General features: G+C 68.3%; 109 protein-coding genes, 1 tRNA gene, 1 pseudogene and 3 riboswitches (2 of these 114 cut by a window edge). Of the genes and pseudogenes, 62 read left to right on the top strand and 49 right to left on the bottom strand.

Annotated features, from left to right (window positions below):
• Positions 1–371: the start of an ATP-dependent chaperone ClpB gene (clpB, locus tag AC4D2O_RS09680; RefSeq protein ID WP_490906761.1), read on the bottom strand. Its footprint begins 2,254 nt before the window's first position; the window shows 371 of its 2,625 coding nt (coding positions 1–371); the start codon lies at positions 369–371; its stop codon lies off the left edge, out of view.
• Between the two features lie 202 nt (positions 372–573).
• Between clpB and AC4D2O_RS09675 the strand changes: the two genes are divergently transcribed.
• From AC4D2O_RS09675 to AC4D2O_RS09655, 5 genes are all read left to right on the top strand, one after another.
• The gene (locus AC4D2O_RS09675) at positions 574–2,556 is read left to right on the top strand and encodes a penicillin-binding transpeptidase domain-containing protein (RefSeq protein ID WP_490906760.1); all 1,983 of its coding nucleotides are present in this window, start codon (positions 574–576) and stop codon (positions 2,554–2,556) included.
• Between the two features lie 143 nt (positions 2,557–2,699).
• Positions 2,700–4,187: a flotillin family protein gene (locus tag AC4D2O_RS09670; protein WP_490906759.1), complete on the top strand. Its 1,488-nt coding sequence runs from the start codon at positions 2,700–2,702 to the stop codon at positions 4,185–4,187.
• A 252-nt stretch (positions 4,188–4,439) separates the two neighbouring features.
• The gene (locus AC4D2O_RS09665) at positions 4,440–5,990 is read left to right on the top strand and encodes an APC family permease (RefSeq protein ID WP_490906757.1); all 1,551 of its coding nucleotides are present in this window, start codon (positions 4,440–4,442) and stop codon (positions 5,988–5,990) included.
• Positions 5,991–6,147: 157 nt separating this feature from the next.
• Positions 6,148–7,179, top strand: a complete 1,032-nt coding sequence (locus AC4D2O_RS09660; protein ID WP_490907489.1) for an agmatine deiminase family protein — start codon at positions 6,148–6,150, stop codon at positions 7,177–7,179.
• A complete protein-coding gene (locus AC4D2O_RS09655; RefSeq protein WP_490906756.1) occupies positions 7,179–8,909 on the top strand; it encodes an amidase in 1,731 nt (576 codons plus the stop codon). Before AC4D2O_RS09660 ends, AC4D2O_RS09655 begins: the two co-directional genes overlap by 1 nt.
• A gap of 21 nt (positions 8,910–8,930) precedes the next feature.
• Here the strand turns inward: AC4D2O_RS09655 and AC4D2O_RS09650 are convergent, their stop codons facing one another.
• Positions 8,931–9,332 carry a YccF domain-containing protein gene (locus AC4D2O_RS09650; protein WP_490906754.1) on the bottom strand — a complete coding sequence of 134 codons (402 nt, stop codon included), beginning with the start codon at positions 9,330–9,332 and terminating at the stop codon, positions 8,931–8,933.
• A gap of 101 nt (positions 9,333–9,433) precedes the next feature.
• Complete coding sequence (locus AC4D2O_RS09645; protein ID WP_490906753.1) at positions 9,434–11,110, bottom strand: DEAD/DEAH box helicase; 1,677 nt, start codon at positions 11,108–11,110, stop codon at positions 9,434–9,436.
• A 386-nt stretch (positions 11,111–11,496) separates the two neighbouring features.
• Here AC4D2O_RS09645 and trmB point away from each other — a divergent pair, with 386 nt between their 5' ends.
• On the top strand, positions 11,497–12,375 hold the full coding sequence (gene trmB, locus AC4D2O_RS09640; protein WP_490906750.1) for a tRNA (guanosine(46)-N7)-methyltransferase TrmB: 879 nt from the start codon (positions 11,497–11,499) through the stop codon (positions 12,373–12,375).
• Between the two features lie 173 nt (positions 12,376–12,548).
• Positions 12,549–13,580 carry a DUF695 domain-containing protein gene (locus AC4D2O_RS09635; RefSeq protein WP_490906747.1) on the top strand — a complete coding sequence of 344 codons (1,032 nt, stop codon included), beginning with the start codon at positions 12,549–12,551 and terminating at the stop codon, positions 13,578–13,580.
• 302 nt (positions 13,581–13,882) lie between these two features.
• Here the strand turns inward: AC4D2O_RS09635 and AC4D2O_RS09630 are convergent, their stop codons facing one another.
• Together AC4D2O_RS09630 and AC4D2O_RS09625 are read right to left on the bottom strand one after the other, a co-directional pair.
• Positions 13,883–15,022, bottom strand: a complete 1,140-nt coding sequence (locus AC4D2O_RS09630; RefSeq protein ID WP_490906744.1) for an EAL domain-containing protein — start codon at positions 15,020–15,022, stop codon at positions 13,883–13,885.
• Positions 15,023–15,048: 26 nt separating this feature from the next.
• Positions 15,049–15,225, bottom strand: a complete 177-nt coding sequence (locus AC4D2O_RS09625) for a DUF1059 domain-containing protein (RefSeq protein ID WP_490906741.1) — start codon at positions 15,223–15,225, stop codon at positions 15,049–15,051.
• Positions 15,226–15,576: 351 nt separating this feature from the next.
• Between AC4D2O_RS09625 and AC4D2O_RS09620 the strand changes: the two genes are divergently transcribed.
• The gene (locus tag AC4D2O_RS09620) at positions 15,577–15,966 is read left to right on the top strand and encodes an iron chaperone (RefSeq protein ID WP_490906738.1); all 390 of its coding nucleotides are present in this window, start codon (positions 15,577–15,579) and stop codon (positions 15,964–15,966) included.
• A gap of 198 nt (positions 15,967–16,164) precedes the next feature.
• Here AC4D2O_RS09620 and AC4D2O_RS09615 read toward each other — a convergent pair whose 3' ends face one another.
• Positions 16,165–17,652: a glutamine synthetase beta-grasp domain-containing protein gene (locus AC4D2O_RS09615; protein WP_490906735.1), complete on the bottom strand. Its 1,488-nt coding sequence runs from the start codon at positions 17,650–17,652 to the stop codon at positions 16,165–16,167.
• A 440-nt stretch (positions 17,653–18,092) separates the two neighbouring features.
• Entirely contained in the window at positions 18,093–18,170 is a 78-nt protein-coding gene (locus tag AC4D2O_RS09610) for a DUF6480 family protein (protein WP_490907488.1), read from the bottom strand.
• Positions 18,171–18,981: 811 nt separating this feature from the next.
• Between AC4D2O_RS09610 and AC4D2O_RS09605 the strand changes: the two genes are divergently transcribed.
• The 10 genes from AC4D2O_RS09605 to AC4D2O_RS09560 all read left to right on the top strand — a co-directional run bounded on the left by AC4D2O_RS09605 (position 18,982) and on the right by AC4D2O_RS09560 (position 29,599).
• On the top strand, positions 18,982–19,146 hold the full coding sequence (locus AC4D2O_RS09605; RefSeq protein ID WP_490906733.1) for a hypothetical protein: 165 nt from the start codon (positions 18,982–18,984) through the stop codon (positions 19,144–19,146).
• Positions 19,146–20,822, top strand: coding sequence for a sensor histidine kinase (locus tag AC4D2O_RS09600; RefSeq protein WP_490906731.1), 1,677 nt, complete (start codon positions 19,146–19,148; stop codon positions 20,820–20,822). The genes AC4D2O_RS09605 and AC4D2O_RS09600 overlap by 1 nt, the downstream gene beginning before the upstream one ends.
• Positions 20,819–21,478: a response regulator transcription factor gene (locus tag AC4D2O_RS09595; protein ID WP_490906730.1), complete on the top strand. Its 660-nt coding sequence runs from the start codon at positions 20,819–20,821 to the stop codon at positions 21,476–21,478. The genes AC4D2O_RS09600 and AC4D2O_RS09595 overlap by 4 nt, the downstream gene beginning before the upstream one ends.
• Positions 21,475–23,010 carry an SLC13 family permease gene (locus AC4D2O_RS09590; protein WP_490906729.1) on the top strand — a complete coding sequence of 512 codons (1,536 nt, stop codon included), beginning with the start codon at positions 21,475–21,477 and terminating at the stop codon, positions 23,008–23,010. The genes AC4D2O_RS09595 and AC4D2O_RS09590 overlap by 4 nt, the downstream gene beginning before the upstream one ends.
• Positions 23,011–23,053: 43 nt before the next feature.
• The gene (locus AC4D2O_RS09585) at positions 23,054–24,271 is read left to right on the top strand and encodes a glycerate kinase family protein (RefSeq protein WP_490906726.1); all 1,218 of its coding nucleotides are present in this window, start codon (positions 23,054–23,056) and stop codon (positions 24,269–24,271) included.
• Between the two features lie 235 nt (positions 24,272–24,506).
• Positions 24,507–25,190 carry a DUF2306 domain-containing protein gene (locus AC4D2O_RS09580; RefSeq protein WP_490906724.1) on the top strand — a complete coding sequence of 228 codons (684 nt, stop codon included), beginning with the start codon at positions 24,507–24,509 and terminating at the stop codon, positions 25,188–25,190.
• A 229-nt stretch (positions 25,191–25,419) separates the two neighbouring features.
• Positions 25,420–25,848 carry a hypothetical protein gene (locus AC4D2O_RS09575; protein ID WP_490906722.1) on the top strand — a complete coding sequence of 143 codons (429 nt, stop codon included), beginning with the start codon at positions 25,420–25,422 and terminating at the stop codon, positions 25,846–25,848.
• 258 nt (positions 25,849–26,106) lie between these two features.
• Complete coding sequence (locus tag AC4D2O_RS09570) at positions 26,107–27,594, top strand: alanine/glycine:cation symporter family protein (RefSeq protein ID WP_490906720.1); 1,488 nt, start codon at positions 26,107–26,109, stop codon at positions 27,592–27,594.
• Positions 27,595–27,844: 250 nt separating this feature from the next.
• Positions 27,845–28,342, top strand: a complete 498-nt coding sequence (locus AC4D2O_RS09565) for an SRPBCC family protein (protein ID WP_490906717.1) — start codon at positions 27,845–27,847, stop codon at positions 28,340–28,342.
• Between the two features lie 159 nt (positions 28,343–28,501).
• Positions 28,502–29,599 carry an alanine racemase gene (locus AC4D2O_RS09560; protein WP_490906713.1) on the top strand — a complete coding sequence of 366 codons (1,098 nt, stop codon included), beginning with the start codon at positions 28,502–28,504 and terminating at the stop codon, positions 29,597–29,599.
• 149 nt (positions 29,600–29,748) lie between these two features.
• Here the strand turns inward: AC4D2O_RS09560 and AC4D2O_RS09555 are convergent, their stop codons facing one another.
• Positions 29,749–30,699 carry a DMT family transporter gene (locus AC4D2O_RS09555; protein ID WP_490906711.1) on the bottom strand — a complete coding sequence of 317 codons (951 nt, stop codon included), beginning with the start codon at positions 30,697–30,699 and terminating at the stop codon, positions 29,749–29,751.
• A gap of 91 nt (positions 30,700–30,790) precedes the next feature.
• Here AC4D2O_RS09555 and AC4D2O_RS09550 point away from each other — a divergent pair, with 91 nt between their 5' ends.
• The 3 genes and pseudogenes from AC4D2O_RS09550 to AC4D2O_RS09540 all read left to right on the top strand — a co-directional run.
• The gene (locus AC4D2O_RS09550; RefSeq protein WP_490906707.1) at positions 30,791–31,666 is read left to right on the top strand and encodes a LysR family transcriptional regulator; all 876 of its coding nucleotides are present in this window, start codon (positions 30,791–30,793) and stop codon (positions 31,664–31,666) included.
• Between the two features lie 471 nt (positions 31,667–32,137).
• A protein-coding gene (locus AC4D2O_RS09545; protein ID WP_490906704.1) for an IS3 family transposase occupies positions 32,138–33,330 on the top strand; the annotation gives its coding sequence in 2 pieces (ribosomal slippage) (positions 32,138–32,422 and positions 32,425–33,330; 1,191 coding nt in all).
• A gap of 33 nt (positions 33,331–33,363) precedes the next feature.
• Positions 33,364–34,453: pseudogene (locus AC4D2O_RS09540) on the top strand (IS110 family RNA-guided transposase); the annotation flags it as partial.
• Between the two features lie 58 nt (positions 34,454–34,511).
• On the opposite strand, the gene AC4D2O_RS09535 reads toward AC4D2O_RS09540, so the two are convergent.
• Complete coding sequence (locus AC4D2O_RS09535; protein WP_490906702.1) at positions 34,512–35,792, bottom strand: immunity protein YezG family protein; 1,281 nt, start codon at positions 35,790–35,792, stop codon at positions 34,512–34,514.
• 448 nt (positions 35,793–36,240) lie between these two features.
• Here AC4D2O_RS09535 and AC4D2O_RS09530 point away from each other — a divergent pair, with 448 nt between their 5' ends.
• Both AC4D2O_RS09530 and AC4D2O_RS09525 read left to right on the top strand, forming a co-directional pair.
• Complete coding sequence (locus AC4D2O_RS09530; RefSeq protein WP_490906699.1) at positions 36,241–36,429, top strand: hypothetical protein; 189 nt, start codon at positions 36,241–36,243, stop codon at positions 36,427–36,429.
• Positions 36,430–36,556: 127 nt separating this feature from the next.
• Entirely contained in the window at positions 36,557–37,117 is a 561-nt protein-coding gene (locus tag AC4D2O_RS09525) for a GNAT family N-acetyltransferase (protein ID WP_490906697.1), read from the top strand.
• 485 nt (positions 37,118–37,602) lie between these two features.
• Here AC4D2O_RS09525 and AC4D2O_RS09520 read toward each other — a convergent pair whose 3' ends face one another.
• Complete coding sequence (locus AC4D2O_RS09520; RefSeq protein ID WP_490906694.1) at positions 37,603–38,496, bottom strand: MFS transporter; 894 nt, start codon at positions 38,494–38,496, stop codon at positions 37,603–37,605.
• Positions 38,496–38,852: an MFS transporter gene (locus AC4D2O_RS09515; RefSeq protein WP_490906692.1), complete on the bottom strand. Its 357-nt coding sequence runs from the start codon at positions 38,850–38,852 to the stop codon at positions 38,496–38,498. The genes AC4D2O_RS09520 and AC4D2O_RS09515 overlap by 1 nt, the downstream gene beginning before the upstream one ends.
• A 74-nt stretch (positions 38,853–38,926) precedes the next feature.
• On the opposite strand from AC4D2O_RS09515, the gene AC4D2O_RS09510 reads away from it, so the two are divergent.
• On the top strand, positions 38,927–39,484 hold the full coding sequence (locus AC4D2O_RS09510) for an ArsR/SmtB family transcription factor (protein ID WP_490906689.1): 558 nt from the start codon (positions 38,927–38,929) through the stop codon (positions 39,482–39,484).
• Positions 39,485–39,599: 115 nt separating this feature from the next.
• On the opposite strand, the gene AC4D2O_RS09505 is transcribed toward AC4D2O_RS09510, so the two are convergent.
• Both AC4D2O_RS09505 and AC4D2O_RS09500 read right to left on the bottom strand, forming a co-directional pair.
• Complete coding sequence (locus AC4D2O_RS09505; protein WP_490906688.1) at positions 39,600–39,932, bottom strand: hypothetical protein; 333 nt, start codon at positions 39,930–39,932, stop codon at positions 39,600–39,602.
• A gap of 322 nt (positions 39,933–40,254) precedes the next feature.
• Positions 40,255–40,854 carry a hypothetical protein gene (locus tag AC4D2O_RS09500; RefSeq protein WP_490906685.1) on the bottom strand — a complete coding sequence of 200 codons (600 nt, stop codon included), beginning with the start codon at positions 40,852–40,854 and terminating at the stop codon, positions 40,255–40,257.
• A gap of 82 nt (positions 40,855–40,936) precedes the next feature.
• On the opposite strand from AC4D2O_RS09500, the gene AC4D2O_RS09495 reads away from it, so the two are divergent.
• Positions 40,937–41,506 carry a hypothetical protein gene (locus AC4D2O_RS09495; protein WP_490906683.1) on the top strand — a complete coding sequence of 190 codons (570 nt, stop codon included), beginning with the start codon at positions 40,937–40,939 and terminating at the stop codon, positions 41,504–41,506.
• Positions 41,507–41,753: 247 nt separating this feature from the next.
• On the opposite strand, the gene AC4D2O_RS09490 is transcribed toward AC4D2O_RS09495, so the two are convergent.
• The 3 genes from AC4D2O_RS09490 to AC4D2O_RS09480 form a co-directional block, all read right to left on the bottom strand.
• Positions 41,754–42,032, bottom strand: a complete 279-nt coding sequence (locus AC4D2O_RS09490; protein WP_490906680.1) for a putative quinol monooxygenase — start codon at positions 42,030–42,032, stop codon at positions 41,754–41,756.
• 85 nt (positions 42,033–42,117) lie between these two features.
• A complete protein-coding gene (locus AC4D2O_RS09485; RefSeq protein ID WP_490906678.1) occupies positions 42,118–43,011 on the bottom strand; it encodes an NmrA family NAD(P)-binding protein in 894 nt (297 codons plus the stop codon).
• Between the two features lie 180 nt (positions 43,012–43,191).
• Positions 43,192–43,650 carry an Lrp/AsnC family transcriptional regulator gene (locus AC4D2O_RS09480; RefSeq protein WP_490906677.1) on the bottom strand — a complete coding sequence of 153 codons (459 nt, stop codon included), beginning with the start codon at positions 43,648–43,650 and terminating at the stop codon, positions 43,192–43,194.
• A gap of 93 nt (positions 43,651–43,743) precedes the next feature.
• Here AC4D2O_RS09480 and AC4D2O_RS09475 point away from each other — a divergent pair, with 93 nt between their 5' ends.
• The gene (locus AC4D2O_RS09475; protein WP_490906676.1) at positions 43,744–44,172 is read left to right on the top strand and encodes a rhodanese-like domain-containing protein; all 429 of its coding nucleotides are present in this window, start codon (positions 43,744–43,746) and stop codon (positions 44,170–44,172) included.
• A 1,143-nt stretch (positions 44,173–45,315) separates the two neighbouring features.
• On the opposite strand, the gene ppk2 is transcribed toward AC4D2O_RS09475, so the two are convergent.
• The 4 genes from ppk2 to AC4D2O_RS09455 all read right to left on the bottom strand — a co-directional run bounded on the left by ppk2 (position 45,316) and on the right by AC4D2O_RS09455 (position 49,529).
• Positions 45,316–46,197 (bottom strand): polyphosphate kinase 2, encoded by an 882-nt coding sequence (gene ppk2, locus AC4D2O_RS09470; RefSeq protein ID WP_490906675.1) that lies wholly within the window; start codon positions 46,195–46,197, stop codon positions 45,316–45,318.
• Positions 46,198–46,348: 151 nt separating this feature from the next.
• The gene (locus AC4D2O_RS09465) at positions 46,349–47,182 is read right to left on the bottom strand and encodes a polysaccharide deacetylase family protein (protein WP_490906674.1); all 834 of its coding nucleotides are present in this window, start codon (positions 47,180–47,182) and stop codon (positions 46,349–46,351) included.
• Positions 47,182–48,783, bottom strand: coding sequence for a YcaO-like family protein (locus AC4D2O_RS09460; protein WP_490906673.1), 1,602 nt, complete (start codon positions 48,781–48,783; stop codon positions 47,182–47,184). The genes AC4D2O_RS09465 and AC4D2O_RS09460 overlap by 1 nt, the downstream gene beginning before the upstream one ends.
• 62 nt (positions 48,784–48,845) lie before the next feature.
• Positions 48,846–49,529, bottom strand: coding sequence for an SDR family NAD(P)-dependent oxidoreductase (locus AC4D2O_RS09455; protein WP_490906672.1), 684 nt, complete (start codon positions 49,527–49,529; stop codon positions 48,846–48,848).
• An 88-nt stretch (positions 49,530–49,617) separates the two neighbouring features.
• On the opposite strand from AC4D2O_RS09455, the gene AC4D2O_RS09450 reads away from it, so the two are divergent.
• Positions 49,618–50,196 (top strand): DUF5655 domain-containing protein, encoded by a 579-nt coding sequence (locus AC4D2O_RS09450; RefSeq protein WP_490906670.1) that lies wholly within the window; start codon positions 49,618–49,620, stop codon positions 50,194–50,196.
• Here AC4D2O_RS09450 and AC4D2O_RS09445 read toward each other — a convergent pair.
• The 9 genes from AC4D2O_RS09445 to AC4D2O_RS09405 all read right to left on the bottom strand — a co-directional run bounded on the left by AC4D2O_RS09445 (position 50,153) and on the right by AC4D2O_RS09405 (position 58,608).
• Entirely contained in the window at positions 50,153–50,854 is a 702-nt protein-coding gene (locus tag AC4D2O_RS09445) for a PspA/IM30 family protein (RefSeq protein ID WP_490906669.1), read from the bottom strand. The two genes, AC4D2O_RS09450 and AC4D2O_RS09445, sit on opposite strands and share 44 nt — an antisense overlap.
• A 51-nt stretch (positions 50,855–50,905) precedes the next feature.
• Positions 50,906–51,472, bottom strand: a complete 567-nt coding sequence (locus AC4D2O_RS09440; protein WP_490906668.1) for a hypothetical protein — start codon at positions 51,470–51,472, stop codon at positions 50,906–50,908.
• 131 nt (positions 51,473–51,603) lie between these two features.
• On the bottom strand, positions 51,604–52,032 hold the full coding sequence (locus tag AC4D2O_RS09435; RefSeq protein WP_490906667.1) for a heat shock protein transcriptional repressor HspR: 429 nt from the start codon (positions 52,030–52,032) through the stop codon (positions 51,604–51,606).
• A 50-nt stretch (positions 52,033–52,082) separates the two neighbouring features.
• Positions 52,083–53,081, bottom strand: a complete 999-nt coding sequence (locus tag AC4D2O_RS09430; protein ID WP_490906666.1) for a DnaJ C-terminal domain-containing protein — start codon at positions 53,079–53,081, stop codon at positions 52,083–52,085.
• Between the two features lie 159 nt (positions 53,082–53,240).
• Complete coding sequence (locus AC4D2O_RS09425) at positions 53,241–53,900, bottom strand: nucleotide exchange factor GrpE (protein WP_490906665.1); 660 nt, start codon at positions 53,898–53,900, stop codon at positions 53,241–53,243.
• Between the two features lie 2 nt (positions 53,901–53,902).
• Entirely contained in the window at positions 53,903–55,774 is a 1,872-nt protein-coding gene (gene dnaK / locus AC4D2O_RS09420) for a molecular chaperone DnaK (RefSeq protein WP_490906664.1), read from the bottom strand.
• A 139-nt stretch (positions 55,775–55,913) separates the two neighbouring features.
• Positions 55,914–57,227: a DUF2252 domain-containing protein gene (locus AC4D2O_RS09415; protein WP_490906663.1), complete on the bottom strand. Its 1,314-nt coding sequence runs from the start codon at positions 57,225–57,227 to the stop codon at positions 55,914–55,916.
• 50 nt (positions 57,228–57,277) lie between these two features.
• Positions 57,278–58,267, bottom strand: a complete 990-nt coding sequence (locus AC4D2O_RS09410; RefSeq protein ID WP_490906662.1) for a permease prefix domain 1-containing protein — start codon at positions 58,265–58,267, stop codon at positions 57,278–57,280.
• Positions 58,264–58,608, bottom strand: coding sequence for a PadR family transcriptional regulator (locus AC4D2O_RS09405; protein WP_490906660.1), 345 nt, complete (start codon positions 58,606–58,608; stop codon positions 58,264–58,266). The genes AC4D2O_RS09410 and AC4D2O_RS09405 overlap by 4 nt, the downstream gene beginning before the upstream one ends.
• Positions 58,609–58,727: 119 nt before the next feature.
• Between AC4D2O_RS09405 and AC4D2O_RS09400 the strand changes: the two genes are divergently transcribed.
• Positions 58,728–59,123 (top strand): cupin domain-containing protein, encoded by a 396-nt coding sequence (locus AC4D2O_RS09400; RefSeq protein ID WP_490906659.1) that lies wholly within the window; start codon positions 58,728–58,730, stop codon positions 59,121–59,123.
• Between the two features lie 49 nt (positions 59,124–59,172).
• Complete coding sequence (locus AC4D2O_RS09395) at positions 59,173–59,397, top strand: hypothetical protein (protein ID WP_490906658.1); 225 nt, start codon at positions 59,173–59,175, stop codon at positions 59,395–59,397.
• Positions 59,398–59,496: 99 nt separating this feature from the next.
• Here AC4D2O_RS09395 and AC4D2O_RS09390 read toward each other — a convergent pair whose 3' ends face one another.
• Entirely contained in the window at positions 59,497–60,030 is a 534-nt protein-coding gene (locus AC4D2O_RS09390) for a GNAT family N-acetyltransferase (RefSeq protein WP_490906657.1), read from the bottom strand.
• Positions 60,031–60,183: 153 nt separating this feature from the next.
• A riboswitch (cyclic di-GMP riboswitch) is annotated at positions 60,184–60,258 on the top strand.
• 121 nt (positions 60,259–60,379) lie between these two features.
• On the opposite strand from AC4D2O_RS09390, the gene AC4D2O_RS09385 reads away from it, so the two are divergent.
• The gene (locus AC4D2O_RS09385) at positions 60,380–61,213 is read left to right on the top strand and encodes a response regulator transcription factor (RefSeq protein ID WP_490906656.1); all 834 of its coding nucleotides are present in this window, start codon (positions 60,380–60,382) and stop codon (positions 61,211–61,213) included.
• A gap of 7 nt (positions 61,214–61,220) precedes the next feature.
• Here AC4D2O_RS09385 and AC4D2O_RS09380 read toward each other — a convergent pair whose 3' ends face one another.
• From AC4D2O_RS09380 to AC4D2O_RS09370, 3 genes are all read right to left on the bottom strand, one after another.
• Positions 61,221–61,673 carry an Hpt domain-containing protein gene (locus tag AC4D2O_RS09380; RefSeq protein WP_490906654.1) on the bottom strand — a complete coding sequence of 151 codons (453 nt, stop codon included), beginning with the start codon at positions 61,671–61,673 and terminating at the stop codon, positions 61,221–61,223.
• A 178-nt stretch (positions 61,674–61,851) separates the two neighbouring features.
• Complete coding sequence (locus AC4D2O_RS09375) at positions 61,852–62,154, bottom strand: DUF6221 family protein (protein ID WP_490906653.1); 303 nt, start codon at positions 62,152–62,154, stop codon at positions 61,852–61,854.
• A 157-nt stretch (positions 62,155–62,311) separates the two neighbouring features.
• The gene (locus AC4D2O_RS09370) at positions 62,312–64,465 is read right to left on the bottom strand and encodes an MMPL family transporter (RefSeq protein ID WP_490906652.1); all 2,154 of its coding nucleotides are present in this window, start codon (positions 64,463–64,465) and stop codon (positions 62,312–62,314) included.
• Between the two features lie 100 nt (positions 64,466–64,565).
• Between AC4D2O_RS09370 and AC4D2O_RS09365 the strand changes: the two genes are divergently transcribed.
• From AC4D2O_RS09365 to AC4D2O_RS09340, 6 genes are all read left to right on the top strand, one after another.
• On the top strand, positions 64,566–65,027 hold the full coding sequence (locus tag AC4D2O_RS09365; RefSeq protein ID WP_490906651.1) for a MarR family winged helix-turn-helix transcriptional regulator: 462 nt from the start codon (positions 64,566–64,568) through the stop codon (positions 65,025–65,027).
• Between the two features lie 41 nt (positions 65,028–65,068).
• Positions 65,069–65,866, top strand: a complete 798-nt coding sequence (locus AC4D2O_RS09360) for a class I SAM-dependent methyltransferase (RefSeq protein ID WP_490906650.1) — start codon at positions 65,069–65,071, stop codon at positions 65,864–65,866.
• Between the two features lie 112 nt (positions 65,867–65,978).
• On the top strand, positions 65,979–66,488 hold the full coding sequence (locus AC4D2O_RS09355) for a low molecular weight protein-tyrosine-phosphatase (protein WP_490906649.1): 510 nt from the start codon (positions 65,979–65,981) through the stop codon (positions 66,486–66,488).
• Positions 66,489–66,511: 23 nt separating this feature from the next.
• Positions 66,512–67,129 carry a LysE family transporter gene (locus AC4D2O_RS09350; protein WP_490906647.1) on the top strand — a complete coding sequence of 206 codons (618 nt, stop codon included), beginning with the start codon at positions 66,512–66,514 and terminating at the stop codon, positions 67,127–67,129.
• Positions 67,130–67,132: 3 nt separating this feature from the next.
• Positions 67,133–69,265, top strand: coding sequence for an aminodeoxychorismate synthase component I (pabB, locus tag AC4D2O_RS09345; RefSeq protein WP_490906646.1), 2,133 nt, complete (start codon positions 67,133–67,135; stop codon positions 69,263–69,265).
• Between the two features lie 55 nt (positions 69,266–69,320).
• Positions 69,321–70,451 carry an FAD-dependent oxidoreductase gene (locus tag AC4D2O_RS09340; protein WP_490906645.1) on the top strand — a complete coding sequence of 377 codons (1,131 nt, stop codon included), beginning with the start codon at positions 69,321–69,323 and terminating at the stop codon, positions 70,449–70,451.
• A gap of 9 nt (positions 70,452–70,460) precedes the next feature.
• On the opposite strand, the gene AC4D2O_RS09335 is transcribed toward AC4D2O_RS09340, so the two are convergent.
• Positions 70,461–71,336: a GAF domain-containing protein gene (locus tag AC4D2O_RS09335; RefSeq protein WP_490906644.1), complete on the bottom strand. Its 876-nt coding sequence runs from the start codon at positions 71,334–71,336 to the stop codon at positions 70,461–70,463.
• A gap of 259 nt (positions 71,337–71,595) precedes the next feature.
• Between AC4D2O_RS09335 and AC4D2O_RS09330 the strand changes: the two genes are divergently transcribed.
• The 10 genes from AC4D2O_RS09330 (at position 71,596) to AC4D2O_RS09285 (ending at position 81,462) form a co-directional block, all read left to right on the top strand.
• The gene (locus AC4D2O_RS09330; protein WP_490906643.1) at positions 71,596–71,916 is read left to right on the top strand and encodes a mycothiol transferase; all 321 of its coding nucleotides are present in this window, start codon (positions 71,596–71,598) and stop codon (positions 71,914–71,916) included.
• A 28-nt stretch (positions 71,917–71,944) separates the two neighbouring features.
• Complete coding sequence (locus tag AC4D2O_RS09325; protein ID WP_490906641.1) at positions 71,945–72,550, top strand: GNAT family N-acetyltransferase; 606 nt, start codon at positions 71,945–71,947, stop codon at positions 72,548–72,550.
• Positions 72,551–73,082: 532 nt separating this feature from the next.
• Positions 73,083–74,069: an ABC transporter substrate-binding protein gene (locus AC4D2O_RS09320; protein ID WP_490906639.1), complete on the top strand. Its 987-nt coding sequence runs from the start codon at positions 73,083–73,085 to the stop codon at positions 74,067–74,069.
• Positions 74,070–74,169: 100 nt separating this feature from the next.
• Positions 74,170–75,693: a sugar ABC transporter ATP-binding protein gene (locus AC4D2O_RS09315; protein ID WP_490906636.1), complete on the top strand. Its 1,524-nt coding sequence runs from the start codon at positions 74,170–74,172 to the stop codon at positions 75,691–75,693.
• A complete protein-coding gene (locus AC4D2O_RS09310; RefSeq protein ID WP_490906635.1) occupies positions 75,690–76,721 on the top strand; it encodes an ABC transporter permease in 1,032 nt (343 codons plus the stop codon). Before AC4D2O_RS09315 ends, AC4D2O_RS09310 begins: the two co-directional genes overlap by 4 nt.
• A complete protein-coding gene (yjfF, locus tag AC4D2O_RS09305; protein WP_490906634.1) occupies positions 76,721–77,734 on the top strand; it encodes a galactofuranose ABC transporter, permease protein YjfF in 1,014 nt (337 codons plus the stop codon). Before AC4D2O_RS09310 ends, yjfF begins: the two co-directional genes overlap by 1 nt.
• A 31-nt stretch (positions 77,735–77,765) precedes the next feature.
• The gene (locus AC4D2O_RS09300) at positions 77,766–78,644 is read left to right on the top strand and encodes an aminodeoxychorismate lyase (protein WP_490906632.1); all 879 of its coding nucleotides are present in this window, start codon (positions 77,766–77,768) and stop codon (positions 78,642–78,644) included.
• 107 nt (positions 78,645–78,751) lie between these two features.
• Positions 78,752–78,869, top strand: a riboswitch (SAM riboswitch).
• Between the two features lie 166 nt (positions 78,870–79,035).
• The gene (locus AC4D2O_RS09295) at positions 79,036–79,953 is read left to right on the top strand and encodes an ABC transporter substrate-binding protein (protein WP_490906630.1); all 918 of its coding nucleotides are present in this window, start codon (positions 79,036–79,038) and stop codon (positions 79,951–79,953) included.
• A gap of 10 nt (positions 79,954–79,963) precedes the next feature.
• Complete coding sequence (locus AC4D2O_RS09290) at positions 79,964–80,728, top strand: amino acid ABC transporter permease (protein WP_490906628.1); 765 nt, start codon at positions 79,964–79,966, stop codon at positions 80,726–80,728.
• Positions 80,725–81,462, top strand: coding sequence for an amino acid ABC transporter ATP-binding protein (locus AC4D2O_RS09285; protein ID WP_490906627.1), 738 nt, complete (start codon positions 80,725–80,727; stop codon positions 81,460–81,462). Before AC4D2O_RS09290 ends, AC4D2O_RS09285 begins: the two co-directional genes overlap by 4 nt.
• A gap of 120 nt (positions 81,463–81,582) precedes the next feature.
• On the opposite strand, the gene AC4D2O_RS09280 is transcribed toward AC4D2O_RS09285, so the two are convergent.
• From AC4D2O_RS09280 to AC4D2O_RS09270, 3 genes are read right to left on the bottom strand one after another with little or no spacing between them, the layout of a single operon-like run.
• The gene (locus tag AC4D2O_RS09280; RefSeq protein WP_490906626.1) at positions 81,583–82,380 is read right to left on the bottom strand and encodes an energy-coupling factor transporter transmembrane component T family protein; all 798 of its coding nucleotides are present in this window, start codon (positions 82,378–82,380) and stop codon (positions 81,583–81,585) included.
• On the bottom strand, positions 82,377–83,867 hold the full coding sequence (locus AC4D2O_RS09275) for an ABC transporter ATP-binding protein (RefSeq protein ID WP_490906625.1): 1,491 nt from the start codon (positions 83,865–83,867) through the stop codon (positions 82,377–82,379). Before AC4D2O_RS09275 ends, AC4D2O_RS09280 begins: the two co-directional genes overlap by 4 nt.
• Complete coding sequence (locus AC4D2O_RS09270; RefSeq protein ID WP_490906624.1) at positions 83,864–84,472, bottom strand: ECF transporter S component; 609 nt, start codon at positions 84,470–84,472, stop codon at positions 83,864–83,866. The genes AC4D2O_RS09275 and AC4D2O_RS09270 overlap by 4 nt, the downstream gene beginning before the upstream one ends.
• Before the next feature lie 61 nt (positions 84,473–84,533).
• A riboswitch (TPP riboswitch) is annotated at positions 84,534–84,658 on the bottom strand.
• Between the two features lie 142 nt (positions 84,659–84,800).
• Here AC4D2O_RS09270 and AC4D2O_RS09265 point away from each other — a divergent pair.
• Entirely contained in the window at positions 84,801–85,061 is a 261-nt protein-coding gene (locus AC4D2O_RS09265; RefSeq protein ID WP_490906623.1) for a DUF4235 domain-containing protein, read from the top strand.
• A gap of 60 nt (positions 85,062–85,121) precedes the next feature.
• Here AC4D2O_RS09265 and AC4D2O_RS09260 read toward each other — a convergent pair whose 3' ends face one another.
• The gene (locus AC4D2O_RS09260; RefSeq protein WP_490906622.1) at positions 85,122–86,249 is read right to left on the bottom strand and encodes an FUSC family protein; all 1,128 of its coding nucleotides are present in this window, start codon (positions 86,247–86,249) and stop codon (positions 85,122–85,124) included.
• Between the two features lie 188 nt (positions 86,250–86,437).
• On the opposite strand from AC4D2O_RS09260, the gene AC4D2O_RS09255 reads away from it, so the two are divergent.
• Positions 86,438–86,692 carry a hypothetical protein gene (locus AC4D2O_RS09255; protein WP_490906621.1) on the top strand — a complete coding sequence of 85 codons (255 nt, stop codon included), beginning with the start codon at positions 86,438–86,440 and terminating at the stop codon, positions 86,690–86,692.
• Here the strand turns inward: AC4D2O_RS09255 and AC4D2O_RS09250 are convergent.
• Positions 86,689–88,173 carry an amino acid permease gene (locus AC4D2O_RS09250; protein WP_490906620.1) on the bottom strand — a complete coding sequence of 495 codons (1,485 nt, stop codon included), beginning with the start codon at positions 88,171–88,173 and terminating at the stop codon, positions 86,689–86,691. The two genes, AC4D2O_RS09255 and AC4D2O_RS09250, sit on opposite strands and share 4 nt — an antisense overlap.
• Positions 88,174–88,284: 111 nt before the next feature.
• The gene (locus tag AC4D2O_RS09245) at positions 88,285–88,806 is read right to left on the bottom strand and encodes a MerR family transcriptional regulator (protein WP_490906619.1); all 522 of its coding nucleotides are present in this window, start codon (positions 88,804–88,806) and stop codon (positions 88,285–88,287) included.
• Between the two features lie 187 nt (positions 88,807–88,993).
• Here AC4D2O_RS09245 and AC4D2O_RS09240 point away from each other — a divergent pair, with 187 nt between their 5' ends.
• The 5 genes from AC4D2O_RS09240 to AC4D2O_RS09220 all read left to right on the top strand — a co-directional run bounded on the left by AC4D2O_RS09240 (position 88,994) and on the right by AC4D2O_RS09220 (position 95,112).
• Positions 88,994–90,517, top strand: coding sequence for a SulP family inorganic anion transporter (locus tag AC4D2O_RS09240; protein ID WP_490906618.1), 1,524 nt, complete (start codon positions 88,994–88,996; stop codon positions 90,515–90,517).
• Positions 90,518–90,674: 157 nt separating this feature from the next.
• The gene (locus AC4D2O_RS09235) at positions 90,675–91,322 is read left to right on the top strand and encodes a 4a-hydroxytetrahydrobiopterin dehydratase (protein ID WP_490906617.1); all 648 of its coding nucleotides are present in this window, start codon (positions 90,675–90,677) and stop codon (positions 91,320–91,322) included.
• Between the two features lie 18 nt (positions 91,323–91,340).
• Positions 91,341–92,885 carry an FAD-dependent monooxygenase gene (locus tag AC4D2O_RS09230; protein WP_490906615.1) on the top strand — a complete coding sequence of 515 codons (1,545 nt, stop codon included), beginning with the start codon at positions 91,341–91,343 and terminating at the stop codon, positions 92,883–92,885.
• Positions 92,882–93,223, top strand: a complete 342-nt coding sequence (locus tag AC4D2O_RS09225) for a UBP-type zinc finger domain-containing protein (RefSeq protein WP_490906613.1) — start codon at positions 92,882–92,884, stop codon at positions 93,221–93,223. The genes AC4D2O_RS09230 and AC4D2O_RS09225 overlap by 4 nt, the downstream gene beginning before the upstream one ends.
• Before the next feature lie 545 nt (positions 93,224–93,768).
• The gene (locus tag AC4D2O_RS09220; protein WP_490906611.1) at positions 93,769–95,112 is read left to right on the top strand and encodes a GntP family permease; all 1,344 of its coding nucleotides are present in this window, start codon (positions 93,769–93,771) and stop codon (positions 95,110–95,112) included.
• Between the two features lie 24 nt (positions 95,113–95,136).
• Here the strand turns inward: AC4D2O_RS09220 and AC4D2O_RS09215 are convergent, their stop codons facing one another.
• From AC4D2O_RS09215 to AC4D2O_RS09185, 7 genes are all read right to left on the bottom strand, one after another.
• Positions 95,137–95,517, bottom strand: coding sequence for a response regulator transcription factor (locus AC4D2O_RS09215; RefSeq protein ID WP_490906609.1), 381 nt, complete (start codon positions 95,515–95,517; stop codon positions 95,137–95,139).
• Positions 95,518–95,669: 152 nt separating this feature from the next.
• Positions 95,670–96,074: a monovalent cation/H(+) antiporter subunit G gene (gene mnhG, locus AC4D2O_RS09210; RefSeq protein WP_490906608.1), complete on the bottom strand. Its 405-nt coding sequence runs from the start codon at positions 96,072–96,074 to the stop codon at positions 95,670–95,672.
• A gap of 4 nt (positions 96,075–96,078) precedes the next feature.
• Positions 96,079–96,336, bottom strand: coding sequence for an MrpF/PhaF family protein (locus AC4D2O_RS09205; RefSeq protein ID WP_490906607.1), 258 nt, complete (start codon positions 96,334–96,336; stop codon positions 96,079–96,081).
• Complete coding sequence (locus AC4D2O_RS09200) at positions 96,333–96,881, bottom strand: Na+/H+ antiporter subunit E (protein WP_490906606.1); 549 nt, start codon at positions 96,879–96,881, stop codon at positions 96,333–96,335. Before AC4D2O_RS09200 ends, AC4D2O_RS09205 begins: the two co-directional genes overlap by 4 nt.
• Positions 96,878–98,488, bottom strand: a complete 1,611-nt coding sequence (locus AC4D2O_RS09195) for a Na+/H+ antiporter subunit D (RefSeq protein ID WP_490906605.1) — start codon at positions 98,486–98,488, stop codon at positions 96,878–96,880. The genes AC4D2O_RS09200 and AC4D2O_RS09195 overlap by 4 nt, the downstream gene beginning before the upstream one ends.
• Positions 98,485–98,976 carry a Na(+)/H(+) antiporter subunit C gene (locus AC4D2O_RS09190; protein WP_490906603.1) on the bottom strand — a complete coding sequence of 164 codons (492 nt, stop codon included), beginning with the start codon at positions 98,974–98,976 and terminating at the stop codon, positions 98,485–98,487. The genes AC4D2O_RS09195 and AC4D2O_RS09190 overlap by 4 nt, the downstream gene beginning before the upstream one ends.
• The gene (locus AC4D2O_RS09185) at positions 98,973–101,969 is read right to left on the bottom strand and encodes a Na+/H+ antiporter subunit A (protein ID WP_490906602.1); all 2,997 of its coding nucleotides are present in this window, start codon (positions 101,967–101,969) and stop codon (positions 98,973–98,975) included. The genes AC4D2O_RS09190 and AC4D2O_RS09185 overlap by 4 nt, the downstream gene beginning before the upstream one ends.
• A 144-nt stretch (positions 101,970–102,113) precedes the next feature.
• On the opposite strand from AC4D2O_RS09185, the gene AC4D2O_RS09180 reads away from it, so the two are divergent.
• A complete protein-coding gene (locus tag AC4D2O_RS09180; protein WP_490906601.1) occupies positions 102,114–103,511 on the top strand; it encodes an MFS transporter in 1,398 nt (465 codons plus the stop codon).
• A gap of 4 nt (positions 103,512–103,515) precedes the next feature.
• On the opposite strand, the gene dcd is transcribed toward AC4D2O_RS09180, so the two are convergent.
• Together dcd and AC4D2O_RS09170 are read right to left on the bottom strand one after the other, a co-directional pair.
• On the bottom strand, positions 103,516–104,091 hold the full coding sequence (gene dcd / locus AC4D2O_RS09175) for a dCTP deaminase (RefSeq protein WP_104051780.1): 576 nt from the start codon (positions 104,089–104,091) through the stop codon (positions 103,516–103,518).
• A gap of 127 nt (positions 104,092–104,218) precedes the next feature.
• The gene (locus AC4D2O_RS09170; RefSeq protein WP_490906599.1) at positions 104,219–105,073 is read right to left on the bottom strand and encodes a tryptophan 2,3-dioxygenase; all 855 of its coding nucleotides are present in this window, start codon (positions 105,071–105,073) and stop codon (positions 104,219–104,221) included.
• Positions 105,074–105,153: 80 nt separating this feature from the next.
• Here AC4D2O_RS09170 and AC4D2O_RS09165 point away from each other — a divergent pair, with 80 nt between their 5' ends.
• The 8 genes from AC4D2O_RS09165 to AC4D2O_RS09130 all read left to right on the top strand — a co-directional run.
• Entirely contained in the window at positions 105,154–106,203 is a 1,050-nt protein-coding gene (locus AC4D2O_RS09165; protein WP_490906597.1) for a M4 family metallopeptidase, read from the top strand.
• On the top strand, positions 106,200–106,571 hold the full coding sequence (locus AC4D2O_RS09160; RefSeq protein WP_490906596.1) for a protealysin inhibitor emfourin: 372 nt from the start codon (positions 106,200–106,202) through the stop codon (positions 106,569–106,571). The genes AC4D2O_RS09165 and AC4D2O_RS09160 overlap by 4 nt, the downstream gene beginning before the upstream one ends.
• 25 nt (positions 106,572–106,596) lie before the next feature.
• Positions 106,597–106,667 (top strand) — tRNA-Gly (locus AC4D2O_RS09155).
• Between the two features lie 91 nt (positions 106,668–106,758).
• Positions 106,759–107,187, top strand: coding sequence for an aspartate 1-decarboxylase (gene panD / locus AC4D2O_RS09150; protein WP_490906595.1), 429 nt, complete (start codon positions 106,759–106,761; stop codon positions 107,185–107,187).
• A 160-nt stretch (positions 107,188–107,347) separates the two neighbouring features.
• Positions 107,348–108,667: an extracellular solute-binding protein gene (locus AC4D2O_RS09145; RefSeq protein WP_490906592.1), complete on the top strand. Its 1,320-nt coding sequence runs from the start codon at positions 107,348–107,350 to the stop codon at positions 108,665–108,667.
• A gap of 104 nt (positions 108,668–108,771) precedes the next feature.
• On the top strand, positions 108,772–109,677 hold the full coding sequence (locus AC4D2O_RS09140) for a carbohydrate ABC transporter permease (RefSeq protein WP_490907487.1): 906 nt from the start codon (positions 108,772–108,774) through the stop codon (positions 109,675–109,677).
• Positions 109,677–110,525: a carbohydrate ABC transporter permease gene (locus tag AC4D2O_RS09135; protein WP_490906591.1), complete on the top strand. Its 849-nt coding sequence runs from the start codon at positions 109,677–109,679 to the stop codon at positions 110,523–110,525. The genes AC4D2O_RS09140 and AC4D2O_RS09135 overlap by 1 nt, the downstream gene beginning before the upstream one ends.
• Positions 110,526–110,563: 38 nt before the next feature.
• On the top strand, positions 110,564–111,717 hold the 5' portion of the coding sequence (locus tag AC4D2O_RS09130; protein ID WP_490906590.1) for an ABC transporter ATP-binding protein. 232 nt of this gene lie beyond the right edge of the window; the window shows 1,154 of its 1,386 coding nt (coding positions 1–1,154); it begins with the start codon at positions 110,564–110,566; its stop codon lies off the right edge, out of view.

Here is a 111,717-nt window from a genome sequence, read left to right as displayed (position 1 = left end):
CCGCCCGCGGCACCGGCGTCGGAGGCGAGGGCCAGCAGGAGGTGCTCGGTGGAGACGAACTGGTCCCCCAGGGTGTCGGCCTCCTCCTTCGCGGCGTTGACCGTCTGCAGGGCGCCGCGGGAGAACTGCGGCTGCGCCACGGAGGATCCCGACGACGACGGCAGGGCCTTGATCGCGGCGCTGGCCTGCACGCTCACGGTATCGGGATCCGCGCCCGCGGCCTTGAGGAGCGCGACGGCGATGCCTTCCCGCTGATCCAGCAGCGCCTTGAGGAAGTGGGGGGTCTCGATCTGTGCGTTGCCCGCCGTGGAGGCATTCATGGCGGCAGCCGACAGCACCTCACGGCTCTTGGTGGTGAAATTGGTGTCCACGCGCGGTTCCTTTCCGTTCTGACGCAGGGAGTACGGTCACATTGAGTGTACTTGACTCAACTTTGATGCGGGGGTGGATATTCCCGAGGGACAAGCCCGCGCAGGTGCGCTACGCTCACGGCGCCGGCGGTCGGCGACGGGGTGCGATGCTCCGGTGAGGCGCGGGGCCGGCGGAGGCTGCGTCTCCGACATAATGAGCAGTATGGGGAAACTTCACCGCGCCACGTCCGTGCTGACCACCGCCGTTCTCGCACTGAGCCTCGCCGCGTGCACGGACGACCGCCCCACGGCCGAGGACGCGGCCGGCACGCTGGCCGAGGGGCTGGGCCGGCTCGACGTCGGAGAGTCCTCCTTCGACTCCCTGGAGTCCTCCGAGGTGACCGACCGGCTCGCCGTGATCACGGAGGGCTTCGCGCCCGGGGCGCCCCGGGTGACGGTGGCCGGTGTGGAGGAGACGGGTGAGGACAGCGCGAGAGCCACCCTCGACTACGTCTGGGATCTCGACGCCTCGGACTCCGACTGGACGTACAGCACCACGGCGGACCTGACGCGCGTGGAGGACGTGTGGCAGGCCGTCTGGGACCCGGCGGTGTTCGTCCCGAACCTCCTGCCGGAGGAGAAACTGACGCTGACGCGCGTTCCGGGCGACCGCGGGGACATTACCGGCGCGCGCGGCGAGGTGATCGTCACCCAGCGGCCCGTCATCAGGGTCGGGATCGACAAGACGCGTGTCCCCGCCGAGCAGCAGGCGGCGTCCGCGCGGGCCCTCGCGACACTGCTCGAGGTGGGTCCCGCCGACTACGAGCAGCAGGTCACGGACGCGGGCGCCGAGGCCTTCGTCGTGGCCCTCGTGCTGCGCGACGACGCCACCCGCACGGTGACGGACGCGCAGATCGACGCCATCCCGGGCGCCCTGCGGCAGGCCGACACCCTCGAGCTCGCACCCACCCGCACGTTCGCCCGCGAGCTGCTCGGCAGCGTCGGCGAGGCGACCGAGGAACTGGTGGACCAGTCGGACGGCGCCGTCACGGCCGGGGACGTCACCGGTCTCGGCGGCCTGCAGCGGCAGCACAACTCCCGGCTCGCCGGGACGCCCGGACTGGAGGTCAACGCCGCGCCCGTCGACGCCCCGGCCACACCGACGCAGCGGCTGTTCGCCAAGCCGCCCGTGGACGGGGCCGACCTCGCGACCACGCTCGATCCCCGCCTGCAGAGCCTCGGCGAGCAGGTGCTCGCGGACGAGCCCTCGGCCTCGTCGATCGTGGCCATCCGCCCCAGCACGGGCGAGATCCTCGCCGCCGCCAACGGCCCGGGCAGCGAGGGGCTGCAGACGGCACTGCTCGGGCAGTACCCGCCGGGATCCACGTTCAAGGTGGCCACGAGCCTCGCGCTCCTGCGGAAGGGCGTCACCCCCCAGACGCCCACCGACTGCGCGGAGGAGGTGACGGTGGACGGCCGGACGTTCAACAACGCGAGCACCTACCCCGCTCAGTCCCTCGGCACCATCCCGCTCCTGGAGACCTTCGCGCAGTCCTGCAACACGGGGTTCATCTCGGCGCGGGACAGGATCACGCAGGCCGATCTCGCGGGCGCGGCCACCGACCTCGGCATCGGCGTCGAGGCGAGCATCGGTACGCCCGCGTTCTTCGGTTCCGTACCCACCGAGGCGGAGGGAACGGCGCATGCCGCCGCCATGATCGGGCAGGGCGAGGTCCTCGTCTCACCCCTCGCGCTCGCCACCATGGCCGCATCCGTCGGCGCCGGCTCACGCGTCACGCCGACGCTGCTGGCATCCGGCGGGTCCACGGACCTGGACCCCGGGTCGGAGGACGCCGCGGCGACGGCGGCACCCACCAGCGACGCCACGCCGTCGGCCACCGCCGGCCCCTCCGGGGAGGCGGCACCGAGCGCCTTCACGGCCGCCGAGGCCACGACCCTGAAGACCCTCATGGCCGCCGTCGTCGCCCAGGGCGGCGCGCAACTGCTGAAGGACGTGCCGGGCGAGCCCGTCCTGGCCAAGACGGGCACCGCGGAGTTCGGCAGCGAGACCCCGCCCCGCACCCACGCGTGGGTGGTCGCCCTGCAGGGCGACCTCGCCGTCGCGGTCTTCGTCGAGGAGGGCGAGCTCGGCTCCACGTCCGGCGGCCCCCTCATGCGGGCATTCCTCGCGGGAGCCGCCACGTAACAGCCACCGGCCCGCCGCGAAGGCCGGGCCGTCCACTTCGACGACATGGGGGTCGGATCAGCACAGTGAACGCAGTAGCTTGATCATCCCCCGGCGCCACAGGTGCGCCGGGGGCCATCCGAAGACCGTTGAAAGGGTCGCAAGTGGATCTCACGTTCATCCCGCTCATCATCGGCGCGGCGGTGTTGCTCGTCGTCATCGTCGTCGCCGTCGTGCTCGCCCGCATGGCGCTGCACATCGCCAGCCCGGACCAGGCGCTCATCATCTCGTCCAAGGACAGCAAGGGGCAGCCGGACCCCGACAGCCAGCGCGTCGTCTTCGGCCGCATCTTCATCAACCCGTTCTCGCAGCGCGCCTACCCGCTGTCCCTCGCCTCACGCCAGGTGTCCCTGCGCATCGAGGGCATCTCCAAGAACGGCATCAAGCTCCACCTGACCGGCGTGGCCCAGGTGAAGGTGGGCGGTGACGCCGACGCCGTCCGCAAGGCGGCCCAGCGCTTCCTCAACCAGCAGGACGCCATCGACCACTACACCCAGGAGACCCTCTCGGGCTCGCTGCGCTCCATCGTGGGCACCCTGACGGTCGAGTCGATCATCCGGGACCGCGCCACCTTCGCGAAGAGCGTGAAGGAAGAGGCGGAGCACTCCATGCACAACCAGGGCCTGGAGATCGACACCTTCCAGATCCAGTCCGTCGACGACGACTCCGGGTACCTGAAGAACCTCGGCCGGCCCGAGGCGGCGCTGGCGGAACGCAACGCGAAGATCGCCGAGGCCCGGTCCATGCAGGAGTCCGAGCAGGCCCGCGCCCTGTCCGACGAGCAGGTGGCCCTCGCGCAGCAGCAGCTGATCATCCGGCGCGCGGAGCTGAAGGAGGAAGCGGATGCACGCCAGGCGCGTGCCGACGCCTCAGGTCCGCTCGCACAGGCGGAACAGCAGGAGCAGGTCATCATGCGGGAGCAGCAGGTCGCCCAGCGGCGCGCTGAGCTCCGCGAGCGCGAGCTCGACACGGAGGTGCGCAAGCCCGCCGACGCAGAGAAGTACCGCCTCATCCAGCAGGCGGACGCGAAGCTCGAGGAACGTCGTCGCGCGTCCGAGGCCAGCGAGATCGAGGCCCGCGTCGACCTCTCACGGCGCAAGCTCGTCGCCGAGGGCGACCGCGTGGCGGCCGAGGCGGATGCTGCGGCGAACACCGCACGCGGCACCGCCGAGGCAGCGATCAACGAGGCCAGGGGCCGTGCGGACGCCGCCGTCATCGCGTCCCGCGGTGAGGCGGAGGCCGGGTCCACGGAGGCCCGCGGCAAGGCCGAGGCCGCCGGCATCGCGGCCCAGGCGGAGGCCTACGAGAAGTTCAACCAGGCCGCCATCCTGTCGAAGGTCCTCGAGGTCCTCCCCGCGATGGCCCGCGAGATCGCAGCCCCCATGTCGGCGATCGACACCATGACCGTGGTCTCGAACGACGGCGCGAGCCAGCTCAGCAAGAACGTCTCGAGCGGCGTCCACCAGACCACCCAGCTGGTCAAGGACACCACGGGACTCGACATCATCGCCCTCCTCGGCGACCTGATGAAGAACACCGACAAGGTCGGTCTGAACGGCTCGGGCGGGTCCGGCGCCGCCGACGGCTCCTAGCCTTCACGAGCGGAAAGGGCCGTCACCGCCTGGTCGGTGGCGGCCCTTTCCGCTGTCCGGCGCTCCTTGCTGCGCCACGACCCCTTCCCAAAACCGACGACGCCCCCTACAGTGATCCGAGTAAATGAATGCCATTCATTTTGAGGTGCGGGTCACCCCCGCCCAAGGTCGGACGCCCTCCGGCCGCACCCGCTCCCGGTGGACGACGTCGATGACGAGGCGCGTCCACCCTCCTGAGGAAGGCCGACCATCGTGCCCACATCGCCCAGCCAGACCGCGACCTCGGGAGCCGGCTCCACCGGCGGGACGGGGACCTCACCGAAGGGACTCGCCCGCGGCCAGCTCGGACTGCTCGCCATCGTCATCATCGGTATCTCGACGATCGCGCCCGCCTACGTCCTGACCAGCACACTGGGCCTCACGGTCGCCGAGATCGGCGTCCACCTGCCCGCCATCTTCATCGTCGGGTTCATCCCCATGTTCCTCGTCGCCCTCGCCTACAAGGAACTCAACGCCGACTCACCGGACAGCGGGACCACCTTCACCTGGGTCACGAAGGCCTTCGGTCCCTTCGTGGGCTGGATGGGCGGCTGGGGACTGCTCGCGGCGAACATCATCGTCCTGTCCAACCTGGCCGGCGTCGCCGTCGACTTCTTCTACCTTTTCCTCGGACAACTCACCGGCGACGCATCGATCGCCGACCTGACCTCGAACAAGGCCGTCAACATCGTCACCTGCCTGATCTTCATGGGGGCAGCGGTCTGGGTGTCCTGCCGGGGCATCCGCACCACGCGCACGGTGCAGTACGTCCTCGTCGGTTTCCAGCTGCTCGTCCTCGCCTGGTACACCGTCCAGGCCTTCGCACGGATCGCGGCCGGTACCGCCTCCGGCCCCGCCTTCAGCTGGGAGTGGTTCAACCCCCTGGGCATCGAGAGCTTCTCCGCCTTCGCCGCCGGCCTGTCTCTCTCCATCTTCGCCTTCTGGGGCTGGGACGTCTGCCTCACCGTGAGCGAGGAGGCCACCGACGGGCGCCGGACATCGGGGCTGGCCGCCACCGTCGCGGCGGTCGCCATCCTCGTGATCTACCTCCTCGGATCGATCGCGACCGTGATGTTCGCCGGCCTCGGCGACACCGGCATCGGGCTGAACAACCCGGACAACTCCGAGAACGTGTTCACCGGTCTCGCCGCCCCCGTGATGGGTCCGTTCGCGATCCTCCTGTCGCTGGCCGTCCTCTCGAGCTGCGGGGCGTCGCTGCAGTCGACCTTCGTCTCGCCCGCCCGCACGCTGCTCGCCATGGGCTACTACCGTGCCCTGCCGGGCCGGTTCGCGCACGTCAGCACCCGCTTCAACTCGCCGGTCTACGCGACGGTCTTCTCCGGTGTCGTCTCGGCCGCCTTCTACGTCCTGATGCGCCTCATCAGCGAGAACGTCCTCAACGACACCATCCAGGCGCTCGGCCTGATGATCTGCTTCTACTACGGGCTGACGGCCCTCGCCTGCGTCTGGTACTTCAGGGACTCGCTGTTCAGCAGCCTCCGGAACGTGGTCTACCGGCTCTGCGCGCCGCTCCTCGGCGGGATCGGGCTGATCGTCGTCTTCCTCCAGACCGCCGTGGACAGCTGGGACCCGGCGTTCGGCAGCGGATCCGAACTCTTCGGGATCGGCCTCGTCTTCGTGATCGGCATCGGCATCCTCGTGGCCGGCGCCGTCGTCATGCTCGTCGTCCACCGGCGCAGCCCCGACTTCTTCCGCGGCCGGACACTCACCAGGGACTCGTCGTCGCTCGTCCTCGACGACTGAGGCGTCCGCCGGCAGCCTCCGGTTCCGCCCCGACACTCCCCGATCCAGCACTCCCCGATCCAGAAGGACTCCCGTGAACCCCCGACACCACGACGACGCATCCACCCTCACGACGGAAGCGACCCCCGAACGAACGACCCCCACGGGACGGCAGAGGATGCCCGCGGAGTGGGAGCCCCACGACCGCACGTGGATGGCCTTCCCCCCGGCCAATGACACCTTCGGCCCCGACGGAAGCCACACCCTCGCCCGGGCGCGGAACGCTTGGGCGCGCGTCGCGCAGGTCATCGCCCGCTACGAGCCGGTGACGGTCCTGGCCGATCCCGCCGACACCGAGGCGGCCGGCGCACTCCTCGGAGGGGGCGTCGCGGTCGAACCGGTTCCGCTGGACGATGCGTGGCTGCGCGACTCCGGGCCCACCTTCGTCCACGGTCAGGACGGCGTGGTCGCCGGCGTCGACTGGGTGTTCAACGGGTGGGGGGCCCAGCACTGGGCGGCCTGGTCCAGGGATCGGGGCGTGGGCCGCGCGGTGGCGGATCTGGCCGGAGTGCAGGTCCTCGGCAGCGGACTCGTCAACGAGGGCGGCGGCTTCCACGTGGACGGACGCGGCACGGTCCTGTTGACGGAGACCGTCCAGCTGGATCCGGGCCGCAATCCCGGGGCGACCCGGGAGTCCGTCGAGACCGAGATCCACGCCCGGCTCGGCACCCGTCACGCCGTCTGGCTCCCCCGGGGCCTCACCCGGGACTACGGGGAGTTCGGCACCCGCGGGCACGTCGACATCGTCGCCGCCTTCACCCCGGCGGGCTCGCTCCTCGTCCACCGGCAAAACGATCCGGGGCATCCGGACCATGAGGTGACCCGCGAGATCAGGGCCGTGCTCGCGTCCTCCACCGACGCCGACGGCCGCGCACTGCCGATCATCGACGTGCCGGCCCCGACGGTCACCCATGACGACGACGGGATCGTCGACTGGTCCTACCTCAACCACTACGTCGCCAACGGCGTGGTGGTGCTCTGCGCCTTCGACGACCCGAGCGACTCCGTGGCTGCGGGGATCCTGCAGGACGCGTATCCCGACCGCACCGTCGAGCTCGTCGATGCGCGCGACATCTTCGCCTTCGGCGGCGGCATCCACTGCATCACGCAGCAGCAGCCGGCCCCGCGCCGCGGGGATGGCGGTCTCTGATGGGCTTCGACGTGGTGGAGGCGACCATCGCGGAATCGCGGGAGGCCCTGCGGACGGGCGCGGCGACCAGCGAGGAACTCGTCACCGCCTACCTCCGGCGCATCGAGGCGTTCGACCGGGGCGGACCCCGCCTGAACTCCGTCGTCGTGCCCAACCCCGGCGCACTGGACGAGGCGCGCGCGTCGGACCGCCGTCGTGCAGCCGGGCGGGCGCTGGGTCCGCTCGACGGCATCCCCTACACGGCGAAGGACAGTTACAAGGTCGAGGGCCTCACCGTCGCGGCCGGGTCACCCGCCTTCCGTGATCTGGTGGCCCGGCAGGACGCCTTCACCATCGAGCGTCTCCGCGGTGCAGGGGCGGTCCTGATCGGCCTCACGAACATGCCGCCCATGGCCAACGGAGGTATGCAGCGTGGACTCTACGGCCGCGCCGAGAGCCCCTACAACGCCGACTACCTCACGGCGGCCTTCGCCTCCGGCTCCTCGAACGGCTCGGGGACCGCGACGGCCGCGAGCTTCGCCGCCTTCGGTCTCGCCGAGGAGACGTGGTCCTCGGGCCGGGCACCCGCCTCCAACAACGGGTTGTGCGCCTATACGCCGTCCCGCGGGGTCATCTCCGTGCGCGGCAACTGGCCCCTGGTCCCCACCATGGACGTGGTGGTGCCGCATGCCCGCACCATGGCGGACCTCCTCGAGGTCCTCGACGTCGTCGTCGCGGACGACACCGTGACGCGCGGCGACTTCTGGAGGATGCAGCCCTGGCTCCCCATCCCCCCGGCGTCGGCGCTCCGGCCCGCCTCCTACACGGCCCTCCACCCCGACGGCGTCACCGAGGCGCGCCGGGTGCTTGCCGGCAGACGCCTGGGTGTCCCCCGCATGTACATCAACGCCGACCCGGACGCCGGGACCGGCGAGGCCCCGGGAATCGGCGGGCCGACCGGCCGGCGCATCTCCACCCGCCCGTCGGTCATCGCGCTCTGGGAGGCGGCCCGCCGCGACCTGGAGGACGCCGGGGCGATCGTGGTCGAGGTCGACTTCCCCGTCGTCTCCAACTACGAGGGCGACCGTCCTGGAGCACCGACCATCTCCACGCGCGGCCTCGTGAGCCAGGACTTCCTGCGCCGGGAGATCACGGACCTGTCCTCGTGGGCGTGGCACGACTTCCTGCAGGCCAACGGCGATCCTGCGCTCTCCAGCCTCGCCGACGTCGACGGCTCGACGATCTTCCCCCCACCGGAGGGAGCCCTCCCGGACCGCTATCACGGATTCGACGACGACATCACCGGATACCCGGCGCATCTCCGCGAGCACGCCATCAGCGCACTGACGGACATCCCGCACCTCGAGGAGGGACTCCGGGGACTCGAGGAGACGCGGCGGCTGGACCTCGACCACTGGATGGACCGGCACGGACTCGACGCCGTGGTCTTCCCGGCGGCCGCCGACATCGGCCCGGCCGACAGCGACCGGAATCCCTCATCGGCGGACATCGCCTGGCGCAACGGCGTCTGGGTCTCCAACGGCAACCTGGTGCCGCGGCACCTGGGCATACCGACGGTCACCGTACCCATGGGACTGCTCGAGGACCTGCGGATGCCGGTGGGCCTGACGTTCGCCGGAGCGGCGTATGCCGACACCGAGCTGCTGAACATGGCCGCAGCCTTCGAGCGGATCGGCTCGCCCCGTCGGGTGGAGCCTCCCCGGACGCCTCGTCTGGCCACGATCAGCTGATACCGCGCATCCCGGCGGGCTTCAGCGGTAGGTGGGCAGGTACGTACCCGACGACGGGACGATCACCTTCCCGAGCGGCGCGAGTGACACCGGGATGAGCTTGAGGTTGGCGATGCCGAGCGGGATCCCGATGATGCTGAGGAACATCGGGATGGCGGTGAGCACATGGCCGATGGCGATCCAGATGCCGGCGACAAGCAGCCAGATCACGTTCCCGATGCTCGAGAGGACCGTGACCCGGTTGCCGCGATGGACGATCGTCTGGCCGAAGGGCCACAGCGCGTAGAGACCGATCCTGAACGAGGCGATCCCGAACGGGATGGTCACGATCAGCACGCAGCAGATGATTCCGGCCGCGAAGTAGCCCAGCGCGAGCCAGATGCCGCCGAACAGGAGCCAGATGACGTTCAGGATTGCGTTCATCGCCCCATTCTCGCCCATACCCCCGGGTCCCCGCATCACCCGGGACGGGCGAAGGCCCCCTCCCCTGATCGGGGAGAGGGCCTTCGCCCGTCATGCGGATGTCAGCGCGGGCGACGGTCGTTCGACGCCGGCGCGCTGGCCCTGCGGGAACCGGCGGCGCGGCGTGCGCCCTCGGCCCGCGGTGCCGACGACGGCGCGTGGCTGCGCTGTCCACCTGCTGCAGGCGCTCCCGCGGCGGGGCGACGGACGGCGTCGCCGACGCGCTGGCCCGAGGCGGGACGGCGGCTGCGCGTCGAGGTCTCGGACGCTGTGCGGGGCTCGTCGGCCCGGCGGCGCGAGCCACCGGTCTTCGCGGCAGCACCGGTGTCGGACCCGAACCGGGGTGCCTGCGGCTGGTCCTTGCGACGGTCGGCACGGTTGCCCTGCGCCGCCTGGGGATCGGCGGAGACGCGACCGCGTCCACCCCGTCCTCCACGGCCGCCGGCAGCCGGAGCAGCCGATCCGCGTCGGGCGCGCTTGCGCTCGGCGTTGGCGCCGGTCGAGGTGCCCTCGCCGCGTGAGGATTCACGGGACGCCAGGAGCGCCGCCCGCGTGCGGGGATCGATCTTCTCCGCGAGGTCGCCGGTCAGGGACAGCACGAGCGGCGAGGTGGCCTTGACGGTCTCGAAGGCGACGTCGACGCCTGCGGCCTTCATCAGCTTCTGCACCTCGGACTTCTGCTCGGGCAGCGTGATCGTGACCACTGTTCCCGAGGAGCCTGCGCGAGCCGTACGGCCCGAGCGGTGCAGGTACGCCTTGTGCTCCGTGGGCGGGTCCACGTGGACCACGAGTTCGACGTCGTCCACGTGTACGCCGCGGGCGGCGACGTCGGTGGCGACCAGGACGCGCACGTCACCGGAGGAGAACTCGGCCAGGTTCCTGTCCCGGGCGTTCTGGGAGAGGTTGCCGTGGAGATCGACGGCGGGGATGCCGGCGTCGGTCAGGGTCTTCGCGAGCTTGCGGGCGTGGTGCTTGGTGCGCATGAACAGCAGGCGGCGTCCGGTGCCCGAGGCGAGCTGCACGATGAGCTGCTTCTTCTGGGTCTGGTCGCCGACCATGAGCACGTGGTGCTCCATCGTGGTGACCGCGGCCTGCGGGTCGTCCACCGAGTGGGTGACGGGGTTGGTCATGTAGCGGTTGACCACCTTGTCCACGCCGTTGTCGAGCGTGGCGGAGAAGAGCAGGCGCTGGCCGTCCTTCGGCGTGGTGTCGAGAAGCTTCTTCACGACGGGCAGGAAGCCGAGGTCGGCCATGTGGTCGGCCTCGTCGAGGATGGTGACCTCCACGGACTCGAGGGTGATGAGCCTCTGGCGCATCAGGTCCTCGAGGCGACCCGGGCAGGCGATGACGATGTCGACGCCCGCGCGCAGCGCCTTCTCCTGGCGCTGCTGGGACACACCGCCGTAGATCACCGTGGTGTTGAGCCCCAGCTCCTTGGCGAGGGGCTCGACCGTGGCGTTGATCTGGGTGGCGAGCTCACGCGTGGGAGCGAGCACGAGCGCCAGGGGACGCCCCGGCTTGCGGCGGTAGGCCGCTTCCTGCTCGGCGAGGCGTGCGACCATGGGCAGCGCGAAGGCGAGGGTCTTGCCCGAGCCGGTGCGGCCGCGGCCGAGGACGTCGCGCCCGGCCAGGGAGTCCGGAAGGGACTTGACCTGGATGGGGAACGGTTCGGTGATCCCCTGCGCGGCGAGGTTCTCGACCAGCGCTTTGGGCACACCGAGGGCAGCAAAAGTAGTCATGAAGAGTACACGAGCTTTCTTCTCATACTCCCCGGCACCGGTCGGTGCGGGGGTTCGCCGAAGAAAAGTCAGACAGTGTCCACCGCGCTTCCGGATGCCGGAAGCTGGATGCGGGACAAAAGAATGCGTTCTAGCGACGCAGGCTGCGCATCTCACTGGCGGAACCGGTCCGCCCTGCGCAGGCAAGTGCTCCCAGTTTACCAGCAGGGCGGCCCCGATCCCGCATCGGCGCAGGACGGGACGCGGGATCCGACGCGGCGGCGAGCGCCCGCGGGCCGCTTCCCGGGACCTCGACAGGCCGCGGGTCGTCTTGCACATACCGCCATGCCCGTGGCGGACCAGCGGGTGCAGTGGCCGCCGATGTGCTGCCGGTAGCCTTGGACCTGATGGAGCCACAAGCACAGACCCCCGACCAGCCGCACCGCGCACAGCCCGTGTCCTTCGTCCGGCGGGGCTCGCGCCTCCAGGGACGGCGCCGCGAGGCGTGGGACGAACTCGCCGAGGCCTTCCTGATCGACGTCCCGCGCGTCGAGAATGCCGATACGTCCGTCGCTCCGGGGTTCGTGTTCGACGCCGCCACGGCCTTCGGGCGGACCGCGCCGCTCGTCGTCGAGGTGGGCTCGGGACTCGGCGAGGCCATCACGCATGCCGCGGAGCTCGACCCCGAGCGCGACTACCTCGCCCTCGAGGTCTACCGTCCCGGGCTGGCGCAGACGATGCTGCGCATCAGCCAGAAGGATCTGACCAACGTGCGGACCGCGCAGGTCAATGCGGCCGAGGCCTTCGCGGGCATGATCCCGGCGTCCTCCGTGGCCGAGCTGTGGACGTTCTTCCCCGACCCCTGGCACAAGGCCCGGCACCACAAGCGGAGGCTCGTCAAGGAGGACTACGTGGAGCTCGCCGCGCGTGTCCTCGAGCCCCGCGGCATCTTCCGGCTCGCCACCGACTGGTCCAGCTACGCGGTACAGATGCGCGAGGTCCTGGACGCGAGCGCACACTTCGAGAACCAGCACGACGGGGAGCGCACGGGTGCCGAGAGCCCTCTCACCCAGGTGTGGGAGAGCGGCGTGGAGTCGGTGGTGGGCGGCGCGCCGGTGCGCGAGGGCCGCGACCCGGTCAGCACCGGGAACACGGGTGTCAATGAGGGCGTGGACGAGCGCGGCGGGTGGGCGCCGCGGTTCGACGGGCGGACCCTCACGAGTTTCGAGAACAAGGCGATCAAGGCCGGCCGCATGGTCTTCGACCTCACCTACCGCCGCCGATGAGCGGCCGTCGCTGAGCCGCCACCCGCGTGCCTCCGGAAGACGTGCGACACCGGCGGCGGACAGCCCCTCTGGCCCGGGCGCCGCTTCCCCGCCGCAGGCGTGACGCGGGTAGATTCTCTGGGGTCACAGCAACCGGACCGTCCCGGACGCGCACACCAGGGGAAGCAGGGACCATGGGACTCTTCAGCCGCCGGGTAGGGCCCGGTGGGGCGCGCGGCAGGGACCCCATCGTCGCGTTCTGGCAGTGGTGGGCAGAGGACGGCGAGGAGCTGCTGACCACCGCCACCCGGGCCGGTGACTTCGGGGCCTATGTGGATGTGATGACCCGCAGGGTGCAGGCGATCGCCCGGGGCCTCGAATGGGAGACACGGACGGGCACCGACGCCGAGCACGCGCTCTGCGTCTCCAGTGGCGGCGACGCGGCGCTGCGTCCGGTGGCCGAGCGCTGGTACCGGGCGTCACCGCCGTCGAGCAGACGGTGGGAGTTCATCCCCGCCCGCAGCGCCCGCCCGGACATGCTCGACTCGACGATCACCTACCGCGGAAGGACGTTCGACCTGAGCCGCACCCGCGTGCATGCGGCGCTGACGCGCAAGGGCGACGGCTTCATCGTCTCCGTGTACAACCCGGGGTTCACGGGCCAGTGGGACGACGAGCACGGCCTGTGTGTCCTGCTGCTCGAGTGGCTGCTCGGCGAGGACGACGTGGAACGCTGGGTGCGCCGCGTGGACTGCATCGTGAACGACGTCGTCGACAGCATCCCGGCGGCGGACCTGCCCGCCCTTGTGGCCGGACTGGCGCAGACCCTGCCCGCTCCCGGCTGGCTCCTGATGCAGGGGACGCTCGGGGCCGGCGACCCGATCCTCGTGCGGGTCCTGCGCCCACTGCGCTGGATCGACCATCCGCGGTTCGACCTCCACACGGCGCTGCGCGTCCCGTTCGACGCCGACGAGCAGGGCCTCCCCCTGCCGGCGGCCCTCGACGCCCTGCACGACCTCGAGAATTCCCTCGTCCGCGCCCTCGGTCACCGCGGGATGGTCGTCGCGGCCGAGACCTCGAAGGGCGCCAGGACGTTCCATGTCTACTCGGACTCGGAGGACCAGAACGGCCGGGACGTCCTCGACGCCGCCGCGCGCGAGCGGCGCGGCGTGTCCGTCCGGCACGCGCTCGATCCTGGGTGGAGGAAGGTGCAGGACTTCGCGTGAGCTGGCCCCGGAGGTCACGGGTCCATCCTGTCCCCGCCTACTGACGAGCTCCCTTGGGAGGAATCATCCGACGGCCGCCGCTCGAGCACTCAGGAGCGCCATCGTTCGGGCGGTACCGGAGGCGGTCGAGAGCATCAAGCCCACCACCGCTCGGCATGAGCCATCCACCGGTCCTGCCGGTCACATGACTTCGCCTTGCAGCTGTCGCCGCACCCGCTATGAGCAGGACGGGGAATTGGTGCTCCCCGGAACCGGCCGGCGTGCAGGGCAGGACCGACCGTCGGACTTCGACTGTCCCGGGGTCATTGTCCGACCGAGCTGAGGGTGGCGGTGATGAGGCGGTCCATGGGGGTGATGCCCGTATAGCGGCCGGCGTTGTCAACGATCATCAGCGGGTCGTACCGCTGCCGGTCGGCGCGTGTGAGAGCGCGATGCAGGGCTTCTGTGAGCGGTGTGTCGAGGTTCAGGCGGATACCTGCGCTGACAACTCCGAGGTCGGCGTGCTGAGCGTCCAGGATGCAGAGGGGTCGCTGGTGATCATCGATGACGACCACGCGGCGCAGGTTCGGCTGGACGGCGAACAGGTCCGAGGCCGCCCGGGTGCTGGGCGCGCTGGGACAAGTCTCCAGGACGCTACGCAGTGTCGCCCCGCCGGTGTCGCGGGACCGCGCAACCATGCGGTGGGCCAGATCCAGGTCGAGTTCCGACCATGCGGCGTCCGGGCGTCCCAGTAAGTAGCCCTGCACGAGCGGCACTTTCAGGGCGATGAGCGCGTCGAGCTCCTCGACGCGCTCGATCCCCTCGGCGAGGATCCACGCGTCGATCCGACCGGCGAACACCCCGATCATCTCCACCAGGGCACGTTTCGCGGGGTCCTCGTCGATATCCCGGACCAGTTCGCGGTCCAGCTTGATCAGGGCCGGCCGCACAGCCAGTAGATGGTTCAGGCCCGCATACCCGGCGCCGGCGTCATCGATGGCGATCATTGCTCCGGCGCTGCGCAAACGATGCAATGCCGGCTCGAGTTCGACGTAGGAGTCGATGGGCGTCTGCTCGGTCAGCTCCACGATGATTCCGCCCAGATCGCCTTGATCCGCCCATACTGCCTGCACCTCCTCGGTCAGCAGCAGGGCGGGTGAGACATTCACTGTCAGGAAGCAGTTGACAGGCAGCGCCGGACGCCGGGCCAGAGCACTGCGCAGAGTGGCAGCCTCGAACGCAGCGGACAGGCCGAGTCCGCGGGCCGCAGCGAACCACGCCTCCGGATCGGATTGCTCATACCCGGGAAATCGCGCCAACGCTTCGTACCCGACGATGCTGCCCCGGGCGGTATCGACGATCGGCTGGTACGCCGTCGTCGTGCCGTGCCCCTGACACGCCGCCAGGATCATCGCGCGGGTCACCGGCCCGGGCGGGCTGGCGGGAGCTGCCTCAGCTGCCATCTCGTCCTACCCAGATCGCCGTGGTGTCACCCGACCGGGATGATGGAGGACCGGACCTGCGCGATGACATCATCCGGCAGGACGTGAAGGTTGTGCGCCGACGCAGCATGCGCTGCGACCTGTGACAGAACCTCATCGTCCGAACTGCACACCCATCGCGCGTCGCATCCGGGTACCACGTCACCGCACGCAAAAGACTTCATCTCATTCTCCGTTCATGTCCTGCTTCTTCCCTGAAGCAACCTTCCTGAATATACGGACCGCGCCCTCCGATCGAGAACAGAATCAGCCAGTTCCTGGGAAGACAGAGCCTTTCATGCGCTGATCCTTCGTTGACATCGTCGACGCGTTCTCGATTCACCTTCTACACCCGGATCTCGTCGGCCAGGGCGAGCGTGTTCGACGTCGACGCACCGAGACGATCGAGGGTCGTGACGGCGGATGGCGCGGGCTCAAGTGTGCCCGATGAGCATCGGATGATCGAGGAAATGTAGGTTGATCGGCCGTAGGTCCGTACACGGGCGCGACTGTCATCGAACCGAGGATTCATGTCATTGAGTGACGACGCCTCACTGCTGGATCATGATGGGATGACGATTACCGACCACGATGCCTACATCGCTCTGGCTCCGGAACAGTTCCGACCCCTGCTGGCGAGGTTGCGTGCACAACTGGCGCATATCCTTCCGGACGCGGAGGAAATTATCGAATACAACATGCCAGGGTTCCGGACAGGGGGATCAATCGTCGCCAGTTATGCCGCCTTCAGCAAGCAGTGCGGCCTCTACCTCTCCCCGGGTGCCATTACCGCCCACGCCGAGGACATCACCGCCGCCGGGCTGAAGGCCACCAAAACCGGCATCACATTTCCTGTGAACAATCCCCCGCCGGACGACCTCGTAGAACGGCTCGTACTCACCTCGCGGAAGAACCTCGGGCTGTAAACCGGGGGCGGCGTTGCCACAGACACTGCATCGCTCAAACATCATCCCCGCGGACATGCGAACCGACTGTGTACGTAGGGCTCAGCACCTATTCGCGGTGCAGCTTGCACTGCAGGGCGCCCGCTATTTTCGCTGCCGGCAAGTCGCCAAGGTTTCGATCATTGCCCGCCGTTCCAACGACCCGAGAGCCAGCCGTATTCAGCCGACGTGCCAGTGGCGGCGGATGAGTTCGTCACGAGCAGCGTCGTCGTTGGCGGGGTCTCCGCTCATCGCGGTGTCGCCTGCATCGTCGGTGTCGCGTAAGCCCGCGAGCAGGGCGTCGATCAGCGTCCGGGGGAAAACGCCGTCGGCCTCGAACATGTCGCGCTCGGCCTCGAGGGCGTCGGCCGACTCCGCGCGCGAGGCAGGCAGTTGCTCGAAGTCGTCGTGATTGTCGGTGCTGAGCCGCTCAGCCAGCTCCAGGCTCCCGGGATCACTCAGCCCACGCTTGGCCGCGACGGCCATACCGGCCAGGAGCAGGTGCACGTCAGCCGAGCCATCACCAAGGCGGAACTCGACGGTCTGAGGGTCCGTGGCAGGTTCGGGTATGGGCTCGGTGCTGCCAGGATTGGCGTGAGCAACCATGCCCGCCAGGACGTCGCCGCCCCAGGCCAGTGGGACCCGGACCAGACCGGTGCGGTCCTTCATGCCCCAGCAAATGCCCTCGGGTGACTCATCCCCGCCAGTGAACCGCAGGTAGGACGTGGGAACCGTGTTGCCGAACGCCGTCAACGCCCTGGCCGCCGAGAGGTAGCCCGCGATCAGCTGGCGCCCGGTGTCGTTGATCCCTTTCTCACCGACGATGGTACTGTCGCCGTCACGCACCAGGCGGCTATGGATGTGCAGGCCATTGCCTGCACCCTTACCGCCTACCAGAGGGGCGAAGGTTGCCTCCAGGCCGTGGGCGTAAGCGACCTCGCGGACCACCCACTTCGCCAGGACGAGGTTGTCGGCTGCCTGCTCCAAGGGCACGGGTTGGAGTTCGATCTCGTGCTGGACCAACTGCCGGTCGTCCTCGAGGATATTGCCGACCTCCCCATGGGCGTACTTCAACGCCACCCCCATGGCACAGAGGTAACCCAGCACCTGCTCCCGAACCCGCTCACCTTTCGAGAACGGACCCGACTCCTGATAGCCGCGCTCCTCCTCGACGGGGTAGATCCGCTCGGGCTCGTCGACAAGGTAGTACTCCAGCTCACCGAACGCTTCCAACGTCATGCCGGTCTCCTCGGTCAGCACCTCGGCAGCGCGGCGCACAATCTGCTCACGCGCGTAGGACAGCGGCTTTCCGGACTCGTCGTAGAAGGAACACAACACGTCGAGCGAGTCCCGCTCACCGAAAGTGTTGAGGAAAGCGGTGCGGTGACGCGGAACGATGTAGACGTCGCTGGCACTGGTATCCGTGCCGGCAAAGACACTCGAGCCGTCCACCCGTTCGCCCCGCGACAGCACCTCAACGAGGTGGTCCCGCGAATTGATGGGGAAAGCCACGGTTTTCAGACGCCCATCACCGCCGACATAACGCAGGTTCACCTGACGCAGCCCCAGCTGTTCGATCGCCTGCACAAGGTCATCGCAGGTGAACTCCGCCGAGGGCTTGCCGAGCAGCCGGACAATCGGATGAGGCTCAAGCGCGTCGATAGTCATACTCCCTTCTACCAGCCAACCGCTCAGCCGTGCTGCTTCAGACCAGGAACCTGAAGCGCATCCGCACCAGGAATCTGGTGACGGTCAGGTATGGGCGATCGAGGTGGCTGCCGACCCTGTGCAGGGGACTTGTCTCGGTCTAGCTGTTCTCAGGACGTACGGGGCTGTCTTCTACCTCTTCCAGGACGGGCGAGTCTGAATCGAGGACGTCTTCTGTGCTCGATCCGGACTCGCCCGCTGGATTTGATGCGTCTTCACCATGAGCCGGCGGGTGCTCGGGTCTTTTCACCTGCGCGGTCGGCTTGTCGTCGGGTGATGTGGAAGTAGTTGGGTGTGCAGCAGGTTCCTTCATGAGGCGTTCTCCCTATCTGTGAGGTGAGGGCTCGTCGTTCTCTCCGTGGCCCTGTTGCCACGTTGTACTTGCTTCAGCTGGTGGTGTTTCACCCGGGGGGCACTCCTCCGCCGGGCTCGAGTCTTGTGATGTTGTCCTCGTCTGGATCTGGATTCCCTGCGCTCACGCTACCCTCCACGTTGTCGTCAGCCGTCGCCCGCGTTACCTGCCCAGTATTCAGCACGCTTACTATTCAGGATCGTGTCCCTACCTGTCTTGACGGCGGGTCGTTCTGACAAGCGTCCAGACGAAACGTTCCGGCACATGGCACAGGGGGCGTGGAGTAGGACGCGAGGCGCATGGGTGAGTGCGGGATAAGCAGAAAGCAAGAGGCCTGCTGTTTCCCTGGTCGGAGCGCCAGCGCAGACCTGGGGAAGCCCGAACCGGGGGAGACCAGCTCGCCGTGTTGGGGTCCCGCTGTGCGGGACCCAGATGAAGGAATTCTCATCTGCGTTTCATGGAGGTATCACGGGAGTGCGCAACAGTAGGTGGTAGTTACGAAACACCTGCTGTGGATGATCCTCCGCATCAGGAGCGCCGCCAGCAATCATCCCGCGCAGAATGTCTCAGGAGTTCCGATGTCCCTCATCCCCCGCGTGCTCGCTGCAGGAGGGCTGCTCGCCGTTCCGGCCCTCCTAGCAGTCGGAAGCCAGGCCCTGAGCCGACCCGCGGAAGTGCCGCCGGTGGAACCGCAGACAGTGGTCGTGGATCTCGCGCCTACGGCCGAGGCTGGAACCGGGGTGGAGGACGGCGCGGACACGGGGACCCCTGGGTCCCGCCCTTCGTCGAATCAGCCGGCAACGCCGTCGTCTCCTGCTCCTGCTCCTGCTCCTGCTCCTGCGTCGAGCCAGCCCGCCGTACCACCGTCCGCGCCGGCACCGGCTCCCGTGCCCGCCGTGCCGGGTCTCCCTCCTACACCCGCAGTTCCGGTCACTCCCGTGGACCAGGGAACTCCCGGTCTGGTGGAACGGCAGGTCATCGGCGACGACGGTGATGACGGGCCAGATGACGGGCCAGATGACGGGCCAGATGACGGGCCAGATGACGACGACGGCGACGGCGTGGAGGTCGGCGATGACGCAGGCACGGTCGGAGAGGACTGATGGCACCCGCACCGAGTGGGTTCAGCCCCACCTCTCCCCCGACGACGGGTCAGTCCTCGCCCGGACGGATCACCAAACCCCTCGGTGGATCGTCGGTGTCCGCGCGCTGGCGCATCGTGGGGTGGATCGTCCTCACCACGGCCCTGGCCCTGATCGCCCTGCTCGTCACCGTCCGCTCCCTCCTGATCGCTGGCGTGGACCGGGACTCGAACGACGACGTGGTGCAGGAGGTCCAGGAGTTCACCACATTCGCCGGCGAGGCTGTGGATCCATTGACCGCGCGGCCGTACACCTCGGTCAGCGAACTGCTCGAACGATACCTGTCGCGCCAGAACGCATCGACAGGCGAGGTGATCCTCGGTATCACCGGCGACGAAGTCCTGTACCTCGGCTCGTCCGGACGCGGTAGCAACGAGGACTACCGGTTATCCACGGACACGGCCCTGCTGCGCGAGATCCGTGAGGACCCGGCGGCCTCAGGTGTTCGGGAGACCGCAGCAGGCATGATGCGCTGGGGCAAGGTGGAAGTGGAAGCAGGTGCCCAGAGCGGGACTCTCGTCATCGCTGCCTTCACAGGTGGCGGGTACGAGCAGGTTCAGGAGACCGTCACCGTGATCTTCTTCGTGGCGCTCGGTGGGCTGCTCTTCACGGCCGGCATTGCCTGGCTTGCGGCCGGGCAGATCCTGCGGCCGATCAGGGATGTGCGGCGTGTGGCTACCGAGATCACCGAATCCGATCTCACCGCACGTGTGCCGGTCCAGGGGCGCGACGACGTCGCAGCCCTCGCCTCCACCTTCAACGACATGCTGGACCGGCTCGAGCACGCCTACGTGACGCAGCGGACCTTCATCGACGGCGCCAGCCACGAGCTCCGGACACCGATCACCGTGATCCGGGGACACCTGGAGCTCATCGATGACGATCCGGCGAGCCGCGCCGCGACTCTGGCCCTCGTCGACGGCGAACTCTCGCGCATGGCTCGGATCGTGTCCGACCTCCTGCTGCTGGTGAAAGCCGAACGGCCGGACTTCGTCCAGCGGGCACCGGTGGACGTCGCGGTCCTGATGCTCGACCTCGAAGCGAAGATGCAGGCACTGGGTGATCGGCGGTGGCTGCTCATGGAGGTCGCGGAGGGTGTCGTCGCCCTTGATGGCCAGCGCATCACTCAGGCGGTGCTTCAACTCGGGGCCAACGCCGTGCAATACACCCCCGAGGATTCCGACGTCAGGATCGGCTCCGCCTTCGAAGGCACCGGCCCGGAACGGCAACTCCGTATCTGGGTCGAGGACAGTGGGCCCGGTGTCACGGAAACGGAAGCCGCCGTGATCTTCGAACGGTTCGAGCACGGGTCGGCTACCTCACTGCCCGCCGACAGGCGCAGTGTCAGCCAGCGCGGCGGCGCCGGTCTCGGTCTGGCGATCGTCCGGGCGATCGCCGACGGCCACAACGGCTCGGCATGGGTCCGCAGCGAACCGGGTCGCGGCGCGACATTCGGACTGCTCCTGCCCGCACCGGAGAACGCCGCCGTCCGGCCCGCGGTGGAGCCGCCGTCCCGTCCACTCGAGCCACCCGCAGGGCGAGCGGCCGGTGACGGCGCGCCTGGTCGCGCCGGTTCGACGCCCATCACCGCCTCGCTACCCGTCATTGGCAGCACCACATCACAAGGAGCACCATGAGCCGCATCCTGGTCGCGGAGGACGATCCCCACGTCGCGTCCTTCGTGCAGAAGGGCCTGCGGGCCGCCGGTTACTCGACCGAGCACGCCGCCGATGGGGAGACCGCACTTCTCCTCGCACGAGCGGCCGGCTTCGACCTCATCGTCCTCGACATCGGCCTGCCACTGCTGGACGGCTTCGAGGTCCTCGCCCAGATCAGGGGCGAAGGAGTGTCGACACCGGTGATCGTCCTGACGGCGAGGGACAGCGCCCTGGACACGGTGGCCGGGCTGGAAGGTGGTGCAAACGACTACGTCACCAAGCCTTTCCACGTCGCCGAGCTCGTCGCCCGGATCCGGCTTCGCCTGGCCGATCGCGTTCCGGCCACGAGCGGCACTGTGATCGGGCACGGCGGCCTGTCCCTCGACCTCCACTCCCGGCGCGTGCGCATCGGTGACGAGGCCGTCGAGCTCACGGCCCGCGAGTTCGCGATCCTCGAGGTGTTCCTGCGCAATCCGGACCGGGTCATCTCGCGGGAGCAATTGCTGAACCACGTGTGGGGTTACAACTTCGATCCCGGGTCGAACGTGGTCGATGTCTACGTGCGGGCTCTTCGCGGCAAGATCGGCGCCGCGCGCATCGAGACCATCAGGGGAGCGGGGTACCGGCTGCCATGAGCGTGATCGAACACCTCACCGCACCTCCACCGCGCCCATCCGGGACAACCGGTGTCGCGCCTCAGCTCACCGCCGACGCCAGGAATGCTGCCCGCCGCACCGTCGTCGTCCGGGCGGCGGCCGCCGGCATCGGCCTCGCGGTCGCCGCGGGCGTGGTTCTCGCCGCCCGGCAACCCGACACGGGGCTGTCCCCCCAGGGTGCGGTGACACTGATGGTCTTCGTCCTCGCGGTGTGGTCCTGGATCTTCACCGCGATCGATGACACCTACGTCGCACTGGGGGCGGCGACCATCCTGGTCCTCACCGGGACGATGGACACCGCTTCCCTTTTCTCGACCTTGGGCGAGGAGACCATATGGCTTCTCCTGGCCGCTTTCGTGATCGCGGCCGGGGTACAGGCTTCCGGGCTCGCCAACCGCGGAGCGGCCTTCATCATCACGGGCGCGACGACGCCCCGGCAGCTCGCGCACCTGGCCACCCTCGCCCTCGTGGTCACCACTTTCGCGGTTCCCTCCACGTCCGGCCGCGCCGCCCTGGCACTGCCGGTCTTCCTCGCCCTGCGACACGCCCTGGCGGGGCGCAAGGCCCTGATCAAAACCCTGGCGATCCTCTTCCCATCGGTCATCCTGCTCTCGGCGGTCGGGTCGTTCCTCGGAGCCGGAGCACACCTGATCACGAGCCAGATCCTCGAGACGGCAACGGGGAAGAGCTTCGACTTCGCCATCTGGCTCCTCCTCGGTCTTCCGCTCGCACTGGTCGCATCCCACGTCTGCGCGGAGATCGTGCTGCGCATGTTCACCTCGGCCGCTGACCGCTCCGAGCGACTGGGCATCAGCGCAACAGACCTCGAGGAGCATTCGGCCACCCCCGTCACAGGCCCCCTGACCGTCGCCGAATCACGGGCCGCCCTCCTGCTGGGCGCCGTCGTCGTCCTGTGGTGCACCGAGCCACTGCACGGGCTGGACCCCGCCCTCGTGGCACTGATCGGTGCTCTCATCGCAGCGTCGCCGAGCTACGGCTCGGTGCAGCTGGCCAAAGGGCTCAAGTCGGTGCCATGGTCATTGCTGCTCTTCATGGCCGCGACACTCGCCCTGGGGAACGCCCTGATATCCACCGGTGCAGCCGAGTGGCTGGCGAGCGGAGTCCTGGAGCCCATCCGGTCGCTGGGAGCGGCCGCGGCGCCCCTCTTCGTGATCCTCGTGGTGCTGCTGTCCACCTTCGCCCATCTGGTCATTCAAAGCAGGTCGGCCCGCTCGGCCGTCCTGATCCCCATCGTGATCGCCCTCTCCCCCGCCGTAGGCGTGGAGCCGATGGCTGCGGCCTTCGCCTCGACAGCTGCCGCAGGTTTCTGCCATACCCTGACGAGCTCGGCGAAGCCGGTGGCGATGTTCGCCGCAGTGGACGGAATCGAGACCTACACGGCCAAGGACCTCCTTCGCCTGTCCACGCTTCTGGCTCCCGTCAACGTAGCCCTCGTGCTGCTCTTCAGCTTCCTGGTCTGGCCGTTCCTGGGCCTGCCCCTCTTCCCCTGACCACCCGCTCTGCATATCTACCCCCCCCTCAAGGAGAACCATCATGGCAGTCCCCCAGCGCGTGCTCATCGCTCCGAGCGGCTCCAAGGAATCCCTCAGTGCCGAGACGGTGGCCCGCTCGATCGCCGCCGGTGTGCGGCGTGTCCTGCCGGGCGTGCAGATCACGGCCGTGCCCATCGCGGACGGTGGCGAGGGCACCGCGGCGACCATCGCCGCCGCGACCGGCGGAGTGCTGGTGCCGGTGAACGTCACCGGCCCGGTGGGCGCGCCGGTGGAGTCCCACTTCGCTCGGCTCGGCGGGAGTGCCTCCGGCACGGCCGTGGTCGAGATGGCTGCCGCGGCCGGGCTCCGGCTCGTTCCACGCAAGCTCCGCGACCCGGGAGCGACCACCACCTACGGGGTGGGTGAACTGATTCGTGCAGCCCTCGACGAGGGCATCCGCACCATCGTCATCGGGTGCGGCGACTCCGGAACGAGTGACGGCGGCGCCGGCGCGCTGCAGGCTCTGGGCGCCCGGGTCCTCGACGGCGAGGGACGCGTCCTCCCGTTCGGCGGCTCCGCGCTCATCGACGCCGAACGGCTCGACCTGTCCGGCCTCCACCCCGCCGTGCAGGAGGCCACCCTGATCGTGGCCTGCAACCCGCACAACGTGCTGTGCGGCAAGAAGGGTGTTGCACGGGTCTTCGGTCCACAGAAGGGCGCTTCTCCGCACCAGGTGGAGGAGCTCGCCAAAGCCATGCGGCAGTGGGCGCGGGTGCTCGAGCGGGATGGCCTGCAGGCCGGATTCGACTATCGCTCCGGTCCGGGCACGGGGGCCTCGGGAGGACTCGGTGCAGGTCTCGCCGCCCTGGGAGCGAAGCTGGTACCGCGCTTCGATGCGCTCATCGACAGTGGACTCGCGGGGCTCGATCTCGACGCGCTGATGCGGGGAGCGGACCTCGTGATCACCGCAGAAGGCGCGATCGACTTCCAGACCCCGAACGGCAAGGTGCCGGCCGTGATCGCCCGTCGAGCGCAACTGGCCGGCGTCCCCGTCCTGGCGCTCGCAGGGTCCCTGGGTAAGGGAGCACCGGAAGTTCATGACATCGGCATCGACGCCATCGCCTCCATCATGACCCTCCCCATGAATCTCGAGGATGCCGTGGCAAACGGCGAGCAGCTCCTGATCGAAGCAACGGAGCGCACCATGCGTCTACTACTGCTGGGCGCGGCAGTATCCTCATCCATCGACGCACGGCACCTCGAGCTACGGGCTTCCTGACGCGATACTGACCATGACTGCCAAGACCTGCGGCGAGAGCGACGAGTCCTCCGATACGCACGTACGCTGAGCCGTCGGCTTACGGAGCCTGCCGCAGCTGTGGTCGACTCGATGACAGCCAGGGCGCTCGGACTCGCCAAGTATCAGGGCCCCCTCGACCGCTTCGTGGTGCACGAATCGCCGGTACGCAGCATCGGGCATTGACCGCGAAGTTACGCTGTGCCAAGCTCCGCTGATGACGGAGAAGGTGACGACCGCGCGCCCGAAGCTCGTACGTCGTGCCGCGGTGTCGATGGGTGCGCTGGTGATCATCGTGCTGATCTTCGCGGCGATCCGGGTGACCGTCGACTGGCCCCACCTCCTCGCGGGCAGCACGCCTGACGACGACTTCGCCAAGCGATACGTCGCCCACCCGTGGCTCGCCTACCTCCATATAGCGCCGGGCCTCGTGTATCTCCTGGGGGCGCCGTTGCAGCTGTCGCAGCGATTCCGCACCCGGCACTATCCCGTACACCGGCGGCTCGGACGTGTACTCATCACCTGTGCGCTGGTCGGCGGACTGTTCGCGCTCCTCTTCGGTGTGCCCCACGCTTGGGGAGGCGCACCCGAGGCTGCCGCGACGATCGTGTTCGGCTGCTGGTTCCTGGCCTGCCTCGTGCTCGCATTCCGGGCAATTCGGCGTACTGACGTACGACAGCACCGACGCTGGATGATCCGCGCATTCGCCGTCGGCATTGGCATCGGCACCATCAGGATCTGGGTAGGAATCTTCGAGGGTGCCGAGCAAATGATTTCCGGTGGAACGACTCCTGCCACACCAGATACGACGATGTTCGGCGTCGCGTTCTGGCTGGCCTTCACGATGCACGTGGCCGCGGGCGAATGGTGGTTGCGCCGCACTCCCGCCTTGACCGGGTAGCTACGTGGTCACGTCCAGGGAAGCGACCGAGAAAAGCTGTCGGCTCATCCACGGCTGATTCGTCATCGATGACTCAACCGTGGCCTACGCCTGGTAAGTGGATGTGTCCGTTGATCGATCCCGGTGCGTCCCGGTGCTGTTGCACTTCCAGTCACGCATCACATGCGCCTGTGCCCGTTGGTAGCGTCAGCACTGGGTAATGCTTTGGCGGCTGTCGAGGGGGACGATCATGCACTTCAAGCAGGCAGCAGTGGCAACAGTCCTGGTTTCGACGCTGATCCTGATCAGCGGATGCAGTAGTACAGAATATGGCATCGCGGCCCTGGACCGGGAGGCAACCGCTCAGGACCGGCTACCGAACGTCGTCGTTGATGACAGCGTGAATGTCGACTCGGTCAGGAAGGTCGCGGAGCAGAATCAGGTCGCCTACTTCATAGGGGCGATGAACGACGAGCAGGGCTACTGCGCGTACGCGGTAGATAACGATGACACCAACTTCATTGGAGGTTGTGGCAGCGGCAGTGGTCAGCTAGTCACCGTCTCGCCAGGTGGAGGCTCGAATCTGCGCCAGATGACGCTGGTGATGGACTCTTACGACAGCCAAGACTTGAAGCGCGACAACTGGACTGAGGTCCATACCAACATCCTCATCCGGTAGAGCCGGACTGGACTGTACGACCACACGGTGTCATCTGGTACATCCGATTTACCTGAGCGATTCTCGACGTGGGAAGGCTTCCGACGAACAGTTATCGAGGTTGTTCACGCACAGGCGCCGGCCGCGAACCATCCGGCTGAGCTTGCACCAGCGATGCGCCGAAGCGCCGGACGTCATCGGTGAGCGGTCAACTCGCCTTGACCGTCAACCGAGTGCGAGGTTTCCATCCAAGGCGCGGCGTGAGAGATACTGACCCGCATGGATTCTGTGAACGAGTGGCTACTGACCTGGGGCGACAATCTGTGGACGTGGATCATTCTGCCCGTCGTCGTGAGTCTGGGGATCTACTTCACAATCCGTTCCGGGGTGGTGCAGGTTCGTCTCATCCCGGAGATGTTCCGGACCTTGACGAACAAGACACCGCAGACGGAGTCCGGGCAGCCGCAGTCAGTCTCGGCCTTCCAAGCGTTCACCATCTCTGCGGCGTCGCGGGTCGGGGTGGGCAACATCGCCGGTGTCGCCACCGCGATCGCGGTCGGAGGACCCGGAGCGGTCTTCTGGATGTGGATGATGGCATTCATCGGCGGCGCATCGAGCTTCATCGAGTCGTCGCTTGCGCAGCTCTACAAGGTCCGCGACACAGACAGCTTCCGAGGCGGCCCCGCCTACTACATAGAGCGCGGATTGAAGGCTCGCTGGCTGGGGGTGTGGTTCGCGGTCATCCTCATCGTCTGCTTCCCCTTCGCGTTCAGCTCGCTGCAGGCCAACACCATTGCGGCGACGGTCACCTCGAGCGTCGGCGGGGACCTGACGTGGCTGCCGTGGGCGATCGGTGTAGGGGTTGCGGCCCTGACAGCACTCGTCGTCTTCGGCGGAGTCCGACGTATCGCGTCCGTCACGCAACTGCTCGTGCCCATCATGGCGCTGGCCTACCTGCTGCTCGGGCTCGCCGTCGTCGCCCTCAACCTCGACCGGGTCGGTCCGGTGTTCGTCGACATATTCACTTCCGCGTGGGGGTTCAACGAGGTCGTCGGTGCTGCGTTCGGGTACATCATTCTCACCGGCGTGAAGCGCGGCATGTTCTCCAATGAGGCAGGGCTCGGATCAGCCCCCAACGCAGGAGCGAGCGCGGCCGTCACCCATCCCGTGAAGCAGGGACTCGTGCAGACCCTCGGGGTCTACTTCGACACCTTCCTGGTCTGCTCCATCACTGCGTTCATCATCCTCGTCTCCGGGCCCGACCTCGCGGGAGCAGAACGAGGGATCGGGCTGACTCAGGGTGCACTGGTCGGCACTCTCGGTGAATGGTCGAACATCGCACTGAGCGTGATCGTCTTCATGCTGGCGTTCTCCTCCATCATCGGCAACTACTACTACGGCCAATCGAACATCGAGTTCATCACCAAGCGGCGCGCAGTGCTGACCGCATACCGGGTGCTCGTCGTCGTCGCAGTGCTCGCCGGGTCCGTGGTCGGTGCCGACCTCATCTGGAACTTCGCCGACGGCGTCATGGGGCTCATGGCCCTGACGAACCTGATCGCCATCGGTCTGCTCTCCGGGATCGCGTTCCGGTTGCTCAAGGACTACACGAGCCAGCGTCGCGAGGGCCGCGACCCGGTATTCACCCGCAACATCTTCCCCGACCTGACGGGCATCGAATGCTGGGAGGATGAGCTCACCGTCACGGGTCCGATACACATCCAGACCATCAATAAGCGCCGCGAGTTCCTCCCCACTGAGCAATAGGGGGCCTGACGCGGTTACCGAAGAAGCAGGACTGAAAAAGCAGGAGAACTGACGTGTCTCGTCGTTCCGTCCCGCATCTCACAGGTTGCGGGACGGTTCATGGTGAGTTGAAAGGGTTGGCAAGAGGCTGCCCACCGATTGGAGTTCGCGCTGGGCGTCGGCGAGTGGGCATTGACTCGCCCGCGCTTCGGGGTGATCCTGTAAGCCGCACCGTTCCGCAGGGAGGGCGCGGATCACGGGGAGGCATCTGATGCAGACTCTGGACCGGGATGAGCTGAGTATCCACGTCGATGCTCCACCCCAGGACGTCTACGACATCGTGGCCGACGTGACCAGGACACCGGAATACAGCCCCGAGGTAGCATCCTGCAAGTGGCTCGGTGGTGCTGTCGGGCCAGAGCTGGGTGCCCGGTTCAAGGCACAGAACAAGATCGGGAAATCTCGATGGAGCAACAAGCCGATCGTCACAGCAGTGCTGCCCGGCCGAGAGTTCGCTTTCGCCCGCACCGAACCACTGTGTGGCACTGTGCACTGGCGTTACAGGTTCGAACCTGAGAACGGGGGAACCCGCGTGACTGAGTCGTATGAAGTAGTGCGGCCCATCACCCGGGCCGGGTGGATCGTCGTGAGCGGCTTCGGTCGTGACCGGGACCGTCGCAAGACCATGCATGACGGCATTGAGGAAAGTCTCCAACGGCTTCGCAGTGTCGCGGAACAGGCACAGAACGCAGCACCCACCACCCCCTAGCGGCCGACGCCGTTCGACTGGGAAACCGCGAGCGCCGTAGGCGCCAGAAATCGCAAGACGGCATCCGTCGGCTCGACGTGGAAACGCGAGCCTGCACGAAGGCCGGGGCCCCGGAACTTGTCGTGCAGAGGACTGTGGGAAACGACCTAAGCTTCAAGTGTGACCACGGGCCCTATTTCTTTCTTCGCCGAGAAACTTCGAGGTTCGCCTACGCCGGTTCTCGTCCTCGACGAGGGCGTACTCGATCGGAATATCGCGGCGGCCGCCGCGTCGGCTCACGAACAGGGCCTGGCCATGCGCCCACACGCAAAGACGCACAAATCGATTGAAATCGCCCGCAGGCAGCTTGCCGTGGGCGCCGTCGGACTGACGGTCGCGACGGTGTCCGAAGCAGAGGTGTTCGCTGCCGGAGGCATACGCGATCTGTTCATCGCCTACCCTCTGTGGCTCGATTCCGATAAGACGCGGCGCCTGCGTCTTCTGCTCGAGATCGCCCGGGTCCGCGTCGGGGTCGACTCGGCCGCCTCGGCCGAGCGTCTCGCCGCGGCAATACCGGAGGCGGAGCGTGCCGCGCTCGACATCGTGGTAGAGATCGACTCCGGGCATCATCGCAGCGGGGTCTTCCCGGCAGAGTCCGGAGCCGTCGCGGCCGCCGCAACAGATGCTGGGCTCGACGTGGCTGGGGTGTTCACATTTCCAGGACACAGTTATGCCCTGGAGGGGCGTGCGGCTGCGGCGCGGGACGAAGCCGTAGCGCTCCGGGCAGCCGTTGATTCGCTGGCGGCGTCAGGTCTTGCTACGCGGGTGGTAAGCGGTGGCTCAACACCATCGGCTGCTTTTGCGGATTCCAACGTGTTGACAGAACTGAGGCCGGGGGTCTCGGCCCTGGGAGATGCTCAGCAGTGGGAGTTGGGCACGATTGAACCTGAGTCCATCGCGCTCACCGTGCTCGCCACGATCGTGTCGCGCAGGAGCGGACACCTCATCGCGGACGCTGGCAGCAAAGTGCTCTCCTCTGACCGCGGCCCGATGTCCACGGGGTTTGGCCGGCTGCTGCACTTCCCCGAAGCGCGCATCACTGTGCTTTCAGAGCATCACGCAACCATCACGGGAGTAGACCTACCAGTGGGAAGCCGGGTGAGTATTGTGCCGAATCACGTGTGCGTCGCGGTCAACTTGGCCGACACCTATCGGGTGCTGTCAAGCGATGGTGACGTTACGTCGTGGCCCGTTGATGCACGCGGGCGCAATACCTGAGCTTCACCGCTCAGGGGCGTAAGGGCAGTGGTACGCACCCCGGAACGACGCGGCACGCCGCCCAGGCGACTGCGAGAAGCGACAGACTCCTTCCACCCTTCCCACGAGCGTTTAGCTGTCCTCCCGAGGATGAGAATGAAGGACGCGTGTTAGTCCTCAAGGTGCCGGAGCCGGAGATGTGGCGATGTCAGTGTGAGTCGGCCTTGGCTGACGAGGACGGCGAGGATCACGATGATCCCGCCGACGATCTCGTTCCACTCGATGCGTTCGTGCAGGACGAGGACCCCGAGGAGTACACCTCCTATGGGGGTCAGGTAGGTCACTGTAGAGGCGACGGTTGCCCCCCAGGCGTTGATGACGTTGGTGTACCAGATGTAGGCGAGGCCGGTTCCGACCGCCCCGAGCAGAATGATGCTCACGAGGATCGCCGGTGTGAGATGGACCGGGTCACGACCGATGAGGGGCGTGAGGGCGGCTATCACGAGGGCTCCTGCGCCGATCTGGCTGGCAGCGACCGTGACGGAGTCGTAGTCGTGGGAGCGGAAGAACCTGCGGGTGTACGTGAATCCCAGCCCGTAACAGGTTGTCCCGCCCAGACAAGCCAGCTGCGCGAGGAGGTTCGCGTGCTGGACATCGGCCAAGGAGTGCCAGGGTCCGACGACGAGGATGATGCCTCCGGCGGCGATGAACATTGCCACGGTCTTGACCCTCGTGAGGCGTTCTTCGGGGAGGACGGCGAGGGCGATGAGCATCGTCGCAATCGGGGTCGTCGCGTTGAAGATGCTCGAAAGTCCGGAGGGTAGGTGTTGGGCTGCCCAGGAGAACATCAGGAACGGGGCCACGCACATCAGGATCCCGATCGCGAACAGGTGCAGCCAGGTCCTGCCACCCGTGGGCCACCGACGTCGGGTCAGAAGCATGATGAGTGCCAGCAGGACCGCGCCTCCCATGAGCCGGCCGAGGACAACCTGCGCGGGTGAAATTCCCTCGACGGCGACCTTGATGAACAGGAAACTCGATCCCCACACAGCTGCTGCGGCGATGTACTGGGCCCCGATTGATAGTGATGCCTTCGCTGGTTTGGCGGTCTGGACAGACATGCGGCTTCCTTCCAACTTGTTCGGTCCAGCGTCACAACATAGGGCATGCTGAGTCCAATGCATGCGCATCATCAACACATGAGGTGATTTCATGGGTGTGACCCTGAAGCAGTTGGCTGTCCTATCCGCTGTGGTCGAGCACGACGGGTTCGGGGCGGCGGCCGAGGCACTCGGCGTCGATCAGTCCTCCGTGTCCCACAGCATCGCGGCACTGGAAAAGGTGACCGGAACTCCGCTGGTGAACCGGACGAGTCCGCTGCGTCCGACGGAGTTGGGCCGTGCTCTGCTGCCGCATGCCCGCACCGCGTTGGCCGCCTCACGGGCCATCGAGTCGCTCATCGACGAGCACCACCACAACAAGCTCACGGGAACGGTGAGGATCGCTGCCTCCCAGACTGCAGCACACCGCATGCTGCCGAAACTCATGAATCACTGGGCGGAGGTTTTCCCCGATGTCGACGTACGGGTCTTCGAAGGCGATGATGACGAACTCGAGGAGTGGCTGAACAGCGGCGTGGTGGACTGCGCCATCCTCATCGACCCCGAATCAGCCCCCTCTGAAGCCCTGGAACTTGCCACCGACAGGTTCCAGGCCGTGATCCGCAAAGACCACCCCTTCAGCTCCCAGGACCAGGTGGAACTCACTGACCTTCTTGAAGACCCGCTGCTGGTGTCCTCAGGCGGATGTGAACCCCAGATCAAGACGCTTCACACCACCAGCGGCGTCCGGTACAGCCCAGCACAACGCGTACGAGAGATCTCCACGCTCCTGAGCATGGTGGAGAACAATATTGGCGTGGCCATAATGCCGGCCCTCGCCGCGTCGATGCTGCCCGACACGCTCACCATGGTCGACTTGCAACCACATTTGGAACGCCGACTAGTCCTCACCGGACCAGCGAACAGACCATGGCACCCACAAGTCACCCGCATGCTCGGACTGACCATGGCCAGCCCCGGCAACTGAATACGGGTTGAGGCTACGAGCCCGACCGGATTGGTATAAAGCATGGCGATGAACCAGCGAACGGCCCCAACCTCCTCCACTGGAAGGTGTTCAAGGGCCAGGTCAATGCGTGAGGCCATGGCGTCTTCGTTTCAGGGCTGTCCGTTCCCTACGAATCGTGTCACTTGGTGGTCGCTGGCGAGAGAAATGAAGAAGGGCGAATGTGCGCGCTGGAAGGGGTGAAGTGACAGCGTTGTAGCCTCTGGCATGAGGTGAGCTTTTCACAGAGGACGCAAGCCTCGCGACGAGGACGAGCCGCGCAGCTGAAGCGCCGCTACCAAAGCGCATCCCGCTCGAGGATCCTCAGCGTGCATCGGCGACGACCCGAACTCTGCACGTAAAGCCACCGGGTTGTGGGACGGCTGGGTCTGCTGCACGGATAGGTGACATCTGATCTGGCTTGCCGTGAGGCTGGCCTGGAAGGATGTTGCTGTGCCTAAGCCTTACCCTGAGGAATTTCGTGACGATGTGGTGCGCGTTGCGAGGAACCGTGAGCCCGGAGTGACGATCGAGCAGATCGCGAAAGACTTCGGAGTTCACCCGATGACGCTCACGAAGTGGCTGCGTCACGCCGAGACTGATGAGAGCGTCAAGCTTGGTCAGGGTCGCAGCGAGACGGTGGAGAACCGTGAACTGCGCAAGCGGGTCCGGTTGTTGGAGCAGGAGAATGAAGTGCTGCGGTGGGCGGCAGCCTACCTATCGCAGGCGAACTTACCGGGAAAAGGCTCTACCCGCTCGTGAGAGAGCTCGCCGTCAACGGGGCACCCGTGACGGTGACGTGCCGGGTCCTCAAGCTTTCCCGCCAGCCCTACTACCGGTGGCTGACCGCTCCCGTCACCACGAGCGAGGTCGCTGAGGCGTATCGCGCGAACGCTCTCTTCAATGCCCACACCGACGACCCCGAGTTCGGCCACCGGCTCCTGGCAGACGAGGCCCGCGACGCCGGCGAGGCGATGGTTGATCGGACCGCGTGGCGGATCTGCGCGGTCAATGGGTGGTGGAGTTCGTTCGGGAAGAAACGGGGGAAGAACGGGAAGAAGCTTGGACCGCCGGTCCACGACGACCTCTGCACGGTGACGGACGAGACGGGTCGGGTCCGGCACGAGTTCACCGCTGAGAAGCCGAATCAGTTGTGGCTGACGGACATCACAGAGCACAAAACCGCGGAAGGCAAGCTTTACCTTTGCGCGGTCAAAGACGCGTGCTCGAACGGGATCGTGGGCTGCTCCATCGACTCGAGGATGAAATCCCGGCTCGCCGTCAACGCACTGGAAAACGCTGTCGCTCGTCGTGGTGATGTCGCTGGCTGCGTGATTCACAGCGACCGAGGATCACAATTCCGAAGCAGAAAGTTCCTGCGTGCCTTGACCCACCACCGCATGGTCGGCTCGATGGGAAGAGTCGCGTCCTGCGGCGACAACGCCGCAATGGAAAGCTTCTTCAGCCTGCTGCAGAAGAACGTCCTCGACCGCCGGTCCTGGACCACCCGCGAACAACTGCGCATCGCTACCGTGACCTGGATCGAGCGGATTTACCACCGGCGCCGCCGGCAACACCGTCTGGGACGTTTGACGCCCCTCGAGTTCGAGACCATCATGAACACGCCAGCTGCCCTGGCTGCGTGACTACAAACTGTCACCTATCCGTGCAGCAGACCCGCCCGCACACACACCTACTCCATCATCGAGGCCCGTACTAAGCGACAGGTCGCGTGCGAGCAATTCCCGACTACCTCGGCAGGGATCTCCCGCGGACTTGCCTGGGTAGGCCGACGCACGGGTGGCGTCACAGGGTGTCTGTGGGCTGTCGAGGGTGTCTGCTCCTATGGGGCACGTCTGGCCCGGGCAGTAGCCGAGGTCGGCTATGACGTCGTCGAGGCTCCACGGATGAACGCCCGAGGACGCCGCGCGATCGGTAAATCCGATCCGCTGGACGCGGCAGCGATCGGAACCGCTGTCACCGGCTTTAGATGAGTCCCAGCTCCGAGCCCCGCGCCAGGACGAGGGGGCCCGTGCCGGACTCAGGATCCTGAGCACAGCCCGGGATCAGTTGACCCGGGACCGAACGATGAATGTCAATGCGCTCATCGCCTTACTCCGGGCACACGAGCTGGGAATTGACGCTCGTAAACCTTTGGTTCCCGCCCAGATCGACACGATCACCAGGTGGAGGGAACGAGACGAGCCGATCGAGTTGTTGATCGCGCGCGAGGAAGCAGTTCGGTTGGCGCGCCGCGTCCACGAAGTAACCACTCAACTAACTGCTAACCAGAAGCGTATGACAGAGCTGATCAAGCAAAGCCCTGCTGCGCCGCTGTTGGAGATGGTGGGCGCCGGGGCTGTCACGGTCGCTACGGTCCTGGCAGCTTGGTCGCATCCAGGAAGGGTTCGCAGCGAAGCTGCCTTCGCCTCACTAGCAGGGGTGAACCCCTTGCCAGCTTCAAGCGGTAACACTATCCGGCACAGGCTCAATCGTGGTGGTGATAGGCGCCTTAACCGAGCCTTGCACACCATTGCTATGACCCGGATGGTTCATGATCCCGGGACCCGGGAGTACGTCGCCAAACGTACCCAAGAAGGCCATAGTTATCGGGAGATCCGTAGGTCTCTGAAGCGCTACATCGCCCGCATGCTCTACCGTCAGCTGAACACCCTCTACGCCACCGCGGAACCGGCCCGATCCCACGTTGCCGGGGCAGCCCCTTGCCCGGGAGAGGAGCACCGGTTGAGGGTGCCGGCTTCGGTTTGATCTACGGATCAGGTGGTGTCCGGTGAAGGACCCCTCGCCGTACCCGATCAGAGCGCTGTCAATCTCCTCTGGCTATGCGCTCTCGCCACCACTCAGGCACTGATTCGTCAGTACGGGGGAATCGCTGTAGTTCGAGGGCGTAGTCGTGAGCACTGACGTCGAACCCGAAGTCGGGCTTCTCGTCATAGTTGTAGTCGACGTCCATCAAGCCTGAGGAGGTCAAGGTGAGGGTCAGTGAGATCCATGTGCCTATGTCCGCTCGATACATTGCTTCCCTCAGCTGAAGCAGTCGCTCGGGCATCTCATCAGGCGCGTACACCCGTTCCTCGGTATCACCCCGAGCGACATAGATCAGATCCGAGGTCACATTGCCCACGGTTTCCACCTGATAACGCAAACTATCCCACCCAGGTGAGACGCTCCCGTCCACCTCTCGGGCGATAAGAGTTAGAAGGTCGGCCACCTCATGATCGACCTCATCCTGCGCTGGCTCCGAGGTAGGCGACGGGTTTCCTTCCGCGATACCCGGGGCGTGGGTGTTGGCTGGTGAGGGGTCTCCCTGCGCGACCCGCTCTCGCCACCATTCTGGTATCGACCTCTCGTCGCGGGGGAACAGCTTGAGCTCGAGGGAGTAGTCATTCGCGGTCACCCCCAGCCCGAAAATTGCGTCCTGGTCGTAATTGTATTCAACAGTTAGACCTCCTGAAGGTGTTAAGACCATCGTCAGCGAGATCCACGTGCCCTTACCGGAGCGAGCAAGAGCATCCTTCAAGTCGTCGAGCAGGTCTGCCACAGCGAAAGGAGGACTGGATCGCTCCTCCTTTCCCGATCGAGCGACGTAGGTGATGCATGTGGTGACGTTACCAAGGAGCGTCGCTTCAAAGCGCAACGAATCCCAGCCCGGTTCCACTTCGGCGGCGATGCTTCGGGCTATCGCAACGACGAGGTCAGGCTGCTCACCCTGCCCGAGCTCGCCTTTCAAAGGTGGCGGAACCCTTCCCGCCGCAATGTCCACAACCCGGGCGTGAATTCGGACAGGATCCACCTGGATGTCAGGGAAGGACGACCGCTTGTGATGGTTGAGTTCATTCCCGAGGCGCCACACCGGTGTCGATACCTGAAAGTCGCCGGAGTGCCCGGCGTGCATACTCCGCTGGTAGATCAACGAACTGAGGTCACCGGCAAGAGTTCTCGACAGCTGTCCTGCATCACACAAGCGAAGGACCTCGTCGACTACGAGCTCTGCTTCACCAGCGAAAGTACCTCGTTCGTCGATTACCCGTTCGACCACCTGGAGCAGGTCAGCAGCCGGCAAGTTAGCCAACACGTCGTCATTCACTTAAGCGCCCCCTGTGCTCACGGTCCAAAACATAGCCAATCTTGCCTTATCTGCTTCGAGAGGGGCCGGCCTCAGTCCTTCAAGCGCTGAAAATGGTCCCGCTTCGCTCGGGCTGTAGAAGCGCTTTTTGTGTTTTGGCTGCTGTCCTATCGGATTGTAGGAGTTCGCTCCGGCCCGTCTAGCCCCTCCTTTGTCGGGCCTGCGGTGAGCGAATTTCCCTGCGGCGCTCCTTCGCCGCTGATTTCCCTCCGGTAATTTCCCTCCCCTTGCCCTGCCGGTAGACGGGCCTCCGTCGGCCTCAGCTCCGCAAGCTTCGCCAGCAGCCGAAACAACGGTGGGAGAGAGGGTCACCTATGCCGCCCACTCACCGGCAAAACAACTTGGTACGCGCCCGCGCCCGTTTCCGGCCGCTTGACAGACATAGAAGCGTCGGAGGAGGAGAAGCTGGGTGGTCACCAAAGCCGTCTCTCCACTGGTCCACGCCAGCACCCGATTCCAGCCGCTTGACAGACATAGAAGCGTCGATCGCGCCATCGGCTTCTACACCAGCCGCAGGTGGCATCCCGACGGCGGCGACCTGGAAGACACCCGGTTCACGCCCCCAGTAATGGAAAGCCGCCACAGCCGGGTGTTCTGACCACGGAAAGCAGCAAGGAACTCGCGTTGGTTCCCTTCGATGATGCCCCAGCCGCATTCGGCCCGCCCGAGAAAGCACCCGCTGACGGACCGGCTTACGGGCAGGAGTGCGCAGTAGTGTCAGTTGCATGGCGATGCACCAGGATGAGTTCGGTATCAGCGCCGTGACGGTAGAACAGCCCATGAAACTACGTCTCCTTTCCGAGTCCGATAAGGACCAGGCACTACTCGCCCACAAGGAACTGGCCGCTGAACAGTTCGATTTCCTCTTCAGCTACGACGACGGTATTGACTGGGCGGAGTATCTCGAGAAGGTCGAGGACACACGACAAGGCCAGAATCTTCCCGAGGAGTACGTTCCTGCCACCTTTTTCATCGCGGAGGTCGACGGAGACCTCGTGGGGCGGGTATCGATCCGGCACAAGCTCAATCCTGTGTTGCGGACCGTCGGCGGGCATATCGGGTACGCCGTTCGCCCTCAGTTCAGGCGGCGTGGTTATGCCCAAGAGATGTTGAAACTTGCCCTCGTCGAAGCGAAGCGACTTGGGATTGATCACGTCCTGGTTACCTGCGACGCGGACAACCTGGGGTCGAAGACAACTATCGAACGGTGTGGAGGAGTCTTCGAGGCGCCGAGGGCAGTCGATGGTTCTACCGCGAATAAGCTCCGCTACTGGATTACGACCTGAGCGCCGCTCGCACTGTACTCGGCGTCACGACTAAGGAGCCCCTTTCGTACACGTCCCAATTTCCTCGGCGTAAGGCAGAGTAGGTGGTCGTGCACGCGCCCGTCGCTGTGACCCTTCACTGCGCTCAAGCCGACGAAACGAGGGGAAGGTCGCGCGATCCTGAGTTCCATCATGCAGCGCATGCACCTTTCATCGAGCGTCTCCCGGGTATACCTGCACATTTGTCCATCGACTCGTCGATGCTCTCCCCCGCTGACGTCGTCGCTGCTATCGAACGCCTGCTCATCCCTTAGCTGCGATTTAGGTGCGTCGAGGACCCCCTTGTGTACGGAGATCGTTGGGCAGGCCGTACTTGGCTCAACGCCTCCCCCGCGACGACCTAACGCACGTATGAGGTGCAAACTTCCGGTGGCGTACGGGTGAGCTCCGTGGCGGACTGCGGAATCCGACATTCCAGAGGGTGGTCGGGAAAGATCCGTGTCGGCTCATGGCTGGATCTCGGCGGCGGTGATTGCCTTGCTCGTCAGGATGGGCATCAATCCCAGCAGTGCCAGGGTCAGCATTCCCATGATGGCGAACATGGCTTGAAGGCCGACCCATTGGGCCAGCAGGCCGCCGGCTGCGGCTCCTAGCGGCATGGTGCCCCAGGCCAGCAGGCGGTAGGCGCTGTTGATTCTTCCGAGCAGGCGGTTGGGCGTGATGCGTTGGCGCAGGGACACGGTGATGACATTCCACAGCACGATCAGCATGCCTCCGACGAAGAAGATCGGTCCAAGGACGTAGGCGTTGTCGGTGATGGCGGGCGCACCGGCGAACAAGGCGGCCCCGAAGATCGTCAGGGTCAGAGATGCCGACCTGCCGAGCCTGGCCTCCACGCGTTCGGCGATGATCGAGCCGGCGAACGCGCCCAGAGCCGAGGTGGTCAAGAGCAGGCCGAAGCCCGTTGCGGACAGCCTCATCGGTGAAGCGGGGCCGACGGCGAACAGTACCAGGACGGCGAAAGCGGCGCTGGAGGCGAAGTTGAACACTCCGGTCATCACCGCGAGGGTGCGAAGGATCCTGTGGTTCCGGAGGAATCGCAGGCCTTCGCCGATGTCGAACCTCAGTGTGGTCTTGTGCTCACGCTCGGTGCGGAAAGATCCTCGGATCAGGAGAAGGCCCCCGGCGGCGACAAGCCATAGTGCCGCCGGCACGGCGAAGCCGGCAACTACGCCGAGTGCCACCAGCAGCCCGCCCAGTGGCGGCCCGATGAACTGGTTGGTGAGGAGCTCGACGCCGTAGAGCCGGCCGTTGGCGCGCGAGAGCTGATCCTTGTGCACCACCTGAGGCATGATCGCCTGGGCGGAGGTGTCATAAAGCGTTTCGGCCACGCCCACCATCAGCGCGACGACGTAAAGAGCCCAGAGGGACCCCCGTCGAGCAGAATGGCTCCCACCAGCAGCCCAGGCAGTACGGCCCGGCCAAGGTTGGCCCACACCATCAGCCTGCGCCGGTCCAGCCGGTCGGCCAGCGCTCCGGCGGTCAAGGTGAATAGAAGCCAGGGAAGTGTCGCCGCGACACTGAGCCCGGCAATCAGGACAGGCGATTGGGTGAGCTGGATGGCCAGCAGCGGGAGCGCGATCTTGAAGACTCCATCGGCGAGGTTGGACAGCCCCGAGGAGGCCCACAGCTTCCAGTAGGAGGCACCTAGCGGCGCCCGGCCCATCTTGTTCGCCTGCACTGCATGAGGAGTCATAGGTGGACCATTCCACAGGGATTTACGAAGTTCAAGGCGATGGAGAGCACTACATCAGGCTGTAGGATGAGCTCATGACCACCACGGGACCGCTAGAAGCAGATGGGCAGTCGGGCGGAATCAGGAAGCCTGCCGCAACTGCCCGGGAGATCAAGGCTCTGGCCCATCCGCTGCGCCTGAGAATCCTGCGCCTGTGCGGACTTCACGAACTGACCAACAAGCAGCTCGCCGATCAGCTGGGCCAGGATCCAGGAACGGTGCTCTATCACGTGCGGCAACTACTCTCGACCGGGTTCCTCGAAGCGGCCGAGGTCCGCACCGGAAGCAGCGGCGCACTTGAAAAACCGTACCGCTCCACGGGGCGGTCCTGGCATCTGGATACCGCCCTCAGCGACGCCGGACCTGACGGCCCCCTTGCGCCGATCGAGGCTTTCCGGGAGGAACTGACCGAAGCGGGCCCGGACGCGCTGGCGAGCCTCTCGCGCTTCGTTCTGCACCTCTCTGCGGAAGACGCCGAGGACCTCATCACACGCGTCCACGCCGTACTGAGCGAATACACGGACAGCGACAGGCAACGAGCCGACCAGCCCGCGTACGGGGGGATCTTCGTCCTTCACCGGACACCGGACTAGGACGTCGATCCCTTCAACAACGAACCGGCGGAATTATTCACCTCAAGGTGTCCGGTAATGGATTGTTGTCCTCGAGGGATCGTCGCTCGCGCCGCCCTTCGTTCGAGGCTCCCTTCTAGAACGGGGCGAGTCCAACGAAGAGGGACAGAAACAGGGCACAGAGGAGCCAGATGAACCCGACGCCTGCGAAAAGAAGGCTTCCCTGCGAGGAACGGTTTTTGAGCACTGTCTGAGGTTTCACACACAGGTAGATGAGGACAAGGAAGGGGGCGAAGAGGAGAGCTGCAGCGGCAACCCTGAAGGTTTGGGCGTCGGAGGCGACCCCGAGCGCGACACCCTGTTGGATCTTGACCCAGAACCAGGCTCCTAGGAGGCCGGCAAACAGGATCGTCACTGTTACGGCAGCGGGCTTCGCGGCAGAGGGCTTCGCGGTAGCGGCTTTTCTCATGAGGCTTCCCTTGCGTTCGCCGCACCCGGCGGGCTCACCTAGAACCTACTGCGAAATGACCTGCGGACAAGAATGCGGGCAGCGTCCGGTAAAGGATCCTCCCACGGTGATGCGGTGACTTCTCAACGGGTGGCATCCCTCCATGACATCGAGACTGAAGGGACGCCGGCGAGCTGCTCGTCAGATCATTGGCGAAGTTGCTGCATGAGCAGAGCAGGAAGGCAGAGTGAAAGCCCTGGCTCTCGTGGGGTCTTACGCCCGAGGAGCTGAGCGAATGGCCAGCGGAATCACACTGGATCGGTCCACCACGGGACGCGTGGGTTCATCTGCGCTGCAATGATCGCGAAAGCTTTGTCGTCGACATCCACATGCCCGGCTCCATCGACATGAATGGCCCTGGCTTCGAAGGCTGGGGTGATAGGAACGCGAGCCGTTGGCCCGGAGCCCACACGTACTCGTCATCGCAGCGATAACCGCGCAGCCAAACCTGTCCTTCCACAACACGAAGGTAGAACCCCTTGGGGTACTCCAGATCTTCGCTCACGGGCTCGGACGCAATGTGAATCGCTCCGCTTGGGCCGCGGCCCTGAGAGAGGACCGAGTCCGGCGCGTCCGCCTGGTCCATCATCGCCAATCGGAGGTAAGGGCCGGTCACCAAGGGACAGAGTTCGAGGCCCTGATTCCTTGCAGCCACGAAGACCTGAGACTGAACGGCGCCTTGCTCGAATCCGAGTTGCTCTACGGTTCGCTCCACGATGTGCAGCGTTTGTTCCGTCGAGTCCTCGAACACGGGGTGAGCGAGCAGCGTTTCGGCGTGGACATTGAGATGCACATCAGCATTCCTCAGCGCGTCGATGATCGCGGCTCGTGACTGCCCGCCGACTCGGACCGGGAGACCTTCAACATTCGCTGCGCTCATCATGAAGCCATCCTCCGTCACTGGCAGCAAGACAACGAATCGCAGTGGAAGTTCAGGGAGTCCGCTAAAGAATCCCCGATGATGCATGGGTTGGAAGTCGTTGGGTGCCTGCGAAGACAGGGGCTCGACCGGCTTCGACGTCATCGATCCAGGTAACGACGGCGGAGCCGACAGCGGCTGGGCAGAGGTCGGTAGTGTCCAGGACGCGCATTGCCCACGAAGGGTCTCCGGTTTGCAGCTGCGTCCACCGGTCCCAGCGCATCGACTCGAGGCCTCCGTCCGTCAGGACGTGCTGCATGTGCTGGGGGTCTTGTGCATGGGCGCGCATCCACCGCGCGAATGCCACATGATGACCCAGCGCCTCGTCAGTCTCAGCGCGAACCCTCAGACGCTCTCTTTGAGTCCGCTCATCGGCGTCGAGCACGCAGACAGCGATACCCTCGAGACCGTCAGCTTCCGGTACGGCGAGGAGTTCACCGGCTGCGACGGGGTCGCTGGCGAGGACAAGGTGCTTGCCCTGTGCCTGGAGCTCGACTGCGAGGATCACGGCTTGGCGTGCTGCTTGTTGCCTGTATGCCTTATCAGGATCCGGTGGCGAGGGAAGAACATCCTCGAGCTCGATGCAGGCGAAGTCCGAGGAAAGAGCCGCAGCTAGGAACACCCCCACGGTGGACTTCCCCATCCCGCTTGCACCGGACACAAGGAACATCATCACCCCAACTTAGGGAAGACGCAGCCACTCGGACAAGGGCACAAGCGTTGGAATCACCATGCCAAGCATTCGAACGGATCGTCACCGGGGTTCTACACGTCGTTGGTCCTCCACTGCGTACGCACCCGGACCCACGTACGGGCTACGTCGAGATGCTGGGAGTCAGAGCCCGGCGATGAGTTGTGCTGAACTAGATGCCCTTGATCTCGTACTGTCGGGCGATACTCGCGGTTGCCCTACCCCATTCACTCTCAGCGACTCGCTGCTGGTGTGCCCGGAACGATGCCGCGTCCCGAAAGTGTTCGTCGACCTCCCACACCAGCGTGTCCTGGGTGAGATTCACCTCGAAGGAAAGGCACCCTTGTTCAGCGCGCGTCAGCTCGATGTGGAGCGGAAGGAGCTCTGCGACTACCGCCGCCTGGTGTCGGTCGCTGCAGACGAGTTGACCACTCAAGAAGACGTTGCTCATGGAGGCGGTGAGGTGGTGGCCTCGGAGAGTGCTTGGGTCAGGATCAAGGCATTGGTGCATGCGGTGGCCCCGAGTAGTGCAATTTTCATGCGGACTGCTCTTCGGGCGTGTTGGGGTTCCATGTATCGCGTTCCCGTCGGGCGAAGCCAGCAAAGCTGAGAGGTTCCCGTCCCAGAACTTGGTGGACCGTATCTGTCAGTCCGCCGGCGAGGCCGAGCCGGGCTGCGGTGTAAATGGCTGCTGTAACGACGGCCATGCCCCACGGCATGCCCAGGACTCTGTGTGCGTGCCAGAGGTAGTAGAAGACTCCCGGACGGGTGTAGCGGATGGAACGGCCGAGCTCATGTGTGAGAATTGCGGCGATCTGCTCATAGGTCAGGGCTTCGCCACCGGTGACGGTCCAGGCGATGTCCCCGTGTCCGGCGGGGTCCAGCAGGGCTGCTGAGGCCACAGCCCCGACATCCATGGCGTCGACGAAAGCTGTGGCACCACGCCCGGCCGGGACCAGAATCTCGTCGCGGTCCCGGATGTCGGTCAGGTGCGTTGTTGAGAGGTTCTGATGGAAGAACGAGGCCCTCACGAACGTCCATGCCAGGCCGGACCCGCGCAGCCACGCTTCGATGGCGGCGTGGGGGACGACTTTGTTCTTCTCGGCCCCTTGAAGGGAGAGGAACACAATGTGCCCGACGCCGTGGCTGCGTGCGTATTCAAGTGCCGGAATGATCTGTGTTTTCGGTCTGCCCAGATGTGGTGGGCGCATGAGGAACATCCGCCGGACCCCATCGAACGTAGCAACCCAGGTGCTGTCGTCGGTGAAGTCAAGGGCAACAGCCTCGACCCTGTCGCCGAACATCCGGGTCACGGACTCCGAGGTGCGCCCGGCTGCACGAACGCGTGACCCGGCCGCCAACAGTTCTGTGACGACTACTCTGCCGACATTTCCCGTTGCACCGGTTACCAGAATTACGTCGCCTGCCATGCGGATATCTCTTTGTCTGCCGATTTTCGAAGAAGGACCAGGAGCGAGGATGGGTATACGTCTCGCCACTCCAGCAGGACATCGAAGGCCGGCGGCCCCTCACATCCGTTCAAGGATCCCTCCACGGACTCGCCTGACGAAATCGACACAAGGACGCGCGAAGGGACGGTGCTTCCCATGTCAGGCAGGAGTTATATGTCGTGCGGGAATAGGGCTTGAGTAGACCACGCTGGTCGTGATTCCACCGAGGGTAGCGAGGCGACCAGTGATGCGTTCGAGGTCGCGCATCGAGCGGGCCAGGACCTTGATGATGAAGCAGTCCGCCCCGGTGACGTGGTGTGCTTCGATGATCTCGGGCATCGAGTCGACGAGGTCGTGGAACGGCTTGTAGTTGCCGGTGGGGTAGGCCAGTCGCACGAACGCCGTTACGGCGTACCCGAGAGCTTCAGGATCCACCGTGATCGAGTACCCAGTGACAACCCCGCCATCGGTGAGGCGTCGGAGACGATCGCTGGTCGCGCTCGGCGAGAGGTTGATGGCTCGAGCGAGTTGCGCAACACTTGTCCGTCCGTCCTGCTGCAGATGATGGATGATCGCCTCATCAGTTGCATCAAGGTCCAGCCGTGGGTTCGATGGCATAACGGTGAATCTACCGCGGGATCATCCCTGTGAGCACTTCTACACGGTTGATGTGCAGTTCCAAGGAAGCGTGAGAAGAGATTCGATAGATACATGTCTACTTCTCTTTCCGCCGCTGACTTCTTCGCTGCGAAGCTCGCCTATGAAACTGACCCTGCGGATCTCGCTGCTGAGCGTGCGTCTGGTCCTGGTCCGATCGTGATCGATACTCGCTCGACCGCTTCGTGGAGGCAGGGCCGTATCCCGGGCGCCGCCCACATTACGAACGCAGAGCTCGAAGCACGCATCGCTGATGTCGCCCCCGCCCTGGATGCTGCGATCGTTGTCTACTGCTGGGGACCAGGCTGCAACGGCAGCACCCGCGGCGCATCGATTCTGGTGTCGATGGGCTATATGAATGTGCGCGAGCTGATCGGTGGTTTCGAGTACTGGTCCCGCGAGGGTCTCGCCACGGTGAGTGATGAAGGGCGCGGGCGTCGTTCACCCGATCCCCTGACAGCACCCGTCCACGCCCCGGCATGACGAACGCGATATCGGGCGCTCGAGTACCAAGCATGCTAGGCCGCCCGCAGGCCGATCGGTCAGCGGACGGTCGGGATGGGTGCCATGTCCGGCCGTGGGTCGGCCTGGAGTCGGGCGTGCGTCTCCACATCGAATCGTTCGGGTCCGTACTGCAGCTTCTGGCGCTCAATTCCTTCGACGATGAACCCGGCCCGGGTAGCTACTGTGCAGGACGCTGGATTATTGACCCGATGACCTAGCTCGAGACGGAAAAGGTGGGAGCATCCCCGAACGTCCAAGGCCGCAGTTCAATAATCATCGCGCCCATCCTGCCCCATGCAGCCGCTGCTCAGCGATCCCTCAGCGGACAAGGCAATTCAGCTCGGGGTCGTGATGCGTCGTGTGTGGTCCTACGGATGATCCATGCCAGCACCAGCAGAGCGAGTGCGGCAACACCGAGTCCTAACGCAATCGAGCCGGCAAGCAGAATGACCGGCGGAGGACCGTCGAGGTAGACCTGCTGCCTCTGTCATGTTGCACTCGACGGCTGATGCGATGGCGGTTTAACGTGGCCGCGAAGGTTGCGGGTCGACTCAACGGAATGTCGTGAGCTGCGCTTCCCGCTGTCTGCAGGACGCTGCCCGGAAGCGCTGAGGCCGTGAGCCTTGCGGAGTCGTGCATGAGGTTGCGTTCTTTGACTCCTACCAGCACGGTGGCCTATCCCGGGTGGTCACTCCATGCGGCGGGAAGCGTGAAGCGGATGTTCTCGCCCACGCCCGACAACATCGTCCTGCGCGTGGTCGTTGTGCTGTCATGAAGGTACTCCTCCAAGAGGTGCTCCGGGATACCGAGCCGGCGCCCTTGTGCGGTAGCGAACCGTCCCTGCTGCGTACGAATGACCCGGCCTGTCTGCACGCTGCAGGATCGCCATTCGTCCCTCGGTCTCATCGAAAGGAACTTCGAGGAGAACCGACGCATCCCAGGAGGAGACGAGATCGTCGCAGTGCAGGAACATTCTTCCGGCCACGACCAGCGCCACGGGTGGAGCGCAACCAAATTCCGCTTGTGCTGTGCGATCGGCCGCTGCGTCGTAGGAAGCCCCGAGTACAGTCATCTCCCTTCGTACTCAGGGATGCGAGCACTCGCTCGAAGATGCCCGTAGATTCAGTCCCCTTGTCGAGACTTTTGCTGGGCAGAATCCTTTTTCTTGCCCTTCGATGCTTTTTCCGACTTCTCGATCTCGTAGCGCTGGCGTACGAACCGCTGGCGGTCCAACGGCGGCCGCTCATAAGCCCGGTTCTGGCGCTCGGGCAACTCGATGTCCGGCAACTCAGGTTGCTCATAAGGCAGCAGCGACAACAGATGGGCCATCAGGTTGAGCCGCGCTTCCTTCTTGTTGTCGGCGTCCACCACCCACCACGGGTTGCGCTCGGTGTCACTGAACTCGAACATCTTGTCCTTTGCCTCGGCGTAGTCAACCCACCGGGCCTGTGCCTCGAGGTCCATCGGGCTCAGCTTCCAACGCTTGGCCGGATTGTCGATGCGGGCCTGAAATCGACGGCGTTGTTCGGAATCGGAGAGGCTCAACCAGTACTTCACCAGCACGATTCCATCGGAGATTAGCGCATCCTCGAGCATGGGCACCGTGTCGACGAAGTCGGCATACTGTTTGTCGGTGCAAAACCCCATCACCCGCTCCACGCCAGCGCGGTTGTACCAGGACCGGTCGAACAGCACCATTTCCCCGGCCGCCGGTAGATGGGCGATGTAACGCTGGAAGTACCACTGTGATCGTTCGCGCTCCGTCGGCGCCGGGAGTGCGACAACCCGGCACGAGCGCGGGTTGAGCGCACCGCTGATGCGTTGGATGGTTCCGCCCTTACCGGCTGTGTCGCGCCCTTCGAAAATAACGACCAGCCGCGTCCCGGTTGTGCGCACCCACTCCTGCAAGGCGACCAGTTCCTCCTGCAATCGCAGCAGTTCCTTTGCGTACTCCTTCTTGGATAGGACCTGGGGGCTCGCCTCGTCGGGCGTTTTCTTGACCACACCTCATATCCTGCCCCAGACCTGAGCAATTCAGGAGGTGTTTCCACTCGTAGTACTCATGGCCTGGCGGGACGACCGACGTGACTTGGTTGCCAGTGCGAGCTGGTGAAGCGGTCAGTAGCTCAGCACGGCTGGTTCGAACAGTGTCCGCCTAGATGGTCTCCCAGGACCAGTTGGAGATGAGTCCGGTGACCCCTAGCTCGCGCAGGCGCTGATTCCCGAGCAGGCGCTCGTCGAAGCGTGCTCCCCCGCACCACGCGCCCACGCGGGGAGCGCGGCCGGCCATACCGGTGAGCCGGTGCACGACGTCGGTCACCTCGGCGGTCGCCGAGGTGGGCGTGATCTCGTCCGCCATGCGGTGGGTGAGCGTGTGGAAGCCGAGCTCGTGCCGTTGCGCCAGGGCGCTCAGCTCGTCGTCGCTCAGCGTCCCGGCACGATCGTCCTCCACTTCGAGGGCGATGGGCAGGACCAGGACGGGCAGCGCGAGCCGTTCGCAGATCGGGACGACCATCTCCGCGGCGTCCCTGTACCCGTCGAACAGGAGGACCATGACCCGCGGGGGCGATTCCGCGGGCCCCCCGTCCTGCAGGAGGTTCCGCAGGCTCGCGAGCTTGTGCAGGCGCTCGTGGACGGCCTCGCGGTGGTCCTGCGCGACGTCGTGGAAGTTCAGGGTCAGGCGCGGGATGGCCGACAGCTCGTCCCGGGACCACCCGGCGCCGACACTCCCGAGCAGCAGTTCCCCGAGGACGCTCTGCAGGACGTAGGCCTCGTAGCTGAACGGAGCGGGCCGCCGGAGCACCTCGGGCAACGGATCGAGGATGGCCGGGATCAGCGCGGACGGATCAGCACCGGCCGCGACGGCGGCGTCGTCGAGCAGTACCACCGGGGTTCCCCCGGGTCGCTCGCCCTGGTCGAGGATGTAGGTCTCGAGCTCGTCGGCCTTCCCGCCGGCGTCGACCGGTCCGCCGGATCCCGCCGGGGGCATCAACGCTCACCGAGGGCGCGTCGGGCGGCATGCCGGCCGGGTTCCCGGTAGATCGGCAGCAATCCGTCGGCCGTCGCCTCGACGGCATCGCGGTCGAACCAGGCCGGACCGCCGAGCCGTTCCACGGCGTCGGGCGTCAGGATGACCTCACGCCACCCGTCGCCGTCGGGCCGCCCGCCCACGCGCGCGAGATCGTCCCGGCCGTCCTCGACCAGTCTGCGGACGCCGGCCTCACCGATCCGGCCGTAGGCCACCGTCTCCACCTCGGTGCCGGGCACCACGACCTTCACCGCGCGGGCCGCGCCGTCCCCGCGCCCCTCCGGCGGGGTCAGGTCGGCCACGAGGATCTCGAGGCCGTACCCGGCGAGGATCACCGACGGGTCCGCCGTCGGATCGGTCGGCAGGTCACCGAACCGGACGACCGACCGGCGGGAGAAGATCGTGGCATCGAGGCGGGCCCGCACCACCGCGTCCTGCTCCGCGCCGACGGTCAGCCAGGTCACCGTCGCATCCAGGACGCGCGGCTCCTCGGCGGCCGGGTCGACGACCGACAGCGCATCGCCGAGGTAGTCCTGCGGCGCGACTTCACGGACCGCGGTCAGTGGGCCGTGCATGAACGCCTTGCGGGCCCGGGCGGACGCGAACTCGAGGACCGCCTTCCGGAGCGCGACGTCGCGGTCGGGGTGTGCCGCCTCGCCGCAGGCCGTGGCGACGACGAGATCGTCCCCGGGCGCGTGCCCCACCACGTACACGTTCGGCACCCCGCGGTCCATCGAGGCGATCTTCACGATGACGTCGACCCCGGCGGCGCGCAGGGCATCGAGCGCCTCGCGCGTCTCGCGGTCGCCGTCGTCCGGTCCCAGTTCGACGACGGCGCCGCGGTCGAGAGCCCGGAAGGAGAGGCCGTTGCCGTCGCGCTGGAGGATCTCGAGGACGCCGTGGAGGACGGCCTGCCGCAGGCTCGTCCCCGCGCCCATGCCGTTCGCCACGGGCATCAGGAGCCGCTCCCCCGTGTCGTGGTGGCCCAGCTCGGAGGGGCTGCTCGCCACGAGGTCCACCGGCACGAGCACCGTCTCCCCGTCGAGTTCGAGGGTCGGCGGGCCGATGCTGCCGGTGCTGCCGGTGCTGCCGGTGCTGCCGGTGCTGCCGTCCCGGCCGGGGCGGTCCCCGGCCGGGACGGAGCGGGCGCGCCGCATCGGCACCCAGGTCAGTGCCATGTCGTCGCGGTAGGCGGAGCCCGCCGGCAGCCCGAGCGTCCTCGGATCGGCGACCCGCTCCACGCCGAGCCGCGACCGTAGATCGGTGTAGGACCCGGTGGTCCGTTCGAGGCGCGCGAACGCCAGGTGGGAGAAGACGCTCTCGACGGTCTCACCCAGGGCGCCGACGCGCGCCTGTGCCGCCGAGGGGCCGTAGCCGACGCCACCCATCCCGGCACCCGAGTGCCCGCTCCGCCACCATGTGGCCCACGTCGGGACACCCGAACGGTCGAGGCCGTCGATGGCGAACTGTGCGCGCAATCCCGGCAGCGCGGCCTCGTACGCCTCCGCGGCCGCCGTGAGCGATCCGGCCGTCGACGGCGAACCGGTGCTCCTGTGCATCATGCCCCCAGTAGAGCACACACCCCTGGCGGGCGCAGGAGGCCGGGATCCGACGTCTGCCGGTGCTAGAACTCCGTGGAGGGCAGGTCCCGCTCGCCGTCGCGGATAGCGGCGACGATGCGCCCTGCGACGTCCACCGGGTCCTTGCCCTGCGGCAGCCGCGGTGCCTCGCCGGCGATGGGCCGCGTGGCGAGTCCGGTCTCGGTGTGTGGTGGACGCGCGTCGAGCACCCGGACTCCCTGCCGACGCAGTTCCAGTGTCAGCGCCTTCCCGTAGGCGCTCAGCCCGGCCTTGGTGGCCGAGTACGCGGCCATGCCCGCCGTGGGGCTCTCGGCCACGACGGCGCTGATCTGCGCGATGAACGAGCCCTTTCCGAGCGAGGGGGCGACCGCGCGGATGAGCCGCATGTAGCCGAGGAGGTTGACGAGCACGAGCTCGTCGAGGGTGTCGTCGTCCACCTCGACGGCAGGACCGAAGGCCACGACACCGGAGGCGAACACCAGGCCGTCGAGGGGTCGCCCGTAGACGGCGGCGGCGATGTCTGCCGGTCCCGTGGGCCTGCCTAGATCCGCTGCGGCGTGAGCGACGACGGCATCGCCGAGTTCCTCCGCGAGGCCCGCTAGTTTGTCCTCGGACCGGCCGGACAGGGTGAGCTGGGCGCCCTCCGCCGCGAGCTGCCGTGACAGTTCGGCACCGAGGACCCCGGTGGCGCCGACGACGAGGACATGGGCACCGCTCAGCTCGGTCATGCGCCGAGTGTAGCAACGCCCTCCGGCACCCCCAGGGGGTGTGCCCCGGAACGGTTCCGAGCCCTGCCGGTCCCGTTACAGTGTGGGCATGAGTGAGATGCGGAGCTGGCAGGCCATGGTCGGGACGAATGCGGCGCGGCTGCTCCGCACCACGGGCCGGACCCCGGCGGACTGGGCTGCTGATGCCCGCTCGGCGGGGATCAGCACCCGCGAGGAGCTGTCCCGCTGGCTGAAGGACCAGGGAATCACCGGGTACAACCTGATGAGCATCGACTGGGAGGTCTTCGGGCTCCCCGAGTTCTTCCGGCTCTCCGCCGACGAGCTCTACGCCGCCCAGTACGCCGACCGACCGGCTCTCAGGCCGCTCGCCGACAGGATCCTGCTCTGGGCCACGGAGACCCCGGAGGTCACCATCCAGATGCGCAAGACCTACGTCTCCCTCCAGACGCCTCGCCGGAAGTTCGCGCAGCTCACACCGAGCACCAGAACCGCGGTGGACGTGTTCTTCCGGCTGGCGGTGCCGGACCTGCCCGGCCTCGAACCGGTCCGCACCACGGAGCCGTTCGCCTGGCGCATCCGCCTGCGGCACGTGGACGACGTCGACGACGCCCTCCTGCGGGCGCTCAGCGCTGCACGGGAGGATAGCCTCGGTCGTTCCTCCGCTTGAGCTCCTCGAGTTCCTGCTGGGCGGCCGCCTCCGCCTCGAGCTCCTCGAACGCCTGCTGCAGGCGCGGCGAGGACGGATCCGTCCACGACAGTTCCTCGCGGGCCTGCGCCTGCGCTTCGAAGCGCCGTACCTCGAGTTCCGCGTTGCGGCGCGCGGCCTCGATCGCCGCCGCCTCGCGGCTCGACGAGGCCAGCGCGTCATGGACGCCGATGGCGGCCTGCGCAGCAGCCCGACGCGCCAGCATGGCGTCGTACTCCATCGCGTTCTGCTGTACGCGCTGCTCGAGCCGTCGCACGTCGTCGTGGAGCCGGCGGGCCTGCTGCTCCGCCTCGCGCAACTGCCGGGTGAGAGTCTCGAGGCGGCGCCGTGCGGTCATCGACTCACGGATGGCGGCCCGGGCGGCGTCGTCGTCCCCCCGCTGCACCGCGGCGGCCGCTGCGGCCTCGACCCGGTTCACGTAGTCGGCGGCCTCGTTCGCGGCGAGGCCCACGCGGTGGTGGTGCGCCGCGACATCCGCCGCGCCGCGCCGCGCCTGGTCGAGCAGTGCCCGCTGGGTCTGCTGCGCGGCCTGCGCCTGCGCCCGCGGGTCCTCCTTCGACTCGGCCGCGGCGTAACGGTTGGCCTGCACGATGCGCGTGATACGGCGTTTGATCGTCACGGTGGGGACCCCCGGGTCGGTGAGTGGAGTGCGTCTACCTGGTCCAACCGGTCACCAGGCCTGCCGGTTCCCGTAGCTGTCCCGCCAGGTGGCCATGGCGGAGATCTCGGTGCGCAGACGGTTCGTGGCCTGGTCGAGCTGGAGGGTGTCGATGGACCGGGAGGTCTGCAGCAGACACCGGCGCAGATCCGCCGAGAGCTCGTCGAGCGCCCGGGCCTGCGCTGCGAGGTCGGTGGTCCACTCCTGCTTCAGGGCGCGGTTCGGCTCGCGGTCTGCCGCGCGCAGCATGGTCCCGAGCGAGGCCGCGGCCTGGTCGATCTCGGCCGCGGCGCGGGGCAGGTCGCCGACGGGGCGTCCCTGCGCCGCGGCCTCCGCAAGCGCGAGGTGGGTGGCGCGGGAGGAACGCTTCAGGTCGCCGATCAACCGCGCGGGCTCCCGCGTCAGCTTGTCCGGCGCATAGGCGCGGGCGGCCAGCATGCCGCGGTCCCTGGTGCGCTCGATGATGTGCGATCGCCTCACCTTGCGCACCACGAGCCACCCTGCCATGCCCGTACCCGCGCCGAGGACGGCGAGCACGCCGGCCCCGATCGCGAGGGCCTCGACGAACAGTTCAAACATGACGTGCCTTCGGGAAGGGTTCCATCTTCCAAGTCTGCCCGCGCTCCCTGACAAATTCCACCGGCACCCGGTGGCGAAGACCTCCGGGGAGCACCTCCGGGTACGACAGCGGTCGCATCAGGCAGCAGCGGCTAGTTCGCGGTGCGCTCGGTGTCGGGGCGCCAGACGACCAGCGCCTGGCTGCGGGGGCGGGGACGCTGGCCGCGGGCCAGCGTGACGACGTCGCCCGCGAGGCCGGCGGCGAACACGCGGCTGGAATCGGCGTGGATCCGGCGGGAGGCCAGTTCGGAGGACAGCTCCGTCACGCGCGCCTGCAGGGCCGCCACCTGATTCTCGAGCTGGAGGATGCGGCGGATGCCCTCGAGGGACACGCCCTCCTGGGAGAGCTTCTGGATCTCGCGCAGCGTGCCGACATCCTTCTGCGAGTAGCGCCTCGCCCGGCCGGGTGCCCGGCTGGGAGTGACGAGACCGAGCCGGTCGTACTGGCGCAGCGTCTGCGGGTGCATGTCGGCGAGCTCGGCGGCCACCGAGATGACATAGATGGGCATCGTGTAGTCCATGGCTGGCCTCCTTCCATCACCGGTGCTCCGGCGGTTGCTCGAGCGTACTGTTACAGGCGCGCCTTCGCGGCGAGCCCGGCGCGCGGGTCGGCGTCCTTCGTGGCGTCGCGGAACGTTTCCACCGCGGCTTCGGCCTCCTTGGACAGGTTCTGCGGGACGACGACGTCGACGATCACGAGCAGGTCGCCCGTGCCCTTGGACGTCTTCACACCCCGGCCCTTGAGCCGAAGGGTTCGGCCCGACGGCGTGCCGGCGGGCACCTTCATCTTCACCAGTTCGCCCGTGAGCGTCGGAACCTCGATCTGGGCGCCGAGCGCCGCCTCGGGGAAGCTGACGGGCACGTGCACACGGATGTTGTCGCCGTCGCGTTTGAACAGCGGGTGGTCCTTCACCGAGACGGTGACCATGAGGTCTCCCGGACCGGCCTGGCCCGGCTGCCCCTTGCCCTTCACGCGGACCTTCTGCCCGTCCCGGATGCCCGCGGGGATGCGCACGTCGATCTGCTCTCCCGAGGGTTCGCGCAGGCCGATGGTGGTGCCGTTGATCGATCCGGCGAAGGAGATGGTCGTGCTGGCCGTCCGGTCGGCGCCCTTCTGCGGACGCGTGGACTGGAAGCCGCCGGGGAAGCCGTTGCCGCCCACACCGCCGCCGAACAGGTCGGCGAACTCGGGGGGCAGGTTGCTGTTCGAGAAGCCGGTGCGCTGGCGTGTGCCCGTGCCGGCGCCCTGGCCGAAGAGGTTCCCGAAGATGTCCTCGAAGCCCGCGCTGCCGCCGGCTCCGCCACCGGCGCCGCCGGCCGAGAACCGTGCTCCACCGCCCATCGCACGGATGGCGTCGTACTGCTGGCGCTGTTCGTCGTCGGACAGCACCGAGTAGGCCTCCGAGACGTCCTTGAACGTCTTCTCCGACGCGGCATCACCCTGGTTCTGGTCGGGGTGGTACTTGCGGGCGAGTTTCCGGTAGGCCTTCTTGATGTCGGTGTCGGAAGCGTCCTTGGAGACACCGAGGATCTTGTAGAAATCCTTGTCGACCCAATCCTGACTAGCCAATGGGCGTCTCCTTTCGTCGTTCTTTCGATAGAGAGGTGCGTAAGCGGCGGAAGCCGGGGCAGTCCCCGAGGAAGGCGGCTTCAATATTCCAAGGGCCGCCAGGCCCGCAGGAATTTCGTTGCCGCCGTTCGGGGACTGTCCCGGCGCTCATGGTGCTGACTACTCCGGAACCGCCACGATGACCTGCGCGGCCCGGAGGACGCGCTCGCCCTTGCGGTAGCCCACGCGGAGGATCTGGCTGACACTGTCGGCCTGGACGTCCGCACTCGGCTGCTGCATGAGCGCTTCGTGGATGTTCGGGTCGAAGGCGACGCCGACCTCGTCGATGCGGGTGAGCTCGTACGTCCTGAGGGCGTTCTCGAGCTTGCCCGCGATGGCCGCGAAGGGCCCCTCGGCGAGATCGCCGTGCTGGCGTGCGGCGTCGATGTCGTCGAGGACGGGCATCAGCGTGTTGATGACGCCGATGACCGCCTGATCGCGGGCGACATCGCGGTCGCGCTCCACGCGGCGCCGGTAGTTGACGTACTCGGCCTGGAGGCGGAGCAGGTCGTTGCGCAGTTCAGCGACGACGTCCACCGCCGGGTTGTCCCCCTCGGCGCCGGCCTCGTTCAGGATCGCCTCGGCCTGGGCCAGGGCGTCCCCCTCGGAGGCGTCACCGGCAGGTGCGGCCTGCTCTCCGGCCGTGGATTCCTCCGCGGCCGGAGCGCCGGCGTCGTTCTGCTGCCCACGGACTTCGCCGGTCTCAGGGTCGATCTTCCGGTTGTCGCGGAAGCTCACCGGCTCTGACGCGTGCTCTTCTTCGTTTCCGTGGTGCGGCATGGCTACTTCTTCTCGTTGATGTCGTCGTCGACCACTTCGGCGTCGACGATGTCCTCGTCGGCACCTGCGGCGGCAGGCTGGTCGTCGGCGGGCGCGCTGCCTGCGGCGCCCGCGTCCTGCTGGGCGGAGGCGTAGATCGCTTCGCCGAGCCTGGACTGGGAGGCCTGCAGCTTCTCGAAGGCCGTCTTCACCTCGGCGTCGTTGTCCTGCGACTCGAGCGCCTTCTTCAGGGCGTCGACGTCGGCCTGGACCTCGGTCCGGACGTCCTCGGGCAGCTTGTCCGAGTTGTCGGCGATGAGCTTGTCCACCGAGTAGGCGAGCTGCTCGGCACCGTTGCGCGTATCGGCGGCCTCGCGACGCTGCTTGTCCTCCGCCGCGTGCTCCTCGGCCTCGCGCACCATGCGGTCGATGTCCTCCTTGGAGAGGGACGATCCACCGGTGATGGTCATCGACTGCTCCGTGCCCGTGCCCTTGTCCTTGGCGGACACGTGCACGATGCCGTTGGCGTCGATGTCGAAGGTGACCTCGACCTGCGGGACGCCGCGCGGAGCCGGCGCGATGCCGGTCAGCTCGAAGGTGCCCAGCGGCTTGTTGTCACGGGTGAACTCGCGCTCACCCTGGAAGACCTGGATGGCCACGGACGGCTGGTTGTCGTCCGCGGTGGTGAAGGTCTCGCTGCGCTTGGTCGGGATGGCCGTGTTGCGCTCGATGAGCTTGGTCATCATGCCGCCCTTGGTCTCGATCCCGAGGGACAGCGGCGTGACGTCGATGAGCAGCACGTCCTTGCGCTCACCCTTCAGCACACCGGCCTGCAGTGCGGCGCCGACCGCCACGACCTCGTCCGGGTTGACGCCCTTGTTGGGCTCCTTGCCGCCGGCGAGTTCCCTGACGAGTTCGACGACAGCGGGCATGCGCGTGGAACCGCCGACCAGGACGATGTGGTCGATGTCGCTGACCTTGATTCCGGCCTCGGCGATGACGTCCTGGAACGGCTTCTTGGTACGGTCCAGGAGGTCCTTCGTGAGGTCCTGGAACTTGGCACGGGACAGGTGCTCGTCCAGGTGGACGGGGCCGTCCGCGGTGACCGAGAGGTACTGGAGCGAGATGTTGGTGGACGTCGCCGAGGACAGTTCCTTCTTGGCCTGCTCCGCGGCTTCCTTCAGGCGCTGCAGGGCGATCTTGTCCTTCGAGAGGTCCGCACCCTTGGCCTTGGCCTGCGAGAGCAGGTAGTCGACCACGCGCTGGTCCCAGTCGTCGCCGCCGAGGCGGTTGTCACCGGAGGTGGAGCGGACCTGGATGGTGGAGAACGCATCCTCGTCCTTGCCCACCTCGAGCAGGGAGACGTCGAACGTTCCGCCACCGAGGTCGAACACGAGGATGAGCTCGTCCTCCTTGCCCTTGTCGAGGCCGTAGGCGAGGGCCGCCGCAGTGGGCTCGTTGACGATGCGCAGCACCTTCAGGCCTGCGATCTCGCCGGCCTCCTTGGTGGCCTGGCGCTCGGCGTCGTTGAAGTAGGCGGGCACCGTGATGACGGCGTCGGTGACCTTCTCGCCGAGGTAGCTCTCCGCGTCGGTCTTCAGCTTCTGGAGGATGCGCGCGGAGATCTCCTGCGGCGTGTACTTCTTGCCGTCGATGCCGACGTTCCAGTCGGTGCCCATGTGGCGCTTGACCGAGGCGATGGTGCGGTCGATGTTGTTGACGGCCTGGCGCTTGGCGATCTCGCCGACCAGGACCTCACCGGACTTGGAGAAAGCGACGATCGACGGCGTGGTGCGTGCGCCCTCGGCGTTCGCGATGACGGTGGGCTCGCCGCCTTCGAGGACCGAGACGACCGAGTTGGTGGTTCCGAGGTCAATACCTACTGCACGTGACATGCAATTTCCTTTCGACTGCCCGGGATTTGCGAGGCGCTCATCCGCCGGGCGCGTGGATTGAGCGTTCTGCACTCAAGTATAGTCGCGCCGCGTCGAGGAGCAAAATGAAGTTGAGTCCCCTTGACTCAACCCCTGCTCCTCAGGTAGCGGGGACGGCAGTGATGAGGCCCTCCCGGAAGGCGTCGACGAAGAGGGCGTGATCCTGCCGCACAGTCTCCGCGTAGGCCTCGCCGAACCCCACGATGTCCTCGATGAACCCGTCACGGGAGTTCCCGACGGCGGCGAGGATGGCGGTCTCCGTGCGGAACGGCACGAGGTCGTGGTCGCTGTCCTCGTCCGTGGAGCAGTGGATCTTCGCCGTGGCCTGGCCGAGGGCCTCGAGCACGGGGGCCATCTGCTCAGGCTCGGTGAGGTCCTCCCAGGAGAGATCGCGCTTGTACGGGGAGAGCTCCGACACCACGTAGGAGACGCCGCGGATCGAGGTGTAGCCGAGGAACGGGTCGGTGTGGGTCTGCAGCGAGCGCTGGCTGACGACGGCGCGGTGTCCGTCGTCGTCGAAGAAGCCACGGACGCGTTCGTCCTCCACGATGCGGCTGGGTGCGGCGATGTTCGACTGCTTGAGGGTGAGGATGATGTCGTTCTCCTGCGCCTCGTCGAAGCCCTCGATGAGCACGTTGTACGTGGGCAGCCCTGCGCTGCCGATCCCGAAGCCCTTCTTCCCGACGATCCCCTTGACCCGGTAGAAGACGCGGCGGCGGGAGCGCTCGCCGTCGGGGATCGTGCCGAGGTAGCGCCCGAAGGCGTCGGACACCTCCGCGTACTCGTCCTCGTCGAGGGGTCGGATGGAGCCGTCGTCGCGGAACCGGCGCTCGTAGTCCTCGATCTGCGTCAGGGAGTCGAGCAGGCGCGTCCGCCGTGCGGCGCGGGCCTGCTGCAGCACGCGGTGGATGGCGCCGTCCGTGTTGTCGAGGCCGAAGGCGAAGGCCGACTGCTCGTCCTCCACGTAGTCCCCGACCCGCCCGAGGTAGGCCTCGAGGTACGTGCGCGCCAGCTCGCGGACCGCCTGTGACGGCAGGGCCTTCTGCCAGCACAGCAGGGTCAGCGAGGCGACGAACCGGCGCAGGTCCCAGGAGAAGTGGCCCACGTACGCCTCGTCGAAATCGTTGACGTCGAACGTGAGCCGGCCCTGGTTGCTCATGTAGGTACCGAAGTTCTCGGCGTGCAGGTCGCCGTGGATCCACACCCGGCTCGTGCGCTCGTCCGCCCAGTCGTCCTCGAGCTCGGCCATGTCGGTGTAGAACAGGGACGCACTGCCGCGGTAGAAGGCGTAGGGATCCGCAGCCATCTTCCGGAATCGTGCACGGAAGGCGAGGGGGTCGGCGACCATCAGGTCCTGATGTGCCTCGACGAGGGTCCGGACGATGTGCTGCTGACGGGAATCGGTGGCTGCCATCCGCCCACGGTACGCCTTCCCTCTGGACAGCTCCGGGCACCCCGACCGCCTCAGCGCAGGGCCGGGACCGGATGCAGCGGTGCCGCGACGGAGGCCCGGCGTGCCTTCAGGAAGCCGTCCACCACGTCCCAGGCCGCGATCAGCACCGTCACGGCCGTGACGATGGCGGTGACGGTCCAGCCGCCGCCGGTCGCAACCGCCGGACCCCAGCCGACGGCGTCGACGAAGTCCGGGTTGAGCAGTCGCCCTTCGGACCACAGGAGGATCGCCGGGACCGCGAAGGCGAGATTGAGAAGGACGTTCACGACGGCCGCGCGCCAGGACCAGCCCCGCAGGTACAGCCAGACGGCGAACCCGGCCTCGAGGACGATCAGCGCCAGGAACCACGGGAGCCAGAAGGACCACAGGCCGGGGTCGAGCAGCGGGATCGCGCTGCCGTCGTCCGCACGGGCGACGGACCGGACCTGCTGCCACAGGATCGCCCCGGCGAAGAGCGCGAGGAAGACGAGGGAGGCGACGAGCTCGGCCAGGCGCCCGTCGCGCGTGCGGTCCGGCAGCTCGGGAAGGCGCTCGACCGTCCATTCCATGCCGGTGTCGGCGGCACCGCTGCGTTCGAGGACCACGAAGAGCAGTGTGGTCCAGAAACCGATGTGCACGGTCGTGCTGATCGCCGTCGACACCGCGCTGCCGATCGCTCCCCCGATGCTGCCCGAGGTGAGGAGCTGCACCACCAGCACTGCGACGGCGGTGATGGGGACCACGATGGCGACGAGCGTCTTGAGGAGCCGCAGCCAGTCGAGGTAGTAGCGCGGTCCGATGAGCGTGAGGGGCCGATCCACGTAGTCCGCCGCGAGACGCTCCGGGTCCCCCAGCTGGACCAGTGCCGAGCGCTCCGCGGCGGCAGGGTCCTCGCCGGAGGCGAGGCGGGCGTCGACGGCGTCGCCGATCATCTCCCTGATCTCGGGGTCGAGGCCGGAGCGCTGGGACTCCGGGACGGTCCGCATGGCGGCCCACACATAGCGATCGGTCAGCGTGGTCATGGCACTTCCCCTTCGGCGAGGCGATGGAGCGAGGTCGTCAGCCGATCCCAGTCGGCCGTGAGGGTGGTGGCGAGGTCGTCGCCGGCCGGGCTCGTCCGGTAGAACTTCCGCGGACGGGACTCGGCAGTGTTCCACTCACTCGTCAGCAGGCCCTGCTTCTCGAGGCGCCGCAGGAGGGGGTAGAGCGTGTTCGCGTCGACCTGGATGCCCAGGCCGTCGAGCGCTTCGAGGAGCGCGTACCCGTAGTCGGGGGTGCGCAGCCGGGTGAGGCATGCGAGGACGACCGTCCCGCGCCGCAGTTCCTGCAGGTGTCCGGCAATCAGCTCGTCGTTGTTTGCCATGCGTGAAACTATAGTGTGCGACACACACTATAGCAACGGGCACAACGGTGTAGCGGGCTGCGATGAGATCGGCCCGCCCGCAGCGTCTACCCGTCGTCGCATCGAACCAGGAGGCAGCCATGGACCCCCGGACCACAACGCCGACCGGCGGATCTCCCCCGCCGGCGCGGGCCATCCCCCGCGAGGAACTGGCCCTTCCGGGCAGCAGGACGCGCCGCTTCGACGGCGGGCCCTTCGGCTCCGCCATCTCCTACTTCTCGGTGGACAATGACCCGGGCGACACCGTGGCCCTCCATCGCCACCCGTACACCGAGACGTGGCTGGTTCTCGACGGGAACGTGCGCTTCACCGTCGGCACCGCGGTTCTCGAGGGGACGGCGGGTGACACCGTCGTGGCGCCGGCCCGCGTCTGGCACGGCTTCACGAACGACGGCGACGGCCCGCTGCGGATGATGTGCATCCACGCCTCACCCCGCATCATCCAGGAGTGGAAGGACGACGGCGAGCCCGCCTAACCGCGAATCCGCCGCCACGACCGGGGCGCCGGGTGACATACTGTCCGGCATGGACCTCGAGGAATGGTGGAACGGCGTCACGCAGCAGACGCGGGACTGGCTGATGGCCCACAACGGTGAGGCACTGAGTCCCGAGGTGGCGGCGGACATCAGCAGGGCGGGCGGCCTCGTGGCGACCGAGTCCTGGTGGATGGGTGGGCGCGGGCCCGACGGCGTGTTCCTCTCGGACGCGGCGACGGACTGGATCGAAGAACGCGCCAATGCCGAGGAGTAGCCGCCCGCCGACGCGATCTGCAGGGGTAGCAGGGCCTCCTCCAGTTCCGCGGAGCCGCACCCTGGCTGCGGTGTGCCGGTCCTGTGCCGGGGCTGGGCCTCAAGGTGCGCGGTCCTCCGTCGTCCCGGGTGCCGGGGCCGTCGCCGCCTGCTCGGACAGGTCCTTGAAGTAACGGGCGACGGGCCAGCGCTCGAACCCGGCCGCCTCGTACGCCTGGCGTGCCGGCCGGTGGCCCGGATCGTCGCCGGTCTCGACGAGGGCCATCCGCATCCCGGCCTCCCGCCCCCGGTCGAAGGAATGGCCCATGAGGGCCCTGGCCACACCCCGGCGCTGGAACTCCGGGTCCACGGCCAGCACGTAGATCTCGCTCATGCTGTCCTCGGGATGGAACCGCGTGCATACCCAGCCCACGGGCCGGCCCTCCTCGAAGGCCACGGCGACGTTCTGCGGTTCGCCGTCGAGCACTGCCGCCAGATCGCGCACCTGGCGTTCCCGCCATCCGTCCGGATAGAAGGACTCGTAGACGAACGGCGCCATCGCCTCGCGGAACAGCGGGAACACGGGCTCCCAGGCCCGGATCGAGAGCGCGAGCAGCGCCGCCCGGTGGGCCGGCTCGTACTGCACGATCTGCATGGAAGGACCGTAGCGCCCGCAGGCGTCCGGCGCAGCCTTCAGCGGGCTCGCTTCCCTGCAGCGGGGAGGTGCCCGGCACGGCACGGACCGCTGTATGCCCGCGTCACGGATGTGTCAGTCGGGGTTGCTAGTATCGTCGGGCGGGCAACCGCTCGTCGATAAGGGCAAACCCGGTGCGAGCCGGGGACGCAAAGCCACGGGACCCACGAGGTCAGCCGGGCCGCCGAAGAGAACAGGTCCACGAGTATGTCTCGGACAGTCCAATTCAATACAACTCCCGGATCGGCCGAAGGCGCTGTGCACGGGCCCACCTCCCCCGCCACGCGGAATCATCGTGGGACTCCCCGCTATGAGTAGCTCCGGACCCGGCGAGGTCCGGGCGGCCGTCGTCATCGAGGACGATCTGGACATCCGCAACCTGGTCTCCGCCATCCTCGCCCAGGGGGGCTTCCAGGTGACCGGCGCGGCCACCGGGCGTGAGGGCGTCGACATAGTGCGCCAGGAGCATCCGGTCGTGGTGACCCTCGACATCGGGCTGCCCGACATCGACGGGTACGAGGTCCTCCGGCGGATCCGCTCCACCACGGACTGCTACGTGATCGTCCTCAGCGGTCGCGGCGACGAGCTGGATATCCTGACCGCCCTCCAGGCCGGCGCCGACGACTACGTCCTGAAGCCCTTCCGCCCCCGGGAACTGCGGGCGCGCATCGACGCGATGCTCCGCAGGCCCCGCGCCGGCCAGATGGCACAGCATGCGTCCCCACCGTCCGCGCCGTCCGCGCCGTCCGGGACTGCCGCTGCGGCTCCCGTCCTCTCCGGGGACGAGAGCCAGGAATCGTCCGACACGCTCCTGCGGAACGGAGTCCTCGTGGTGGACGGCGACGCCCGCACCGCGAGTTGCGCCGGCGTCGAACTGCCACTGACGAAGACGGAGTTCAACCTCCTGCACGAGCTGATGCGGAGCAACGGCGCGGTCCGGACCAAGGAGGAGCTCGTGCGGGTCTCGCGCGGTCGCGACTACCGCGGTTACAACTTCGTGAGCCGGACGGACGAACGGGCCATCGAGGTGCACATCGCCAACCTCCGCCAGAAACTGGCGCGGACGAAGGGTGACCCGGACCTGATCGTGACGGTCCGAGGTGTCGGCTTCCGGATCGTGCCGCGGAGCGCAACCTCGCGCTGAATCGGCATCAGGGGTGTCCGGAGGGCTCCTGAAGCGTCCGGACGGTGTCGTCGGCGCAGCCGCGCAGCAGGGTCAGGGTGCGCCTGGCGCCCCCCAGGTCGCCGGTCGTGATCAGCCGGAGGGTTGCGCGCCCGGCCTGGCCGAGGCGCAGTGCGCCCACCATCGCCGCGGAGGTCGTCACGCTGAGCACGGCATCCTCGGCTCCCGCCGCGTCCCCCTCGGCGAGCCGGAGGTCCAGCCTGTCGATCTTCCCTGGCAGATCGACGCAGAAATCCCGCGCGAACTGCCGAACGGTCGCCGCGTCGGAGAAGTCCCGCCGCATGTCCCGGAGGACCGCCGGGTCCAGGAGTTGCGCTGCCTTCCCGGGCGCGACCGGGACCGTGACGGCCTCGACCCCGAGGGGTGCAGGGCCGTGGTCCTGGTGCTGGCCAGGGGAGGGCGGGGTGGAATGGATGGGCACGCTTCAAGGGTAGTAACGGTCCGCCCACCCGGAGGAGTCCCTCGATGTTATTGCGCAAAGCTTGCGGAAGGATGACATCTCGTGGTCGGGACAGCCCTGACCGGCCGCGGTCGCGGCCGATCAGCCTTGTGCGCCGGAGCTGCTGAGGGGCAGGAGAGGTCCTCCCCGAGCGGCCTCTCTAGGCCTTCAGCTCGTCCTTCAGCTCGACCTTCAGTACCGCCGCCGTCCGCCACCCGGCACTGTAGTCGGCGTGTCCGGCCCACGGAAGCGCCAGCAGTCCGAGGACCTCCGCACGCTGCTGGGCGTCGAGTTCGGCGACCGCGTACCGGAGGAGCTCCCGCTTGGCCCGGCATTCCGCGAGGACCCGCTGGGGGTCGAACCAGCCGCCGACGCCCCACACTTCCTCGGGCAGGCTTCCCCTGCGGGCCGCCTTCTCGTCCTCGGAGATACGTGCGTCAAGAAAGGCGGCGATGTCGTTCATAGGTAGAGAGTAGCGACCTTCAGCCCTTATAGGACCCCGCGCCACGGGCTCGTCGGGCAGGTCGAGATTCCATGACTACCCGGGGCCGCGACGCGGGCAACGCTCGTCGTCTCGGTCACGAGCTCGGTGAGGTCGACGTCGGACACCTCACCGTGGGTCACCGCGGGGACGGCACCTTCCCCAGTGCCGATGGCCACCAGATCCTCGGGCCGATGTCGTAGGCGAGCGCCGGGATGAGCAGCGAGCGCACCAGTAGGGTATCCAGCAGCACGCCGAATGCCACGATGAACGCGATCTGCGCGAGGAACAGGATCGGGATCACGCCCAGCGCGGCGAAGGTCGCCGCCAGCACCACGCCGGCCGAGGTGATGACGCCGCCGGTCACGCCGAGTCCGCGGAGGATGCCGGGGCGCGTGCCGATGCGGAGGGACTCCTCCCGGACCCGGGTCATCAGGAAGATGTTGTAGTCCACCCCCAGGGCCACGAGGAACACGAAGCCGAACAGCGGCACCGACGCGTCCGCCCCCTCGAACCCGAAGATGTTGTTGAACACCAGCGCCGAGACGCCGAGGGCCGTCGCGTAGGAGAGCGCCACGCTGGCCACGAGGAGCACGGGCGCGAGCACCGAGCGGAGCAGGACGATCAGGACCACGAGGATGACGGCCAGGACGATCGGGATGATCTTGACGAGGTCGGCGAGTGCGGTGTCGTTCGTGTCGATCGCCACCGCCGTGACCCCGCCGACCAGCGCCTCTCCTCCGCCGGTGTCGTCGAGCGCCGTGCGCAGTTCACGCACCACGTCCTCGGCCTGCTCCGAGTCGGCCTGGTAGCCGAGCGTGCCGCTGATGAGGACCCGCCCGTCCTCGACGACGGCGGCGCCGCCCGGGTCCGTGGTCAGGGCTGCGTCGGAGATGCCCTCCTGCGCCCTGACGACGTCGAGCACCGCCTGCTGGTCCGCCTCGGGCGCGACGACGTAGACCGGACTTCCGGAGCCCGCGTCGAAGTGGCGGCCGAGCGCCTCCTGGCCGTCGACGGCGTTGGAGGGCGTGAGGATCACGGCGGACTGGGGGACGCCGCTCGCCTGCAGTTGGGCCAGCCCGAGGGCGCCGGCAACCAGGATCAGCAGGGACGCTGTCCACAGCACCCGCGGGCGGCGGGCCACGAGCAGCGCCACCCCCCGCCAGAGGCCCCTGAGCCCTTCCAGTCCTGTCTCCGGCCCGGCGCCGGTCTGCGCCGCGTGCTTGCCGTGATGCGGGGCGACGACGGCGGCCGCCGCCGGGTTGAAGCGCGGGACCAGGGGCCAGAAGGCCGCCCTGCCCAGGAGGAGCAGGAGCGCGGGGAGGAGCGTGAGCGCTGCAGCGAGCGAGAAGGCGATGCCGATGGCGGCGATGGGTCCGAGGCTCCGGTTCGAGTTGAGATCCGAGAAGAGCAGGCACAGGAGGCCGAGGATCACGGTGGCGCCGGAGGCGAGGATCGGCTCGAACGAACCGCGGAAAGCCACACGCATGGCCTCCCACTTCGTCTCGTTCCCGACGAGCGCCTCCCGGAATCGGGCGACGAGCAGCAGCGCGTAGTCCGTGGCCGCGCCGATCACGAGGATCGAGAGGATTCCCTGGCTCTGGCCGCTGAGCTGGATCAGATCGAGCTTCGCGAGACCGAAGATCAGCAGGATCGACGTCGCCAGGGCGAACACCGAGGTCAGCAGGACGAGGAACGGCAGCACGATGGACCGGTAGACGGCGAGGAGGATGACGAACACGGCGCCGAGCGCGACGGCGAGCAGGATGCCGTCGATCCCGCCGAAAGCCTCCACGAGGTCGTTGGTGAGCCCTGCGGGGCCGGTCACGTAGCCGGTGACGCCGTCGGGCAGTTCGTCGTCGAGGATGGTGCGCAGTTCGCCCACCACCTCGGCGAGTTCGGCGTCGGAGGAGACGAACGCGACGTACTGGACCGCGAGACCGTCCTCGGACGGGATGGGCCCGACGACCGGCGGAGCACCCTCGGCCGCCGGCTCGAGCCCCCCGACCTCCCCGAGCGTGGCGGCGAGATCCTCGTAGGGCCCGAGGTCCCGCGGGTCGATCGCGGTCTCCGATTCGGCCACGATGATCGCCGGGACGGCATCGGAGTCACTGAACCGCTGCTGCAGCTCGCCCGCCTCCGTGGACTCGGCGCTGGCGGGCAGGAAGGACGCCTGGTCGTTGCTCGAGACCTCCTCGAGCCGCCCGAACGTAGGACCACCGACCGCCGCCCCGATCAGCCAGATCAGCACCACGACCGCGGGCAACAGCACCCTCAACCATCTGTTCTTCATGGAGTTCCCTACCCACTCGTACTTATCTCTGCCGTAAAGTATATCCATGGTGGAGATAATGTGAAACGGTTTAAACTGAAGGGAAAGGAGGCGAGGACCCATGGCCGCGAGGGAAGAACTCATGGCACTGCTGCGGCAGTTCACGGTCGAGACCGACCGCTATGTCGACGTCGCGAGCGAGCGGGACAGCCTCTACCGCACCGACCTCCATGCCCTGAGCATCATGATGGGCGCCGCTCGCGCCGGACTCACGGTGACCCCCGGATTCCTGCGGGAGGAACTCAACCTGAGCTCGCCGGCCACCACTGCCCTGGTGGACCGCCTCGATTCGGCGGGCCACGTGACCCGACGGCGCAGCGAGGTCGATCGTCGGCAGGTGCACCTCGAGATGACGGAGAAGGCACGCTCCACGGGGGCGATGCTGTTCGCTCCCCTCGCCCGCCACATCGACGCCGTCTTCGACAGGTATTCCGAGGAGCAGCTGGAACTCCTGCGCGACATGCTCCAGGACGTCACCGACGCCACGGTCGCCGCGCGTGACGTGGCGCTGGACGGCGGCTGAAATGCTGACCGATGGGCCTCCCGCCGGTTAGCCTTCGGAGCATGAACGACGAGGTCTACTCCCACGGACACCACCCGAGCGTCACGGCGGCGCATGCAGCGCGGACCGTCGCGTCGTCGGCCGCCTACCTCGAGCCCTTCCTCGAAGCCGGCCTGGACGTGCTGGACGTCGGCTGCGGCCCCGGCAGCATCACGGCAGGCTTCGCCGATCTGGTGGCACCGGGCTCGGTGACGGGCATCGACAGCTCGGCGGACGTCGTCGCGCAGGCCGCGGAGGCGCACGCCGACCTCGCGAACGTCGAGTTCCGCGAGGGCAACGTGTACGACCTCGACGCCGCCGACGAATCGTTCGACCTGGTCCACGCACACCAGCTCCTGCAGCACCTGGCCGACCCCGTGGCGGCCCTCCGCGAGATGCGCCGCGTCGTCCGGCCGGGCGGGATCGTGGCGGCCCGCGAGGCCGACTTCGGTGCGATGACCTGGTTCCCGGCGGTCGACGAACTCGACGAGTGGCGGGAGCTCTACCGCACGCTGGCACGGGGCAACGGCGGGGAGCCCGACGCCGGACGCCGCCTTCCCGGGTGGGCGGCGGCGGCAGGTTTCGCGGCTATCGAGGTGTCGTCGACGAACTGGGTGTATGCCACTGCCGAGGACCGGCGCCTCCTCGCCGAGTCCTGGGCCGAGCGCGTGCTGCACTCGGCGTTCGCCGGGCAGACCCTCGAGCGCGGTCTCGCCGATCAGCGCACCCTCGACCGGCTGGCCGAGGGGTGGCGCAGATGGTCGCGGCTGGACGACGGCGTGTTCCTGATGCCGAGCGTGGAGATCCTTGCGCGGGACTGAAGCGCGGTGCACGCGGTGGGGCCCCTCCCATCGTCGATCTGCATCGGCTGGAACGGTGATCCCGGACGAGGTCCGGCCGATCCAGGACGGGCACCGCAGCTAGGCTGGCGTGATGTACCGCATCGTCACCGTCTGCACAGGGAACATCTGCCGCTCCCCCATGGCCGAACTCATGCTGACCCACGCGTTCGGCCGGGCAGGCCTGGGGGACGACGTCGTCGTCGACTCCGCGGGCACCACGGACTGGGAGGCAGGCAGGCCGATCGACGAGCGTGCTGCGGCGAAGCTGACCGAGCTCGGCATCGAGAGCCACCTGCACCGGGCCCGGATGTTCGAGCCGGGCTGGTACCGCGAACGCGACCTCATCCTCGCCCTCGATCTGGACCACTACCGTGAGCTGCGCCGGGACGCGCCCGACGACGATGCTCGCGACAGGATCCACCTCCTGCGCGAGTTCGACCCGTCGACCACGGACACGGAGCTCGAGCACCTCGGCATCTACGACCCCTGGTACGGCGATGCGAGCGACTTCGAGGCCACCTGGAAGATGGTCGACGGCGCGGTGGACGGCGTCGTGCGGTTCGTGCGCCACGAGCTCGACGCCGACCGTTCGGACGACTGACGCGCGGCGCATACCATGAACGGGTGAATCCCTCCCTCTGGCTGGCGCTGCTGGGCGCCCAGACGCTCATCAGCTTCATGCCCGGCGCGGGCGCGGTGAACACGATGAGCAACGCGCTGGCCGTCGGGTTCCGCCGCTCCATCTGGGGCATCCTGGGCCAGCAGACGGCCCTGCTGGTGCACATCGGGATAGCCGGCGCGGGCGTGGGCCTCCTCGTCGCGAACTCGCCGCTCGCCTTCAACCTCATCCGGTACATCGGTGCCGCCTACCTCGTGTACCTCGGGGTGCGGAGGTTCCTCGCGAGACCCGACAACAGCGAGGTCCGTGCCCTGCAGGGCAGCGAGGCATCCCTTTCGATGTTCCGCCGCGGCGTGTGGGTGAACCTGCTCAACCCCAAGGCCATCGTGTTCTTCCTCGCGCTCATCCCCCAGTTCATCCGGCCGGATGAGCCGTTGCTGCACCAGTACGGCGTGCTGACCGCGACCGTGATCGTCATCGACCTGCTCGTCATGTGGTTCTTCTACGCGGGCACCGCCCGGTCGTTCCGGCGCTTCACCGAGGACGAGCGCGGCCAGCGAGTCCTCAACCGCACCTTCGGGTCCCTGTTCGTCGGCGTCGGCGCCCTGCTCGCCCTGGCCTGAGCCGTGCCCGACACCCCCTGCACTCCGGGCAGCGCCGCCACCCCCCTGCTCATCGCGATCGACGGCCGGTCCGGTGCCGGCAAGACGACCCTCGCCGTGGAACTCGCCGCCCTCCTGCGCGAGCACCACACCGTCGGCCTCTTCCACCTCGAGGACATCTACCCCGGCTGGGACGGGCTCGACGCCGGGATCACCCGCTACGTCGAGCATGTCCTCACCCCCCTGCGGGCGGGACGGACGGCACGCTGGAACGCCTGGGACTGGGTGCGGGGAGAGGACGGCGCGGAGCGCAGGACGCCGGCGGCGGAGATCGTGCTCCTCGAGGGCGTGGGTGCGGCAGCGGCGGCGGCGCGCGACCGGCTCGACGCCGTCATCTGGGTGGAGGCCGACGCGGAGGTCCGGCAGCGCACGGCGATCGAGCGCGACGGTGACGCCTACGCCCCGTACTGGCAGCGCTGGGCCCATCAGGAGGACCGCTGGCTCGCGGCAGACGACCCCGGCGCCGCCGCGGACGTCGTCGTACAGGGCCACCAGGGGCCGCCGTCGCCGCAGGCCGTGCGCCTCGCGCTCACCGGGCTGCCCTCCTGCACCGTCCTGCTGGCGCCCGAGCGCGCGAGCCGGCGCGGACTGATGCTGGACGCCGAGCGCCTCGAGGCGGTCCCGGACGCTGCGGCGCTGTTCTCGACGCTCTACGGCGACGCACCTGCGGCTGCCTGGCTGGACAGCTCCGACGCCGTGGTGCACCCCCCGACCGGGGCGCCGCCCGGGGTGCCGACAGGGCCCCCGACCGGCGAGCGCAACCGCTTCAGCATCATGGCCGACGCCGGCGGGGCCTTCGGGCAACTGGCCCTGCACCGCGGCGGCGTCACGGACATCATGGCCGGCCCCGTGACCACCCGGATCCGCGAGCCCTTCTTCCGCTGGCTCGACGACGTCTGGGGGCGGCGTGCCGTGCGCGCGCCGGACGGTCTCGCCTGCGACTTCGGGCTCGGCTGGCTGGGCTACCTCGGCTACGAACTGAAGCGCGAGACGGGCGGCGCGGACATCCGGCCAGGGGCTGACCTGCCCGACGCCGCGCTCCTCTTCGCCGGCCGCGCCGTCGTCCTCGACCACACCGACGGCGCCGTCTTCCTCCTGACCCTCTCCGACGGGCGGCCCGACGCCGACCGGGACACCTGGCTGACGCGGGCGCGGGCGGCCGTGACGGCGACCGATCCCCTGCCGGCGCCGCCACGGCTCCCGGTGCCGCGGTTCGGGGCACGGGACACGCACACCGCGTACCTCGCGAAGATCCGGCAGGCGCAGGCCGAGATCACCGAGGGCAACACCTACGAGGTGTGCCTGACGACGTCGCTCGTGGCGCACCTGGAGGCCGGGGAGGCCCTCGACCCGCTGGACGCCTATCTCCGGCTGCGCGCCGAGAACCCCGCACCGTTCGCCCATTTCCTGCGCTTCCCGGGCTTCGCCGTCGCGAGCACCTCGCCCGAGCGTTTCCTGCGGCTCACCACGGACGGGCACATGCGGGCGGAACCGATCAAGGGGACGCGGGGGCGCTCGGCCGACCCCGGCGCCGACGCCGCACTGCTCGAGGACCTCAGGACGTCGGCGAAGGACCGTGCGGAGAACATCATGATCGTGGACCTCCTGCGCAACGACCTCTCCCACCACGCGGTGCCGGGCTCGGTCACGGTCAGCCGGCTGTGCGCCATCGAGACGTACGCCACCGTGCACCAGATGGTCAGCACCATCGATGCCCGGCTGCGCCCCGGGAGCGCGCGGGCCGGCGTCGTCGCGTCGGCGTTCCCCGCCGGATCGATGACCGGGGCACCGAAGATCAGCACCATGGCCATCCTCGACCGGCTCGAGCAGGCGCCGCGTGGTCCCTACTCCGGCGCTGCCGGCTACTTCAGTCTCACGGGGGCCACCGACCTCGCCGTGATCATCCGCACCCTCGTGCTGCAGGAGGCCGGGGGTGCGGAGGACGAGGGCGCCACCCGCCTGATGCTCGGGGTGGGCGGGGCGATCACGGCCGATTCCGACCCCGAGGAGGAATGGGCCGAGGTGCGCACGAAGGCGCACGGCGTCCTCTCGGCCCTGAGTGCTGCGTTCCCCGGGCCCGCAGGTCCGAGCCGGTAGCCTTGCCCGAGGTGCCCGGCCCCGACAGGGCCTCGGGCCCGGAGAGGAGCGCCCCATGACGGGCATCACGGTGATCGGTGCCGGCCTGGCCGGGGCCTCGGCCGCGTGGCGGCTCGCGCAGGCCGGGCACGACGTCGTCGTCCTGGAGCAGGACACCCCGGCCCACCGCCGGGGCAGTTCGCACGGCTCGGCGCGCATCTTCCGCTACGCCTATGCCGAGCGGCTCTACGTGGACCTGGTCCGGGAGTCGGCCCGCGGGTGGGCCGAGCTGGAGGCCGCCGGGACCGCCCTCCTCACGCGGACCGGCGCCCTCGACCACGGCGAGGGCCACGACCCCGTGGGCTTCGCCCGGGTTCTCGCGTCGGCGGGTGTGGAGCATGAGCTGCTCGGCGCCGCCGAGGCGTCCGCGCGCTGGGACCTGGAGTTCACGACGCCCGTGCTGTGGCACCCGGGCGCAGGAGTGCTCGACGCCGAGGCCGCCGTCGTCGCCATGCTCGACCAGGCACGCGCCCACGGGGCCTCGCTGCAGCAGGGGTGGCGCGTGACCGGGGTGCGGCGGCACGGGCGCGGGTACCGCGTGCACGCCGAGGACGGACGGTGGGTCGACGCCGAGCAGGTGGTCGTCGCGGCAGGCGGCTGGCTCCCCGAGCTGCTCGCCGACCTGGGCCTGCCGGAGGCGTTCGTCGCCGCGCTGCCTCCGCTGGAGGTGCGGCAGGAGCAGGCCTACCACTTCCCGTACGCGGGGGACGGGCACGGCTGGCCCACGTTCATCCACAGGACGGAGGACATGGTCGTCTACGGTCTGCCCGGCGGCAGGGACGCCGGCTGGTCGGGCCAGAAAGTGGCGGAGTACAACGGCGGCCGGCGTATCCGCTCGGCGGGGGCGCAGGACGGCGTGGTCCACGACGAGAACCGGCGGCGCGTGGTCGCCTACGTGGAGCGCCACCTGCCGGGCCTCGTGCCGGAACCGTACGCGGAGACCACGTGCCTGTTCACGAACACCCCCACGGAGGACTTCGTGATCGACCGGGCGGAGGGCGTCACGGTGCTGTCCGCCTGCTCGGGCCACGGCGCGAAGTTCGCGCCCCTGCTCGGCGAGCTGGCCACGGCGCTCGTGGAGGGGCGCGATACGGTCCCGGCGCTGTTCAGGCCCGGCAGGACGTCCTCCGAGCGCGACCGCCCCTGACGTCCGGCGTCAGCCGAGCGGCCCTCTCCAGATCTCCTCCTGGACGAGCTGGGCGAAGGACCGCAGGTCGCGGACGTCGTTCTCCGTGAAGTCCCGCGGCTTGTCGTCCATCACGCACAGCGAGCCGATGCGCCACCCGTCGACGGAGGTCAGCGGGTGCCCCGCGTACAGGCGGACCCTCGGGCCGGCCTTGACGAGGGGGTGGTCCCGGTAGGAGGGATGCAGGAGCGCGTCAGGGATCACGAGGGTGCGGTCGGCGGCGACCGTCACCGCACAGAGGGAGAGCTCGAGCGGCAGGTCCTGGCCGATGGGCCCGGCCAGGGACTTGATCACCTGCCGGCCCTCCGCGATGAGGGCGATCGAGGACGAACTCACGTCGAACCATTCCCGGGTCCGCGCGGTCAGGCGGTCGAACCGGGCCTCGGCGCCGGAGTCGAGGAGGCCCGACCGGTAAAGGGCCTGCAGCCGCCGGAACTCCGGATCCTCCTTCAGGTCGGCCGATCCACCCGCCGGACCGCTCCCGGGCCCACTGCCGGCCTGGGCGTCGGGCCGGAGCGCCCGGCGGTCGAATCCGTACCCGTCGGGATCGGTGACGAGCGGCCGCAGGTAGTCCTCGAAGCCGGAGGAGGTCGCCGCCCGGTCGGTGCTGTAATGCGCACCGTCCGCCATGGACCCGGTGGTGTCGATGATCTCGTTGATGGCATGGGCGATCAGGTCCCGGTCGCGGCGCGGTAGCCGGGTGAGCCCGCGGAGGTACCCCTCCACGTCGAACCCGTCGTGGGTGCCGCCCAGCGCCGTGTAACCCCTCGCTACCTGCTCGAGCGCTATGCCGGCCGCCCGCGTGGCCTCGAGGGCTGTCCATTGCTGGAGAAACGCATCGGTCACTTCCGGTCCTCTTCCGTTCGTGGGCGAGCTCACGACGAGGAGCCGTCAGCCGCCCCACGGCTGGGATTCATCGTAGGCCCCCGGGGGCACGGTGCACGGGATCGACGGCGGCACCCGCGGGGGCTGGACAGGGCGACGAAAGCGCGCATGCCCGCGTCGGGCCCGGCCGGACGGCGGCCGGCCGCAACCTGCCACCCACTTCGATCACCGACGGCGGGGGCGCTGGCGCGAACGACGACGGTGGGACAGGATGACGCCCATGAGCGAGGAGACCGGAAGGTGGAGCAGGGCGAGCATCTATCCCGACATGTGGGTGGACCCGGAGGACGATCCGCGCAACAGTGACGGGGTCAGCCCCGACGGCGAGGCGGCGACGCTGCGGGACTACCTGACGGACTACCGGCTGACGCTCCTGATGAAGTGCGAGGGCCTGGACGCCGGACAGCTGGCCCGCAGGTCCGTGGGCGAGGACGGGATCGCCATCCGCGAACTGCTCGTGCACCGGGTCGAGGAGTACGCGAGGCACTGCGGGCACGCCGACCTGCTGCGCGAATGCATCGACGGCCGCGTGGGCCAGTGAGACCGCCATCCGAGGCGAGGGTCGGACCATGAGCACCCTCCGACCGGTCACCCTGCGCGGCGCCCGCGTGCTCCTGGAACCCCTCGCTCCCGAACACCACGACGGGCTGGTCGCGGCCGCCGCCGACGGCGAGCTGTGGAAGCTCTGGTACACCTCGGTCCCGACGCCCGAGGGCATGCGGCGCGAGATCGACCGGCGCCTCGCGCTGCAGGGCGCGGGCTCGATGCTGCCCTTCACCACTAGGCTCCCCGCGGACGACGGCCGGCCCGGCCGGATCATCGGCATGACGACCTACATGAACATCGACCAGGACACTCCACGGGTGGAGATCGGCTCCACCTGGAACGCCGCCTCCGTACAGCGCACCGGCACCAACACCGAGTCCAAGTACCTCCTGCTCCGCCACGCGTTCGAGATGTTCGGGTGCCCCGCGGTGGAGTTCCGCACGCACTGGGTCAACCACCAGTCCCGCGAGGCGATCGTCCGGCTCGGCGCGAAGCAGGACGGCGTGCTCAGGAGCCATACGCGGGCCAGGAACGGCGAGCTGCGCGACACCGTGGTCTATTCGATCCTCGCCCACGAATGGCCCATGGTGCGCGATCACCTCCTGCACAGGATGTCCCTCCACCCCTGACCGGCGACCTGCCGGGGCACTGCCCGCCCGCCCCGCCACCGGGCTTTTGTCAACCGGATTCTGGCGGTACCGCGCCCCCTCGGGACGGCGCAGGATGAAGGCGTCAGACTGCGGCAGCCACAGTGGGCCGCGGACCGGTTCGACTGGAAGAAGACTCTATGGCGGACATTGGTGGAATGGCTGACAAGGCCAAGGATTATGCACAGGACAATCCCGAGAAGGTGGACTCGGCCAAGGACAAGGCCAAGGGCGCCCTCGACGGCAAGGACAGCGATCAGAAGTAACTGATCCCCTACCGGGAGGCCGGACCGCGACCACGCGGTCCGGCCTCCCGTCTGTCACGGCGGCCGGCAGGGCGCCTGCGCCCGTGGCCGGGCCGGCTCCGACGCGTCGTAGATCGCTACCGGATTGTGGCCCCGAGCCCTTGACCCGCCATTTGTTACCGTTCACAATTGCCGCAGGGCTCCCCGCCCCTGCAGCAACGACGGTGCAGTTACCCCCTTGCTGCGGTCCCGATTCCCAGGAGGCAGCAGTGTTCAGGAAATCCTTGGTGGCGGCCCTTGCCGCCACAACCCTCGCCCTCACGGCCTGCGGCGGCGGATCCGACTCCGGTAGCAGTGGCGGCAGTGGCGGCGGCGACGACACGATCACCATGGGCTTCGCCCAGGTCGGTGCGGAGAGCGGCTGGCGCACCGCCAACACCAAGTCCGTCCAGGACTCCGCGGAGGCGGCGGGCGTGGACCTGAAGTTCTCCGACGCGCAGCAGAAGCAGGAGAACCAGATCAAGGCCATCCGGTCCTACATCCAGCAGCAGGTGGACGTCATCGCCTTCTCCCCCGTGGTCGAGTCGGGCTGGGACACCGTGCTGAAGGAGGCCAAGGACGCGGAGATCCCCGTGATCCTCACCGACCGGGCCGTCGATTCCACCGACACCTCGCTGTACAGGACCTTCCTCGGCTCGGACTTCGTGGAGGAGGGCAAGAAGGCCGGCGAGTGGCTGGTCGAGGACTCGGCGTCCACCGAAGGTCCGGTGAACATCGTGGAACTGCAGGGGACCACCGGAGCCGCCCCCGCCATCGACCGGAAGGAAGGCTTCGAGGCCGCCATCGCCGCCGATCCGGACCTCACGATCGTCGAATCGCAGACCGGTGACTTCACCCGCAGCGGCGGCAAGCAGGTGATGGAGGCGTTCCTGAAGAACACCCCGGACATCGACGTGGTCTACGCCCACAACGACGACATGGGGCTCGGTGCCATCGAGGCCATCGAGGCCGCGGGCAAGGTGCCGGGCAAGGACATCAAGATCATCACGGTCGACGCCGTGAAGGACGGCATGACGGCACTCGCGGACGGCAAGATCAACTTCATCGTCGAGTGCAACCCGCTCCTCGGCGAGCAGTTGATGGACCTGGCGGCCAAGGTGGTCGCGGGTGAGGAGGTCCCGGCCCGCGTGGTCACCGAGGAGACCACCTTCACGCCGGAGCAGGCCAAGGAAGTCCTCGCGAGCCGCGAGTACTAGGAACCGGACCCGGCCGTCCCTGCGGGGACGGCCGGGTCACCAGGAGGCGGGATGCGGCGGGAGGACCCGCCGCATCCGCCCTACAGGAGGGCAGAGCCGTATGAGCGAGACCGTCCCCGTGGTGGACATGCAGGGCATCTCCATCGCCTTCCCGGGCGTGAAGGCGCTCGACGGCGTCGACTTCCGGCTGTTCCCGGGGGAGGTCCACGCCCTCCTCGGCGAGAACGGCGCCGGGAAGTCCACGCTCATCAAGGCGCTCACCGGCGTCTACGCGCTCGACGGCGGGACCATCACCGTCCTGGGGGCACAGCAGAGCTTCGGCACCCCGGCGGAGGCGCAGGCGGCCGGGATCAGCACGGTGTACCAGGAGGTGAACCTGTGCCCGAACCTCTCGGTCGAGGAGAACATCCTGCTGGGCCGCGAACCGCGCCGGCGCGGCGGCATCCACTGGCGGAACGTCCGCCGGAGGGCGCAGGAGGTCCTCGGGCAACTGCAGCTGGGCCACATCGATCCCCGCTCCATCCTGTCCTCGCACTCCATCGCCATCCAGCAGCTCGTCGCGATCGCGCGGGCCATGCAGGTGGACGCCCGGGTCCTCATCCTCGACGAACCCACCTCCAGCCTCGACGCGGACGAGGTCCAGCAGCTGTTCACCGTCATCCGGACGCTGCGGGACCGGGGCGTCGCGATCCTGTTCGTCTCCCACTTCCTCGAGCAGGTCTACGAGGTCTCCGACCGCATGACCGTTCTCCGCAACGGCCGGCTCGTGGGTGAGTACCCGACCCGCGACCTGCCGCGCATGGGCCTGATCTCCAAGATGATCGGCAAGGAACTGGACGCCCTGACCGAACTCGAGGAGGCCGAGAGCCGGCGCCACCCGGACCGCACGCAACAGGTGCCGTTCCTGCAGGCGGACGGCCTGGGCAGGAAGGGCTCGGTGCGGGACGTCACGGTCACCGTCCACACAGGGGAGATCCTCGGCCTCGCCGGGCTGCTCGGGTCGGGCCGCACCGAGACGGCGAGGCTGCTCTTCGGCGCCGATCGCGCGGACCAGGGACAGCTGACCATCAGCGGCACGTCCCGGACGCTGCGCACGCCGCGATCCGCCATCGACCGCGGCATCGCCTTCTCCTCGGAGAACCGGAAGGAGGAGGGACTGATCGGGGACCTGTCGGTCCGCGACAACCTGATCCTCGCCATGCAGGCCGGCAAGGGCTGGTGGCGACGCGTACCGCGCGCCACCCAGGACGAGCTGGCCGAGCGGTTCATCAGGGCCCTCGACATCCGCCCGTCCAACAAAGAGTCGCTCATCCGGGACCTCAGCGGCGGCAACCAGCAGAAGGTGCTGCTCGCCCGCTGGCTCATCACCGACCCGAAGCTGCTCATCCTCGACGAGCCGACCCGGGGCATCGACATCGGCGCCAAGACGCAGATCCAGAAGCTCATCAGCAATCTCGCAGCCGACGGCATGTCCGTCATCTTCATCTCGGCCGAACTCGAGGAAGTGCTGCGCCTCAGCGACCACATCGCCATCCTCAAGGACCGGCAGATGGTGGCGGACATCCCCAACGACGGAGTCACCATGGAAGACGTCATGACGGTCATCGCGGGAACGAATCCATGAGCGCGCTGCTGAAGCACCGCCTCACCTGGCCCGTCCTCGCGCTGGTCCTGCTGCTCCTGCTCAACCAGCTCTTCCGCGCGGACTTCCTCTCGGTCCGCGTCCAGGACGGCCACCTGTACGGGAGCCTGATCGACATCCTGCGCAACGGGGCCCCGACCATCCTCATCGCGCTCGGCATGACACTGGTGATCGCCTCCCGCGGCATCGACCTCTCCGTGGGAGCGATCGCAGCCATCGCCGGCGCCGTCTCCTGCATGTACATCTACAGCTCCCCCGATCCCACCTCCCTGCAGACCGCCGCCACCGGGGTGGCGATCGCCGTCGTCGCCGGGCTCCTCCTCGGGGCGTGGAACGGATTCCTGGTCTCGGTCATCGGGATCCAGCCCATCATCGCGACGCTCGTCCTCATGACCGCCGGCCGGGGGCTCGCCCAGCTGGTCACCGACGGGCAGATCATCTCCGTCTCCAACGACTCCTACCGGGCGATCGGCGCCGGCTTCTTCCTGGGCCTGCCCATCTCGATCCTCATCGCGGCGGCCGCCTTCGGCGCCGCCGGCCTGCTCACGCGCCGGACGGCCCTCGGCACGCTCATCGAGGCCGTGGGCATCAACCCCGTGGCCAGCCGGCTCGCCGGGCTCGATGCCCGCACCATCACCTGGACCGTCTACATCTTCAGCGGACTGTGCGCGGCGGTCGCGGGCCTCATGATCAGCTCGAACGTCACCGCCGCGGACTCCAACAACGCCGGCCTCTACATCGAGATGGACGCGATCCTCGCCGTCGTCATCGGCGGCACGTCGCTGGCCGGTGGCCGCTACAGCCTGGTGGGGACGCTCGTCGGGGCGCTCATCATCCAGACCCTGACCACCACCGTCTACACGCTGGGCATCCCGCCCGAGGCGACCCTGGTGTTCAAGGCGCTCGTGGTGATCGCCGTCTGCCTCCTGCAGTCCCCCCGGGCCCGCACCCTCTTCGGGCGACGCAGGCCCCTTGTCCCCGCGCAGCCGCGGGTGGAGGTGGCCGCCTGATGTCCGTCCTCACCCGCACCTCCGCCCCGCTCGACCGCTCCCGGATCAGCCGCCTCCAGGGCAAGGCACGGTACGCCCCCACACTGGCGACCGTGGGCCTGTTCGTCGCGATGTTCGCCGTCGGCGCCGCCATGTACCCCGGGTTCCTGTCCGGGCAGGTCTTCCTGAACCTCCTGATCGACAACACCTTCCTGATCGTGCTCGCCGTCGGCATGACGTTCGTGATCCTCACCGGGGGCATCGACCTGTCGGTCGGGTCCGTCGTCGCGCTGTCCATGATGATCGCCGCGGCCCTCCTGCAGGCCGGCTGGAACCCGGTCGCGGTGATCCTCCTCGTGCTCCTGACGGGGGCGAGTTTCGGCCTCGCGATGGGCCTGGTCATCCAGGTCTTCGAGATCCAGCCGTTCATCGTGACCCTCGCCGGGCTGTTCCTGGCCCGCGGCCTCTGCTACGTCATCAGCGTCGACTCCATCACCGTGACCGACCCGTTCTTCACGTCGATGGCCCAGGCGAGGATCCCGCTGGCGGGGAAGCTGTTCGTCTCTCCCGGCGTCGTGATCGCCCTGCTCGTCGTCGCCGTCGCGTTCTACGTGCTGCACCAGACGCGCTTCGGCCGCACCGTGTACGCGATCGGCGGCGGGGAGTCCTCCGCGGTGCTCATGGGCCTCGCCGTCCCGCGCACCAAGGTGCTCGTGTACGGGATCAGCGGCGTGTGCTCCGCGATCGCCGGGATCCTGTTCTCCTTCTACAGCCTCTCCGGGTACAGCCTGGCCGCCACGGGGCTGGAGCTCGACGCGATCGCCGCGGTGGTGGTCGGCGGCACGCTGCTGACCGGCGGGTACGGGTACGTGCTCGGCTCCCTCGCGGGGGTGTTCGTCCTCGGCATCGTCCAGACGTTCATCTCCTACGAGGGCACGCTGAGCTCCTGGTGGACGCGCATCGTGATCGGCGCCCTGCTCCTCGCCTTCATCCTGCTGCAGAAGCTGTTCACCCGGAAGGTCGGAATCACCTGACGCTGCCGGGCCTCCCGCTAGGCTGGGGCCCATGACGGTTCTCGTGTTCCTCGACCCCGGCCACGACGACGGCAGGATCGCGGATGCCTCGCAGCCGCAGCTGATGATCACCGATCTCGGCGCCACGCGCGGCGACGGCGTGTTCGAGTCGATGCTCGCCGTCGACGGGACGCCCCGCAAGGAGCAGGCGCACCTGGCGCGGCTCGCGTCGTCGGCCGCGGCCCTCGACCTGGTGGTGCCGGAAGCGGACGCCTGGAGCCGTGCCATCCGGACCGCCCTCGGCGAGTTCGCGAGCGCCGAGCCGGACCTGGGCAGCGCCGTCGTGAAGCTCGTGGCCACCCGCGGCGTGGAGGGCGCGGGACGGTCGACGGCGTGGGTACAGGTGGCGCCCGTCCCGGCGGCCACGCTGGCGCAGCGCGAGGCGGGCGTGAGGGTCCTGTTCCTCGAGCGCGGGTACGACAGCACCGTGGCGCAGCGCGCACCGTGGCTGCTCATGGGCGCCAAGACGCTCTCCTACGCCGTCAACATGGCCGCGATCCGCCACGCGAAGGCGTCCGGCGCGGATGACGTCATCTTCACCTCATCCGACGGCAAGATCCTCGAGGGGCCCACGTCCACCGTGCTGCTCGCCTATGTGCGCGACGGGCGGAAGACGCTCGTCACGCCGCAGCTCGAGAGCGGCATCCTGGCCGGCACCTCGCAGGCCGCGCTGTTCACCGCGGCGAAGGAGCAGGGGTGGGACCTCGGGTACGGGCCGCTCGAACCGCACCACCTCCTCGACGCCGATGCCGTGTGGCTCATCTCGAGCATCCGGCTCCTCGTGCCCGTCCTCTCGCTCGACGGGCAGGAGATCCGCACCTCCTCGGCCCTGACCGAGGAACTGACCGCGCTCGTGGACCGATTCGTGTGAAGTCGGCCACACCCCGCCCCTGATCCCCCGGATTCCCGCGTCAAGCGGCGCAATATCCGTGATCCCGTTTTGACCGGACACTCCGTGCTGCCCTAGCGTTTTGCTCAAATCAAGAGTTCCAGCCATCGGCCCTGGCCGGCTGGACAGCAACCCTCTCCCGTAGTGGGGTGCTCCAGGTGAAGATTCGGCCGCCGGGTCCAGTCCCCCGGTTGGCAAGTACGGCGTCGTGCGGTCCTTCCCCGGTTTTCGGCCCGGTCCGACCGCCACAGCGCGCACAGCCCAGAACAGCGAGCGTGTCACCCAGCAGCCAGCAGTCCTCCCGCCGGCCTCCGGCGTCCCCAGCACCCCACCCAGCGCGCCCGTTCCCGGGCCCGCCACCACGAAGGACACCATGAACCTCTCCCGTAAGGTCCTCACCGCACTGACCGTGCCCCTGCTCGCCCTGACGGTCTCCTGCGGCAGCTCCAGCAGCAGCGAACCCACCGAGACCACCGACGCCCTGGCCGGCAGCGACCAGCAGTCGCTGGACAAGTACACCACCGAGACCACCACCCCGGTCGAGGAGATCGATCCGGCGGACCTCGGCCTGATCACCGACGGCACGCTGCGCGTCGGCACGCTCTCGGACGCCCCGCCGAACATCTTCCTGGAGGACGGCGTCTTCACCGGCTACGACAACGAACTGCTGCGCGCCATCGGCGACAAGCTGGGCCTCGAGGTGGAGTTCGCCTCCACGGACTTCTCGGCGCTCCTCGCCCAGGTGCAGAACAAGCAGTACGACGTCGGATCCTCCTCGATCTCCACGACCGAGGCCCGCCGGGAGAACGTCGGCTTCACCAACGGCTACGACTTCGGCTACATGGCCGTCGTCGCGAAGACCGACTCCTCCGTCACCGGCTTCGACTCCCTGTCCGAGAGCACGCGCGTCGGGGTGGTCCAGGGCACCGTCCAGGACGACTACGTCACCAACACCCTGGGCCTCGAGCCCGTGCGCTTCCCGGACTACAACACCGTCTACGCCAACGTGAAGAACGGGCAGGTGGACGCCTGGGTGGCACCGTCGCAGCAGGCCACCGGCCAGGTGAAGGAGGGCGACGACACCACGATCGCCGAGACGATCATCAACACCGAGAACTTCACCGCGTACGCCGTGAACAGCGAGAACCAGCCGCTCATCGACGCCCTGAACGCGGGTCTCGACGCCGTGATCGCCAACGGCACCTGGACCGAGCTCACAAAGGAGTGGTACCCGGACCGCGAGATGCCCACCGACTGGAAGCCCGGTAGCAAAGCCGTGGAAGTAAAGTAGCGGTCCCTGCATGGACGCCCTGGAACAACTCGGAAAAACCTTCTTCGACTGGGAGGCGATGGCCGCCGTCCTGCCGGACCTCCTGACCGTCGGCCTGCCGAACACGCTCATGCTCGCGCTGGCCTCGGGGATCATCGGGACGATCGTCGGCATGATCCTCGCGATCATGGGGATCTCCCGCAACCGGGTGCTCCGCTGGATCGCGCGCATCTACACGGACATCTTCCGCGGGCTCCCCGCCGTCGTGATCATCCTGCTCATCGGTCTGGGACTGGGTCCGATCCTCCGGGAGATCACGGGCAGTACCAGTCCGTACCCCCTGGGCATCCTCGCCCTCTCGCTGATCGCCTCTGCCTACATCGGCGAGATCTTCCGCTCCGGTATCCAGAGCGTGGAGAAGGGACAGCTGGAGGCCTCGCGCGCCCTGGGCTTCAGCTACAGCGCGTCCATGCAGCTCGTGGTGGTCCCCCAGGGCGTGCGGCGCGTGCTGCCCGCCCTGGTGAACCAGTTCATCTCGCTGATCAAGGAGTCCTCACTGGTCTACTTCATCGGCCTCGTAGCCAGTGAGCGTGAGCTCTTCCGGGTCGGCAACGACGCGGCGAGCAACACCGGCAACCTGTCACCGCTCATCGCGGCCGGGCTGTTGTACCTGTGCCTCACCATCCCACTGACGCACCTGGTCAACTACATCGACAACCGGCTCCGCGTGGGCAGGAAGCAGAAGCCCGAGCCGGACGAACTGGCCGCCAAGATCGGCGAAGGAGCGAAGGCGTGAAGATCCAGGAATCCGGCACCCTGACAGGGCGGGACCTGCACCTGTCCTTCGGCACCAACCACGTGCTGCGCGGCATCGACCTGCACGTGGACCAGGGCACGACGGCGTCCGTCATCGGCCCGTCCGGCTCCGGGAAGTCCACCCTGCTGCGGGTGCTGAACCGGCTGATCGAACCCGACCAGGGCGACATCCTCCTGGACGGCCGGTCCGTGCTCAAGGACAACCCGGACGAGCTGCGCCGGCGCATCGGCATGGTGTTCCAGCAGTTCAACCTCTTCCCGCACAAGACGGTGCTGGACAATGTCTCGCTGGCCCTCCGGAAGCTCCGGAGGATGTCCGCCGACGAGGCCCGGGACAAGGCCCTCGCGCAGCTGGACCTCGTGGGCCTGAAGCACAAGGCCGACGTCCGGCCCGGCAACCTCTCCGGCGGCCAGCAGCAGCGCGTCGCCATCGCCCGGGCTCTGGCCATGGACCCCGAGGTGATGTTCTTCGACGAGGCCACCTCGGCCCTGGACCCGGAACTCGTCAAGGGCGTCCTCGCGCTCATGGCGGACCTCGCGGCCGGGGGCATGACCATGGTGGTCGTCACCCACGAGATGGGCTTCTCGCGCAATGTCTCGGACACCGTGACGTTCATGGACGGCGGCGTGGTGGTCGAGACCGGACCGCCGGCCGCGATCTTCGACGACCCGCAGACGCCGCGCCTGAGGTCGTTCCTCTCGGACGTGCTCTAGCACTGCGTGAATTCCACCACGGGGGCCCGCTTCGGCGGGCCCCCGTTCGCGTCTGCCGCGAATCCCGCCCGGGACGCGGGCGCTCGAAGAGCCGCGGCCCGGGCCGTCCCGTCCACCCGGTCAGGAGAGCAGGAAGCTCCACGTCCCGGCCAGCACGGCCGCCGTCACCGCGCCCGCGGCGATGAGCAGCCCGACGACGGCGACGACGGCGTCGAGGCCCGAGAAGGTGCTCGTCCGGGCCCAGGTGCGGGTCCCGCCGCCGAAGCCGCGCGCCTCCATCGCCGTCGCGAGCCGGGTGGCCCGTCGGATGGCCTGCACGATCAGCCCGAAGGACTGCCCCAGCAGGTTCCTGGCGCGGGCGAGGAAGGAGCCGTCCGAGCCGATGCCGCGGGCGTGCCGCGCGAGGCCGAGGGTCTCCCACTGCTCCACGAGGAGGCCCACGAGCCGTAGCGCCGCCAGCCCGCCGAGGACGAAGCGGTGCGGCAGGTGCAGCTTCTGCGCGAGGGCGTCGGCGAGGTCCGTGGGGTCTGTGGTGAGGAGGATGAAGATGCCCGGCAGCGCCAGCCCCAGCCCCCTCAGCCCGACGGCGATGCCCGCGGCCACGGATCCCTCGGTGAACAGGAACGGCCCGACGTCGAGCAGGACCGGCCCGGTCTTCTCGGCGAGCAGGGCGGTTCCGTAGGCGCCGACCCCGGCGGCGACGAGGAGCGGCCAGATGCGCCGCGCGAGGCCTCCGACGCTGATGCCCAGCAGCGGCATGAGGGCGAGCTCGCAGGCGAGGACCACCGCGGCGCTCACCCAGTCGATGCTGGACAGGAGCGCCATCGTGATCACCGCGGCGGCGAAGAGCTTGGACACCGGGTTGGCCCGCAGGAGCGTCCTGCCCGTGAGGACCGGGGTCAGGTAGTCGCCGCTCATCGGGCCACCAGCCGTCCTGCCCCGCCGGAGATGTGGAGGGTCGCGCCACCGAGGGCGGCGATGAACTCGGCGTCGTGCGTCGCAGAGAGGACGGCCACGCCGTCGTCGACGAGTTCGCGCAGCAGGGTCACGAGTTCGGCCCAAGTCAGGGCGTCCTGGCCGAAGGTCGGCTCGTCGAGGATGAGGACGCGCGGGGCCGTGGCGAGCATCGTCGCGACGGACAGGCGCCGCTTCTCCCCACCGGAGAGCGTGAACGGGTTGGCCTTCAGCAGGTGGGTGAGGCGCAGCCGCTCGGCCACCGACCCGATGCGCGCCGGATCGACGACCCCGGCCTGCCGCGGGCCGAACGCGAGCTCGTCCGCGACCGTCGCGGTGAGGAACTGGTGCTCGGGTTCCTGGAAGACGGTCCCGATGCGCCGGACCAGCTCCGCCGACCGCCACCGGGACGGGTCGCTGCCGGCCGTTCCCGCCAGGGCCGGTGCGGCGGAGAGGTGCCCGGCGCGCGGGCGCAGCAGGCCCCCCAGCGTCAGGGCTGCCGTCGACTTCCCGGCACCGTTGGGTCCGGTGATGCTCAGGGCCCCCCCGGACCGCACCTGCAGATCCAGGCCGTCGACGGCAACCGGGCCGCGGCGGGTCCGGGCGACGCCCAGACCCTCCGCCGACAGGAGGGTCCCGCCCCCGGGCCCGGAGGGCATCGTCCCGCCCACGGCCGGTGGCCGCCCGGGCACCCACACGCCGGCCGAGGCGAGGCGGGCCCGGGTGTCCTCCTGCACCAGGACGGTGGCGGGCGGGCCGTCGGCGAGGACGCCGCCGTCGGCGTCGAGCACGATCACGCGGTCCACGACGTCCGCCCACACGGCCACGCGGTGCTCGACGACGACGAGCGTCGCACCCGTGCGCTCGAGGACGCGGACCACGGCGTCGCGCACCTCCAGGACGCCGTCGGGGTCGAGGTTCGCCGTGGGTTCGTCGAGCAGGAGCAGGCCGGGTTCCATCGCGAGGACCGAGGCGAGGGCGAGGCGCTGCTTCTGCCCGCCGGACAGCGCGGTGGTGGGGTGGTCGAGCGGGAGGTCGAGGCCGACGTCGTCGAGCGCCCGCCCCACGCGCTGCCAGATCTCCTCCCGCGGCACGGCGAGGTTCTCGGCGGCGAAGGCCACCTCGTCGCCCACCCGGGCGAGGACCACCTGCGTCTCGGGATCCTGCAGCACGAGCCCGGCCCTCCCCCGCACCGTGGCGGGGTGGGCGCCGTCGAGCAGCAGCTCGCCCTCCTGCTCGCCCTCGTCGTGGCTGCCGAGCAATCCTGCCAGCCCGTGCAGCACGGTGGACTTGCCCGCGCCGGAAGCACCCAGGAGCAGGACACGCTCGCCGGGCTGGAGCTCGAGGTCGAGATGGCGCGCGGCGAAGGCCCTGCGGCCCGCGTGGCGCCAGCCCCATCCGCGGGCGCGGACATGCACCGCACCCGGGGACGGTCCGCCGGCTGCGGTCACACGTCCGCCGTCCGGCCGGCGGCGAAGGCGGACAGCACGCCCGTCCTCGCGAGTCCCCGCATGGCCAGCCAGGACAGCAGGCCCGCGATGACGACGCCGGAGATCCCGGCGAACAGCACGTAGAGCAGCTGGAACTCGATGCTCCAGAGCGCGTTGTAGAGGATGTTCTCGCTGATCGCGAGCGCGAGTCCCGCTCCGAGGCCGGCGAGGAGCGCGACGGACAGGTTCCACTTCCGGTAGAGGAAGAGCAGGAACACGAGCTCCGCGCCCGCGCCCTGGATGGCCCCGGAGAGCAGGACGCTGAGCCCGAACTGCGTGCCGATGAGGGCCGAGACCGCCGCCGCGAGGGTCTCGCAGTAGATGGCCGCGCCGGGCTTGCGGATGATGAGCCCACCGAGCACGCCGGCGATGAGCCAGCCGCCCGTGTACAGGCCACCGAGCGGCGGGAAGCCTGCGGAGAGGATGCTGATGCCGGAGTAGCCGGCGGACCAGACGAAGAACAGCACGCCGACGGCGACGGCGATGACCGAGGCCACCACGATGTCGACGACGCGCCATTGCCTGGTGGGTGTCGGGGTGCCCGGTAGGGCTGTTGATGATGCCATGGGATTCCTCCTGGGATGCAGGAGGGGAGGGTGGCGGGCCTTCGCCGAAGCGACGTCCGTGCACCCTGAGAACTCGACTCCCTTCGCCGGTACTAGCCGGATCAGGTTCGAGGGTCTGCGGCGGTCCGCACTCTCAGCGCCCGCTCCGGCAGCATGCTGCGGATCGGCGCTCCCCTGTCGTTGTTGGTTGAGCGCTACCGATCCTACACCGGCGCTTCGCGCCGCCGTGCGCGGGTTCCGCCGGTCGTCCCGACCTGCCGCTCCCTGCGGAAGGGCGCGGAGCACGACTAGGCTAGGGCAAGGACTATTCGGACCAGAAGGAGAAACCATGACCCTGGTGTTCAAGTTGCTCGGCGTCGGCATGAGCGTCGGTGCGGGCTTCGTCGGGACGAAGCTCGTCGACTTCCTGTGGGAGAAGATCACGGGCGAGGCGCCCCCGAAGAGCAAGGACGGGCTCGAGAACACGCTGCGCTCCGCCCTGATGTTCGCCATCATCTCGGGTGCTGTGAGCACCACGATCCAGGTGCTCACCAACCGCTCCACGCAGAAGGCCATCGACCGGTTCTCGAAGACCCGCGACCTGACCTGATCCGCCGCGTGAAGGGGGGAGGGACACCCGCTCCGGGCATCCCTCCTCCCCTTCGTCGTCCTACTCCGCGCCCTCGATGTGCGGCCCGGGTGTCACCGCCTGCACGATGCGGTACAGGCTCATGGCGATCGCGGCCGCCGCACCGAAGGGCACGTCCCGGGTGGACGACTCGTAGGCCGCCGAGGCGAGAGCCTGCAGGCTCTCCTCCGCCGCGCGGAGGGTTGCGGCGTCGTCCTCCTCGACCGTCCAGAGGTCGAGGACATCACCCACGGCGGTGAAGGCCCGTTGGAGGGATGGCCGGACCGCCGCCGGGATGGGGTGCTCCCGGGACGTCCCATGGAGCCCGTCCTGCAGCATATTGGTGATGTTCAGCGTGTGGGCCGCGACGACCTCGAGGACCTCGACGTGCCGGTAGTCGCGCCGGACGTCGTGAGGGTGGAAGCGCCGCCGCACGTTGCCCTTGCGGCTCTCGTCCGCGTACTGCAGGGCGTTCCGCGCGTTCCGGGCGGACGCCGTGAGGTCGTCCCGCCGCTCCGACCAGCGCGGATCGTCCGCGTCCCAGCCCTCCTCCAGGGCCTCGCCCATCTCCTGCAGCTGCCGGGCGGCCGTCCTGCGGAGCCGGCTCATCTGGCCCACGGCGTCGTCCAGGTGGAGCGGCGGCAGGATCAGCGCGCTCACCGCGAGCCCCACGCCCACCCCCACCACCGTCTGGACGAAGTAGCCCAGCGAATAGCCGAGGTTGTCGTTGCCGATGATGAGGACGAACAGTCCGGCGGACGCGATCCCCGAGCCGCCGCCCGCCGTCCTCCTCAGGGCTCCCGCGAGCAGCACGCCCACCCCGACGACGAAGGCGATCGTCCCCCAGCTCGGATCTCCGGCCCAGACCGCGATGTGGGCCAGGACGATCCCGATGGTGAGGCCGATGACCGTCTGCAGCCCTGACTTCAGCGTTCCCGCGACCGTCGGATAGATCGCGAGCAGCGCACCGAGCGGCGCGTAGTAGGGGTACCGGGAGGCCTCCCCGGGGATGGCGAGCGCGATGGTCCAGGCGAGGGCGGCGGCGAGGGCGGCCTTCGCCGCGAGCAGGAGCTGCGGGCTGAGCACCGCGGACCGCAGGCGGTCCTTCAGGTCGTCGTCGAGGCGGGCGGCGAGGATGCCACGGCCGCCGGTGATCCTGTTCTTGGCCATCGGAGCAGTATCGCAGCCGCTCCTGACCGGACCCAACATGCCGGGGTCGCCATCACGGGTCGCCATCACGGGTCGCCATCATGGGTCGCCGTCACGGGGATGACCGGCGGCAGGCCCTTTCCCCCTCAGGGATGACGCGCCGAAGAGCGTACATCCCTACGCTTGACGGGTCGAGGGAAGGAGCAGGCATGCGATTCGTGCAGAGCAGGGCCCTCTGGTTTGTGGCCACCATGCTGGTGGTGACGCCGATCCTCGTCGCCGCCCATACCGAGACCGGCCGGGGGCTGCAGGCAGCCGTCCTCCTCAGCCTCGTGACGGCTGCCGCGATCGGGGGCCTCAACGCGGCCATCCTCGGCCGCCGCGAGCGCGGGCCGGCGCACGGCCAGGACGCACGAAGGACCGCCCCGAGCGGGACGGCCCTTCATCACGATCACCGGGACTAGGGGCCGGCCGTGCGCACGGCCCGTTCGCTGCGCACCAGGGCCCTGTGCTCCTCGATGCGGGCCTGCTGCAGGGGCGTCTTGCGGTTCAGGAACCACGCGGCGCCGAGCAGGCTGAACCACAGTGGGGCCACGAACAGCGCCAGGCGGGTCTCCTCCGCCTGGGCGAGGGCGACCAGCATGAACAGGAAGAACGCGAGGACCACGTACGGCATGAACGAGGAGCCCGGCATCCTGAACGACGACGCCTCGTGCAGTTCGGGCCTGCGACGGCGGAACGCCAGGTAGCTGAGGAGGATCATGGACCACACGAACATCGTCAGCACCGATGCAACCGACGTGACGATCGTGAAGGCGCCGATCACGGAGTCGCCCGAGTAGAGCAGGATCAGCCCGGCGAGCAGGAAGATGCAGGAGAACAGCAGGGCGTTCTGCGGCACCTTGCGAGAGCTGAGCTTGCCGAAGAACTTCGGTGCGTTGCCGTCCTGCGCCAGTCCGTAGACCATGCGCGACGTCGAGTAGATGCCGGAGTTGGCACTGGAGGCGGCCGAGGTCAGCACCACGAGGTTCACGACGACGGCGGCGATCCCGAGGCCCGCGAGGGTGAACATCCCGATGAACGGGCTGTTGGCCGCGTCGATGGTGCGCCACGGGTTGACGGCCATGATGACGGTGAGGGCGCCCACGTAGAAGAGCAGGATGCGGATGGGGATGGAGTTCACGGCGCGGGGCAGCGTCTTCTCGGGGTCCTTCGTCTCCGCGGCCGCGGTACCGACGAGTTCGATGCCGGCGAACGCGAAGATCGCGATCTGGAAGCCGAGGATGAAGCCGAAGAGGCCGTGCGGGAACATGCCGCCGTCGTTCCAGATGTTGGCGAGGTCCGCCACCTGGCCGCCCGGTGACTGGAAGCGCGTGGCGATCATGACGATGCCGGTGACGATCAGCGCGAGGATGGCGACCACCTTGATGATGGCGAACCAGAACTCCGCCTCGCCGAACGCCTTCACGGTCGGGAGGTTGAGGAGCACCAGCACCACGGGGGTGGCGAGTGCCGGGATCCACAGCGGGGTCCCGGGCGCGAGGATGTCCACGTAGCCCGAGATGGCCACGATGTCCGCGACGCCGGTGACCACCCAGAAGAACCAGTAGGACCAGCCCGTGAAGAACCCGGCCCAGGGGCCGAGCAGGTCTCCGGCGAAGTCGCTGAAGGACTTGTACTCGAGGTTGGAGAGCAGGAGCTCTCCCATGGCGCGCATGACGAAGAACAGCATGAAGCCGATGATCATGTACACGAAGATCACCGAGGGGCCGGCGAGCGAGATGGTCTTGCCGGAGCCCATGAAGAGGCCGGTGCCGATGGCCCCGCCGATGGCGAGCAGCTGGATGTGGCGGTTGCTCAGGGACCGGCTGAGGTGCGGTGACTGGTGCTGGTCACCGACGGCACGGGCCGCCGAGACCTGCACCGGGGAAGCGGATTCAGGCATGGGGGATGGATTCCTTCCGCGGTCGCAGGACCTGTGGTCGAACTGCGAGCGCGTGGTTGGAGCGATGAGGACAGACCTAAAACCCTGAACGGTGGCCGGGCGTGAGTCAAATCACGCGCCTCGACGCCTTCGTCCCGGCAAGCCCGGGCGGTCCTCTTCGAGGTCGGGCGCCTGGTACCTGCCCAGCACCTCGATGAACTCGTCGGCCCGGGCGAGTGTCTCGACCATCTTCGCCCGGCGCTCCTCCGCGCTGCTCCGGAACACTGCCAGGCGTGATCGCAGGTCCCGGACCGACTCCTCATCGTCCACGTCGTGCAGGGCATCCAGGATCACAAGAAGGTCCTTCATCTCCTCCAGCGTGAAGCCCAGGGGCTTCATCCGGCGGATGACCATCAGCCGCTCGAGGTCGTTCTCGGTGTAGACGCGGAAGCCACCGTCGGTGCGGGCCGTCGCAGGCAGGATGCCGACGTCGTCGTAGTGCCGGATGGTCCGTAGTGAGAGACCCGTGCGTTCGGCGAGTTCACCGATATGCATCGTCCGGGTGCGGGCGCCCTCCACCGCGCTCCCGGTGGCCCGGCCGGGAGCCACGGACGCCGCCGGCCGCCCCTGCACCTCCACCTGCGCGTCGCTCATCGCTGCCCCACCTCTCCCTGATCCTGTGCGCCCACAACTCAACCCTAACGTCAGGGTAGAGTGGTCATCGTACTGTGGATGACCACGGGTTCCTGCACGACGGCGCAGGGCCGGTTCCCCACGTCCAGCGGTGGCCTCTTCCCGCCCACGCCTGTCCCCGCACCCGTGACACACGAAGGACCCCTCCATGTCAGCAGCCGCGCCTACCGCGACACACGAACCCACGCCTGTCGAACGCCAGTCCGTCACCCGGACCCTGCGGAATCCGCGCCTGCTGAAGACGGAGGTCCTCGCGGGGCTCGTCGTCGCCCTCGCCCTGATCCCGGAGGCGATCGCGTTCTCGATCATCGCCGGCGTCGACCCGCGCCTGGGCCTGTTCGCCTCCTTCACCATGGCCGTGTCCATCGCGTTCCTCGGCGGCCGCCCGGCGATGATCTCCGCCGCGACCGGAGCCGTTGCCCTGGTCATCGCGCCGCTGGTGGCGAGCCATGGCGTGGACTACTTCATCGCCGCCGTCATCCTCGGCGGGATCTTCCAGGTGATCCTCGGCGTGACCGGCGTCGCACGGCTGATGAGGTTCATCCCCCGCTCGGTCATGGTGGGCTTCGTCAACGCCCTGGCGATCCTGATCTTCCTGTCCCAGGTGCCCGAACTGCTGGGCGTCCCGTGGCTGGTGTACCCGATGGTCGCCGTCGGGCTGCTCATCGTCTTCGGCCTCCCGCGTCTGACGACGGTGGTTCCCGCGCCGCTGGTGGCGATCGTCGTGCTCACCGTGTTCGCGGTCCTCGCCGACGTGCTGGTCCCGACCGTCGGCGACAAGGGCGAACTGCCCGAGAGCCTGCCGTCCCTGTTCTTCCCGAACGTGCCGCTGAACCTCGAGACCCTCCAGATCATCGCTCCGTTCGCGCTGGCGCTGGCCGCCGTCGGACTCCTCGAGTCCCTGATGACGGCGAAGCTCGTCGACGACATCACCGACACCCGCTCGAACAAGACCCGCGAGTCCTGGGGCCAGGGTGCGGCGAACATCATCACCGGCTTCTTCGGCGGCATGGGCGGTTGCGCGATGATCGGCCAGACGATGATCAACGTCAAGGCCTCCGGCGCCCGGACCCGCATCTCCACCTTCCTCGCCGGGATCTTCCTGCTCGTCCTCGTCGTCGCCCTCGGCGACATCGTCGCCCTGATCCCGATGGCGGCCCTCGTCGCCGTGATGATCTTCGTGTCCATCGCGACCTTCGACTGGCACAGCATCCGCCCCTCGACCCTGAAGCGGATGCCCAGGAGCGAGACCACCGTCATGCTCGCCACCGTGATCGTGACCGTCTGGACGCACAACCTGGCGATCGGCGTCGGCGTCGGCGTGCTGGTGGCCATGGTGGCCTTCGCCCGGCGGGTCGCGCACTTCGTCACCGTCGAGCGCACGGAGGACACCGTGGACGGCGACCGCCACGCCACCTACACCGTGAACGGCGAACTCTTCTTCGCGTCCTCGAACGATCTCTACACCCAGTTCGAGTACGCCACGGATCCTCACCGCGTCACCATCGACCTGCACGGCTCCCACCTGTGGGACGCCTCCACGATCGCGACCCTGGACGCCATCCAGGAGAAGTACCGGGCCCACGGCACCGAGGTGAGCATCGTGGGACTCAACGAGGCCTCCACCCTCATGCAGGAACGGCTCGGCGGGAAGCTCGGCGCCGGCCACTGATGCCCGGCACCGGCGGAGATCAGGGTGACGAGCCGCAGACGGTTCGGGTCGGCGATCGCCTTGACCTGCTTCGCGAGTTCCTCGGCCCGTTCGGTACTCATCGCGGGAGCACACAGCCGCTCTTCTCCAGCCCCTGCGTCCGCGCCATACTTGCCGCATGACGATCCTCAGTACCCAGGACATCCTCGACGCCGGGCTCGATGACTGGCGGAAACTGACGCAGGCACTGCACGCCCGGTTCCGGACCGGTGACTTCGCCACGGGACTCGCGCTCGTGACCGCCATCGGCGAGCTCGCGGAGGAGGCGGGCCACCACCCCGACGTGACGCTCACCTACCCGCACGTCGACGTGAAGCTCCTGAGCCACGACGCGTCCGGCGTCACGCGGCGCGACGTCGAGCTGGCCCGCCGCATCAGCGGAGCCGCCGCGGAGCGGGGCATCAGCGCCGATCCCGATGCGCCCACCGTCGTCGAACTCGCTCTCGACACCGCCGACGCGGCCGGCATCGGCCCCTTCTGGGCCGCCCTGCTGACCGGCGACGCCGGTGCTGTCGACGGGGACGACGTCGTCGACCCGACCGGCCGCGTGCCGCTGCTGTGGTTCCAGCACACCTACGCGCATGAGACGCCGCGACAGCGCTTCCACCTCGATGTATGGGTGCCCCACGATGCGGCGGAGGCGCGTATCGCCGCGGCCGTCGCAGCCGGCGGCACCGTGGTCGACGACGACGCCGCACCCTCCTTCACGGTGCTGGCGGACCCCGAGGGCAACCGGGCGTGCGTCTGCACCATCCTCGAACGCTGAACGGACCCGGGAGGCGGCATGACGGACGAGAGCGCGGCACCGGAGGACGTCGAGGTCCTCGTCGTGGGAGCGGGCCCCACGGGCCTGATGCTGGCGAACTGGCTGGTGAAGCTGGGGCGGCGCGTCGTCCTGATCGACGCCAAGGACGGACCGACGGTGGAGTCCCGGGCGCTCGGCGTGCACTCGCGGTCCATGGAGATATACGACCAGCTCGGCGTCGTCGACCGCGTGCTGGCCGAGGCCGTGCACGCCGAATCCGTCCGCCAGGGGTACGGGCGCCGCGCCTTCACGCCCATCCCGCTGTCGGGGCTCGGGCGGGGGCTCACCCCCTACCCTGGCATCTACATGCTGGAGCAGAGCGCCAACGAGCGGATCCTGGGCGACCACCTGCAGGTACTGCGAGGGTCCGTCCGATGGCGGCACCGGCTGAGCGCGCTCACCCGGACGGACGACGGCGTCCTCGCCGTCGTCGGCGGCCCGGACGGGCGGACGACGCTCAGCGCACGCTTCGCGGTCGGTTGCGACGGTGCGTCCTCCACCGTCCGCACCTTGAGCGGGACGGCCTTCGAGGGGACCACGAGCCGGCAGAGCTTCTACCTCGTGGACGCGGTGGGTGTCAGCGGACTCACGCCCGCGTCCGTCAACATCCGCCAGGGCGCCACGGAGTTCCTGCTCGCGTTCCCCATGCGTCCCGCCGAGGACGGCAGGAACGGGCAGCGCCTGATCGGCGTGGCGGGAGACGAGACCCCCGCGATCACCGAGGACGCCGCACGTCGGCGCCTGGCCGAGGTCTTCGGCGTCACGTACGAGGACTACCGCTGGTTCTCCACCTACCGCGTGCACCACCGCATCGCCGCGCACTTCCGCACGGGTTCCGTGTTCCTCGCCGGAGACGCCGCCCATGTCCATTCGCCGGTCGGTGCGCAGGGCATGAACACCGGCCTCCAGGACGCCCACAACCTCGCATTCAAGCTCGACGACGTCCTCGCCGGGCGCGCCCCCGAGTCGCTCCTCGATCGCTACGAAGCCGAGCGACGGCCCGTGGCCGTGCGCCTCCTGAAGACCACGGACACGGTGTTCCGAGGGCTCACGTCCGGCTCCAGGGCGGCGATCCTGATCCGCCGTTACGTGCCGCGGGTGGTGCTGCCCGTCGCCATGGCCGTGCTGCCGCGCCTGCCGGTCGGCCGCCGCCTGGCGGGGTACCTCGGCCAGCTCCGCATCCACTACCGGATGGACGGCGCGGGCGATGGGCGACGCCGGGACGCCGTCGTCGGACGCCGCCTGCCGTGGACCGGCGACAACTTCGAGGTACTCCGGGCGGCCGTTCCGCAACTGCACCTGTACGCCGCGGATGCCGGTACCGCGCGGGAGGCCGCGCTCGTGGCCGGTGAGCTCGGACTCCCCCTCCACACCTTCGCGACGACCGGCTCGACGCCGCTCCGGCCCGGCCTGCTGTACCTCGTGCGGCCCGACGGGTTCGTGGCAGGTTCAGCCTCTCCCGCGGACGCCATGACCGCGTTCCGGGCGGCGCCGGAACTCTCCCCCCAGGAAGGACGACCATGACCGAAGCCATCGACACCAGCGTTCCGCCCTCCGGCACCGGCTGCAGGGACTGCGACGATTCGGGCGGCTGGTGGGTGCACCTGCGCCGCTGCGCCGCGTGCGGCCAGGTAGGGTGCTGCGACAGTTCACCGGCCCGGCATGCCTCCGCACACGCCGCGGCGGCAGGGCATCCGGTGGCCGCGTCCTTCGAGCCGGGTGAGGACTGGTTCTGGGACTACGGCACGCAGCAGTTCGTCGACGGTCCCGCCCTGGCGGAGCCCACCAGCCGCCCGGAGGACCAGCCCGTACCCGGCCCGGCGGGGCGCGTGCCGGCCGGCTGGCGTCGCCTCATCCACTGATCCGACGCCGAGGGCTCCCTGCCGTCCGCGCCGACGCCGAGGGCTCCCTGCCGTCCGCGCCGACGCCGAGGGCTCCCTGCCGTCCGCGCCGACGCCGAGGGCTCCCTGCCGTCCGCTCCGACGCCGAGGGCTCCCTGCCGTCCGCGCCGACGCCGAGGGCTCCCTGCCGTCCGCGCCGACGCCGAGGGCTCCCTGCCGTCCGCGCCGACGTCGTGCTGTCCGCGCCTTCCGCAGCCCTGCCCTGGGTGTCGGAACGAGCCTGCGGGTCCGGTCACGGGATGACCACTGCCGGTGCCTTGACACTGCCGGACCGCCGGTATTAGCTGGGCCCACACGGATCGAGTCGACCCGGACGGAAGGTGTCTCAGCGAGTTCTCGTGGAGGCCGGCGGGCACCTTCGCGAGGACCTGCAGCGTTCGCACGGCTTCCGCTGCCGGGCCCGTCGTCGGCGGCCGGGCGGTCGCCACGACCGCTGCCGCAGTGGGAGTCGACGAGGCGATGGTGCCGGACAGTCACCCCATTGCCCGGACGGGCAGGAGCAGGTCATGGTCGTTCTGCACACGGTGATAGCCATCGTCGTCATCATCCTGCTCATCATCAGGGTCAAGGTGGACCCGGTGATCTCGCTGATGATCGGCTCGCTCTACCTCGGCCTCGCGACCGGCGTGGGCTTCACGGCGACCATCACGGCGATCGCCACCGGGTTCGGCGAGATCATGGGCGAGGTGGGCCTGCTCATCGGGTTCGGGGTGCTCATCGGAGCGATGCTCCATGCGATCGGCGCCTTCCAGAAGATGGTGACAAAACTCGTGAACGGCGTCGGTGCACGACGGCTCCCGTACGCGCTGACGGCCGCCATGTCGACGATCTTCCCGTCGATCTACGTCGACGTGCAGGTAGTGCTCGCCTCTCCCGTGGCACGCTCGAGCGGGCCCTTCATCGGCCGCACGGGTCTGCCGCACATGGCCGGGGCGCTCGGAACCGGGATCTTCGCCGGCTACGTCTTCGTGATCCCGGGACTGGCAGCGGTGTCCATCGCGGGCCTCCTGGACATCCCCCTGGGCGTCTGGCTGATCTATGGTCTGGTGCTCGGGCCGCTGACCGCCATCCTGACGACGCTGATCTTCCGAATCCTCCTGCGCGGCCGCTACTGGAAGGCGGCGAAGGATGAAGAGGTCGATGAGGCGATGGTCGAACTGGAGACCACCGAGCTGGTCGAGGCGGACAGGTCCACCCCTCCGTTGCTCGTGTGCCTGCTGCCCATCCTCGTGCCGCTGGTCATGATCGCCTTCGGCGCCTTCGCGGACCTGTTCGGATTCTCCAACGACTTCATCGCGTTCCTCGGGGACGCCAATCTCGCGCTCTTCGTCGGCCTGCTCGGTGCCTATGTGCTGTGCCGGCGCACGCTGGGCTCGAAGGGCACGGACACGGCCATGAGCGAGGGATTTCATACCACCGGCGAGATCCTGCTCATCACCGGCATCGGCGGCTCCCTCGGCGCCGTCATCGGGGAGACCGGCCTCGACACGATCCTGGCCGACCTCTTCACGGCCGACGCGAACGCGCCGGTCATCCTCAGCATCCTGCTCGCCTGGGTCATCGCCGCGGTACTGCACCTGGCCATCGGGTCGGTGTCGGTGGCGGCCATCACGGCCGCCGGGATCATCGGTCCGGTGGTCGGGTCGATCGACGTCCCGCCGATCGTCATCGGCCTCGCCATCGCCTCGGGCGCCATGTTCGCGCTCCAGGTCAACAGCAACTTCTTCTGGATGTTCAAGTCGCTGCTCGGACTGTCCACCCAGGGGACGTTCAAGACGCTGACGATGGTCACCTCGATCGCCTCCGTGGTCTCGCTGCCGCTGGTCATGGCGGTGGCGCTCTTCGCGTAGGGCTTGATCATCGAGGCCTACCTGCTACGCGGCGCCCTGGAGAGGCAGGACGCCGTCGAGGTGGGCGCGCAGGGCGCGCGGGCTGAAGGGCTTCGCCATGAAGTGGTCCGCGCCGGCGGCGAGGCACTGCTCCTCCGTGAGCTGGGGAGGCCGCGCGGAGATGGTGAGGATGTGCGCGTCCGAGCATGCCCGGAGCCGCGGGCACAGGTCCAGGCCGTCCATGTCCGGCAGGTTGAGATCCAGCGTGATGAGCTGCGGGCGGGCCGTCTCGACGAGACGCTGTCCCTCGGCGCCCGTGCCGGCCTCGTGCACCGTGAACTTCCGCCCCGACAGCACGATCACGAGCAGTCGGCGGATGTCGGCGTCGTCCTCGATGACCACCGCGCTGCGCTGCAGCATCTCCATCGCCGAACCCCACTCCAGTACCGTGCCTCGACCTGCCACCCTACCGTCCGGCCCCGGGAGGCACCGTGGCTACGGCGCGCCCGGGGGCGGCTTGACAGGCCGGCGACGGCACCGGCCCAGGTTGCCGAGGCCGTGGGAGCCCGGGGCCCTCGTCATCCTCTCCGGCTGTCGCCCTCCCGGCCCGTGCCGCCGGTCCGGTCGAGATGCGGCGGCCGGGACTCCACCGCCCGGGCGACGACGTCGTCGAGCTCGTCGAGGGTGAGCAGGTCGCGACGCACGTGGCGCGTGCGGTAGCCCGCGCGGCCCACCATGTGCGCCGAGACGGGACTGGTGAGCAGCTGGAACACCCAGCACAGCACGAGGACGGGCACCAGGATCCAGCTCTCGTTCTCCACGGCGAGCGCGAGCAGGAACAGCAGGAGCCCGAGGACCTGCGGCTTGGTGGCGGCGTGCATCCGGGAGAGCAGGTCGGGGAAGCTGACGAGGCCGATCCCCGCGGCGAGGGACATGAGGGCCCCGCCGATCAGGAGCGCCGAGACGACGACGTCGTTGACCATGGCGCTACTTCCTGTCCGTGACGAAGCGGGCCACGGTGACCGAACCGATGAACCCGACGAGCGAGATCGTCACGAGGAGGACCAGGTTGTCGAGGTGCCGGTTGACCACCATGTTGAGCACGAGTGCCGCCCCGATGATGGCCAGGACGACGTCGAGTGCCAGCACGCGGTCGAGGATCGATGGTCCGCGCACCGCACGGTACAGCGCCAGGGCAGCTGCCACAGTAAGTATTCCTCCGACGACATACGCGACGACGCTCATGGGCGTGCCCCCTCGGCGCGGAGCGCCGCGAGATCCCGCGCGCTGCCCATGACGCGGATGAGCCAGGCCTCCGTGGCCCGGACGTTGCGGCGGATGGCCTCGGCGTCTTCGGCGCTCCGCACATTGAGGCAGTGGAGGTACAGCGTGGAGGTGGAGCGGTCCACCTCGAGCACCAGTGATCCCGGGATGAGGGAGATGGCGTGGCCGGTGGCGGTGACGAGGAAGTCGGAGTGGCTGCGCAGGGCCACGGCCACGACGGCGTTCCGGAGCCTCGGCCCCCGGGTCACCGCGAGCCAGAAGACCTCGACGCTCGCGGTCACCAACTGGAGGAGGAACCGTCCGATGAACGGCACCAGCCAGAGCACGTTGAAGCGGCCCGTCAGTTCCACGGGCGGCAGGTAGAAGAAGTTGACGACGACGTAGGCGATGACGGCTCCGAACAGAAGGGTGCCCGGGCTGAAGTCCTGCCAGAGGGCGCCCCACACGAGCACGAGCCAGATGACGAGCGGGAGCTCGGTGATGAGGGGGATGTGCCGGCGGGTCATCCGTCGGCTCCCGGCCCGAGTACGGCCTCGATGTAGGGGGTGCGGTCGAGCATCTCCTGCGCCGCGTCGTCACTGAGGGCGAAGAGCGGGCCGGCGAGGACCGTGAGGGCGAGGCCGAGTGCCACGAGGCCGATGGTGGGGCCCGTCATGGTGCCGGGCAACAGGGTGACGGGATCCTTGCCGGCGAACTTCCCGGTGTCGTCGCCGGTCACGTGGCGCGACGTCCCCACACGGGAGCCGTCCGCCTTGCTGGCGAGCAGGATGGGGTCGGGGTCCTCGGCGTCGGCCGGGCTGCGCCAGAACGCGCGGTTCCAGACGCGTGCCATGACCAGGAGCGTGAGCAGGCTCGTGAGCACGCCTCCGGCCACCAGCACGTAGGCGAGCGGCGTCCCGAGCTCCACGCCGGCCTGGATGAGCCCGAGCTTGCCGAGGAACCCGGAAAAGGGCGGGATGCCCGCGAGGTTCATGGCCGGCAGGAAGAACAGGAGGCCGAGGAGCGGCGACAGCTTCGCGAGGCCGCCCAGCCGGTCCACGTTCGCCGTGCCACCCCGGCGCTCGATCAGCCCTGTCACGAGGAACAGGCTCGTCTGCACGGTGATGTGGTGCGCCACGTAGTAGACCGCAGCTCCGAGCCCGATCCGCGAGGAGATGGCCAGCCCGAACACCATGTACCCGATATGGCTGACGAGGGTGAAGGACAGCAGCCGCTTGATGTCGGACTGGGCGAGGGCGCCGAGGATCCCCACGACCATCGTCAGCAGCGCGACCACCATGAGGAGCGAGTTGATGCGGTCGCCGGGGAACAGCAGCGTCTCCACCCGCACCATCGCATACACGCCCACCTTGGTGAGCAGACCGGCGAACACCGCGGTGACGGGTGCCGGGGCCGTGGGGTAGGAGTCCGGGAGCCAGAAGGAGAGCGGGAAGACGGCGGCCTTGATGCCGAAGGCCACGAGCAGCATGAGATGCAGCACCAATTGCGTCGCCGGGTCCACGGACTCCAGTTTCACGGCGAGGTCGGCCATGGTGACCGTCCCGGTGGCGCCGTAGATCATGGCGATCGCGATGAGGAACAGCATCGAGGACACCACGCTCACGACGACGTACGTCACGCCCGCGCGGATGCGCGGCGCCGTGCCCCCCAGGGTCATGAGCACGTAGCTGGCGGTGAGGAGGATCTCGAAGCCTACGTAGAGGTTGAACAGGTCGCCGGTGAGGAAGGCGTTGGACACGCCCGCCACGAGGATCAGGTACGTGGGGTGGAAGATCGACACCGGGCCGTCCTCGTCGCCGTCGGCCATGCCCTGGCCCGCGGCGTAGATGAGCACCGCGAGGCTCACGGCGGACGAGACCACGAGCATGAGGGCCGAGAACTGGTCCACCACGAGCACGATCCCGAACGGCGGTTCCCAGCCGCCGAGCCGTACCGCGTGCGTCCCGGCGGACGGCGCCGCGAGGAGCATGACGACCTCGATGAGCAGGGTGACGCTGAGCGTCGTGATGCTGACGGCACGCTGCGCCCGCGAGTGGCGGATGAGCAGGAACGTCACGGCGGCGCCGAGGAACGGCAGGACGACGGCGAGCGGGGCGAGGTCGGCGGCGATCATCGGGCATCCCCCGGCCCGTCCGGGCGGGTCCCGCTGGGCACAGGCGTCCCGGCCGGGCCGGGAGTGGATCCGTCGTCGGAGAATTCGGTGGTGTCGGCGGCGATGTCGGCGTCGTCCTCGTAGTCGTAGCTGGGCTGGTCCGCGACGCGGCGGTCCTCGGGGTCGTCCTGGACGTCGTCCCGGCGACCGAGCACCCAGGACCGGTAGATGATGCCCAGCATGAACGCCGTGACGGCGAACGTGATGACGATCGCCGTGAGGATCAGTGCCTGCGGCAGGCTGTCGGTGTAGTCCTCGGCGGGGGTCCCGGAGACGTAGAGCGGGGACTTGCCCCCTCCCCCGCTCATGGCGAGCAGGAGGATGTTCGCGCCGTTGCCGAGGAGGATCAGCCCGAGCAGCACCCGGGTGAGGCTGCGCTCGAGCAGGAGGTAGATGCCGGCGGCGAAGAAGACGGCCATCAGCACGATCAGGGTGATGTCGACGGTCATGGCCGGATCCCCTCCGTGGCCGGCGGGACGAGGGCGTCCGCCCCCGCGTCCTCCTCGACGGGATCGTCCGCCTCGCTGCGCTCGTCGATCTCGGAGCCGAGACTCCGGAGGACGTCGAGGACCAGCCCGACGACGATGATGTACACGCCGATGTCGAAGACGGTCGACGTCACGAACTTCACGTCCCCGACCACGGGCAGCCAGAACTCCAGGATGTAGCTCTCGAGGATCGCACCGCCGACGAGGAGCGGCGCCGCAGCGGTCAGGGACACGATCGCGAGCCCGGCGCCGAGCAGGGTGCCGGCGCTCACGGGGCTCGCCTCGGCGAGTTCGAACCGGCCTCCCGCGAGGTAGCGGACGGCCAGGGCGATGCCGGCGGTGAGCCCTCCGGCGAACCCGCCACCGGGCAAGTTGTGCCCGGCGACGAGCAGGTAGAGGGACAGCATGATGATGGTGTGGAAGAGCAGCCGCGTGACGACCTCGAAGACGATCGACCGGCGCTCGGGGGCGAGGGTCCGCCCGGCGACGAGCCAGGGATCGCGCGGGACATTCGCGAAGCGGGCCGCGAGCGCGAGTGCTGCGCCCGATCGGCCGCGGGCGCCGAGGAGCTCCTGTCCCCTGTCCACCGACCCGTCCTCGACGCCGTCGGCCCGGCGCCGGTGGTCGCTGCGGCCCCGGATGAAGATGAGGCTGGCGACCCCGGTCGCGGCGAGGACCAGCACGGTGATCTCACCGAAGGTGTCCCACGCACGGATGTCGACGAGCAGCACGTTGACGGCGTTCGCGCCGCCACCCTCTTCGTAGGCCAGTTGCGGGTAGGCGAGCGAGATCGGGGCGGCGTTCCGGGAGGCCATCGCGGACATGGCGATGACGGCCATGATGCCGCCGAATGCTATGCCCAGCCCTGCGCGCAGCAGGCGGTGCCGGCTCTCGGCGCGGTTCCACAGCCTTGCGGGCAGCGACCGCAGGGCGAGCACGAAGGCCACGAGCACGATCGTCTCGACGAGCATCTGCGTGAGCGCGAGGTCGGGTGCCCCGTGCAGGGCGAACACCGCCGCCATGCCGTACCCGGTGATCCCGACCATGAGCACCGCCATGAAGCGCTTGTTCGAGCGCAGCGCCGCGACGATCCCCACGATGATGGCGGCCGCCACCACGACCTGCGCCGGGGACTGCGCGATCCGGAAGGCGGTGGGCAGCGGGGCGTCGAAGATGATGAGGGCGGTCAGCGGCGTGACGACGGCGGTGGTGAGGATGACGAAGAGGTAGAAGGCCAGGGATCCGCGCTGCGTCCGTCCCGTGATCCAGACCGCGACGTCGTCGAGCACACCGATCACCGACCGGTAGACCACTTCCGCCTCGCGTATCGACGGCAGGCGCGCCTGGAACCGCTCGAGGGGCCTGCGGAAGAGGTAGAGCGCCGCGCCGGCCGCCAGCGTGAGCCCCGAGAGCAGCAGCGGGAGCCCGAAGCCGTGCCAGAGGGCCAGGTGCGGGGCGGGGCCGTCCGACGCGAAGAGGGTGGCGTACGGCTGGACGACGCGATCGAGCGGTGCCGGCCAGAGACCGAACACCACCGAGGTGACGGCGAGCAGGGCGGGCGCCAGCACGAAGGACACGCGGACGCGCTTGAAGGTGGTCCGCGCCCTGCCGTGCTTGAGCGCGAAGGCGCCCCACACGAACCGGGCGCTGTAGGCGACGGTGAGGATCGATCCGAGCACCATGCCGCCGAGCAGAAGAGTCCCGGCGATCCCGCCCTCCGCCCGGTGCACGAGCGCCTCGAACACGGATTCCTTGGCCACGAACCCGAGCAGCGGCGGGACCCCGGCCATGGAGCCCGCGGCCACGAGGGCGACGGCGAAGAGCACGGGCGCGGTGGCTCCCACACCGGACAGGACGCGGAGGTCGCGGGTGCCGGACTGGTGGTCGATGATGCCGACCACCAGGAAGAGCGTCGCCTTGAAGAAACCGTGGGCGAGGAGCAGGCCCAGGCCGGCGACCGCGCCGTCCTGCCCGCCGAGCCCCACCACCATGATGAGGAAACCGAGCTGGCTCACCGTCCCGTACGCGAGCACGAGCTTGAGGTCGAACTGCCGCAGCGCCCGCCACCCGCCGAGCAGCATCGTCGTCATGCCGAGCACGAAGATCAGGGGGTACCAGAACGCCGTCTCGCTGAAGCCGGGGGCGAAGCGGGCCACGAGGAAGACGCCTGCCTTCACCATCGCCGCTGCGTGGAGGTACGCGCTGACCGGGGTCGGCGCCGCCATGGCCGCGGGCAGCCAGAAGTGGAACGGCACCAGCGCCGACTTCGTGACGGCTCCGACGAGCACCAGGGCGATCGCGACGTCCACGAGCGTCCCGCGCGCCACGAGGCCCTCGGCCTCCGCAAGGATCGCCGAGATGCGGTAGGTCCCCGCCTCCTGCCCCAGCAGCACCAGTCCCACGAGCATCGCGAGCCCACCGAAGGTCGTGATGATGAGGGCCTGCAGGGCGGACCGGCGGGCGGACAGCCGGTGCCGCGAGTAGCCGATGAGCAGGTACGAGAGGATCGTCGTCAGTTCCCAGAAGATGAACATCAGGATCAGGTCGTCCGCGATCACGAGACCGAACATCGCGGCCGCGAAGGCGAGGAGCTGCGCCCCGAAGGCGCCGACGTCGGGGTCGTCGTTCTTGAAGTACCGCGCGCAGTAGAAGAGCACGAGGGCACCGACACCGAGGATCAGGAGGCAGAGCACCGCAGCCAGCGCGTCGAGCCGGAAGGCGAGCTCGAGCTGCAAGCTGGGGATCCAGGGGATCACGAGCGACGGCGGGGCACCGGGCGCACCGGTCGGAGCGGCCTGGTCGGCCGCGAGGACGCCGGGCAACTCGACGAGGAGCCATACGAAGGCCGCCGCCGGCGCCGCGGCGAGGACGAAGAACGCGGACCTGCCGAACCGGGCGAAGAGAACGGGCGCTCCGAGTGCCAGCGCGAACATCGCGATCAGCACGGTGAGCATGGGAGTCTCGATCTTCCGCTGGGGGACGGTCGGGCTCCCCCCAGTCTATCGAAGGAATGGCTTCCGCTTTTCACCGATTGCGATCGGCGCCCGCCCCGACGCGGCCGGAGCGGCCGGGCGTGACGCGCGTCATGCGGCGTTAGCATGTGCCCTATGAGTACGCATCAGCAGGTCCCTCCGCCCGCGGAGGCCCCTGCACCCCTGCCGGTCGTGGGTTCCGGCCGCATCTTCAGCAGACCCGTCCTCGCCTGGGCGTCCTGGGACTGGGGCTCGGCCGCGTTCAACGCCGTCATGACCACGTTCGTCTTCACGGTCTACCTCACGTCGGAGCCGTTCGGCGGGGAGGAACGGGCCTCGCAGGTGCTCGGCTGGGGCCTCGCCGTGGCCGGCCTGCTGATCGCGCTCCTCGCGCCCGTCACCGGCCAACGCTCCGACAGCGGCGGCCGGCGGAAACTCTGGCTCGGTGTCAACAGCCTCGTGGTCGCCGTCCTCACTGCGCTGTGCTTCTTCGTGTTCCCGAGCCCTCAGATGCTGATCCTCGGTGTCGCACTGATCGCCGCAGCGAACATCTTCTTCGAGTTCGCCGGGGTCAACTACAACGCGATGCTGACCCAGATCTCCACGCCGTCCACCATCGGGCGCGTGAGCGGATTCGGCTGGGCCATGGGCTACGTGGGCGGCATCGCGGCCCTGGTGGTGGTCCTCGTGGTGTTCATCCAGCCGGTGGTCGACTGGCCCGGTGCCTCGAGCGAGAACGGCCTGAACATCCGCCTGGTCGCCGTCTTCTCGGCGCTGTGGTTCGCGGCGTTCGCGATCCCGGTGATGTTCACGGTGCCGGAGGTCCCGCGCCGCGCCCGGGCCGCGCAGCTGGGCTTCCTCGCGTCCTACGGACTGCTGGTGCGCCGTGTGAGGACCATCTACCGGGAGAGCCCGCACACCATCTACTTCCTGCTCGCCAGTGCCATCTTCCGCGACGGGCTCGCCGCCGTCTTCACCTTCGGCGGGATCCTCGCGGCGGGCGCCTTCGGCTTCTCCGCGAGCATGGTGATCGTCTTCGCCATCGCCGCCAACGTCATCGCCGCCGCGGGCGCCGTCATCGGCGGCTTCCTCGACGACCGCGTGGGACCCAAGCGCGTCATCATCGGCTCCCTCGTCGGGCTCCTGGTCGCCGGGACGGCGATCCTCCTGCTGGGCACCGAGACGCATTCCTTCATCGGCATGGAATGGACCTCGGACACCACGTTCTGGGTCTTCGGCCTGCTGCTGACCCTCTTCGTCGGCCCCGCCCAGGCGTCCTCACGCGCCTACCTCGCGCGCCTCGCCCCGGTGGGCGACGAGGGCGAGCTGTTCGGCCTGTACGCGACGACGGGCCGCGCGGTGAGCTTCCTCGCCCCGACCCTGTTCGCGCTGTGCATCGGGATCTTCGGTTCGCAGCTCTACGGTGTGATCGGCATCCTCGTGGTCCTGCTCGCCGGGCTCCTCGTGCTGCTCCCGGTCAGGCCTCCGGGGCGCGTGACGCGCGCCGTCGTGCCGGAGGCCTGATGCCCTAGATCCGGGTGCGGTGGAAGTTCAGGTGGCTGCGCGACGCCGTCGGGCCCCGCTGGCCCTGGTACCGGTTGCCGTACTCGCCGGAACCGTAGGGGTGCTCGGCCGGGGAGGTGAGCTTGAAGAAGCACAGCTGCCCGATCTTCGAGCCCGGCCACAGCTTGATCGGCAGGGTGGCCATGTTGGACAGCTCGAGGGTCACGTGGCCCGAGAACCCGGGGTCGATGAACCCGGCCGTGGAGTGCGTGAGGAGCCCTAGACGGCCCAGCGAGGACTTCCCCTCGAGGCGCGCGGCGATGTCGTCCGGCAGCGTGACGGTCTCGTAGGTGGAGCCCAGCACGAACTCGCCGGGGTGCAGGATGAACGGCTCGTCGGGGGCGACCTCCACCAGCCGCGTGAGTTCCGGCTGGTCCTCGGCGGGGTCGATGTGCGCGTACTTGTGGTTGTCGAACAACCGGAAGTAGCGGTCGATACGCACGTCGACGCTCGAGGGCTGCACCATCGCGGGATCATGCGGGTCGAGGACGATCCGCCCGGCGTCGAGTTCTGCCCGGATGTCGCGGTCTGAGATCAGCACCGTTCAAAGCTACCAGCCCGGCAGCACGCTGCCCGCGTCCTCGTCAGCACCCGTGTCAGCACCCGTGTCAGCACCCGTGTCAGCACCCGTGTCAGCATCCTCGCCGGCACCCGGGTCGGCGGGCCGGTCAGTTCCCGATCTCGGTGCGCACGGCGAACAGCTCGGGGAAGAACGTGAGCTCGAGCGCGCGCTGGAGGAACCCGACGCCGGACGAGCCGCCCGTGCCCGTCTTGAACCCGATGGTCCGCGCGACGGCCTTGAGGTGACGGAACCGCCAGAGCTGGAAGTTGTCCTCGAGGTCCACGAGCTCCTCGCACGCCTCGTAGATGTCCCAGTGCCCGGCGGCGTCCTCGTACACCTGCTTGTAGACGGCGACGAGCGCGGGCGCGAACTCGTGGGCCACGCTCTTGTCGCGGCCGAGCAGGTCCGCCGGGATCGCGTAGCCCCGCCGCGCCAGCAGCGCGATGAACTCGTCGTACACGCTGCTCTGCGCCAGGAGTTCGGTCAGCAGGGCCTGGGCCGCCGGGTCGGAGCCGAACACCGGGATCATCGCGGCGTTCTTGTTGCCGAGCAGGAACTCCACGGCCCTGTACTGGTAGGACTGGAAACCGCTCGAGGAGCCGAGGTCCCCACGGAACTCGGCGTATTCGGACGGGGTGAGCGTCGCCAGCACGGACCACTGCTCCGTCAGCGAGCGCTGGATGTGCTTGATCCGGGCGATGCCCTTCATCGCCGCCCGCAGGTCGTCGGCGCGCAGGTGGAGGCGGACGGCGCGCAGCTCGTGCAGCACGAGCTTCAGCCACAGCTCCGAGGTCTGGTGCTGGATGATGAACAGCATCTCGTCGTGGTGCTCCGGGGAGCTCACCGGATGCTGGGCGTCCAGCAGGCGGTCCAGGTCGAGGTACGAGCCGTAGCTCATCGTGTCGGAGAAGTCCCGCTTGATGCCCTGCTCCAGGTTGCGGGTGTTCCGCTCCACGCTCATGCGGCAAAGCCTACGCGGCGCCCATTCCGGCCGGATGTCGGCCCGCCCGTCTACGGTGGGACCAATCCGAGGAGGTCTCCATGCAGCCGATCCGCTGCAGCATCATCCCGCCCCATCTGCTCACCCGCCTCGCGGCCCTGCAGGACGCGCGGTTGTCCGTCGCGTCCGAGGCGGCCCGCCATGCACTGCTGGAACTCGAGCCCTTACTGCAGCACCGTGCGGAGGCGCTCCAGGCCCCGGTGCGGCAGGGGTCCGCCGTCATGGGGACGCTCGCCCGCCGGATCTCCGACGCCGGCGGCCGCGAGGAGCTCCCCGGAACCCTCGTGCGCCGGGAGGGGGCGCCACCCACCGGCGATGCCGCCGTGGACGAGGCCTACGACGGGCTCGGCGCCACCTACCGGCTCTTCAGCGAGGAGTACGGGAGGTCGTCGGTGGACGGCGCCGGCAGGCCCCTCGAGGCGACTGCGCACTACGGGGCCAACTACGACAACGCGTTCTGGGACGGCGAGCGCATGGTCTTCGGCGACGGCGACGGCGAGGTCTTCGGGCGCTTCACGGCCTCCCTCACCGTGATCAGCCACGAGCTCACGCACGGCTTCACGCAGTACTCGACCAACCTCGAGTACCAGGGCCAGTCGGGCGCCCTCAATGAGTCGCTGTCGGACGTCTTCGGCGTCCTCGTGGAGCAGCGCGAACTCGGCCAGGACGCCGCCACAGCGTCCTGGCTCGTGGGTGCGGGCATCTTCACGGCGGCGGTGGAGGGCACGGCGCTGCGTTCCCTGGCCGCTCCGGGCACGGCCTACGACGACGACGTCCTCGGCAGGGACCCGCAGCCGGCCACCATGGCCGACTACGTCGTGACGACCTCGGACAACGGCGGCGTCCACATCAACTCCGGCATCCCCAACCACGCCTTCTACCTCGCGGCCACGTCGATCGGCGGCCGGGCCTGGGAGAGTGCGGGCCGAATCTGGTACGACGCCGTCCTCAGCGGCAGCATCCCCCCGGACTGCGACTTCCCCACATTCGCGCGCGCCACCCAGGAGTCCGCGGAGAAGCGGTTCGGGCCCGGCAGCCCGGAGGCCGGCGCGGTCGCCGAGGCCTGGACGCAGGTCGGCGTGCTGCCGTGAGGATCGAGATCACCCGGTCGGGCGGCTTCGGCGGACTCACCCGGACCTGGAGCCTCGAGGTCAGCCGGACGGAGGCCGAGCAGCGCTGGCTCCCGCTGGCGGAGGCCGAGCAGACGGAATCTCCGGGCGAGAGTCCGGCCGGAATCCAAGCCGGAATCCAAGCCGGAACCCAGGCCGGGAGTTCCGCCGAAGCCGCCGCTCCGCGGGGAGGTAGCCGGCAGCGGGACCGCTTCAGCTACCGGATCGCGATCGGCTACACGGAGGTTAATCTCCCGGAGAGCCACCTCGGCGATCAGTGGCGGGAGCTGATCGACCGGGCGAGGGCCGGGGCGGCGCCCGATCCCGGGAAGCCGGAAGAACTGTTGTAAGGTGATGGAGCGGTTCAAGCACCGTGCGGGCGTAGCTCAATGGTAGAGCGCTAGCTTCCCAAGCTCGATACGCGGGTTCGATTCCCGTCGCCCGCTCCTGTTCCCTCCGGCGAGGCCCACCCGGTGTGCCCAAGGACACCTCACCCCGCCCGCCTCCGGGCCCGGTAGCGGCAGTATCCTTGAGGCGATGAATCGCACAATGTTCGCGTCGAAGATCCACCGCGCCACGGTCACCCATGCCGACCTGCACTACGTCGGGTCGGTCACCGTGGACCTCGACCTGCTCGACGCCGCTGACATCCTGCCCGGGGAGCTCGTCTCGATCGTCGACATCACCAACGGGGCCCGGCTCGAGACCTACACCATCGCCGGAGAGCGTGGATCCGGCGTCATCGGCATCAACGGGGCGGCCGCACACCTCGTGCACCGCGGCGACCTCGTCATCCTCATCACCTACGCGCAGATGACCACCGAGGAAGCCCGCGCATTCGTCCCCACCGTGGTGCACGTCGACGCCGACAACCGGATCGTGGAGCTCGGCTCCGATCCCGCGGAGGCCGTGACCGCCGGCGTCGAACGCCCCCCGTTCGCCCTGGATCATTCCGCCGTCTCCTGACGTCCCACCGGGGCGCGTCCGCGCGTTGCGGGATCGTAAGCAGCCTGTCTAGCGATTTGCCGCGCCAAGGCATAGGGTCGAAAAAGCAAGGTTGCTTAGGCTGCCGATTCGACCGAACCGTCAGTCGGGTTGTCTACAAGGATGTGGAGGCTCGGTACGAATGCCCAGTAGTCGACGAACACGCACCGCCGTGAAAAACCGTCCGAGAGGCACCGTCCTGGCGGGCCTCGTCATGGGAACCCTGGTGATGAGCGGCTGCGGCCCCGCGCAGGCGGACAACTCCCTCACCTGGTACATCAACCCGGATGCCGGCGGCCAGGCCGCCATCGCGCAGAAGTGCAGCGACGAGTCCGGCGGGCGCTACAGCATCGAGACCTCGCTCCTCCCGAACGACGCCGCCTCGCAGCGCGAACAGCTCGCACGCCGCCTGGCAGCGGGCGACGCGTCGCTCGACATCATGAGCCTCGACCCGCCGTTCATCCCCGAACTCGCCGAACCGGGCTTCCTGGCGCCGGTCCCCGAGGACGTCGCCGAGGCCACCACGGAGAACGTCGTCGAGGGCGCCATCGCCGGTGCCACCTGGAAGGACGAGCTCGTCACGGTCCCGTTCTGGGCCAACACCCAGATCCTCTGGTACCGCGAGTCGGTGGCGGAAGCGGCCGGCCTCGACATGTCCGGGCCCGTCACCTGGGAGCAGGTCATGGAGGTCGCGCGGACCCAGGAGAAGACCCTCGGGGTGCAGGGCGCGCAGGCCGAATCCATGACGGTGTGGGTCAACGCCCTCATCGAGTCGGCAGGCGGTTCGATCATCGTTGACCCCGAGGCCACGGCCGACACCATCGAACTGGGGCTGGACACCGACGCAGGCATCGCGGCGGCCGATGTGATCGCTACCATCGGCAAGGACGGCCTGGGCGGTCCCGGCCTTCCCACGCAGGCCGAGAACGAATCCCTCATCGGCTTCCAGGGTGACTCGGGCTCCTTCATGGTCAATTGGCCCTTCGTCTGGCCCGCCACGGTCGCCGCGGTCGAGGCCGGCACGCTGGACCAGTCCGTCCTCGACGACATCGCCTGGGGCATCTACCCCCGGATGTCGGAGGACCAGGAGGCGGCCCCGCCGCTCGGAGGGATCAACCTCGGCGTCGGGGCGGCCAGCGACAACCCCGAACTCGCCTACGAGGCGGTCCAGTGCATCGTCTCCGTCGAGAACCAGTCCGAGTACTTCCTGACCAACGGCAACCCGCCGGCGAACACCGAGGCCTACGAGGACCCCCGGATCGAGGAGTCCTTCCCGATGGCCGAGACCATCAGGGATTCCCTCCAGGTCGCGGCACCCCGCCCGCAGACCCCGTTCTACAACGAGGTCTCCACCGGCATCCAGCAGACCTGGGCGCCACCCTCCGCCGTCGACCCGGACAGCACGCCGCAGTCGTCGAGCAACTTCATCATCTCGGTCCTCAGAGGGGAGCAACTCCTGTGACCTCCGCCATCCCAGCGAGAACAAAGACGGCGTCACCCACCGAGCCCGGTCCGAAGCTGGACGCAGGCAACAGCAAGGGCAGCGGCAACGGGAAGAAGCAGCGGATACAGTACAGCGACCGCACCCGCGCGGAGCGGCGGCTCGGCTGGATCCTCGCCGGTCCGGCGTTCGTCATCATGCTGCTCGTCACGCTGTACCCGATCCTGCAGGCCATCTACGAGTCACTGTTCCGCTTCCGGCTGACGGCGCCCGATGAGCGGGCCTTCATAGGCCTCGAGAACTACATCGTGATCCTGTCGGATCCGGTCTGGTGGTCCGGGCTGTGGACGACGGTCCTGATCACCGTCGTCACCGTCGTCGTGGAACTCGTCCTCGGGTTCGCCCTGGCGCTCGTGATGCACAAGGCACTGAAGTCGGTCCGAGGGTTGCTGCGCACCGCGATCCTCGTGCCCTACGGCATCATCACCGTGGTCTCCGCGTTCGCCTGGTTCTACGCCTTCGACATCAACTCGGGCTACGTCAACAGCTGGTTCGCCTGGCTGCCGGGCATCGACGAGAACCTCAACTGGTTCGCCCAGGGCCCCACCGCCCTGTTCGTCATCATGGCCTCCGAGATCTGGAAGACCACGCCGTTCATCTCGCTGCTCCTCCTCGCCGGCCTCGCGCAGGTACCGGACGAGCTCAGCGAGGCGGCGAAGGTCGACGGCGCCACCTGGTGGGAGCAGATGCGCAAGGTCATCATCCCCAACATGAAGGCGGCGATCATGGTCGCCGTCCTCTTCAGGGCCCTGGACGCCTTCCGCATCTTCGACAACGTGTTCATCATGACCAACGGCGCCTACGGCACGGAGGTGCTGTCGCTGCTCGCCTACCGGCAGTCCATCAGCAGACTGGAGATCGGGCTCGGCTCTGCCGTGTCCGTGCTCCTGTTCCTCTGCGTCCTGCTGATCTGCTTCGTGGCGATCAAGCTGTTCAAGGTCGATCTCGCCGGATCGCAGGGAGGAAAGTAATGACGAACACCAGCACCAGGAACAAGGTCCTCTGGGCGGTCGCCACGGTCCTCGTCCTCGTCTACGCGCTCTTCCCGGTCCTGTCGATTCTCGCCACGTCCTTCAAGTCCCCGAGCGACCTGACGAACGGGAAGTTCCTCCCCTCGTCGGGCACCGCAACGACGAGCAACTACGAGCAGATCCTCGTGGGCGACGCCCAGGGGCTCTTCCTCTCGGCCCTGCGCAACTCCATCGGCATCTCGCTCATCGCGACGTTCATCGCCGTGGTGCTGGCGACGCTGTGCGCCTACGCGATCGCCCGCCTGGACTTCCCCGGCAAGAAGCTCATCCTGACCACGGCACTGGCCGTCTCGATCTTCCCCGTCATCTCGATCGTGACGCCGCTGTTCAACCTGTGGCGCACCATCGGCCTCTACGACACGTGGCTCGGCCTGATCATCCCGTACCTCTCGCTCACGCTCCCCATCTCCATCTGGACCCTCGCCGCGTTCTTCCGGCAGATCCCCTGGGAACTGGAGCAGGCGGCCCAGGTCGACGGCGCCACGACGTGGCAGGCGTTCCGCAAGGCCATCGTCCCGCTCGCCCTGCCGGGGGTGTTCACGACGGCGATCATCGCGTTCTTCATCGCGTGGAACGACTTCGTGTACGGCATCTCGCTGACGTCCACCGAAGCGGCGCGGCCCGTGCCCGCCGCGCTCGCGTTCTTCACCGGGGCCTCGCAGTTCGAGTCACCGACCGGAGCCATCTCGGCGGCCGCGATCATCGTCACGATCCCGGTGGTCCTCCTCGTCCTCCTCTTCCAACGCCAGATCGTCTCCGGCCTGACCTCGGGCGCCGTCAAGGGCTGACGGCCCCTCGCGGCGCGCTCAAGAAAAGGAATCGCACCATGGCTTCAATCACCCTCAACCACCTGGTCAAGAAGTACGGCGACGGTTTCCCCGCCGTCAACGACATCAGCATCGACATCGCGGACGGGGAGTTCATCATCCTCGTGGGCCCGTCGGGCTGCGGGAAGTCCACGCTGCTGCGCATGATCGTGGGCCTCGAGGACATCACGGACGGCGACCTGCTCATCGACGGCCAGCGCGTGAACGACAAGGCGCCCCGGGACCGCAACCTGGCGATGGTGTTCCAGAACTACGCCCTGTACCCGCACCTGACGGTGTACGAGAACATCGCGTTCCCCCTGCGTCTGGCCAAGGGCAAGCACTCGGAGGACCAGGTGAACAAGCTCGTCACCGAGGCCGCGGCGACCCTGGAGCTGACCGACCATCTGCAGCGCAAGCCGGCGAACCTCTCGGGCGGTCAGCGGCAGCGTGTCGCGATGGGCCGGGCCATCGTCCGCCAGGCGGACGCGTTCCTCTTCGACGAGCCGCTGTCGAACCTGGACGCCAAGCTGCGTGGGCAGATGCGGTCGGAGATCTCCCAGATGCAGCGGCGCCTCGGTGTCACCTCCGTGTACGTGACGCACGACCAGACCGAGGCCATGACCCTCGGCGACCGCGTCGCCGTGCTGAAGAAGGGCGAGCTGCAGCAGATCGCCTCTCCCCGGGAGCTGTACGAGCAGCCCGTGAACCTCTTCGTGGCGGGCTTCATCGGCTCGCCGTCGATGAACTTCCTGCCCGCGACCCTCGAGGGCACCACCCTGAGGACCGCGCTCGGCGACATCAGCATCCCGGAGGACAAGGCCCGCAAGGCGGCCGGCAAGCGCGTGGTCCTCGTGGGTGTCCGTCCCGAGTTCTTCGAGGACGCCAAGCTCGTGGAGGACAGCAAGCTCCCCCACGGGTCCACGTTCACGGCGACCCTCACGCACACGGAGTGGCTCGGCAACGAACAGTACGGGTACATCAACTTCGACCCGGCACCCGAGATGCGCGAACTCCTCAACAGTCTCGCCCGGGACATGGACGCCGACGAACTGCGTCCGCAGGTGGTGGTCACGCTCGACGCCGCGAGCCGCATCCGGGGCGGGCGTGAGGCCGAGATCTGGCTGGACACGCGGAAGCTCCACCTGTTCGACGCCGAGTCCGGGGAGAACCT

Source organism: Arthrobacter sp. TJ-238 (assembly GCF_058269215.1).
This window is presented reverse-complemented; position numbering and strand designations above follow the sequence as displayed.

Bases quoted from the DNA above. Each gene is read 5' to 3' on its own strand.
- AC4D2O_RS09635 (WP_490906747.1), top strand. From the start codon at position 12,549: ATGGGACTCTTCAGCCGCCGGGTAGGGCCCGGTGGGGCGCGCGGCAGG.
- AC4D2O_RS09295 (WP_490906630.1), top strand. From the start codon at position 79,036: ATGAACCTCTCCCGTAAGGTCCTCACCGCACTGACCGTGCCCCTGCTC.
- AC4D2O_RS09185 (WP_490906602.1), bottom strand. From the start codon at position 101,969: ATGCTCACCGTGCTGATCGCGATGTTCGCGCTGGCACTCGGAGCGCCC.
- AC4D2O_RS09260 (WP_490906622.1), bottom strand. From the start codon at position 86,249: ATGGCCAAGAACAGGATCACCGGCGGCCGTGGCATCCTCGCCGCCCGC.
- AC4D2O_RS09475 (WP_490906676.1), top strand. From the start codon at position 43,744: ATGTCTACTTCTCTTTCCGCCGCTGACTTCTTCGCTGCGAAGCTCGCC.
- AC4D2O_RS09190 (WP_490906603.1), bottom strand. From the start codon at position 98,976: ATGACCGTCGACATCACCCTGATCGTGCTGATGGCCGTCTTCTTCGCC.
- AC4D2O_RS09630 (WP_490906744.1), bottom strand. From the start codon at position 15,022: ATGGCAGCTGAGGCAGCTCCCGCCAGCCCGCCCGGGCCGGTGACCCGC.
- AC4D2O_RS09600 (WP_490906731.1), top strand. From the start codon at position 19,146: ATGGCACCCGCACCGAGTGGGTTCAGCCCCACCTCTCCCCCGACGACG.
- AC4D2O_RS09480 (WP_490906677.1), bottom strand. From the start codon at position 43,650: ATGCCATCGAACCCACGGCTGGACCTTGATGCAACTGATGAGGCGATC.
- mnhG (WP_490906608.1), bottom strand. From the start codon at position 96,074: ATGGTCAACGACGTCGTCGTCTCGGCGCTCCTGATCGGCGGGGCCCTC.
- AC4D2O_RS09565 (WP_490906717.1), top strand. From the start codon at position 27,845: ATGCAGACTCTGGACCGGGATGAGCTGAGTATCCACGTCGATGCTCCA.
- AC4D2O_RS09165 (WP_490906597.1), top strand. From the start codon at position 105,154: ATGCAGCCGATCCGCTGCAGCATCATCCCGCCCCATCTGCTCACCCGC.
- AC4D2O_RS09440 (WP_490906668.1), bottom strand. From the start codon at position 51,472: ATGTTTGAACTGTTCGTCGAGGCCCTCGCGATCGGGGCCGGCGTGCTC.
- AC4D2O_RS09550 (WP_490906707.1), top strand. From the start codon at position 30,791: ATGGGTGTGACCCTGAAGCAGTTGGCTGTCCTATCCGCTGTGGTCGAG.
- AC4D2O_RS09300 (WP_490906632.1), top strand. From the start codon at position 77,766: ATGACGGTTCTCGTGTTCCTCGACCCCGGCCACGACGACGGCAGGATC.
- AC4D2O_RS09645 (WP_490906753.1), bottom strand. From the start codon at position 11,110: ATGACTACTTTTGCTGCCCTCGGTGTGCCCAAAGCGCTGGTCGAGAAC.
- AC4D2O_RS09280 (WP_490906626.1), bottom strand. From the start codon at position 82,380: ATGAGCGGCGACTACCTGACCCCGGTCCTCACGGGCAGGACGCTCCTG.
- AC4D2O_RS09135 (WP_490906591.1), top strand. From the start codon at position 109,677: ATGACGAACACCAGCACCAGGAACAAGGTCCTCTGGGCGGTCGCCACG.
- AC4D2O_RS09215 (WP_490906609.1), bottom strand. From the start codon at position 95,517: ATGGAGATGCTGCAGCGCAGCGCGGTGGTCATCGAGGACGACGCCGAC.
- AC4D2O_RS09625 (WP_490906741.1), bottom strand. From the start codon at position 15,225: ATGAAGTCTTTTGCGTGCGGTGACGTGGTACCCGGATGCGACGCGCGA.
- AC4D2O_RS09340 (WP_490906645.1), top strand. From the start codon at position 69,321: ATGACGGGCATCACGGTGATCGGTGCCGGCCTGGCCGGGGCCTCGGCC.
- AC4D2O_RS09590 (WP_490906729.1), top strand. From the start codon at position 21,475: ATGAGCGTGATCGAACACCTCACCGCACCTCCACCGCGCCCATCCGGG.
- AC4D2O_RS09515 (WP_490906692.1), bottom strand. From the start codon at position 38,852: ATGACTCCTCATGCAGTGCAGGCGAACAAGATGGGCCGGGCGCCGCTA.
- AC4D2O_RS09225 (WP_490906613.1), top strand. From the start codon at position 92,882: ATGACCGAAGCCATCGACACCAGCGTTCCGCCCTCCGGCACCGGCTGC.
- AC4D2O_RS09465 (WP_490906674.1), bottom strand. From the start codon at position 47,182: ATGCCCCCGGCGGGATCCGGCGGACCGGTCGACGCCGGCGGGAAGGCC.
- AC4D2O_RS09490 (WP_490906680.1), bottom strand. From the start codon at position 42,032: ATGAGCAACGTCTTCTTGAGTGGTCAACTCGTCTGCAGCGACCGACAC.
- AC4D2O_RS09195 (WP_490906605.1), bottom strand. From the start codon at position 98,488: ATGATCGCCGCCGACCTCGCCCCGCTCGCCGTCGTCCTGCCGTTCCTC.
- AC4D2O_RS09510 (WP_490906689.1), top strand. From the start codon at position 38,927: ATGACCACCACGGGACCGCTAGAAGCAGATGGGCAGTCGGGCGGAATC.
- AC4D2O_RS09240 (WP_490906618.1), top strand. From the start codon at position 88,994: ATGTCAGCAGCCGCGCCTACCGCGACACACGAACCCACGCCTGTCGAA.
- AC4D2O_RS09370 (WP_490906652.1), bottom strand. From the start codon at position 64,465: ATGAAGAACAGATGGTTGAGGGTGCTGTTGCCCGCGGTCGTGGTGCTG.
- AC4D2O_RS09395 (WP_490906658.1), top strand. From the start codon at position 59,173: ATGGACCTCGAGGAATGGTGGAACGGCGTCACGCAGCAGACGCGGGAC.
- AC4D2O_RS09435 (WP_490906667.1), bottom strand. From the start codon at position 52,032: ATGGACTACACGATGCCCATCTATGTCATCTCGGTGGCCGCCGAGCTC.
- AC4D2O_RS09355 (WP_490906649.1), top strand. From the start codon at position 65,979: ATGTACCGCATCGTCACCGTCTGCACAGGGAACATCTGCCGCTCCCCC.
- AC4D2O_RS09585 (WP_490906726.1), top strand. From the start codon at position 23,054: ATGGCAGTCCCCCAGCGCGTGCTCATCGCTCCGAGCGGCTCCAAGGAA.
- AC4D2O_RS09205 (WP_490906607.1), bottom strand. From the start codon at position 96,336: ATGAGCGTCGTCGCGTATGTCGTCGGAGGAATACTTACTGTGGCAGCT.
- AC4D2O_RS09405 (WP_490906660.1), bottom strand. From the start codon at position 58,608: ATGGCAAACAACGACGAGCTGATTGCCGGACACCTGCAGGAACTGCGG.
- AC4D2O_RS09245 (WP_490906619.1), bottom strand. From the start codon at position 88,806: ATGAGCGACGCGCAGGTGGAGGTGCAGGGGCGGCCGGCGGCGTCCGTG.
- AC4D2O_RS09455 (WP_490906672.1), bottom strand. From the start codon at position 49,529: ATGACCGAGCTGAGCGGTGCCCATGTCCTCGTCGTCGGCGCCACCGGG.
- AC4D2O_RS09615 (WP_490906735.1), bottom strand. From the start codon at position 17,652: ATGACTATCGACGCGCTTGAGCCTCATCCGATTGTCCGGCTGCTCGGC.
- AC4D2O_RS09650 (WP_490906754.1), bottom strand. From the start codon at position 9,332: ATGAACGCAATCCTGAACGTCATCTGGCTCCTGTTCGGCGGCATCTGG.
- AC4D2O_RS09410 (WP_490906662.1), bottom strand. From the start codon at position 58,267: ATGACCACGCTGACCGATCGCTATGTGTGGGCCGCCATGCGGACCGTC.
- AC4D2O_RS09255 (WP_490906621.1), top strand. From the start codon at position 86,438: ATGCGATTCGTGCAGAGCAGGGCCCTCTGGTTTGTGGCCACCATGCTG.
- AC4D2O_RS09575 (WP_490906722.1), top strand. From the start codon at position 25,420: ATGCACTTCAAGCAGGCAGCAGTGGCAACAGTCCTGGTTTCGACGCTG.
- trmB (WP_490906750.1), top strand. From the start codon at position 11,497: ATGGAGCCACAAGCACAGACCCCCGACCAGCCGCACCGCGCACAGCCC.
- AC4D2O_RS09675 (WP_490906760.1), top strand. From the start codon at position 574: ATGGGGAAACTTCACCGCGCCACGTCCGTGCTGACCACCGCCGTTCTC.
- AC4D2O_RS09415 (WP_490906663.1), bottom strand. From the start codon at position 57,227: ATGGCAGCCACCGATTCCCGTCAGCAGCACATCGTCCGGACCCTCGTC.
- AC4D2O_RS09655 (WP_490906756.1), top strand. From the start codon at position 7,179: ATGGGCTTCGACGTGGTGGAGGCGACCATCGCGGAATCGCGGGAGGCC.
- AC4D2O_RS09315 (WP_490906636.1), top strand. From the start codon at position 74,170: ATGAGCGAGACCGTCCCCGTGGTGGACATGCAGGGCATCTCCATCGCC.
- AC4D2O_RS09580 (WP_490906724.1), top strand. From the start codon at position 24,507: ATGACGGAGAAGGTGACGACCGCGCGCCCGAAGCTCGTACGTCGTGCC.
- AC4D2O_RS09200 (WP_490906606.1), bottom strand. From the start codon at position 96,881: ATGACCCGCCGGCACATCCCCCTCATCACCGAGCTCCCGCTCGTCATC.
- AC4D2O_RS09365 (WP_490906651.1), top strand. From the start codon at position 64,566: ATGGCCGCGAGGGAAGAACTCATGGCACTGCTGCGGCAGTTCACGGTC.
- AC4D2O_RS09595 (WP_490906730.1), top strand. From the start codon at position 20,819: ATGAGCCGCATCCTGGTCGCGGAGGACGATCCCCACGTCGCGTCCTTC.
- AC4D2O_RS09270 (WP_490906624.1), bottom strand. From the start codon at position 84,472: ATGGCATCATCAACAGCCCTACCGGGCACCCCGACACCCACCAGGCAA.
- AC4D2O_RS09495 (WP_490906683.1), top strand. From the start codon at position 40,937: ATGGGTTGGAAGTCGTTGGGTGCCTGCGAAGACAGGGGCTCGACCGGC.
- AC4D2O_RS09330 (WP_490906643.1), top strand. From the start codon at position 71,596: ATGAGCGAGGAGACCGGAAGGTGGAGCAGGGCGAGCATCTATCCCGAC.
- AC4D2O_RS09400 (WP_490906659.1), top strand. From the start codon at position 58,728: ATGGACCCCCGGACCACAACGCCGACCGGCGGATCTCCCCCGCCGGCG.
- AC4D2O_RS09170 (WP_490906599.1), bottom strand. From the start codon at position 105,073: ATGAGCGTGGAGCGGAACACCCGCAACCTGGAGCAGGGCATCAAGCGG.
- yjfF (WP_490906634.1), top strand. From the start codon at position 76,721: ATGTCCGTCCTCACCCGCACCTCCGCCCCGCTCGACCGCTCCCGGATC.
- AC4D2O_RS09525 (WP_490906697.1), top strand. From the start codon at position 36,557: ATGGCGATGCACCAGGATGAGTTCGGTATCAGCGCCGTGACGGTAGAA.
- AC4D2O_RS09250 (WP_490906620.1), bottom strand. From the start codon at position 88,173: ATGCCTGAATCCGCTTCCCCGGTGCAGGTCTCGGCGGCCCGTGCCGTC.
- AC4D2O_RS09385 (WP_490906656.1), top strand. From the start codon at position 60,380: ATGAGTAGCTCCGGACCCGGCGAGGTCCGGGCGGCCGTCGTCATCGAG.
- AC4D2O_RS09505 (WP_490906688.1), bottom strand. From the start codon at position 39,932: ATGAGAAAAGCCGCTACCGCGAAGCCCTCTGCCGCGAAGCCCGCTGCC.
- AC4D2O_RS09500 (WP_490906685.1), bottom strand. From the start codon at position 40,854: ATGATGAGCGCAGCGAATGTTGAAGGTCTCCCGGTCCGAGTCGGCGGG.
- AC4D2O_RS09180 (WP_490906601.1), top strand. From the start codon at position 102,114: ATGTGCCCTATGAGTACGCATCAGCAGGTCCCTCCGCCCGCGGAGGCC.
- AC4D2O_RS09555 (WP_490906711.1), bottom strand. From the start codon at position 30,699: ATGTCTGTCCAGACCGCCAAACCAGCGAAGGCATCACTATCAATCGGG.
- AC4D2O_RS09390 (WP_490906657.1), bottom strand. From the start codon at position 60,030: ATGCAGATCGTGCAGTACGAGCCGGCCCACCGGGCGGCGCTGCTCGCG.
- AC4D2O_RS09570 (WP_490906720.1), top strand. From the start codon at position 26,107: ATGGATTCTGTGAACGAGTGGCTACTGACCTGGGGCGACAATCTGTGG.
- panD (WP_490906595.1), top strand. From the start codon at position 106,759: ATGAATCGCACAATGTTCGCGTCGAAGATCCACCGCGCCACGGTCACC.
- AC4D2O_RS09485 (WP_490906678.1), bottom strand. From the start codon at position 43,011: ATGGCAGGCGACGTAATTCTGGTAACCGGTGCAACGGGAAATGTCGGC.
- AC4D2O_RS09660 (WP_490907489.1), top strand. From the start codon at position 6,148: ATGCCCGCGGAGTGGGAGCCCCACGACCGCACGTGGATGGCCTTCCCC.
- AC4D2O_RS09450 (WP_490906670.1), top strand. From the start codon at position 49,618: ATGAGTGAGATGCGGAGCTGGCAGGCCATGGTCGGGACGAATGCGGCG.
- AC4D2O_RS09375 (WP_490906653.1), bottom strand. From the start codon at position 62,154: ATGAACGACATCGCCGCCTTTCTTGACGCACGTATCTCCGAGGACGAG.
- AC4D2O_RS09230 (WP_490906615.1), top strand. From the start codon at position 91,341: ATGACGGACGAGAGCGCGGCACCGGAGGACGTCGAGGTCCTCGTCGTG.
- AC4D2O_RS09145 (WP_490906592.1), top strand. From the start codon at position 107,348: ATGCCCAGTAGTCGACGAACACGCACCGCCGTGAAAAACCGTCCGAGA.
- AC4D2O_RS09325 (WP_490906641.1), top strand. From the start codon at position 71,945: ATGAGCACCCTCCGACCGGTCACCCTGCGCGGCGCCCGCGTGCTCCTG.
- AC4D2O_RS09460 (WP_490906673.1), bottom strand. From the start codon at position 48,783: ATGATGCACAGGAGCACCGGTTCGCCGTCGACGGCCGGATCGCTCACG.
- AC4D2O_RS09235 (WP_490906617.1), top strand. From the start codon at position 90,675: ATGACGATCCTCAGTACCCAGGACATCCTCGACGCCGGGCTCGATGAC.
- AC4D2O_RS09520 (WP_490906694.1), bottom strand. From the start codon at position 38,496: ATGGTGGGCGTGGCCGAAACGCTTTATGACACCTCCGCCCAGGCGATC.
- AC4D2O_RS09360 (WP_490906650.1), top strand. From the start codon at position 65,069: ATGAACGACGAGGTCTACTCCCACGGACACCACCCGAGCGTCACGGCG.
- dnaK (WP_490906664.1), bottom strand. From the start codon at position 55,774: ATGTCACGTGCAGTAGGTATTGACCTCGGAACCACCAACTCGGTCGTC.
- AC4D2O_RS09265 (WP_490906623.1), top strand. From the start codon at position 84,801: ATGACCCTGGTGTTCAAGTTGCTCGGCGTCGGCATGAGCGTCGGTGCG.
- AC4D2O_RS09220 (WP_490906611.1), top strand. From the start codon at position 93,769: ATGGTCGTTCTGCACACGGTGATAGCCATCGTCGTCATCATCCTGCTC.
- AC4D2O_RS09425 (WP_490906665.1), bottom strand. From the start codon at position 53,900: ATGCCGCACCACGGAAACGAAGAAGAGCACGCGTCAGAGCCGGTGAGC.
- AC4D2O_RS09290 (WP_490906628.1), top strand. From the start codon at position 79,964: ATGGACGCCCTGGAACAACTCGGAAAAACCTTCTTCGACTGGGAGGCG.
- AC4D2O_RS09310 (WP_490906635.1), top strand. From the start codon at position 75,690: ATGAGCGCGCTGCTGAAGCACCGCCTCACCTGGCCCGTCCTCGCGCTG.